Origin of the sequence: Microbacterium immunditiarum, assembly GCF_013409785.1 — a bacterium.
In the GTDB taxonomy this organism is placed as follows: Bacteria; Actinomycetota; Actinomycetes; order Actinomycetales; family Microbacteriaceae; genus Microbacterium; species Microbacterium immunditiarum.
Genome location: NZ_JACCBV010000001.1, coordinates 2,276,346 through 2,390,007, shown reverse-complemented (window position 1 = coordinate 2,390,007; position 113,662 = coordinate 2,276,346). Strand labels below are relative to the sequence as shown.

102 protein-coding genes, 2 tRNA genes and 2 pseudogenes (2 of these 106 only partly in view) are annotated in these 113,662 nt (G+C 70.6%); 37 read left to right on the top strand and 69 right to left on the bottom strand.

Going from position 1 to position 113,662, the window contains the following annotated elements; all coding sequences use genetic code 11:
- Positions 1–975, top strand: partial view of an FAD-binding dehydrogenase gene (locus BJ991_RS11095; protein WP_179489962.1) — the 3' portion only. The gene continues 693 nt to the left of window position 1, outside the view; only the last 975 of its 1,668 coding nucleotides appear in the window; the start codon falls outside the window, past its left edge; it ends in the stop codon at positions 973–975.
- A 12-nt stretch (positions 976–987) separates the two neighbouring features.
- Here the strand turns inward: BJ991_RS11095 and BJ991_RS11090 are convergent, their stop codons facing one another.
- Positions 988–1,662, bottom strand: coding sequence for a DUF8185 domain-containing protein (locus BJ991_RS11090; RefSeq protein ID WP_179489960.1), 675 nt, complete (start codon positions 1,660–1,662; stop codon positions 988–990).
- A gap of 117 nt (positions 1,663–1,779) precedes the next feature.
- Here BJ991_RS11090 and BJ991_RS11085 point away from each other — a divergent pair, with 117 nt between their 5' ends.
- On the top strand, positions 1,780–2,640 hold the full coding sequence (locus BJ991_RS11085; RefSeq protein ID WP_179492732.1) for an acyl-CoA thioesterase: 861 nt from the start codon (positions 1,780–1,782) through the stop codon (positions 2,638–2,640).
- Between the two features lie 25 nt (positions 2,641–2,665).
- On the opposite strand, the gene BJ991_RS11080 is transcribed toward BJ991_RS11085, so the two are convergent.
- The 4 genes from BJ991_RS11080 to BJ991_RS11065 form a co-directional block, all read right to left on the bottom strand.
- The gene (locus BJ991_RS11080) at positions 2,666–3,199 is read right to left on the bottom strand and encodes a thioesterase family protein (protein WP_179489958.1); all 534 of its coding nucleotides are present in this window, start codon (positions 3,197–3,199) and stop codon (positions 2,666–2,668) included.
- Positions 3,192–4,871 (bottom strand): energy-dependent translational throttle protein EttA, encoded by a 1,680-nt coding sequence (gene ettA, locus BJ991_RS11075; protein WP_179489956.1) that lies wholly within the window; start codon positions 4,869–4,871, stop codon positions 3,192–3,194. Before ettA ends, BJ991_RS11080 begins: the two co-directional genes overlap by 8 nt.
- Positions 4,872–5,151: 280 nt before the next feature.
- Positions 5,152–5,694 (bottom strand): DUF6993 domain-containing protein, encoded by a 543-nt coding sequence (locus tag BJ991_RS11070; RefSeq protein ID WP_425487527.1) that lies wholly within the window; start codon positions 5,692–5,694, stop codon positions 5,152–5,154.
- Positions 5,695–5,735: 41 nt separating this feature from the next.
- Positions 5,736–6,311, bottom strand: coding sequence for a single-stranded DNA-binding protein (locus BJ991_RS11065; protein ID WP_179489954.1), 576 nt, complete (start codon positions 6,309–6,311; stop codon positions 5,736–5,738).
- A gap of 230 nt (positions 6,312–6,541) precedes the next feature.
- Here BJ991_RS11065 and BJ991_RS11060 point away from each other — a divergent pair, with 230 nt between their 5' ends.
- Positions 6,542–6,829: a hypothetical protein gene (locus BJ991_RS11060; RefSeq protein WP_179489953.1), complete on the top strand. Its 288-nt coding sequence runs from the start codon at positions 6,542–6,544 to the stop codon at positions 6,827–6,829.
- A 12-nt stretch (positions 6,830–6,841) separates the two neighbouring features.
- Here the strand turns inward: BJ991_RS11060 and yczR are convergent, their stop codons facing one another.
- Positions 6,842–8,278, bottom strand: coding sequence for a MocR-like transcription factor YczR (gene yczR / locus BJ991_RS11055; protein ID WP_179489951.1), 1,437 nt, complete (start codon positions 8,276–8,278; stop codon positions 6,842–6,844).
- Between the two features lie 61 nt (positions 8,279–8,339).
- On the opposite strand from yczR, the gene yczE reads away from it, so the two are divergent.
- Entirely contained in the window at positions 8,340–8,975 is a 636-nt protein-coding gene (gene yczE / locus BJ991_RS11050) for a membrane protein YczE (protein WP_179489949.1), read from the top strand.
- 10 nt (positions 8,976–8,985) lie between these two features.
- Here yczE and BJ991_RS11045 read toward each other — a convergent pair whose 3' ends face one another.
- Positions 8,986–9,198, bottom strand: coding sequence for a methyltransferase (locus tag BJ991_RS11045; RefSeq protein ID WP_179489947.1), 213 nt, complete (start codon positions 9,196–9,198; stop codon positions 8,986–8,988).
- A gap of 105 nt (positions 9,199–9,303) precedes the next feature.
- On the opposite strand from BJ991_RS11045, the gene BJ991_RS11040 reads away from it, so the two are divergent.
- The 6 genes from BJ991_RS11040 (at position 9,304) to BJ991_RS11015 (ending at position 11,409) form a co-directional block, all read left to right on the top strand.
- Positions 9,304–9,376: transfer RNA gene (locus BJ991_RS11040), tRNA-Arg, on the top strand.
- Between the two features lie 82 nt (positions 9,377–9,458).
- Entirely contained in the window at positions 9,459–10,085 is a 627-nt protein-coding gene (orn, locus tag BJ991_RS11035) for an oligoribonuclease (RefSeq protein ID WP_179489945.1), read from the top strand.
- A gap of 37 nt (positions 10,086–10,122) precedes the next feature.
- Positions 10,123–10,198 (top strand) — tRNA-His (locus tag BJ991_RS11030).
- 34 nt (positions 10,199–10,232) lie between these two features.
- The gene (locus BJ991_RS11025; RefSeq protein WP_179489943.1) at positions 10,233–10,583 is read left to right on the top strand and encodes a metallopeptidase family protein; all 351 of its coding nucleotides are present in this window, start codon (positions 10,233–10,235) and stop codon (positions 10,581–10,583) included.
- A complete protein-coding gene (gene clpS / locus BJ991_RS11020) occupies positions 10,583–10,888 on the top strand; it encodes an ATP-dependent Clp protease adapter ClpS (protein WP_179489941.1) in 306 nt (101 codons plus the stop codon). Before BJ991_RS11025 ends, clpS begins: the two co-directional genes overlap by 1 nt.
- Positions 10,885–11,409, top strand: a complete 525-nt coding sequence (locus tag BJ991_RS11015; RefSeq protein ID WP_179489939.1) for a DUF2017 family protein — start codon at positions 10,885–10,887, stop codon at positions 11,407–11,409. The genes clpS and BJ991_RS11015 overlap by 4 nt, the downstream gene beginning before the upstream one ends.
- 29 nt (positions 11,410–11,438) lie before the next feature.
- Here the strand turns inward: BJ991_RS11015 and BJ991_RS11010 are convergent, their stop codons facing one another.
- The 6 genes from BJ991_RS11010 to gatC form a co-directional block, all read right to left on the bottom strand.
- A complete protein-coding gene (locus BJ991_RS11010; protein ID WP_179489937.1) occupies positions 11,439–11,963 on the bottom strand; it encodes a nucleoside/nucleotide kinase family protein in 525 nt (174 codons plus the stop codon).
- Positions 11,964–12,006: 43 nt separating this feature from the next.
- Entirely contained in the window at positions 12,007–12,327 is a 321-nt protein-coding gene (locus BJ991_RS11005; protein WP_179489935.1) for a hypothetical protein, read from the bottom strand.
- A 68-nt stretch (positions 12,328–12,395) separates the two neighbouring features.
- Positions 12,396–13,661 (bottom strand): DNA polymerase IV, encoded by a 1,266-nt coding sequence (dinB, locus tag BJ991_RS11000; protein WP_179489933.1) that lies wholly within the window; start codon positions 13,659–13,661, stop codon positions 12,396–12,398.
- Positions 13,662–13,695: 34 nt separating this feature from the next.
- Positions 13,696–15,210, bottom strand: coding sequence for an Asp-tRNA(Asn)/Glu-tRNA(Gln) amidotransferase subunit GatB (gatB, locus tag BJ991_RS10995; RefSeq protein ID WP_179489931.1), 1,515 nt, complete (start codon positions 15,208–15,210; stop codon positions 13,696–13,698).
- Complete coding sequence (gene gatA / locus BJ991_RS10990; RefSeq protein WP_179489929.1) at positions 15,210–16,721, bottom strand: Asp-tRNA(Asn)/Glu-tRNA(Gln) amidotransferase subunit GatA; 1,512 nt, start codon at positions 16,719–16,721, stop codon at positions 15,210–15,212. Before gatA ends, gatB begins: the two co-directional genes overlap by 1 nt.
- 8 nt (positions 16,722–16,729) lie before the next feature.
- Positions 16,730–17,029 carry an Asp-tRNA(Asn)/Glu-tRNA(Gln) amidotransferase subunit GatC gene (gene gatC / locus BJ991_RS10985; RefSeq protein ID WP_179489927.1) on the bottom strand — a complete coding sequence of 100 codons (300 nt, stop codon included), beginning with the start codon at positions 17,027–17,029 and terminating at the stop codon, positions 16,730–16,732.
- Between the two features lie 57 nt (positions 17,030–17,086).
- On the opposite strand from gatC, the gene BJ991_RS10980 reads away from it, so the two are divergent.
- The gene (locus BJ991_RS10980) at positions 17,087–18,790 is read left to right on the top strand and encodes a long-chain-fatty-acid--CoA ligase (protein WP_179489925.1); all 1,704 of its coding nucleotides are present in this window, start codon (positions 17,087–17,089) and stop codon (positions 18,788–18,790) included.
- Positions 18,791–18,793: 3 nt separating this feature from the next.
- On the opposite strand, the gene BJ991_RS10975 is transcribed toward BJ991_RS10980, so the two are convergent.
- From BJ991_RS10975 to BJ991_RS10960, 4 genes are read right to left on the bottom strand one after another with little or no spacing between them, the layout of a single operon-like run.
- Positions 18,794–19,099, bottom strand: coding sequence for a YciI family protein (locus tag BJ991_RS10975; protein WP_179489923.1), 306 nt, complete (start codon positions 19,097–19,099; stop codon positions 18,794–18,796).
- Between the two features lie 7 nt (positions 19,100–19,106).
- Positions 19,107–21,440, bottom strand: a complete 2,334-nt coding sequence (gene ligA / locus BJ991_RS10970) for an NAD-dependent DNA ligase LigA (RefSeq protein WP_179489921.1) — start codon at positions 21,438–21,440, stop codon at positions 19,107–19,109.
- Positions 21,441–21,489: 49 nt separating this feature from the next.
- Complete coding sequence (gene mnmA, locus BJ991_RS10965; protein WP_179489919.1) at positions 21,490–22,587, bottom strand: tRNA 2-thiouridine(34) synthase MnmA; 1,098 nt, start codon at positions 22,585–22,587, stop codon at positions 21,490–21,492.
- Between the two features lie 46 nt (positions 22,588–22,633).
- A complete protein-coding gene (locus BJ991_RS10960) occupies positions 22,634–23,797 on the bottom strand; it encodes a cysteine desulfurase family protein (protein WP_343048723.1) in 1,164 nt (387 codons plus the stop codon).
- A gap of 77 nt (positions 23,798–23,874) precedes the next feature.
- On the opposite strand from BJ991_RS10960, the gene glgX (BJ991_RS10955) reads away from it, so the two are divergent.
- The 3 genes from glgX (BJ991_RS10955) (at position 23,875) to glgB (ending at position 30,296) form a co-directional block, all read left to right on the top strand.
- Positions 23,875–25,959 carry a glycogen debranching protein GlgX gene (gene glgX, locus BJ991_RS10955; RefSeq protein WP_179489915.1) on the top strand — a complete coding sequence of 695 codons (2,085 nt, stop codon included), beginning with the start codon at positions 23,875–23,877 and terminating at the stop codon, positions 25,957–25,959.
- 66 nt (positions 25,960–26,025) lie between these two features.
- Positions 26,026–28,116 (top strand): alpha-1,4-glucan--maltose-1-phosphate maltosyltransferase, encoded by a 2,091-nt coding sequence (locus BJ991_RS10950; RefSeq protein WP_179489913.1) that lies wholly within the window; start codon positions 26,026–26,028, stop codon positions 28,114–28,116.
- Positions 28,116–30,296, top strand: a complete 2,181-nt coding sequence (gene glgB, locus BJ991_RS10945; RefSeq protein WP_179489911.1) for a 1,4-alpha-glucan branching protein GlgB — start codon at positions 28,116–28,118, stop codon at positions 30,294–30,296. The genes BJ991_RS10950 and glgB overlap by 1 nt, the downstream gene beginning before the upstream one ends.
- Before the next feature lie 50 nt (positions 30,297–30,346).
- Here the strand turns inward: glgB and BJ991_RS10940 are convergent, their stop codons facing one another.
- The gene (locus BJ991_RS10940; protein ID WP_179489909.1) at positions 30,347–31,282 is read right to left on the bottom strand and encodes a tetratricopeptide repeat protein; all 936 of its coding nucleotides are present in this window, start codon (positions 31,280–31,282) and stop codon (positions 30,347–30,349) included.
- Positions 31,279–33,126 (bottom strand): DUF8094 domain-containing protein, encoded by a 1,848-nt coding sequence (locus BJ991_RS10935; RefSeq protein WP_179489907.1) that lies wholly within the window; start codon positions 33,124–33,126, stop codon positions 31,279–31,281. Before BJ991_RS10935 ends, BJ991_RS10940 begins: the two co-directional genes overlap by 4 nt.
- A 173-nt stretch (positions 33,127–33,299) precedes the next feature.
- Here BJ991_RS10935 and BJ991_RS10930 point away from each other — a divergent pair, with 173 nt between their 5' ends.
- Positions 33,300–34,373 (top strand): AI-2E family transporter, encoded by a 1,074-nt coding sequence (locus tag BJ991_RS10930; protein WP_179489906.1) that lies wholly within the window; start codon positions 33,300–33,302, stop codon positions 34,371–34,373.
- Between the two features lie 27 nt (positions 34,374–34,400).
- Here the strand turns inward: BJ991_RS10930 and BJ991_RS10925 are convergent, their stop codons facing one another.
- From BJ991_RS10925 to rpsB, 9 genes are all read right to left on the bottom strand, one after another.
- Positions 34,401–35,129: an alpha/beta hydrolase gene (locus BJ991_RS10925; RefSeq protein ID WP_343048722.1), complete on the bottom strand. Its 729-nt coding sequence runs from the start codon at positions 35,127–35,129 to the stop codon at positions 34,401–34,403.
- A gap of 51 nt (positions 35,130–35,180) precedes the next feature.
- Positions 35,181–35,465, bottom strand: a complete 285-nt coding sequence (locus tag BJ991_RS10920; protein ID WP_179489902.1) for a hypothetical protein — start codon at positions 35,463–35,465, stop codon at positions 35,181–35,183.
- Between the two features lie 3 nt (positions 35,466–35,468).
- Positions 35,469–36,209: an aggregation-promoting factor C-terminal-like domain-containing protein gene (locus tag BJ991_RS10915; protein WP_179489900.1), complete on the bottom strand. Its 741-nt coding sequence runs from the start codon at positions 36,207–36,209 to the stop codon at positions 35,469–35,471.
- 93 nt (positions 36,210–36,302) lie between these two features.
- A complete protein-coding gene (locus BJ991_RS10910; RefSeq protein ID WP_179489898.1) occupies positions 36,303–36,872 on the bottom strand; it encodes a DivIVA domain-containing protein in 570 nt (189 codons plus the stop codon).
- Positions 36,869–37,939: a phosphatidate cytidylyltransferase gene (locus tag BJ991_RS10905; RefSeq protein WP_179492728.1), complete on the bottom strand. Its 1,071-nt coding sequence runs from the start codon at positions 37,937–37,939 to the stop codon at positions 36,869–36,871. The genes BJ991_RS10910 and BJ991_RS10905 overlap by 4 nt, the downstream gene beginning before the upstream one ends.
- A gap of 53 nt (positions 37,940–37,992) precedes the next feature.
- Positions 37,993–38,547: a ribosome recycling factor gene (frr, locus tag BJ991_RS10900; protein WP_179489896.1), complete on the bottom strand. Its 555-nt coding sequence runs from the start codon at positions 38,545–38,547 to the stop codon at positions 37,993–37,995.
- Between the two features lie 78 nt (positions 38,548–38,625).
- Positions 38,626–39,345, bottom strand: coding sequence for a UMP kinase (gene pyrH / locus BJ991_RS10895; RefSeq protein WP_179489894.1), 720 nt, complete (start codon positions 39,343–39,345; stop codon positions 38,626–38,628).
- A gap of 99 nt (positions 39,346–39,444) precedes the next feature.
- Entirely contained in the window at positions 39,445–40,272 is an 828-nt protein-coding gene (gene tsf, locus BJ991_RS10890; protein ID WP_179489892.1) for a translation elongation factor Ts, read from the bottom strand.
- Between the two features lie 98 nt (positions 40,273–40,370).
- Positions 40,371–41,303, bottom strand: coding sequence for a 30S ribosomal protein S2 (rpsB, locus tag BJ991_RS10885; protein ID WP_179489890.1), 933 nt, complete (start codon positions 41,301–41,303; stop codon positions 40,371–40,373).
- A 396-nt stretch (positions 41,304–41,699) separates the two neighbouring features.
- Between rpsB and BJ991_RS10880 the strand changes: the two genes are divergently transcribed.
- Positions 41,700–45,416 carry an ExeM/NucH family extracellular endonuclease gene (locus tag BJ991_RS10880; RefSeq protein WP_179489888.1) on the top strand — a complete coding sequence of 1,239 codons (3,717 nt, stop codon included), beginning with the start codon at positions 41,700–41,702 and terminating at the stop codon, positions 45,414–45,416.
- A 141-nt stretch (positions 45,417–45,557) separates the two neighbouring features.
- Positions 45,558–46,106, top strand: a complete 549-nt coding sequence (locus tag BJ991_RS10875) for a murein hydrolase activator EnvC family protein (RefSeq protein WP_246301079.1) — start codon at positions 45,558–45,560, stop codon at positions 46,104–46,106.
- A 17-nt stretch (positions 46,107–46,123) separates the two neighbouring features.
- Here BJ991_RS10875 and BJ991_RS10870 read toward each other — a convergent pair whose 3' ends face one another.
- Positions 46,124–47,077: a tyrosine-type recombinase/integrase gene (locus BJ991_RS10870; protein ID WP_179489886.1), complete on the bottom strand. Its 954-nt coding sequence runs from the start codon at positions 47,075–47,077 to the stop codon at positions 46,124–46,126.
- Positions 47,078–47,362: 285 nt separating this feature from the next.
- Here BJ991_RS10870 and BJ991_RS10865 point away from each other — a divergent pair, with 285 nt between their 5' ends.
- On the top strand, positions 47,363–49,474 hold the full coding sequence (locus tag BJ991_RS10865) for an NHL repeat-containing protein (protein ID WP_179489885.1): 2,112 nt from the start codon (positions 47,363–47,365) through the stop codon (positions 49,472–49,474).
- An 80-nt stretch (positions 49,475–49,554) separates the two neighbouring features.
- Here the strand turns inward: BJ991_RS10865 and dprA are convergent, their stop codons facing one another.
- The 9 genes from dprA to BJ991_RS10820 all read right to left on the bottom strand — a co-directional run bounded on the left by dprA (position 49,555) and on the right by BJ991_RS10820 (position 57,009).
- Positions 49,555–50,766 carry a DNA-processing protein DprA gene (dprA, locus tag BJ991_RS10860; RefSeq protein ID WP_179489883.1) on the bottom strand — a complete coding sequence of 404 codons (1,212 nt, stop codon included), beginning with the start codon at positions 50,764–50,766 and terminating at the stop codon, positions 49,555–49,557.
- Complete coding sequence (locus BJ991_RS10855; RefSeq protein WP_179489881.1) at positions 50,763–52,289, bottom strand: YifB family Mg chelatase-like AAA ATPase; 1,527 nt, start codon at positions 52,287–52,289, stop codon at positions 50,763–50,765. The genes dprA and BJ991_RS10855 overlap by 4 nt, the downstream gene beginning before the upstream one ends.
- A complete protein-coding gene (locus BJ991_RS10850) occupies positions 52,286–52,648 on the bottom strand; it encodes a YraN family protein (protein WP_179489879.1) in 363 nt (120 codons plus the stop codon). Before BJ991_RS10850 ends, BJ991_RS10855 begins: the two co-directional genes overlap by 4 nt.
- Before the next feature lie 137 nt (positions 52,649–52,785).
- Positions 52,786–53,826 carry a hypothetical protein gene (locus tag BJ991_RS10845; RefSeq protein ID WP_179489877.1) on the bottom strand — a complete coding sequence of 347 codons (1,041 nt, stop codon included), beginning with the start codon at positions 53,824–53,826 and terminating at the stop codon, positions 52,786–52,788.
- Positions 53,827–53,978: 152 nt separating this feature from the next.
- Entirely contained in the window at positions 53,979–54,302 is a 324-nt protein-coding gene (locus BJ991_RS10840) for a DUF2469 family protein (protein ID WP_133543441.1), read from the bottom strand.
- A gap of 78 nt (positions 54,303–54,380) precedes the next feature.
- Positions 54,381–55,040 carry a ribonuclease HII gene (locus tag BJ991_RS10835; protein ID WP_179489875.1) on the bottom strand — a complete coding sequence of 220 codons (660 nt, stop codon included), beginning with the start codon at positions 55,038–55,040 and terminating at the stop codon, positions 54,381–54,383.
- Positions 55,040–55,831 (bottom strand): signal peptidase I, encoded by a 792-nt coding sequence (gene lepB, locus BJ991_RS10830; RefSeq protein ID WP_179489873.1) that lies wholly within the window; start codon positions 55,829–55,831, stop codon positions 55,040–55,042. The genes BJ991_RS10835 and lepB overlap by 1 nt, the downstream gene beginning before the upstream one ends.
- Positions 55,832–55,980: 149 nt before the next feature.
- On the bottom strand, positions 55,981–56,328 hold the full coding sequence (gene rplS, locus BJ991_RS10825) for a 50S ribosomal protein L19 (RefSeq protein ID WP_179489871.1): 348 nt from the start codon (positions 56,326–56,328) through the stop codon (positions 55,981–55,983).
- Between the two features lie 189 nt (positions 56,329–56,517).
- Positions 56,518–57,009, bottom strand: coding sequence for an MFS transporter permease (locus BJ991_RS10820; protein WP_179489869.1), 492 nt, complete (start codon positions 57,007–57,009; stop codon positions 56,518–56,520).
- A 138-nt stretch (positions 57,010–57,147) separates the two neighbouring features.
- Here BJ991_RS10820 and map point away from each other — a divergent pair, with 138 nt between their 5' ends.
- Complete coding sequence (gene map, locus BJ991_RS10815; protein WP_179489867.1) at positions 57,148–57,930, top strand: type I methionyl aminopeptidase; 783 nt, start codon at positions 57,148–57,150, stop codon at positions 57,928–57,930.
- 49 nt (positions 57,931–57,979) lie between these two features.
- On the opposite strand, the pseudogene treZ reads toward map, so the two are convergent.
- The 4 genes and pseudogenes from treZ to trmD all read right to left on the bottom strand — a co-directional run bounded on the left by treZ (position 57,980) and on the right by trmD (position 64,259).
- Positions 57,980–59,733, bottom strand: a pseudogene (treZ, locus tag BJ991_RS10810) (malto-oligosyltrehalose trehalohydrolase).
- Positions 59,730–60,956, bottom strand: a pseudogene (locus tag BJ991_RS10805) (malto-oligosyltrehalose synthase); the annotation flags it as partial. The pseudogenes BJ991_RS10805 and treZ, both read right to left, overlap by 4 nt.
- Before the next feature lie 255 nt (positions 60,957–61,211).
- Positions 61,212–63,434: a glycogen debranching protein GlgX gene (gene glgX, locus BJ991_RS10800; RefSeq protein ID WP_179489863.1), complete on the bottom strand. Its 2,223-nt coding sequence runs from the start codon at positions 63,432–63,434 to the stop codon at positions 61,212–61,214.
- 111 nt (positions 63,435–63,545) lie between these two features.
- Positions 63,546–64,259: a tRNA (guanosine(37)-N1)-methyltransferase TrmD gene (trmD, locus tag BJ991_RS10795; RefSeq protein ID WP_179489861.1), complete on the bottom strand. Its 714-nt coding sequence runs from the start codon at positions 64,257–64,259 to the stop codon at positions 63,546–63,548.
- 259 nt (positions 64,260–64,518) lie between these two features.
- Here trmD and nirB point away from each other — a divergent pair, with 259 nt between their 5' ends.
- From nirB to BJ991_RS10765, 6 genes are all read left to right on the top strand, one after another.
- Complete coding sequence (gene nirB, locus BJ991_RS10790) at positions 64,519–67,095, top strand: nitrite reductase large subunit NirB (protein WP_179489859.1); 2,577 nt, start codon at positions 64,519–64,521, stop codon at positions 67,093–67,095.
- A complete protein-coding gene (nirD, locus tag BJ991_RS10785) occupies positions 67,092–67,487 on the top strand; it encodes a nitrite reductase small subunit NirD (RefSeq protein WP_179489858.1) in 396 nt (131 codons plus the stop codon). The genes nirB and nirD overlap by 4 nt, the downstream gene beginning before the upstream one ends.
- Positions 67,484–68,719, top strand: coding sequence for a uroporphyrinogen-III C-methyltransferase (gene cobA, locus BJ991_RS10780; protein WP_179489857.1), 1,236 nt, complete (start codon positions 67,484–67,486; stop codon positions 68,717–68,719). Before nirD ends, cobA begins: the two co-directional genes overlap by 4 nt.
- Positions 68,716–69,852, top strand: coding sequence for a uroporphyrinogen-III synthase (locus tag BJ991_RS10775; protein WP_179489856.1), 1,137 nt, complete (start codon positions 68,716–68,718; stop codon positions 69,850–69,852). The genes cobA and BJ991_RS10775 overlap by 4 nt, the downstream gene beginning before the upstream one ends.
- The gene (locus BJ991_RS10770) at positions 69,849–70,547 is read left to right on the top strand and encodes a sirohydrochlorin chelatase (protein ID WP_218852928.1); all 699 of its coding nucleotides are present in this window, start codon (positions 69,849–69,851) and stop codon (positions 70,545–70,547) included. Before BJ991_RS10775 ends, BJ991_RS10770 begins: the two co-directional genes overlap by 4 nt.
- 180 nt (positions 70,548–70,727) lie before the next feature.
- Positions 70,728–72,167: an MFS transporter gene (locus BJ991_RS10765; protein ID WP_179489855.1), complete on the top strand. Its 1,440-nt coding sequence runs from the start codon at positions 70,728–70,730 to the stop codon at positions 72,165–72,167.
- A 76-nt stretch (positions 72,168–72,243) separates the two neighbouring features.
- On the opposite strand, the gene BJ991_RS10760 is transcribed toward BJ991_RS10765, so the two are convergent.
- The 4 genes from BJ991_RS10760 to rpsP form a co-directional block, all read right to left on the bottom strand.
- Positions 72,244–76,374: a bifunctional nitrate reductase/sulfite reductase flavoprotein subunit alpha gene (locus BJ991_RS10760; protein ID WP_179489854.1), complete on the bottom strand. Its 4,131-nt coding sequence runs from the start codon at positions 76,372–76,374 to the stop codon at positions 72,244–72,246.
- Between the two features lie 104 nt (positions 76,375–76,478).
- Complete coding sequence (gene rimM, locus BJ991_RS10755; protein WP_179489853.1) at positions 76,479–77,189, bottom strand: ribosome maturation factor RimM; 711 nt, start codon at positions 77,187–77,189, stop codon at positions 76,479–76,481.
- 1 nt (position 77,190) lies between these two features.
- Positions 77,191–77,421 (bottom strand): RNA-binding protein, encoded by a 231-nt coding sequence (locus tag BJ991_RS10750; RefSeq protein WP_179489851.1) that lies wholly within the window; start codon positions 77,419–77,421, stop codon positions 77,191–77,193.
- A gap of 4 nt (positions 77,422–77,425) precedes the next feature.
- Positions 77,426–77,854 carry a 30S ribosomal protein S16 gene (gene rpsP, locus BJ991_RS10745; protein WP_179489849.1) on the bottom strand — a complete coding sequence of 143 codons (429 nt, stop codon included), beginning with the start codon at positions 77,852–77,854 and terminating at the stop codon, positions 77,426–77,428.
- A gap of 262 nt (positions 77,855–78,116) precedes the next feature.
- Here rpsP and BJ991_RS10740 point away from each other — a divergent pair, with 262 nt between their 5' ends.
- Positions 78,117–79,280, top strand: coding sequence for a glutamate--cysteine ligase (locus BJ991_RS10740; RefSeq protein WP_179489847.1), 1,164 nt, complete (start codon positions 78,117–78,119; stop codon positions 79,278–79,280).
- A gap of 121 nt (positions 79,281–79,401) precedes the next feature.
- On the opposite strand, the gene BJ991_RS18835 is transcribed toward BJ991_RS10740, so the two are convergent.
- The 5 genes from BJ991_RS18835 to BJ991_RS10715 all read right to left on the bottom strand — a co-directional run bounded on the left by BJ991_RS18835 (position 79,402) and on the right by BJ991_RS10715 (position 84,065).
- Positions 79,402–80,250, bottom strand: a complete 849-nt coding sequence (locus tag BJ991_RS18835; RefSeq protein ID WP_179489845.1) for a DUF559 domain-containing protein — start codon at positions 80,248–80,250, stop codon at positions 79,402–79,404.
- Between the two features lie 262 nt (positions 80,251–80,512).
- Positions 80,513–82,096 carry a signal recognition particle protein gene (ffh, locus tag BJ991_RS10730; protein WP_179489843.1) on the bottom strand — a complete coding sequence of 528 codons (1,584 nt, stop codon included), beginning with the start codon at positions 82,094–82,096 and terminating at the stop codon, positions 80,513–80,515.
- A 12-nt stretch (positions 82,097–82,108) separates the two neighbouring features.
- Positions 82,109–83,122 (bottom strand): TetR family transcriptional regulator, encoded by a 1,014-nt coding sequence (locus tag BJ991_RS10725; protein ID WP_179489841.1) that lies wholly within the window; start codon positions 83,120–83,122, stop codon positions 82,109–82,111.
- 44 nt (positions 83,123–83,166) lie between these two features.
- Entirely contained in the window at positions 83,167–83,586 is a 420-nt protein-coding gene (locus BJ991_RS10720; protein ID WP_179489839.1) for a hypothetical protein, read from the bottom strand.
- Complete coding sequence (locus BJ991_RS10715; protein WP_179489837.1) at positions 83,583–84,065, bottom strand: OsmC family protein; 483 nt, start codon at positions 84,063–84,065, stop codon at positions 83,583–83,585. Before BJ991_RS10715 ends, BJ991_RS10720 begins: the two co-directional genes overlap by 4 nt.
- A 64-nt stretch (positions 84,066–84,129) precedes the next feature.
- Here BJ991_RS10715 and BJ991_RS10710 point away from each other — a divergent pair, with 64 nt between their 5' ends.
- Genes BJ991_RS10710 through lipA form a run of 3 tightly spaced genes read left to right on the top strand, consistent with a single transcriptional unit; the run spans position 84,130 to position 86,546 of the window.
- Positions 84,130–84,822, top strand: a complete 693-nt coding sequence (locus tag BJ991_RS10710; RefSeq protein WP_179489835.1) for an ArsR/SmtB family transcription factor — start codon at positions 84,130–84,132, stop codon at positions 84,820–84,822.
- Complete coding sequence (lipB, locus tag BJ991_RS10705) at positions 84,823–85,548, top strand: lipoyl(octanoyl) transferase LipB (RefSeq protein WP_281363927.1); 726 nt, start codon at positions 84,823–84,825, stop codon at positions 85,546–85,548.
- A 26-nt stretch (positions 85,549–85,574) separates the two neighbouring features.
- On the top strand, positions 85,575–86,546 hold the full coding sequence (gene lipA / locus BJ991_RS10700) for a lipoyl synthase (protein ID WP_179492722.1): 972 nt from the start codon (positions 85,575–85,577) through the stop codon (positions 86,544–86,546).
- Positions 86,547–86,567: 21 nt separating this feature from the next.
- Here the strand turns inward: lipA and BJ991_RS10695 are convergent, their stop codons facing one another.
- From BJ991_RS10695 to smc, 3 genes are all read right to left on the bottom strand, one after another.
- Positions 86,568–87,068, bottom strand: coding sequence for a DUF2004 domain-containing protein (locus BJ991_RS10695; RefSeq protein WP_179489833.1), 501 nt, complete (start codon positions 87,066–87,068; stop codon positions 86,568–86,570).
- Between the two features lie 88 nt (positions 87,069–87,156).
- Positions 87,157–88,029: a signal recognition particle-docking protein FtsY gene (gene ftsY / locus BJ991_RS10690; protein WP_179489832.1), complete on the bottom strand. Its 873-nt coding sequence runs from the start codon at positions 88,027–88,029 to the stop codon at positions 87,157–87,159.
- Between the two features lie 236 nt (positions 88,030–88,265).
- Positions 88,266–91,829, bottom strand: coding sequence for a chromosome segregation protein SMC (gene smc, locus BJ991_RS10685; protein WP_179489831.1), 3,564 nt, complete (start codon positions 91,827–91,829; stop codon positions 88,266–88,268).
- A 526-nt stretch (positions 91,830–92,355) separates the two neighbouring features.
- Between smc and BJ991_RS10680 the strand changes: the two genes are divergently transcribed.
- The 4 genes from BJ991_RS10680 (at position 92,356) to BJ991_RS10665 (ending at position 95,935) form a co-directional block, all read left to right on the top strand.
- Positions 92,356–92,616: a hypothetical protein gene (locus tag BJ991_RS10680; protein WP_179489830.1), complete on the top strand. Its 261-nt coding sequence runs from the start codon at positions 92,356–92,358 to the stop codon at positions 92,614–92,616.
- A gap of 70 nt (positions 92,617–92,686) precedes the next feature.
- Positions 92,687–93,772 (top strand): GNAT family N-acetyltransferase, encoded by a 1,086-nt coding sequence (locus BJ991_RS10675; RefSeq protein WP_179489829.1) that lies wholly within the window; start codon positions 92,687–92,689, stop codon positions 93,770–93,772.
- Positions 93,765–94,859, top strand: coding sequence for a GNAT family N-acetyltransferase (locus tag BJ991_RS10670; RefSeq protein ID WP_179489828.1), 1,095 nt, complete (start codon positions 93,765–93,767; stop codon positions 94,857–94,859). The genes BJ991_RS10675 and BJ991_RS10670 overlap by 8 nt, the downstream gene beginning before the upstream one ends.
- Positions 94,856–95,935: a GNAT family N-acetyltransferase gene (locus BJ991_RS10665; RefSeq protein ID WP_179489826.1), complete on the top strand. Its 1,080-nt coding sequence runs from the start codon at positions 94,856–94,858 to the stop codon at positions 95,933–95,935. The genes BJ991_RS10670 and BJ991_RS10665 overlap by 4 nt, the downstream gene beginning before the upstream one ends.
- Before the next feature lie 13 nt (positions 95,936–95,948).
- On the opposite strand, the gene mutM is transcribed toward BJ991_RS10665, so the two are convergent.
- From mutM to BJ991_RS10635, 6 genes are all read right to left on the bottom strand, one after another.
- Positions 95,949–96,887 carry a bifunctional DNA-formamidopyrimidine glycosylase/DNA-(apurinic or apyrimidinic site) lyase gene (gene mutM, locus BJ991_RS10660; RefSeq protein ID WP_179489824.1) on the bottom strand — a complete coding sequence of 313 codons (939 nt, stop codon included), beginning with the start codon at positions 96,885–96,887 and terminating at the stop codon, positions 95,949–95,951.
- Positions 96,880–97,572 (bottom strand): ribonuclease III, encoded by a 693-nt coding sequence (rnc, locus tag BJ991_RS10655; protein WP_179489822.1) that lies wholly within the window; start codon positions 97,570–97,572, stop codon positions 96,880–96,882. Before rnc ends, mutM begins: the two co-directional genes overlap by 8 nt.
- Positions 97,573–97,591: 19 nt before the next feature.
- Positions 97,592–97,801 carry a 50S ribosomal protein L32 gene (gene rpmF / locus BJ991_RS10650; RefSeq protein WP_179489820.1) on the bottom strand — a complete coding sequence of 70 codons (210 nt, stop codon included), beginning with the start codon at positions 97,799–97,801 and terminating at the stop codon, positions 97,592–97,594.
- A 2-nt stretch (positions 97,802–97,803) separates the two neighbouring features.
- Entirely contained in the window at positions 97,804–98,310 is a 507-nt protein-coding gene (locus tag BJ991_RS10645) for a YceD family protein (protein WP_179492720.1), read from the bottom strand.
- A gap of 150 nt (positions 98,311–98,460) precedes the next feature.
- Positions 98,461–98,964 carry a pantetheine-phosphate adenylyltransferase gene (gene coaD, locus BJ991_RS10640; RefSeq protein ID WP_179489818.1) on the bottom strand — a complete coding sequence of 168 codons (504 nt, stop codon included), beginning with the start codon at positions 98,962–98,964 and terminating at the stop codon, positions 98,461–98,463.
- A gap of 76 nt (positions 98,965–99,040) precedes the next feature.
- Positions 99,041–101,203 carry an ATP-dependent DNA helicase RecG gene (locus BJ991_RS10635; protein WP_179489816.1) on the bottom strand — a complete coding sequence of 721 codons (2,163 nt, stop codon included), beginning with the start codon at positions 101,201–101,203 and terminating at the stop codon, positions 99,041–99,043.
- Positions 101,204–101,263: 60 nt separating this feature from the next.
- Here BJ991_RS10635 and rsmD point away from each other — a divergent pair, with 60 nt between their 5' ends.
- The gene (gene rsmD, locus BJ991_RS10630) at positions 101,264–101,824 is read left to right on the top strand and encodes a 16S rRNA (guanine(966)-N(2))-methyltransferase RsmD (RefSeq protein WP_179489815.1); all 561 of its coding nucleotides are present in this window, start codon (positions 101,264–101,266) and stop codon (positions 101,822–101,824) included.
- Between the two features lie 18 nt (positions 101,825–101,842).
- Here rsmD and thiL read toward each other — a convergent pair whose 3' ends face one another.
- Positions 101,843–102,832: a thiamine-phosphate kinase gene (gene thiL / locus BJ991_RS10625; protein ID WP_179489814.1), complete on the bottom strand. Its 990-nt coding sequence runs from the start codon at positions 102,830–102,832 to the stop codon at positions 101,843–101,845.
- A 101-nt stretch (positions 102,833–102,933) separates the two neighbouring features.
- Here thiL and BJ991_RS10620 point away from each other — a divergent pair, with 101 nt between their 5' ends.
- Positions 102,934–103,410 (top strand): DUF3515 family protein, encoded by a 477-nt coding sequence (locus BJ991_RS10620; RefSeq protein WP_179489813.1) that lies wholly within the window; start codon positions 102,934–102,936, stop codon positions 103,408–103,410.
- Positions 103,411–103,417: 7 nt separating this feature from the next.
- Here BJ991_RS10620 and BJ991_RS10615 read toward each other — a convergent pair whose 3' ends face one another.
- The 7 genes from BJ991_RS10615 to BJ991_RS10585 all read right to left on the bottom strand — a co-directional run bounded on the left by BJ991_RS10615 (position 103,418) and on the right by BJ991_RS10585 (position 111,025).
- Positions 103,418–104,506: a D-alanine--D-alanine ligase family protein gene (locus BJ991_RS10615; RefSeq protein ID WP_179489812.1), complete on the bottom strand. Its 1,089-nt coding sequence runs from the start codon at positions 104,504–104,506 to the stop codon at positions 103,418–103,420.
- Positions 104,406–105,539: an NAD(P)H-dependent glycerol-3-phosphate dehydrogenase gene (locus tag BJ991_RS10610; protein ID WP_179489811.1), complete on the bottom strand. Its 1,134-nt coding sequence runs from the start codon at positions 105,537–105,539 to the stop codon at positions 104,406–104,408. The genes BJ991_RS10615 and BJ991_RS10610 overlap by 101 nt, the downstream gene beginning before the upstream one ends.
- The gene (locus BJ991_RS10605; RefSeq protein WP_179492718.1) at positions 105,529–106,293 is read right to left on the bottom strand and encodes a lysophospholipid acyltransferase family protein; all 765 of its coding nucleotides are present in this window, start codon (positions 106,291–106,293) and stop codon (positions 105,529–105,531) included. Before BJ991_RS10605 ends, BJ991_RS10610 begins: the two co-directional genes overlap by 11 nt.
- A gap of 8 nt (positions 106,294–106,301) precedes the next feature.
- Positions 106,302–107,672: a UDP-N-acetylglucosamine 1-carboxyvinyltransferase gene (gene murA / locus BJ991_RS10600; RefSeq protein ID WP_179489810.1), complete on the bottom strand. Its 1,371-nt coding sequence runs from the start codon at positions 107,670–107,672 to the stop codon at positions 106,302–106,304.
- Between the two features lie 72 nt (positions 107,673–107,744).
- The gene (leuD, locus tag BJ991_RS10595) at positions 107,745–108,341 is read right to left on the bottom strand and encodes a 3-isopropylmalate dehydratase small subunit (protein WP_179489808.1); all 597 of its coding nucleotides are present in this window, start codon (positions 108,339–108,341) and stop codon (positions 107,745–107,747) included.
- 2 nt (positions 108,342–108,343) lie between these two features.
- Positions 108,344–109,798, bottom strand: a complete 1,455-nt coding sequence (gene leuC, locus BJ991_RS10590) for a 3-isopropylmalate dehydratase large subunit (RefSeq protein ID WP_179489806.1) — start codon at positions 109,796–109,798, stop codon at positions 108,344–108,346.
- A 168-nt stretch (positions 109,799–109,966) separates the two neighbouring features.
- Complete coding sequence (locus BJ991_RS10585) at positions 109,967–111,025, bottom strand: TerC family protein (RefSeq protein WP_246301077.1); 1,059 nt, start codon at positions 111,023–111,025, stop codon at positions 109,967–109,969.
- Positions 111,026–111,326: 301 nt separating this feature from the next.
- Between BJ991_RS10585 and BJ991_RS10580 the strand changes: the two genes are divergently transcribed.
- Positions 111,327–111,884, top strand: a complete 558-nt coding sequence (locus tag BJ991_RS10580; protein ID WP_179489804.1) for an RNA polymerase sigma factor — start codon at positions 111,327–111,329, stop codon at positions 111,882–111,884.
- Positions 111,881–113,059 carry a DUF4349 domain-containing protein gene (locus BJ991_RS10575; protein WP_179489802.1) on the top strand — a complete coding sequence of 393 codons (1,179 nt, stop codon included), beginning with the start codon at positions 111,881–111,883 and terminating at the stop codon, positions 113,057–113,059. The genes BJ991_RS10580 and BJ991_RS10575 overlap by 4 nt, the downstream gene beginning before the upstream one ends.
- A gap of 18 nt (positions 113,060–113,077) precedes the next feature.
- Here BJ991_RS10575 and BJ991_RS10570 read toward each other — a convergent pair whose 3' ends face one another.
- Positions 113,078–113,662: the 3' portion of a DUF72 domain-containing protein gene (locus BJ991_RS10570; protein WP_179489800.1), read on the bottom strand. The gene runs 171 nt beyond the window's last position; the window shows 585 of its 756 coding nt (coding positions 172–756); the start codon falls outside the window, past its right edge — the gene reads right to left on this strand; it ends in the stop codon at positions 113,078–113,080.

The window sequence follows — 113,662 nt, the reverse complement described above, 5'->3', positions numbered from 1 at the left end:
GGAAACCACGACCTGGTGCGTCAGTGGTGGCCCGAGCGACTCGGTCCCGCACCGTCGACGATGGTCACGGGCGTGCCCGCCTACGTGGACGGCTCGATGCAGATCGTCGCCGACTCCGCCGGCGCACGCCTCATCAACCGAGACCGCATGTGGCACTACGTCGAGGGGATCCAGAACTGGGATCCGGTCTGGCCGGACCACGGCATCCGCATCCTGCCCGGCCCGTCTTCGGTCTGGCTCGACGCGACCGGCCACCGGCTGCCCGTGCCGCTCTTCCCCGGCTTCGACACGCTCGGCACCCTCGCGCACCTGCGCGCCACCGGGTACGACCACTCGTGGTTCGTGCTGTCGCAGAAGATCATCGAGAAGGAGTTCACGCTCTCGGGCAGCGAGCAGAACCCCGACCTGACCGGCAAGGATCTCCCGCTGCTGGTCAAGTCGCGCCTCGGCAAGGGTGCGGCGGGCCCCGTGCAGGCGTTCATGGACAAGGGCGCCGACTTCGTCGTGCGCGACGACCTCGACGAGCTCATCGCGGGCATGCAGGCGCTCCCCGGCGGGGACGTGCTCGACGGCGACCGCGTGCGGTTCGAGCTCGAGGCGCGCGACCGTGAGATCGACAACGAGTTCACCAAGGACGCGCAGATCGCGATGCTGCGCTCCGCGCGCTCGTATCGCGGTGACCGGCTCGTCCGCACCGCGGTCCCGCACCGGATCCTCGACCCGTCGAACGGGCCGCTCATCGCGGTGAAGCTCCACGTGCTGACGCGCAAGTCCCTCGGCGGCATCGAGACCGACCTGCAGAGCCGCGCGCTCGGCGCGGACGGGCAGCCGATCGCCGGCCTGTACGCGGCGGGCGAGGCATCCGGCTTCGGCGGCGGCGGCGTCCATGGCTACCGCGCCCTCGAGGGGACATTCGTGGGCGGATGCCTCTTCTCAGGGCGCGTCGCCGGGCGTGCGGCGGCCGCAGCGGTCTAGCCCGGCGTTCGGTCAGCCGGATGACCCGGTGCGCCTCACGTCGGTGAGTCCGACGCGCGCCGGTCCGCGCGCGAGCACGTGCCCGCGCGCGAAGGTGAGTCTGGTCCACGTGCCCGACCTCCGGACGGGGACGTCCTCCTCCCCCGCGATGAACCCGAGTGCGAAGGCCGCGAAGGCGACTCCCCGCGGGAGTCCGCCGAGGGCGTCATCCGGCGCACCCCAGATCGAGGCGCGCACCGCGCGCACGGCATCCTCGCCGGCATCCGTCGGAACCGCGTGGGCCACGGCCGCGATCCCCCACTGCGCTCGCTCGGCGAGCACGGATGCCGCGACCCGCCCCACCTCGCTCCACCCCGACCTCGGCGGCGTGACGCCCGCCCACGCGGGCGAGAGGGCCGTGTCGGGCAGCAGGATGGCACGTACGTCGGCGGGGTCGCGCGAGAGCGCGTCCGCTTCCACGACGAAGTCGCACTCGAGCTCGGGATCCACCGGGACCGCCCGCATGCCGAGGATCGTGGGCGTGCTGTCGAGCAGACCGCGCGGGGCGAGCGGGGCCGAGGTCATCGCGAGGACGCCGTTCCTCCCGGCGAGGCGTACGGCTCCATCGCCCAAGCGCGTCGTCCGCCCGGCGAAGGTCAGGGCGTCGGCCGCGGCGTGCGCGTCGGCGAACGGCAGTCGGGCGGGCATCCGCCTAAACTACCAAGGGCGGCCGGCGAATCGGCCGGGCAGACGGGAGGCTTCGTGACCGACGCGAGCCAGCCGGTGCCCGAGGGCGTCACTCCCGACCCCGACCCCGTCGCGTCGATGCTCGACGTGCTCGCTCTGAACGATTCCGAGGCGCGCACGACCGAAGACATCTTCACGGGTGTGTCGCATCGGATGCCCCTCGGTCGCGTCTACGGCGGCCAGGTGCTCGCCCAGGCGATCGTCGCTGCTGCGCGCACCGTTCCCACCGACCGCATCGCGCACTCGATGCACGGCTACTTCCTGCGCCCGGGCGACGCGAGCCAGGGCATCACGTTCGCCGTGGACCGCATCCACGACGGACGGTCGTTCTCGACGCGGCGCACGCAGGCGTTCCAGGAGGGGCTGCCGATCTTCTCGATGATCGCGTCGTTCGAGATCGAGACGCCGGGGCTCGAGCACCAGGCTCCGATGCCGACGGGCATCCCCACCCCCGAGGAGCTGCCCGACTTCGAGGATCACCTCACGGGCCTGCATCCGATGTCCAAGCGGTTCTTCATGGACCGTCCGGCCGATCTGCGCCACGTCCCGTCGCCCGTGTACCTCGCGGTCGAGGGCGAGCGCGTGCCGCGCCAGGCGGTGTGGATGAAGATCCGCCGCCCGATCCCCGACGACCCGACGATCCATCGTGCGGCGCTCGCGTACCTCAGCGACCTGACGATCCAGGAGTCCGTGCTGCGCGCGCACGGCTTGGCGTGGGCGACGCCGGGCCTGAAGGTCGCGAGCCTCGATCACGGCATGTGGTGGCATCGCGACGGGCGCGTCGACGAGTGGATGCTCTACGTGCAGGAGTCCCCGAGCGCCCGCGGCGGCCGCGGCTTGTCGACCGGCCGGATCTACACGCGCGACGGGCGCCTCCTCGCGAGCGTCGCTCAGGAGATCATGATCCGCGTGCCGATGGAGGGCGGATCGCCCGCTTGATGCGGATGCCCCGCGGGCGCGTCCGTCAGCGCCGGTGCGAGAACTCGATCGGGTCTCCAAGGAACGGCTCCCAGGCCTCTCGCTCTTCGCGGCTGAGGCGCAACGGCCTGCCGGTCGTGGCGTCGACCTTCACGACGACGGTCACCGCGCGCGCGTAGACCGTCTGCCCGCCCGCGAGTCCGGCGGTCTCGAGCGGGCTGCACACTTCGTAGCAGACCTCGATGCTCGAGCCGCCGAGCTTTCCGAACCACATCTGGATGTCGAGCGGATGCCGCTGGTACGGCACGGGCGCGAGGTACTCGATCTCCTGCCGCGCGATGAGCGTGAGGACACCGCTGTGCAGGCCCGAGTCGAGGACCGCGGTCGTCGGCGCGGTCTCGCCCTCGTCGGGCTGCCAGAACGCCCGCACACGTGCCTCCTCGAGCAGCTTCAGCATCGCCGTGTTGTTCACGTGATTGAACGCGTCGAGGTCGCCCCAGCGGAGCGGGATCGGGATGTGCAGGCGCGTGCCCGTGCCGCCGGACGAGTCGGCGGCACGGGTCGACGACGAGTCAGTCACGGGTGAGCTTGCGGTAGGTGTAGCGGTGCGGCTTCGCGGCCTCGGGCCCGAGGCGCGCGATCTTGTTCTCCTCGTAGGCCTCGAAGTTGCCCTCGAACCAGTACCAGTTGTCGGGGTCCTCGTCGGTGCCCTCCCACGCGAGGATGTGCGTCGCGACGCGGTCGAGGAACCAGCGGTCGTGCGTGATGACGACGGCGCAGCCGGGGAACTCCAGCAGCGCGTTCTCGAGCGACTGCAGGGTCTCGACGTCGAGGTCGTTGGTCGGCTCGTCGAGCAGCAGCAGGTTGCCGCCCTCCTTGAGCGTCAGCGCGAGGTTCAGGCGGTTCCGCTCACCACCGGAGAGCACACCGGCCTTCTTCTGCTGGTCGGGTCCCTTGAAGCCGAACTTCGACACATACGCACGCGACGGGATCTCGGTCTTGCCGACCGTGATGATGTCGAGCCCGTCGGACACGACCTCCCACAGAGTCTTCTGCGGGTCGATGTTCGAGCGGGTCTGGTCGACGTAGCTGATCTTCACAGTCTCGCCGATCTTCAGGTCGCCGCCGTCGAGCGACTCGAGCCCGACGATCGTCTTGAACAGCGTCGTCTTGCCGACGCCGTTCGGGCCGATCACGCCGACGATGCCGTTCGGCGGAAGGCTGAAGCTCAGGCCGTCGATGAGGGATCGGCCGTTGAAGCCCTTCTTGAGCTTCTTCGCCTCGATCACGACACTGCCAAGGCGCGGCCCCGGCGGGATCTGGATCTCTTCGAAGTCGAGCTTGCGCGTGCGCTCGGCTTCGGCCGCCATCTCCTCGTACCGCGCCAGGCGGGCCTTCGACTTCGCCTGACGTCCCTTCTGGTTCGACCGGACCCAGTCGAGCTCGTCGGCGAGCCGCTTCGCGAGCTTCGCGTCCTTCTTGCCCTGGATCTCGAGGCGCTCGCGCTTCTTCTCGAGGTAGGTCGAGTAGTTGCCCTCGTAGCCGATGAGCCGGCCGCGGTCGACCTCGGCGATCCACTCGGCCACGTTGTCGAGGAAGTACCGGTCGTGCGTGATCGCGATCACGGCGCCGGGGTACTTCTGCAGGTGCTGCTCGAGCCACAGCACGCTCTCGGCGTCGAGGTGGTTCGTGGGCTCGTCGAGCAGCAGCAGATCCGGCTTCTGCAGGAGCAGCTTCGTCAGCGCGACGCGGCGCTTCTCACCACCGGAGAGCGGCCCGATCGGCGAGTCCCCGGGCGGGGTGCGCAGCGCGTCCATCGCCTGCTCGAGCTGCGAGTCGAGGTCCCACGCGTCCGCCGCGTCGATCTCCTCCTGAAGGGTGCCCATCTCGGCGAGGAGCGAGTCGAAGTCCGCGTCGGGATCGGCCATGAGGCCGGAGATCTCGTTGAACCGGTCGAGCTTCGCCTTGATCGCGATGCCGTCCTGGATGTTCTCGAGCACCGTCTTGGACTCGTCGAGCTCGGGCTCCTGCATGAGGATGCCCACCGAGTAGCCCGGCGTGAGCTTGGCCTCGCCGTTCGACGGGTGGTCGAGGCCGGCCATGATCTTCAGGATCGTCGACTTGCCGGCGCCGTTGGGACCGACCATGCCGATCTTCGCCCCGGGCAGGAACGCCATCGTGACGTCGTCGAGGATCAGCTTGTCGCCGACGGCCTTTCGGGCGCGGACCATCTGGTAGATGTACTCAGCCACAGGTGTTTACACGCTCCTCTTGAGGGGGTCTGAATGGGCGCCCAGGCGGGGCGCGACAGCATCGTGGTCGATGCCGAGTGCGGAGATCGTCGAACCGAGCTGGCGCAGCTCGCGATCGACTCGACTTCCTAGCCTACCGATCGGATGCTGGACCTGAGCCCGACGCCGCACGCGCGTGAACAGCGCGGACGGGCGCGCTGGCGCACTCTATGAAGATCAACGTGATCGACGCGGGGCCGTATTCCGCTCGAGCGGGTCGCGCGGCCCGGGCCGCCGGGTATCACCAGTCGATCGGGCGGGTGTTGCCGATGAGGCATCCGCCCTCCGCGAGAGCGGGCACGATGACCGCGACCGGCTCTCCCGTGGCCGGGCCGACCTGCCCGATGAGACACTCATCGTCCCACAGCACCGAGAATTGGATGCTCTCGGCCGGATCGCCGATCGTCGTCTGGTCGTTCGTCACCTGCATCGCGGCCTTGTCGAAGCCCGCCGCCACGAGGGCGTCGATGTAGGCGCGACCGGACACCCGGCCGGGCGACGCCCACACGGTCTCGACGACCTGCGCGAACAGCGGCAGGTTCTCTTCCGCGGTCCCATCGGGCACGAGGACCGGTTGGGTCGGCGTCGGCGTTGGCGTCGGCGACGCGGCCGGTGTGCTCGGCCCAGCGGTGGAGGTGGTCGTCGGCTCCGAAGACGGCTGCGTGCACGCGCTGAGGAGAGCGCTGAGCGCGAGTGCGAGCACGATCGCCAGCGGCCGACGAGCGCCCACCCCCGACGGGGCGGCGCCGGCGCGGCGAGTGCGGGTGACGAGCCGGCTGGACACCCGATGAGTCTATGGCCGACGCCACCCCATGCCCGCGAGGCTCAGAAGGGCACGTCAACCGCCATCGCGCTCTCCGACGCCGGTGCCGCTTCGCCGTCGGCGAGCACCGGGTCATCCGGCGTCCCCCACGCCTCTCCCCCGGCCGGCGCGTTCGTTTCGAGCGCGTCGGGTGCGGCATCCGCGGTCTCACCCTCGGCACCGGCCCCGCCGCTTTCGTCGGGCGCCCACGCGTCCTCCGGATTCGAGTTCGGCGCCGCAGGCGCTTCGGGGCGGGCGAACCGCGAGACGCCCCACCGGAGGTCGTGCCCGATGGCGTCGGCATCGACGTCGACGTCCGTGCCGCGCTTGACCCCGTTGTCCCAGTCGCGCACGCGCAGCTTGCCGGTCACGACCACTCGATCGTTCTTCCTGAGCGACGCGATGCTGTTCTCGGCGAGCGCGCGGAACGCGGACACGCTGTACCAGTTCGTGCCGTTGTCGACCCACGTGTTCGTCGCGCGATCGTAGCGCCGCTGCCCGGCGGCGAGGCGGAAGCTCGCGATCGGGACCCCGGCCGAGCTGCGGCGGAGCTCGGGCGGAGTCGCGACGATCCCGGTGACGGTGATGGTCTCAGACATGGTTTCTCCTCTCGATGACCGAGGCGAGCCCTCGGCTGCGTCGGTGCCCGCGTGCCCGACGGGCACCGACGTCCGAACAGCATGACGATCGCGTGTCCGCACGAGGCGACCCCCCGCCCCACCCGTGGAAGCCGCGAACTCCGATCTCACCTGGGGAGGAGCCGTGGCACCCGCCGGGCGCCGAAATGTCCGAGGTCGCATATATGTTCGATAGTGAGAGGAGACGAACCATGACAGCCACGATCCCCACCGCCCCCGCCCGTCGGCATCCGGAGCGACTCCCCCGCGTCGCACCGACGATCGCTGTGACCGGCATCCGACTCGTTCCGGCCGGTCCGGCCCTCTGGCGCGTTCTCGACCATTCCGGCAGGGCGATCGGTCATCTCCAGGCCGTGCTCAAGACCGAGGGGATCGCGTGGCGCGCGCGGCGCTTCCACCGCGTGAGCCGCGACCTGCGCGACCTCGGCGACTTCTGGTCCCCCGGCGACGCGGTGGACTGCCTGCGGTTCGCACGGTGACGCCGAGAGCGGTCACACGACGGCGTCGAGCCCCTGGGTGTACGCGACCGGCGCGCTCTCGCGCACGTGCGCCCAGCCGACGGCGAGGATCCCGATCGCGCGGTCGATCTCGTCGGGGGGTGCCGTGAACGGCACTCGCAGGTGCCGGTCGTGACCGCCGTCCACCGAGAACCGAGGGCCGGCCGACAGCAGCAGTCCGCGCGAGCGCACGTCCATGACGAGCGCGGCGCTGAGGGGCGCGCCCATCTCGACCCACAGCGACACTCCGCCGTTGACATCGGGCACCCGCCACTCCGGGAGCTCGCGCGCGAGCGCCGCGACCGCCGCGTCTCGTCCCGCGCGGAGCAGGTCCGAGCGCTGCGCCACGACCTCGGGGAACCGCCTGAGCAGCTCGGTCGCGACGGCCTGCTCGAACTCGGGCGTGCCGAGGTCGTGAGCTGGCCGTGCGGCGACCAGCCGCCGCACGAGGTCGACGTCGGCGCGGACCCAGCCGACGCGGAGTCCGCCCCACACCGTCTTCCCGAACGAGCCGATCCGCACGACGGACTCCTCATCCGCAGCCGCGAACACGCGCATGAACGCGTCATCACTCTCGCCGGGATCGATCACCAGATCGGCGGTCGTCTCATCGAGGATCAGAACGCTGCCGGAGCGCTCTGCCGCGGCCCTGATGCGCTCCACCTCGTGCTCCGACATCGATCGACCCGTGGGATTCTGGAACGCCGGCATGAGGTACGCGGCGATGGGCAGCGTGCGTGCGAACGCCTGCTCGGCGCGCTCGAGATCCCACCCGTCGTCGGTCGTCACGGGAACGCCGACCAAGCGGCCTCCCGCCCGGCGGAGCGCGTCGGCCGCGTGCGGGTACGTCGGCGTCTCGATCACCACACGATCGCCGCGCGCGAGCAGCACCGCCCCGACGAGGTGGATCGCGCTCTGCGCGCCGGTGGTCACGAGGATCTGGCTCGACGTCGTGGGAAGACCCCGCGCGCTGTAGTGGTCGGCGATGGCCTGCCGAAGCTCTCGACGGCCGTACACGTCGTACCCGATCCTCGAGACGAGTGCCGCCGACGTCGCCGCGACCTCCGCCATCACGCCGGCCAGCCCGGGCCACGCTTGCGGACTCGCCTGCTGCAGGTCGAGCATCCCTTCGCCTGCGCCGGCGCGCCCGGGGTCGTGCCGGCGCAACGGGAGCGTCACGCTCCCCGAACCCCGCACGCTCGCGATGTGCCCCGTGTCGCGCAGGCTCCGGTAGGCGGCCGTGACCGTGCTGCGGCTCACGCGCAGCGCCGCGGCGAGCTCTCGCTCTGCCGGGAGGGCCGTGCGCGGTGCGAGACGATTGTCGAGACAGAGAAGACGGATGCCGTCGGCCAGCGCTTCATACGCGGGCTCGCGCGTGCGCCACCCGCCCAGGGCGGCAGTGAGTGCGCGAGCGGATACTCGGGAGTCCACGGGGCCACGTTATCTGAATTGGCCTGTACGCGACAGGCCAATCTTGGGATTGGATAGCCCAGTGACTAGGCGCGTGATCCAGCTCTTCGTCGGCCTGTTCCTCTACGGCGCAGGCGGCGCCCTCGCGATTCAGGCGGGGCTCGGCGTCGATCCGTGGACGGTCTTCGCGCAGGGCGTGTCGATCCACACGAGTGTCGGCATCGGCTGGGTGACGAACATCCTCGGCCTGCTCATCCTCCTGCTGTGGATCCCGCTTCGGCAGAGGCCGGGCATCGGCACGATCCTCAACATCCTGCTGGTCGGAACGAGCATGCAGGCGACCCTGGCGGTCATCCCGCCGATCTCGGGACTCTTCGCTCAGCTCGCCGCACTCCTCGGCGGTGTCGTCATCGTCGCGATCGCGTCCGGCCTCTACATCGGCGCCGGCTTCGGTCCGGGTCCGCGGGACGGGCTCATGACGGGAATGCACTCGAGGCTCGGCTGGCCGATCTGGGTGTGCCGCGCGGCCGTGGAGCTCACCGTGCTGGGCGCAGGGTGGCTTCTCGGTGGCACCGTCGGCGTCGGCACCGTGCTCTACGCCCTGCTGATCGGGCCGCTCGTGCACCTCGCGCTGCCGCTGCTCGACGCACGTCCCGGGCGCGGGGGCTCTTCGCACCGCACGCGACGTGCGGCCGCCCTCGCGGACGACCGCACGTGAGTGCTGTGCGTCAGTGCTCGCGGAACTCCGGCCACGCGCTGCCCGGTGTCATCCGGGCGTGCAGGGCGTTCTTGGCGACCTCCATCGACGGGTACGTTCCCGAAGCCGAGTCGGCTCCGGCCATCGTGACGGTGTAGCCGCTCTCGTCCTTCTTGATGCTGCCGACGACCCCGGATTCGCCGTAGGCGACCCAGAGCGCGCGCGGTGTTTCGGTCGTGCTCATGCGAACTCCTTCCGACACCTCCGACGCTACGCTGGCCCATCGCAAGGGGGAAGGGGCGCGCCGCGCTTCGGTTCTCCCCCGCCGGGACCGGTAGCCTGGAAGGGACCCCCTGTAGCTCAGTGGATAGAGCAGCGGCCTTCTAATCCGCCGGTCGGGCGTTCGAATCGCCCCGGGGGGACAACACGCGCAGCATCCGTCTCGGCGCGTCGCGAGTACCCGCCCAACGGGCCGCGTCCGCTGTCCTCACTAGGATGGTCCGCATGGTGGGGGCTTCCGACAACGATCGGCTCGTGTGGATCGACTGCGAGATGACGGGCCTCGATCTCGAAGTCGACGAGCTCGTCGAGATCGCGATCGTGGTCACCGACTTCGACCTGCGCCCCCTCGATCCCGGCTTCCAGATCGTCATCAAGCCCGACGACACCGCGCTCGCCAACATGAACGAGTTTGTCACCCAGATGCACACCGCATCCGGGTTGATGGCCGAGATCCCCCACGGCGTCAGCGTCGCCGAGGCCGAGTTCGAGTCGCTCGAGTACATTCAGCGGTTCGCCCCTCAGCCCGGCAAGGCGCCGCTCGCCGGCAACACCATCGGCACCGACCGCATGTTCCTCGCGAAGTACATGCCGCGCGTCGACCGCTGGCTGCATTACCGCAACGTCGACGTCTCGAGCATCAAAGAGCTGTCGCGGCGCTGGTACCCGCGCGCGTACATCCACGCACCGGCGAAAGACGGCGGCCACCGGGCGCTCGCCGACATCCGCGAGTCCATCCGCGAACTGGCCTACTACCGACAGGCCGTGTTCGTGCCCGAGCCGGGGCCGACGAGCGACGGGGCGCGGGCGGCCGCGGCATCCGTCGTGTCATCGTATGCCTCGGGAATATGACAGAATTGTCTGGTTGCCCGCTCGCGCGGGAGACATGGTGGGTATAGCTCAGTTGGTAGAGCACCTGGTTGTGGTCCAGGGGGTCGCGGGTTCAAGTCCCGTTACTCACCCCAAGAAGGGGCCGTTCCACCTCACGGGCGGTTCTGCATGATCGAGATGGACGCCGCAGCGTTCGAGCGACTCGTCGTCGACGAACTCGACCGACTCCCCGACGACATGGTCGAGGGGCTCGACAACGTCGTCTTCGTGGTCGAGGACCGTCCCGAGGACGGCAGCCTCGACCTCTTCGGCCTCTACGACGGGCTCGCGCTGACCGAGCGCGGGCGGTACGGGCTCGGCGAGCTTCCCGACCGCATCATCGTGTACCGCGAGCCGCACCTCCACGCGTGCGAAGACGAAGACGAGCTGCGCGACGAGATCCACACGACCCTCGTCCACGAGATCGCGCACTTCTACGGCATCGACGACGAGCGACTGCATGAACTGGGGTGGGCGTGATGTCGTCGTCGACCCTCTCGCTGCCCGACCTCGATCGCGACGTCGACCTCGACATCGCCTCGACGCCCGACCGGCCGTGGCAGACGGTGGTGTGGAACGACCCCGTGAACCTCATGAGCTACGTCGTGCACGTGTTCCGCGAATACTTCGGCTTCTCGCGCGCGAAGGCCGAGCGGCTGATGCTCGCGGTTCACCACGAGGGCCACGCGGTCGTCGCGGAAGGGCCGCGCGAGCAGATGGAGCTGCACGCGCAGGCGATGCACGACTACGGCCTGTGGGCCACGATCAGGAAGGCCCCGGAATGACCCCCGACCGAATCGTGGTCCTCGAGCTCACGCGCCTCGAGGCGCTCCACCTCGCGGGGCTCGTCACGCAATTCGACGAGCTGCTCGATTCGACTGAGCAGGCCGCCGACGACCCGGCGGTCGCGCGTCTGGTCCCCGACGCGTACGCGGAGGATCCGGATGCCTCGCGCGAGTTCCGCTCGGTGACAGAAGCCGACCTGCTCTCGCGGCGACGCAGCGATGCCGCCGCCGTGCTCGAGTCGCTGCGTCCGGCGACCGACGAGCCGCACCCGAGGGAGGACGGCGAGGACGGCGACCTCGTCGACGACGCCGGCGACCTCACCGACACCGTCACGATCGCGCTCGATCCCGAGGCGGTGAACGCGTGGCTGCGTGCGCTCGCGGCGATCCGGCTCGTGCTCGCGTCGCGGCTCGGCATCCAGACCGAAGACGACCACGACGACGACGATCCTCGGTTCGGCGTGTACGACTGGCTCGGCTACCGTCTGGACGGACTCGTCCGGGCGGTCTCGGGCGACTGAACGTCTCTGCTCCCCTGCCGTGGGACCGGCTATGGGATCGCGAAGACGTGTGTCGCGTGGCGATGGGGCTCGTCGCGCGTGACGTGAACGTCCTCCTGGCGCGCCCATCTGTCCCAATGCGGCCGGTACGCGTCGCCGTCGCGGCCGAGCGCTCGCCCACGACGTGATGCGGCGGGCGATTCGAGCCACACGCGGATGTCGGCGAGCCGGGCGGTCTCGCCGTTCAGCAGCCCGACGCCCTCGACGATGAGCGGCAGCGACGGGTCGACGGCGTGCGCTTCGGCCCACGACTCGTCGTTCCAGTCCCACCGCTGCCACACGCCGACCAGCCCACGCGCGTGCGGGACGAGCACGAGGTCGGTCGCGGCGCGCACGCCCGCATCGAGTCCGTCCCAGCCGGGGTACACGGAGTCGAGAGCCATCGACTGGACGCGTCCGCGCAGCGGCCAGCGGCGCACGAGCGTTCCCGCGAGGCTCGTCTTGCCGGCGCCGCTTCGCCCGTCGATGAGGACGACGGGGTTCGCGGCGGCGAGCGAGACGATCGCGCCGAGCACGGCTGTCGCGGCCGCGTCAAGCGCGGCGGCGACAGGATCCGGCTTACTTCTTGAGGGTGCGGATGACACGGCTGAGGGCGCGTCCGGCGACCCACACGAACGGGATCGCCACCGCGACGAGCGAGACGAGGTTCGGCTCGAAGCGCAGGTCGTCGCCCTTGCGGATGTAGGCGCCTACGGGGATCGCCCAGCCACCGCCGCCCCCTCCACCGTTGCCGGCTTCGTCGGAGCCTCCACCGAAGCCCGACCACGTGAGTGCGACGGGGATGATCCGGACGCCGTCGACCTCCAGCTCCTCGCCGTAGGCGCTCTTCACGCCGAACGACGCGGACTGCTTGCCGAGCTCGAGTGCGATGTTGGGCATGTCCCCACGGTACCGGTCGGGGGCGGTGCGTGACGAGGGGTTCGATGCCACCGGCCGAGCGCGTCGTGTCACTCGACCTCGAGCGTGCCGGGGTTGTGGTGGGACGGCAGCCCCGCGCCCCCGCGGGCGCGATCGAGCAGGTTCGCGCGCGTGATGGCCCCGCGGCCGAACTTCGCCGTCGCGCCGTCGAGAGCCCCTTCGACGCGGCGCCAGTCCTCGTCGTCGTCCCACAGTCCCAGAGCGGTCGAGCTCGCGTGTCGCAGCTTCTCGGCCCGCACCCCGACCAGCCGGATCGCCATGATGCGATCGACGGCGTCGAAGAGCTCGAGGGCGGCGTCGCCGATGCGCTGACCGACCGACGTCGACTCGGGCAGCGTGTGCGACCGGGTGATCGTCGTGAAGTCGGCGAACCGCACCTTGATCGAGATCGTCGAGGCTTCCCAGCCGTTCCTGCGCAAGCGGCGGCCGACCCGATCCGAGAGGCGGCGCAGCTCGCTTCTGAGCACAGCGGTGTCGCTGATATCGGTGTGGAACGTCTCTTCGTGTCCGACGCTCTTCTCGACGCGCTCCGTCTCCACACCCCTCGGGTCGACACCCCGCGCGAGGTGCCAGACCCGATCCGCCATCGCGTGCCCCAACGCCCGCTCGAGGACCGGGCGGGGACTGTCGAGCACGTCGGCCACCGTACGGATGCCGCGACTCGCGAGCGCTTCGCCCGCCTTCGGTCCGATGCCCCACAGCGCGCGGACCGGCTGCCTGTGCAGGAAGTCCTGCGAGTCGGCCTCGGCCACGATGAGCATTCCATCCGGCTTCGCGAGAGTCGACGCCATCTTCGCGACGTGCTTCGTCGCCGCGACCCCGACCGAGCATGCGAGCCCCGTCTCGTCACGCACCCGCGAGCGCACCATGCGTGCGATCTGTCCTGGACTCCCCCACAGCCTTCGCGCGCCGCGCACATCGAGGAACGCCTCGTCGATCGAGAGCGGCTCGACGATCGGCGTGAAGTCGTGGAAGATCTTCATGACCTTCTCCGACTCCTCGAGGAACCGCTCGAAGGCCGGATGCACCACGACCGCGGTCGGGCAGAGATTCAGCGCCTGACGGACCGGCATCGCCGATCGCACGCCGTAGCGCCTCGCCTCGTACGACGCACTCGACACGACGCCGCGCCCTTCGAGGGCGCCGACGATGATCGGCTTGCCCGCGAGCGAGGGGTCGTCGAGCACGGCGACGGCCGCGTAGAAGGCGTCCATGTCGACGTGGAGGATGCCCGTGCCCGTGTCGTCCGCATCTTCCGGCGAGACGACACGACCGGTTCCATCGCCGCGTCCCATGACTCAATTGTCGACGTCGCAGCCGACATCGACGCTACTGCGCCGCGCGTTCCAGGATCAGCTCACGGACGCGCGCGGCATCCGCCTGGCCCTTCATCGCCTTCATGACCGCGCCGATGATCGCGCCGGCGGCCTGCACCTTGCCGTCGCGGATCTTCTCGAGCACGTCGGGCTGCGAGGCCAGCGCGTCGTCGATCGCGGCGAGGAGCGCGGTGTCGTCGGAGACGACCGCGAGTCCGCGAGCGTCGACCACCTGCTGCGGCGAGCCTTCGCCCGCGATGACGCCTTCGAGCACCTGGCGTGCGAGCTTGTCGGTGAGCGTTCCCGCGTCGACGAGCCCCTGAAGCTCCGCCACCTGTGCGGGCGTCACCAGCTCGGCCGCCTCGCGCCCCTGGGCGTTCGCGATACGGCTGATCTCACCCGTCCACCACTTGCGCGCCGACGCGGGCGCGGCGCCCGCGGCGATCGTGGCCTCGACCTCGGCGAGCAGGCCGCCGTTGACGACGTCCTGGAACTCGAGGTCGGTGAAGCCCCAGTCGGCCTTGAGCCGGCGGCGGTGCGCCGCGGGCGGCTCGGGCAGCGTTGCGCGCAGCTCCTCGATCAGCTCCTCCGACGGCTCGACCGGCAGCAGGTCGGGCTCCGGGAAGTAGCGGTAGTCGTCGGCATCCGACTTCGGACGACCCGGCGAGGTCGTGCCGGTGTCTTCGTGCCAGTGGCGCGTCTCCTGCGTGATCGTGCCTCCGGCGGCGAGGATCGCCGCCTGGCGCTGGATCTCGTACCGCACCGCGCGCTCGACCGAGCGCATCGAGTTGACGTTCTTCGTCTCGGTGCGGATGCCGAGCTTCTCCTGGCCGCGCGGGCGCAGCGACACGTTCGCGTCGCAGCGCAGGTTGCCTCGCTCCATGCGCGCCTCGGAGATGCCCAGCGCGATCACGATGTCGCGGATCGTCTGCACGTACGCCTTCGCGATCTCGGGTGCACGGTGCTCGGCGCCGAAGATCGGCTTCGTGACGATCTCGACGAGCGGCACACCGGCGCGGTTGTAGTCGACGAGCGAGTACTCCGCGCCGTGGATGCGGCCGGTCGCCCCGCCCATGTGGGTGAGCTTGCCGGCGTCTTCCTCCATATGCGCCCGCTCGATCGGCACCGTCACCACCGTTCCGTCGAAGAGCTCGATGTCGACCTGGCCATCGAACGCGATCGGCTCGTCGTACTGCGAGATCTGGTAGTTCTTGCCGAGGTCGGGGTAGAAGTAGTTCTTGCGCGCGAAGCGGCTGGAAGGCGCGATCGAGCATCCGAGCGCCAGGCCCAGGCTGATCGAGTGACGCACGGCCGTCTCGTTCACGACCGGAAGCGACCCCGGGAGGCCCATGTCGACGGGCGCGACGAGCGTGTTCGGCTCCGCTCCGTGGTTCGCCGAGTTCGCGGGGTTCGCGGCCCGCGAGAACATCTTCGTGTGGGTGTTCAGCTCGACGTGCACCTCGAATCCGAGCACCGGCTCGAACAGCTCGAGCGCCTCGTCGAAGTCCATCAGCTTGTCCTTGGCCATCAGCGGGCACCTCCCAGCACCGGCGCGCGATCGAGCAGCGGTCCGCTCCACGAATCGAGGAGCAGCGCCTCGAGCGCGGCGCCCACGCGGTAGAGGCGTGCGTCCTCGCGGGCGGGAGCGAGGAACTGGATGCCCACGGGCAGTCCGTCCTCCGGCGCGAGGCCGGCGGGGATGGAGATGCCGGGGACGCCCGCGAGGTTCGCGGGGATCGTCGTGACGTCGTTGAGGTACATCTGCATCGGGTCGTCGATCTTCTCGCCGAGCTTGAACGCGGTCGTCGGCGCGGACGGCGTCGCGATCACGTCGACCTGCGCGAACGCCTCGTCGAAGTCGCGCTGGATGAGGGTGCGGACCTTCTGCGCCGAGCCGTAGTACGCGTCGTAGTAGCCGGCCGACAGCGCGTAGGTGCCGAGGATGACCCGGCGCTTGACCTCGTCGCCGAAGCCCGCCTCGCGGGTCGCGGCCATCACGTCCTCGACCGTTCCGCCCGGCACGTCGACCCGCAGGCCGAACCGCACGGAGTCGAACTTGGCGAGGTTGCTCGACGCCTCGGCGGGAAGGATCAGGTAGTACGCGGCGACGCCGTACTCGAAGTGCGGCGCGCTCACCTCGACGATCTCGGCGCCCTGCGCCTCCATCGCGGCCAGAGCAGCGCGGAACGACTCCGAGACGCCGGGCTGGAAGCCGCTGTCGGGCAACTCGCGGATGACGCCGACCTTCAGTCCCTTGAGCACGCCGCCCGTCGCGCCCTCGCGCGCGACGGCCGCGAACGACGGCCACTCGTCGGTGAGCGAGGTGGCGTCGTGCGGGTCGTGTCCGCCGATGACGTCGTGCAGCAGGCCCGCGTCGAGCACGGTGCGCGTCACGGGGCCGACCTGGTCGAGCGACGATGCGAGGGCGATGGCCCCGAAGCGGCTCACGCCGCCGTACGTCGGCTTCATGCCGACGGTCCCGGTCACGTGTGCGGGCTGGCGGATCGAGCCGCCTGTGTCCGAGCCGAGCGCGAGGGGCGCCTCGAACGCGGCGACGGCCGCGGCCGAACCGCCGCCCGAGCCGCCGGGGATGCGCTCGAGGTCCCACGGGTTGCGGGTCGGGCCGTATGCCGAGTGCTCGGTCGACGAGCCCATCGCGAACTCGTCCATGTTCGTCTTGCCGAGCGGCACGAGACCGGCCGCGCGCGAGCGGGCGACGACCGTCGCGTCGTACGGCGACATGAAGCCCTCGAGGATCTTCGAGCCGCTCGTTGACGGCATGTCGGTCGTCACGAGCACGTCCTTGATGGCGAGCGGCACGCCCGCGACGGGGCCGAGCTGCTCCCCCGCCGCGCGACGGCGGTCGATGTCGGCCGCGACGTCGAGGGCGTGGTCGCTCACGTGCAGGAAGGCATGGACGTCGCCGTCGACGGCGGCGATGCGGTCGAGGTGCGCCTGCGTGGCTTCGACGCTGGACACCTCGCCCGAGGCGAGCATGTCGGCGAGCGCGGCGGCGCTCAGCTTCGTGAGATCGGTCACGACTCCCCCTACTGCTCTTCGCCGAGGATCGCGGTCACGCGGAAGCGGCCGTCTGCGGCATCCGGCGCGTTCTGCAGCACCTGCTCGGAGGTGAGCATGTCGCCCACGACGTCGGGGCGGAACACGTTGCTCATGGCGATCGGGTGGCTTGTGGCCGGCACCTCGGGTGTCGCGACCCGAGAGACCTTCGCGATGTTGTCGACGATGACGTCGAGCTGGCCGGTGAGACGCTCGACCTCCGCGTCGCTCAGCTGGATCCGGGCGAGCACACCGAGATGGCGCACGAGATCGGGGGTGATTTCAGACACCAGCCCATTCTAGGTCGCGCTCCGACAGCGCTTTTCCCGCGGGCGTAGTCTGGTCGCGTGACGACGTACGACCCTCCCCGCCCCTGGATCGCGAGCTACGCCGAGGGGGTGCCCGAGGATCTCGAACCGGTCACCGGCTCGCTCATCGACATCGTCGAGGCGTCGGCCCGCGATTATCCGGATGCCCCGGCCCTCCAGTTCTTCGGACGCACGACGTCCTACCGCGAGATGCAACAGCAGATCGAGCGCGTCGCGTCGGCGTTGCGCGACCGCGGCGTGGGCCCCGGCGACCCGGTGGCGATCGTGCTGCCGAACTGCCCGCAGCACATCGTCGCCTTCTACGCGGTGCTTCGCGTAGGAGGCATCGTGGTCGAGCACAACCCGCTCTACACGCCGCGCGAGCTGCGCAAGCAGTTCGAGGACCACGGCGCAAAGCACGTCATCGCGTGGAGCAAGGTCGTCCCCACGATCCAGGATTTCCCCGACGACCTTCGCGTGCGTGAGCTCGTCTCGGTCAACATCACGAAGGCGATGCCGCTCGGCACTCGCCTCGCCCTCAAGCTGCCCATCGCGAAGGCTCGCGAGGCCCGCGAGGCGCTGCACGAGCCCGTGCGCGGCGTGACCCCGTGGGAGGAGCTGCTGAGGGCCGAGCCTCTCCCGGCGACGGCACCGCGGCCCGCGACGGACGACGTCGCGATCATCCAGTACACGAGTGGCACGACCGGCACTCCGAAGGGCGCCGTCCTGACGCACCGCAACCTGCTGTCGAACGCAGCGCAGGCGCGCGCGTGGGTGCCGTCGATCAAACGCGGACACGGATGCGTCGTCTACGCCGTGCTCCCGATGTTCCACGCCTACGGGCTGACGCTGTGCCTCACGTTCGCGATGTCGATGGGCGCGCGGCTCGTGCTCTTCCCGCGCTTCGACCCCGACATGGTGCTCGAGGTGACGAAGAGGCATCCGGCGACGTTCCTCCCCCTCGTGCCTCCGATCGCCGCGCGGCTGCTGCAGGCCGCGAAGGAGAAGGGCGTGTCGCTCGCCGGAACCGAGATCGCGATCTCGGGCGCGATGGCGCTTCCGCACGAGCTCGTCGTGCCGTTCGAGGAGGCGTCGGGCGGATACCTCGTCGAGGGCTACGGGCTGTCGGAGTGCTCGCCCGTGCTCATGGCGAACCCGGTCGCCCCGAACCGCGTTCCGGGCACCGTGGGTCTTCCCCTGCCGGGAACCGAGTGCCGCGTCGTTGATCCCGACGACCCGACGCGCGACGTCGCTCCGGGCGAGCGCGGCGAGCTCGTCGTGCGCGGTCCGCAGGTGTTCCAGGCCTACTACGGCAAGCCGGAGGAGACCGAGAGCGTCTTCGCCGACGGCTGGTTCCGCACCGGAGACATCGTGACGATCGACGACGCCGGCTTCGTGCGCATCGTCGACCGCATCAAGGAGCTCATCATCACGGGCGGCTTCAACGTCGCGCCGACCGAGGTCGAGGCCGTCCTGCGACAGCACCCCGACGTCGAGGACGCCGCGGTCGTCGGCCTGCCGAGCGAGAAGTCCGGCGAAGAGGTCGTGGCGGCTGTCGTGTGCTCCGCCGATGTGGACGACGTCGACGTCGAGGCGGTGCGCGAGTTCGCCCGCCGCATCCTCACACCCTACAAGGTGCCCCGGCGCATCTTCGTGGTGGACGAGCTGCCCAAGTCCCTCATCGGCAAGGTGCTGCGCCGCCAGGTGCGCGAGTCGCTGCTGCAGCTGAACAGCGGCGGTTGACCGTCAGTCGCCGAGCTCGTCGCGCGCGACCGCGACGGCGTAAGGGTGCAGGGTCATCGTGAAGACGCCGCCCGCGACTGCGGGGTCGGCTTCGGCGATGGCACGCGCGGATGCCCGATCCGGCGCCTCGAAGATCACGATGCCGAACGTGCCGACGTCCTCCTGTGTGCGGCCCGCGAGGACGAGGGCGCCGCGCTCCTTCAGCTCGAGCAGGTAGTCGAAGTGCTCGCTCGCGAGAGCGGCCTCTTCGCGCGTCGGGGCGCCGGGCATCTCGGGACGCGAGGGCACGATGCGGTACAGCCACTGCATCCGACCCTCATCCTGCGTCAGGTGACAGCGCGTCGAGGGCGGCGGGTCCCTGCTCGACGAGGATCTTGAACTGCGCGGCGTCGAGGATCCGCACGCCCAGCTCTTCGGCCTTCGCGAGCTTGGACCCGGCACCCGGGCCGGCCGCGACGAAGTCGGTCTTCTTCGAGACGCTCGACGCGGCCTTGCCGCCGGCGGCGATGATCGCCTCTTGCGCCCCCTCGCGCGTGTAGCCCTCGAGGCTTCCCGTCGCGACGACGGTGAGGCCCTCGAGCACGCCGCCCGCGGCGATCGCACCGCCGGGGCCGGGATGCCCTGGCGTGGCGAGCTGCGCGCCCGCGGCGACCCAGCGGTCGACGATCTCGCGATGCCAGTCGACCTCGAACCACTCGCTGACCGAGTCGGCGATGATCCCTCCGACGCCCTCGACCGCGGCGAGCTCGTCGCGCGTCGCTGATCGGATCGCGTCGACCGACCCGAACCACTGCGCGAGGGCACGCGCGGCGACGGGCCCGACGTGGCGGATGTTGAGCGCGACGAGGAAGCGCCACAGCTCCTTGGTCTTCGCCTTCTCGAGCTGGTCGAGCAGGGTGAGAGCCTGAGCCGACGGCTGCGGGCCGACCAGCCCCGCCTTCTTCTCGGCCGGCGACGGGTTGCGGCGGAACGGTGCCCGCCGCACGGGCTCGCCCGTCTTCTCGTCGACCTTGATCTCCCCGGTCTCGGAGTCGCGGACGACGACCTCGATCGGCACGAGCTCGTCGACGGTCAGCTCGAACAGCCCTGCCTCGGTCTCGAGCGGCGGCGCCTCGGGGAACGCCGGCTGCGTGATTGCGGCGGCCGTCACCTCGCCGAGCGCCTCGATGTCGAGCGCCGACCGCGACCCGATGTGCTCGACGCGCCCGCGCACCTGCGCGGGGCACGAGCGCGTGTTGGGGCAGCGGAGGTCGACGTCGCCCTCCTTCGCCGGAGCGAGCGTGAAGCCGCACTCGGGGCAGTTCTCGGGCATGACGAACTCGCGCTCGGTGCCGTCGCGCAGCTCGACGACGGGCCCGAGGATCTCGGGGATGACGTCGCCCGCTTTGCGCAGCACGACGGTGTCGCCGATGAGCACGCCCTTCACCCGCACGATGTCCTGGTTGTGGAGTGTCGCCTGGCGCACGACGCTTCCCGACACGCGTGCCGGCGCCATCACGGCGAACGGCGTCGCACGGCCTGTGCGCCCCACCGACACGACGATGTCGAGGAGCTTCGTGTTCACCTGCTCGGGCGGGTACTTGTAGGCGATCGCCCAGCGCGGCGCGCGGCTGGTCGCCCCGAGCTCGTCGTGGAGCGCGAGCTCGTCGACTTTGACGACGATGCCGTCGATCTCGTGCTCGACATCGTGACGGTGCTGTCCGTGGTGCTCGACGAACTCGATGACGCCGTCGATCGTGTCGGTCGTGCCGAAGTACGGGCTCGTCGCGAGGCCCCACTCTGCCAGGAGCCCGTAGATCTCGCTCTGCGAGGTCACCGGCGGGCTCTGCCACGCGCCGATCCCGTGCACGAACAGCCTCAGCGACGCGAGCCGCGCCTCGCCCGCCTCGAGCTCGAGGCCGTCCTTCTTGTCGAGCTGCTGGCGCAGGCCGCCGCTCGCCGCGTTGCGCGGGTTGGCGAACGCCGGAAAGCGCCGGTCGGCGGACCGCCGGGCCTTCTCCTCGTCGGTGCCACGCGCGACCGCATCGGCGATGACGCGCTCACGCAGCTTCGCCTGCAGCGCGTTGAGCTCCTGGAAGGCCGCGACCGGAATAAACACCTCGCCGCGGACTTCGACAAGCGGCGGATGCCCCGTGCCCGCGAGTCGCTTCGGGATGCCGTTCACGCGCGCCGCGTTGACCGTGACGTCTTCGCCGACTCGCCCGTCGCCGCGCGTGGCGGCCGACGTGAGCACGCCGTTCTCGTAGCGGAGGCTGATCGCGAGCCCGTCGATCTTGAGCTCCGTGAGCCAGCGCACGGCCCGCCCGGCGCCGCTCTGCGCCTTGCGGCACCAGTCGCGCAGCTCGTCCTCGCTGAACACGTTGTCGAGGCTCAGCATCCGCTCGGCGTGCTCGACCGGCGCGAACATCGAGCTCTCGGCTGCCCCGACGGTCTGCGTCGGCGAGTCCTGCCCTTGCAGCTCGGGATACAGGCGTTCGAGCTCTTCGAGACGATGCATCCAGCCGTCGTATGTCGCGTCGTCGACGATGACGGTGTCGTCGCCGTAGTACGCGTCGCGCGCCGCGATGATGCGGTCGATCAGCGACTGCGCCTCTGCACGAGCCTCTTCGAGCGTCAGTTCAGGGAGTTCGGTGGGCGCGGCATCCGTCACGTGCTCAGTCTAGGAGTGCCCTCGGACAGCGCCACGGGGCTTGCGCGGCTCAGGCGCCGACAGGCACGGCCGACACGCTGCGGTCGATCGTGAACTGCCCGATCACGCGCGTGCCGTCGTACATCACCGCCGTCTGGCCGGGCGCGACGCCCTCGAACGGCGCCTCGGGGCGGACTGTCACGATGCCGTCGGCGATGACCGCGTGCGCCGGCACAGGGTCGGCGTGGGCGCGGATCTGCACGTCGCACGCGAACTCGTCCGTCGACGGAGCGCGACCGGCCCACGTGAATCGCTCCCCCGCGATCTCGGCCGTGGCGAGGGCCTCCTTCGGGCCGACGACGACCGTGTTCGAGACGGGCCGCACCTCGAGCACGAAGCGCGGCTTGCCGTCGGGCGCGGGCACGCCGAGGGAGAGTCCGCGACGCTGTCCCACCGTGAACGCGTGCGCGCCCTCGTGCTTCCCGACCACGGCGCCCGTGCGGTCGACGATCTCACCGGGCGCGGTGCCCACCTTCTCGGCGAGCCAGCCGCGCGTGTCGCCGTCGGGGATGAAGCAGATGTCGTGGCTGTCGGGCTTATGGGCGACCGTCAGCCCACGCGCCTCCGCCTCGGCCCGCACGAGCGCCTTCGACGGGGTCGCCCCGAGCGGGAAGAACGTGTGCGCGAGCTGCTCGGCGGTGAGCACTCCGAGCACGTAGGACTGGTCCTTCGCGGCATCCGATGCGCGATGCAGCTCGAGTCCCTCGGGGCCGTCGACGAGCTTCGCGTAATGACCCGTGCACACGGCGTCGAACCCGAGCTCGAGAGCCCGCTCGAGGAGCGCCGCGAACTTGATCTTCTCGTTGCACCGCATGCACGGATTCGGCGTGCGGCCGGCGCGGTACTCCGCGATGAAGTCGTCGATCACGTCGTCGCGGAACCGCTCCGAGAAATCCCATACGTAGAAGGGGATCCCGAGGCGATCGGCCGCGCGGCGCGCGTCCATCGCATCCTCGATCGTGCAGCATCCGCGGCTTCCGGTACGCAGCGTGCCGCCTGCTCGCGACAGGGCGAGGTGCACGCCGACGACGTCATGACCGGCTTCGACCGCGCGCGCGGCGGCGACGGCGGAGTCGACTCCGCCGCTCATTGCCGCCAGGATGCGCATCCGTCAAGTCTACGAGCGCCACCTGGACCCCAGCCGGAAAGCGAGCTCAGCGGGCGGATGCCGCGCGCGCCCGCTCCACGGCGGAAGGCAGCGCTGCGAGCAGCGCGTCGACGTCCGCATCGGTGGACGTGCGCCCCAGCGTGAGCCGCAGCACCTCGCGCGCCTCGTCCGCGCTGCGCCCCAGTGCGAGCACGACGTGGGACGGCTCGGGCACGCCGGCCTGGCACGCCGACCCCGTCGAGACGGCGACCCCCGCCTGGTCGAGCAGGAACAGCAGCGTCTCGCCGCGCGCGCCCGGGAACAGCACGTGCGCGTTTCCCGGGACGCGGTCCGCCGGGTCGCCGAGCAGCTCCGCGCCGAGAACGGAAGATCGGATGCCGGCCACCAGCCTCTCCCGCAGCGCGGTGAGCCTCCCGGCCTCCGCGTCGCGCTCCGCCTCGGCGAGCTCCGCCGCGACCGCGAACGCGACCGCGCCCGCGACGTCCTGCGTGCCCGCCCGGAGCGCCCGCTGCTGGCCGCCGCCGTGCACGAGCGGCGCGATCGTCGCGGTGCGCGAGACGATCAGGGCGCCCACGCCGACGGGGCCGCCGATCTTGTGCGCGGACAGGCTCATCGCGACGAGGCCCGTGGCGGGCGCGGCATCCGCACGCCACCCCGTGAAGTCGACGGGAACGTGACCGAACGCGGCGACCGCGTCCAGGTGCAGCGGCACACCCGCCGCGTCCGCGGCAGCGGCGAGCCCGGCCGCGTCGTTGACCGTGCCGATCTCGTTGTTCGCGACGAGCGCTGTCGCGAGGACCGCCCCGTGGAGGGCCTCGGCGAAAGCGCCCACCGGGATTCGCCCCACCGCGTCCAGGGGCACCGAGCGCACGGCCGCCCCCTCGTGCGACGCGAGCCACTCCACCGCGTCGAGCGTCGCGTGGTGCTCTCCGTCCGGCAGGACGACCGCGTCACGATCGTCGGCGCGCGCCCACCACAGCCCTTTGATCGCGAGGTTCGACGCCTCGGTGCCGCCCGACGTGAACACGACCTCGATCGGGTCGCAGCCGGCGACGGCGGCGAGGCGCTCGCGCGCGTCTTCGAGCAGCCGGCGCGCGGACTGGCCCGGGCCGTGGATCGACGACGCGTTGCCGAGCTCCTCCGCGGCCCGCACCCACGCGTCTCGCGCTTCGGGCCGAAGCGGCGTCGTCGCGGCGTGATCGAGATACACCACGAGTCCTGCCCCCGTCCGCTGTCGCCGTCCTTCGCCGCGCGCCTGAGGTGCGCGGCGTTACTACTGTAGAGCGCATGATTCGCCCGGAGCCCGCCGCGGCCGTCTCGCCCCCCGGACTTCTCGACCGCCGGCTCGACGGGCTCGGAGTCACCCTGCACGGCGACGCCGGCACCCTGCGAGTGTGGTCGGGCGCGGCGTCCGAGATCGAGCTCGTGATCTTCGACGGCGACGACCTCGACTGGGCGACGGACGTCATCCCGCTCGAGCGGGGCGACGGCCATGTGTGGAGCGTCACGAGTCCGCGCCTGCGGGCGGGAACGATCTACGCGATCCGCGTCGACGGAGTCCACGGGCCGGGGAACATGTTCAACCCGAGAACCCTGCTCGTCGAGCCTTACTCGCGCGGCCTCGCCAGCGGCGGCTACGGAGACTGGCGCTCGGTCGTCGTCGAGGGATCCTTCGACTGGGGCGGGGTCGGCAAGCCGCGCGTGCCGTGGGACCGCACGGTGATCTACGAAGGTCACATCAAGGGGCTCACGAAGACGCATCCGGATGTCCCACCCGCCCTCCACGGCACGTATGCCGGCCTCGCCCACCCCGCGATGATCGACCACCTGACCTCGCTCGGGGTCACGAGCGTCGAGCTGCTGCCCGTGCACGCGTTCGTCTCCGAGCCCCGCCTGCTGAACCTGGGCCTCACGAACTACTGGGGCTACAACTCGCTGAACTTCTTCACCCCGCACGCGCCGTACGCGACCGAGGAGAGCCGCCGCGGCGGCCCGGAGGCCGTCCTCCGCGAGTTCAAGCAGATGGTGCGACAGCTGCACGAGGCGGGGCTCGAGGTCATCCTCGACGTCGTCTACAACCACACCGTGGAGGAGGGAATCGGCGGGCCGCGCTCGAGCCTGCGGGGCATCGACAACCGTTCGTACTACCGCCAGGACGAGGATGCGTCGTACATCGACGTGACGGGATGCGGCAATTCCCTGAACACGGCGACGGATGCCGCGGCCCGCCTCGTCCTCGACTCGATGCGCTACTGGGCGAACGAGGTGCAGGTCGACGGCTTCCGGCTCGACCTGGCGGCGACCCTCGGGCGCGATGCGAACCACGAGTTCACGCCGGAGCATCCGCTTCTTCGCGCCATCGTCGACGACCCCGCCCTGCAGGACGCGAAGCTCATCGCGGAGCCGTGGGACGTGGGCTTGGGCGGGTGGCAGACCGGCAACTTCGGCTCGGGCTGGCACGAGTGGAACGACCGCTATCGCGACCGTGTGCGCAACTTCTGGCTGAGCGACGTCGACTACGCGCGCCGCGCAGGCACGCCTCCGGTCGGCGTCGGAGGGTTCGCGACGCGCCTCGCGGGATCGTCCAACACGTTCAGCGAGCAGCGCGGACCGCTCGCGGGGATCAACTTCATCACGGCGCACGATGGCTTCACGCTGCACGACCTCGTGTCCTACGACGTCAAGCACAACATCGCCAACGGCGAGCACAATCGTGACGGCGCCGACACGAACCGGTCGTTCAACCACGGAACCGAGGGCCGGACGAGCGACGAGCGGATCCTCGCCGTGCGGCGCAAGGCGATGCGCAACCTGCTCGGCACGCTGCTGCTGTCGGCCGGCGTGCCGATGATCACCGCGGGTGACGAGTTCGGTCGCACGCAGCGCGGCAACAACAACGCGTACTGCCAGGACTCGCCGCTCACGTGGCTCGACTGGCAGCACGCGCCGTGGCAGCGCGACCTCCTCGCGCACGCGCGCCGGCTCATCGCGCTGCGTCACGCGAACCCCGCCCTGCGGCCGATCCGCTTCGCGCGGCTCGGCGAGCACACGCCGTCCGCCTCGGTCATGGAGTGGTACGACGAGCGTGGCGAGACGATGTCGATCGAGCGCTGGACCGACGCGAGCCACCGCACTCTGCAGTACGCCGCGACCTCGACGCCCGAGGTCGAGGAGCTCAACCGCATCCTGCTCGTCGTGCACGGCACCGAGACGCCGATGGACGTGACGCTCCCCCGCATCGACGACGTCTCACGGTTCGTGTCGCTGTGGTCGAGCGCCGACGAGGCACCCGACAGCGAGGGCGAGGAGATCGCCCCGGGTGCGGTCATCGGGATGCCGGGCACGTCGATGAGGCTCTTCCGCGCCGAGTGACTCCGGCTCGCGGCCGGGCGGGTGCCGCGGCTGTCGGACTCCGAGGCGTCGCGATAGGTTCGAGACGTGGCCACGACGAACCGACGAGCGACCGCGCGACCATGGCGAAGCGCGACATCGGTCCCGGTCCGGACCGGCGTCGAGACATCCGCTCTCGCCCCCGGCACCGGCACCATCACGGGCCGCATCCCGACGCATGCGCCCTCGCCGTCGGTGCCCGGCGGGCTGTTCCGACCGAAGGCCTTCGCCGGCGAGGTCGTCCCGTTCCGCGTCACGGCGTTCCGCGAGGGGCACGACCGCATCGGCGTGCACCTGCGGCTTTGGTCGCCGTCAGGCGATGAGTCGCTGCATCGGCTCCGCCCGCTCGAGAACGGGCTCGACCACTGGCAGACGCTCGTCGGGCTCCTCGAGGTGGGCGTGTGGCGCTTCCGGTTCGAGGCGTTCGCCGACGAGGTCGAGACGTGGCGGCACGCCGCGCGCGTGAAGATCGGCGCGGGGGTCGACACGGCGCTCATGCGCGAGATCGGGGCGCGCCTCTTCGACCGCGCCGTCACCGAGCGGTCGCGACCGGCGGCGGAGCGCCGCGTGCTCGAGACCGCGGCCACCGAGCTGCGGCATCCCGACACCTCGGACGCCCGCGCGCTCGAGATCGTCGACGACCCGCGCATCGCGTCCTTCTTCGCAACGAGTCCGCTCCTGTCGCTGCTGTCGCCCGGCCTCGAACGCGAGCTCCTCGTCGAGCGCGAGCGGGCGGGCGTCGGCGCCTGGTACGAGTTCTTCCCACGCTCCGAGGGCGCCCGCCGCCTCAAGAACGGCACCATCAAGTCCGGCACGTTCCGCACCGCGGCCCGGCGCCTGCCCGCCGTCGCCGCGATGGGTTTCGATGTCCTCTACCTGCCCCCCATCCACCCGATCGGCGTCACCCACCGCAAGGGCCGCAACAACACGCTCGAGGCCCGGCCCGGCGATCCCGGGTCGCCGTGGGCGATCGGCGCCTCCACCGGCGGTCACGACGCGGTGCATCCGGATCTCGGCACCCTCGCCGACTTCCGCGCCTTCGTGCGCGCTGCGCGCGCCGAGGGAATCGAGGTGGCTCTCGACCTCGCGCTTCAGGCCTCTCCCGACCACCCTTGGGTCACGGAGCATCCGGAATGGTTCACGACACTGCCCGACGGGACCATCGCGTACGCCGAGAACCCGCCGAAGAAGTACCAGGACATCTACCCGATCAACTTCGACAACGACCCGGAGGGCATCCGTGCCGAGGTGCTGCGGGTCGTGCGCCACTGGATCGCGCAAGGCGTCAAGATCTTCCGCGTCGACAACCCGCACACCAAGCCCCTGCAGTTCTGGGAGTGGCTGATCGCGACGGTCGAGGCGGAGCACCCCGACGTCGTGTTCCTCGCTGAGGCGTTCACGCGCCCGGCACCCCTGCAGGGGCTCGCCGCCGCCGGCTTCCAGCAGAGTTACACCTACTTCACGTGGCGCAACACGAAGACCGAGCTCGAGGAGTTCCTCGGCGGGCTCGCGAACGACACGGCGGACTTCCTGCGGCCGAACCTCTTCGTGAACACGCCCGACATCCTCACCGAGTACCTGCAGTTCGGCGGCCGGCCGGCCTACAAGGTCCGCGCGGCGATCGCGGCGACGGCCGCGCCGACATACGGCGTGTACGCGGGGTACGAGCTGTTCGAGAACGTCGCGCGACCGGGCTCGGAAGAGAACATCGACAACGAGAAGTACGAGTACAAGCTCCGCGACTGGGATGATGCCATCGAGCGCGGGGCGTCGCTCGCTCCGTACCTCACGCGACTCAACGAGATCAGGCGGGAGCATCCGGCCCTGCGCCAGCTGCGCAACCTCACCATCCATTGGAGCGACGACGACGCGATCCTCGTCTACGCGAAGCACCTCGACGCCGCCCTCTCCCCGACCGGAAGCTCCGACACGATCATCGTCGTCGCCAACGTCGACCCGCACTCGGTGCGCGAGACGATGGTGCACGTCGACACGCGCGTGTGGGGCGTCGCGCCGGGATCGCCCTTCGAGGTGGACGAGCTGCTCACCGGAGCCCGGTGGACCTGGTCCGACCACAGCTACGTCCGGCTCGACTCGTTCGTCGAGCCCGTCCACATCCTGCACGTGAAGGAGCCGTGATGCCCGAGCCCGATGATCGCCTGCTCGACGCCGTCGCCGCCGGAAGCCACCACGACCCGCACGCCGTGCTGGGACTCCACCCGGGAACGGATGCCGCGGGCGGCGTCGAGTGGGCCGTGCGCGTGCGCCGTCCCCTCGCCCGCAGCGTGACGGCGGTGTTCGACGACGGGATCCGCGTACCGCTCGAGCACGTGCGGGCGGGCATCTGGGAGGGCACGCGCGGAGGCGAGCCGGGCCGCTACGAGGTCGTCGCGAAGTATGAGGAAGGTCCCGACCACACGGCCGAGGACCCGTACGGTCACACGCCGACGCTCGGCGAGCTGGACCTGCATCTCATCCGCGAGGGGCGCCACGAGGAGCTGTGGCGCGTCCTCGGCGCGCACGTGCGCGAGCACCAGGGCTCTCGGGGCACGGCGTTCGCCGTGTGGGCGCCCAACGCCCGCGCGGTACGGGTCGTCGGCGACTTCAACAGCTGGGACGGACAGGGCCATGCGATGCGCTCGATGGGCGCGAGCGGCGTGTGGGAGCTGTTCATCCCGGGCCTCGGCGCGGGGGCCAACTACAAGTTCGAGCTGCTCTCACGCGGTGGCTCGTGGGTGCTCAAAGCCGACCCGATGGCCCGCCAGGCCGAGGTGCCGCCGGGCACCGCATCCGTCATCACCGAATCGTCGTACTCGTGGGGGGACGGCGAGTGGATGAGCCGTCGCGCCAAGAGCCAGCTCCTGTCTCAGCCGGTCTCGGTCTACGAGCTGCACCTCGGCTCATGGCGTCAGGGCCTGTCGTACCGCGAGGCGGCCGACCAGCTCATCGAGTACGTGACCGCCTGCGGTTTCACTCACATCGAGTTCCTGCCCCTCGCAGAGCACCCGTTCGGCGGATCATGGGGGTATCAGGTCACGGGCTACTACGCGCCGACGAGCCGCTACGGGAGCCCGGACGACCTGCGGTACCTCATCGACCGCCTGCACCAGGCCGGTATCGGCGTGATCATGGACTGGGTCCCGGGGCACTTCCCGAAGGACGCGTTCGCGCTCGCGCGGTTCGATGGAGAGCCGCTGTACGAGCATCCGGATCCGCGGCGCGGCGAGCACAAGGACTGGGGAACGTACATCTTCGACTACGGGCGTCCCGAGGTCCGCAACTTCCTCGTCGCGAACGCCCTGTACTGGCTCGAGGAGTTCCACGTCGACGGCCTGCGCGTGGACGCGGTGGCCTCGATGCTCTACCTCGACTACTCGCGCGAATCCGGCGAGTGGCTGCCCAACATCCACGGCGGGCGCGAGAACCTGGAGGCGATCGCGTTCCTGCAGGAGGTCAACGCGACCGCGTACAGGCGGTATCCCGGCATCGCGATGATCGCTGAGGAGTCCACGAGCTTCCCGGGCGTCACGGCGCCGACCGACCACGCGGGCCTCGGGTTCGGCTTGAAGTGGAACATGGGCTGGATGAACGACTCGCTGCAGTACATCAAGCGCGACCCGCTGTACCGCAGCCACCACGAGGGCGAGCTGTCGTTCTCGTTCGTCTACGCCTTCAGCGAGAACTACATCCTGCCGATCAGCCACGACGAAGTGGTGCACGGCAAGGGCAGCCTCTTCGGGCGCATGCCGGGCGACCACTGGCAGAGGCTCGCGAACATGCGGGTGTTCCTCGCCTACATGTGGGGGCACCCGGGCAAGCAGCTGCTGTTCATGGGCCAGGAGTTCGGCCAGATGTCGGAGTGGTCCGAGTCGCGGTCGCTCGACTGGTGGCTGCTCGACCAGCCCACGCACGCGCAGCTCGCGGGCTTCGTCGCGGCGCTCAACCGCACGTACCGGGAGCACTCCGCCCTGTGGGCGCGCGACTCCGACGGGGGCGCCTTCACACGGCTGGGCGCACCCTCGTGGAACCCGAACGTCGTCGCGTTCGCGAGGCGCGACTGGCACGGCAACTCGGTCGCCGTCGTGTGCAACTTCTCGGGCAACCCGATCACGGGCTATCGGCTCACCCTGCCCGCGGAGGGTGTCTGGCACGAGGTCCTCAACACGGATGCCGCGGAGTTCGGCGGATCCGGGGTCGGCAACCTGGGCGTGGTCAACGCGGACAGCAACGGGCTCGCGTCGATGGTGCTGCCGCCGCTTGGCGCGCTGTGGCTGCGTCACGAACCGGGGGCGCACATCCCGTCGCCCACGCGGGGCTGAACCGGCCCTCGGGGATCACCGGGGTCGCGGGCGCCGACGTCGCGCGAGCCTCAGAACAGGAGGCTCGCGAGGCTTCCGCGCGCGCGGATCACACGCGGATCGGCGTCGCCGACGAGCGCGAACAGCTCGAGCAGACGCTCGCGCACGGGCGCGCGACGGTCGCCCGGAAGCGCGGCGAACAGGTCGAGCAGCCGGTCGAACGCGTCGTCGACGTGGCCGCCCGCGATGTCGAGGTCGGCCACGCGGAACTGCGCGTCGACGTCAGTCGGGTTCGCCGCGGCGGCGACGCGCGCCGCCTGCAGGTCGAGCCCCTCCACGCGCGCGAGCAGTCGCACCTGGCCCAGCCCTGCGCGCGCGTCGACGTCGCGCGGGTTCTCGGCGAGGGCCTTCTCGTACGCGCCGATGGCACGCGCGTAGTCGCCTGCCTCGATCGCCTCGAACGCCTCGGCGTGCAGCGGAGGCAGCGGCGGCTCGTCGGACTCGGCGGGCGCCTGGCCGTTCACCTCGAGCGTGCCCGTGACGCCGTTCTGCGCGGCGAGCTGGAGGAGCTGTGCGAACACCTCACGCACCTGCTGCTCGGGCACGGCACCCGTGAACAGCGGGACGGGCTGACCGCCCACGAGGGCGACGACCATCGGGATCGACTGCGCGCGGAAGGCCTGCGCGAGCTGCGGGTTCGCGTCGACGTCGACCTTCGCGAGCACCAGACGCCCGCCGAGCTCGGTGACGACCTTCTCGAGGATCGGGCTGAGCTGCTTGCACGGCCCGCACCACTCGGCCCATAGGTCCACGACCACCGGGACCGTGCGCGAGAGCTCCAGCGCAGAGCCGAACGTCTCGTCGGTGACATCCATCACCAGGGCGGGAACGCTGCCGGCCGGACCGCCTGCCGCGGGCGCGGCAGCCTGGGACGGAGCCGAACGGTTGCGCAGTGCGGACAGATCCACGGCGCCGCGCAGCGCGGCACCCGGAGCGGCATCGGTCACTTGATCACCTTCGCGTCGAGGATGTTCGAAGAATACCCGAGGAGCTGGATCTTCTCGTCGGAGTCGAGGACCGGAACGTAGAAGAAGACCTGGTCGCTGAACGTCGTCGTGACGCCGCTGGCGGACTGCTCCACGCCCGTGAGCGCCTTGACCTCGGTGTTGTCGCCGAGCTTGATGACCGCATCGGCGTTGGTCGGCTTCGCCTCTTCCATCTCGTGCACGTGGACCGCGACGATGGCGCCGCTGTCCAGCGTCGCGAGGGCGACGGGCGCGACCGTGCCAGGGGCCGCCTTGAATGTCAGGTTTCCCGTGTTCGTGGCGGTCTGGTTGAAGTCGTCGAGACGCCGCTGACGGTCCTCGAGGACACCCGGGCGGAAGTGATCGTTCTCGACGTCGAAGAGGCTCCAGTACTCGCTCTTCTCGCCGTTGTCGATGACGTCGGCGTACGCCGCGGAGAGCTCCTGCGGCGCCAGCATGAGGAACTCCGAGTCCGGCGGCACCTGGGTGGCACCCACGTAGTGCGGTGCCATCTCGGGCATGACGGTCGAGGCCTCGAGGTTCGCGAGGTAGTTCAGCTTGTAGGGCGACCACTGATCGGCCTGCGAGAGCATCATGATGTTCGCCGTCTTGTCATCGGCGTCGCTCACGACCGCCATGAACGTGCGCGGCCAGCCGTCGAACGCCTGCGGCAGGATGATCTCGAGCGACTTCGTCGGGATCGCCGGTAGCGGCGCACGGTCGGTGATCGCCCCGCGCAGCTTGTAGTTGGTGGTCCGCTCCGCCAGCACCGCGCCGTCCAGGCGGGAGGCCGCGAGCGTCGCGTCGAGCGTCTCGTCCGCCTCCGCGACCGTAGACGACACGCGGCTGAGGATGCGGTCGGCCTGCGCCTTCGTGACGGCGGGCGCCTGCTGGCTGTCGGGCATGACGACGGTCTGCGTCGGGGTGGGAGTCGGCGTCGGGCCGAGCTGCGGCCACGCGTCGGGCGTGCACCCCGTGAACATCAGCGCCGACACGGCCACGACCGGAAGGATCGCGAAGGCGCGGCGGCCCGACACGGCGCGTCGGGTGGGCGCGCCAGCTGAGATGACGCCCTTGTCCTCACCCTCGATCGCCAGATTGATCGGCTCGGTGGGAGGAAGCGGCAGACCCTTGCGTCGCGGCCCTCGCGAGCGGCGGACATGACGGATGCCGAGGATGTACAGCAGCACGCCGATCGCCATCACGATGCCGCCGCCGACGATGAGCGGTCCGGCCCACGGCGTCGTGCTCTCGATCGGCCACGAGACGCTCACCTTGGACGGAGCGGGCTCGGTGCCGTCCTTCGCGACGAGCACGCTCATGCCCTCGGGCAGCTGCAGCGGGGCGATGAGCAGGTCTGACTGCTGGAACTCGTCGAGCCAGAGATCCGAGCCGGCGGGGTTGCGACCGGGCTCCGCGGCTTCGGCGTCCGCGGCGGTGTCACCCGCGGCTTCGCCCTCGGCGGCCGGGTCGGCAACGGCATCCGTCGGCTCGTCGATGGGCGCGGGCTCGACGATCCGCGTGCGGATCTCGCCCCCGTCGTCGAGGGTCGCAGACGCGTATTCGGCGTCGGAGAGCCAGGCCTTCATGTCGGCGGTACGGCCGTACGCGGCCAGGATGTCGCCCTCGGCCTGTGCTCGAAGCGTCTGAGCGCCGGGGAGCTTGTTCAGCACCGCGCCGTCGATCAGCAGATAGGGCACGTCCTGCTCGAACGAGATCGGCGCGGTCTCGGTCTTCGGTCCCTGGAAGACGGTGCGCTGGGCGATGCCCGCACCGATCATCACGGCGGCGATGATGAACGCCACCACGGCCCACACGAAACGCACGGAAGAAACCTCTCACTGGCCCGGGGTCGGGACACGGGCCTGGAAAACTCGACATTCCAGAGTAGCGAAGAGCGGCTGAAAGGAGCGTGGGAGGGAGCAATCCACGGCCTCGGCGCGGCGTGTGCGTATCCTGACCTATACCCCGCTGGGCCCTACGACGAACCGGAGAGCTCGTGAAGATCCACCACCCCTTCCGCACGGCTTTCGTCGCGACGCTCGGAGTGGGGCTCGGCCTCGTGCTGATCGGCAGCATCCAGACGCTCTCGACGATCCTGCTGTACATCGGCACGGCGCTCTTCCTGTCTCTCGGCCTCGACCCGCTCGTGGCGTGGCTCGAGCGTCGCAAGCTCCCCCGCTGGGCGGCAGTGCTCATCACGATCCTCGCCGTTCTCGCCGTGTTCGCGGGAATCGTGCTCATGGTGGTGCCGATCATCGTGAACCAGATCGCGCAGCTCGTCGGCGAGATCCAGGACTTCGTGGGGAATCGCACGCTCAATCAGTTCTTCGACGACGTGAGCGCCTGGATCGCCGGGATCTTCCCGGGCCTGTCGCCCGAGTTCCTCGACGACGCGCTCGCGAACCTGCAGGACTGGTTCGTCGACAACTGGGGCTCGATCACGGGCGGCGTCATCAACGTCGGATTCGCGGTCGTCTCGGGCCTCGCGGGCGCGTTCATCGTGCTCATACTGACGATCTACTTCACCGCGTCGACCCCGTCGCTCAAGCGAGCGGTGTACCAGCTCGTGCCCGCGTCCAAGCGCGAGCGGTTCATCGACCTGTCCGAGCAGATCACCGACTCGGTCGGCTACTACGTCATCGGCCAGCTCACGATGGGTGTCATCAACGGCGTGCTGAGCGCGATCTTCCTGACGATCATCCAGGCGCCGTTCCCCGCTGTGCTCGCCGTAGTCGCGTTCTTCTTCTCGTTGATCCCCCTCGTCGGAACGCTCACCGGCTCGGCGATCATCGTGCTGATCCTGCTGCTGGTGCCGGGCGGCCTCGGCATCCCGACGACCGCGATCATCGCGGCGATCTACTACCTCATCTACATGCAGATCGAGGCGTACGTCATCTCGCCGCGCGTCATGAACCGCGCCGTGTCCGTCCCTGGAGCCGTCGTCGTCATCGCCGCCCTCGCGGGCGGCTCGCTGCTCGGCCTGCTCGGCGCGCTCATCGCGATCCCCGTCGCGGCGAGCATCCTCATCATCTACCGGCAGGTCGTCATCCCACGCCAGAACGAGCGCTGACGCTCGCGCCGCATCTGCGGCGCCGATTCAGGCCTGCTCGGCGGCTCCGTGCCACTCGACTGCGAGTGGCAGCGCGTCGGGGTTGACTGCTGCGACGATCTCGGTCAGCACGCGGCGCGTCTGACTCTCGCCGACCCACAGGTGCTTGCCGCCTTCGACGGGCACGAGCACCGCGTGCGGGATCGACGCGAACCGCTCGGCCGCCTCGGCGGGACGCAGGTAATCGTCGAACTCCGGCACCACGATGACCAACGGGCGCGGGTCGTTGCCCCACACCGCGACCTCCTCCGGCGTCGTGCGGTGCAGCGGCGGCGACAGCAGGATCACTCCCGCGACCTCGTCGTGGTCGCGCGCGTACTTGAGGGCGAGCTCGGTCCCGAAGGACCAGCCGAGGATCCACGGATGCGGCAGCCCGCGGTCCCGTACGAACTCCATCGCCGCGGCGACGTCGAACGCCTCGCTCCGGCCGCCGTCGAACGTGCCCTCACTCGTGCCCCTCGGCGACGACGTGCCACGCGTGTTGAAGCGCAGCACGGCGAGGTCCGCGAGAGCGGGAAGCCTCGCGGCGGCCTTGCGGAGGACGTGGGAGTCCATGAACCCGCCGGCGGTGGGCAGCGGATGCAGCGTCACGAGGGTCGCGACCGGATCCTTCTCGAGCGGCCGGGCGAGCTCGCCCACGAGCGTCAGCCCGTCGAGCGTGTGCAGTTCGATGTCCTCCCGCTGGGCGGGCAGGACGAGCGGACCACGGATCTCCACGTCAGGGACACCTCCAAGGACAGGCGGATGCCGGGCCATCTCCCGGCGAGGTCACGCGACCTTCCAGCAGTGTTGGTGCCAGTGCCGGCGACCGGCGAGGTCGGCGTGGTCTCCGAGCACCCCGTCCGCGCGCCACGCGACGACGTGCGCCGTGCCCGGCTCGATCGTGCGCCCGCACCCGGGGCAGGTGTACGGCTTCTGCGCCTGCGCGGCCGACACCGGCTGCACGGTCCATTCGACGCCGCGACGCGTCTCCGTGCGCTTCCAGCCCGCGATCATGCGTGCGAGGGAGTCGTCGGCCGACGATTCCCTGCGTCTGCGGTTCGCCCGCGGCATCCGTCAGTACCAACCGACACGCTGCGAGTGGTCCCACGCGCCGCACGGCGTGCCGTAGCGTCCGCCGATGTAGCCCAGGCCCCACGTGATCTGGGTTGCCGGGTTCGTCTCCCAATCGGCGCCCGCGGTGGCCATCTTGCTGCCGGGCAGCGCCTGCGGAATGCCGTACGCACCGCTCGAGCGGTTGTAGGCGTTCACGCGCCAGCCGGACTCCTTGTTCCACAGGGCCACGAGGCACGCGAACTGGTCGTCGCCCCAGCCGCGGGCGAGCACCATGTCGTAGGCGATCGCCTGCGCGGTGCCCGGGTCGGGTGAGACGAACGGCGGCCGCCAGCCCGTGCCCGACGACGTCGACGTGCGCTGGGCGACGGGCGTCGGAGTCGGCTTGGGCTTGACGTACACCTCGTACGTCGGGCGATCGAACTTCGCGACGGCGGAGTCGGCCGGCTCGATCTCAAGAGACTGCGCGTCCCCGAGAGAGCTCGCGTACAGCGAGATCGGCGCGATCTCCTCGGCGCTCGCCTGCTGCACGAGGGGAAGGCCGCTGGGGCCCGCCCACGCCGCGACGAACGCGATGGCTGCGACCGCCGCGAAGACTCCCATGACGCCACGACGGCGCGACCACCGCGTCTCGACGGGCTTCGCGGGCGGCACACGTCGCACCGGCGCGGGCGAATCGGCTGTGGTGGCCGGGACGCGACGACGCAGGGGCGGCGCGGGAATCATCTCGTTGCCGGAAGTCACAGTGTGCCGAGTCTAGCCGCCGTGCGCAGGACGTGCCACGCGACGACCCCCGACCGCCGCCCCGCGGGAATCAGCGGAGGAGAGCGGCCGGACTCACGTGACCGCGAGCATGACCTCGATCACGGCGTCGAGCAGGGCGTCGACCTGCAGCTCGCGGTACCCGTTGCGCTGCATCCGGAACGCCACACTGCGCACCTGCTCGACCGTGAGCGGCTCGCCTTTCTCGAGGAACCGGGAGATGCGATCCGCGACGATGTCGACCTCGTCGATGCGATACCCGTAACGCAGGGGCCCCACCCGGTCGAAGCGCACGCCGCGGTCGCGCGACAGGCGATCGAGCACGACCTGGGCCGTCTCGCGCGCTTGGCCGACCCACTCGCGCACGCCGGCCGTCGCCACCGCGCGCTGCCTCTCGCGGGCCGCGAACGCGTCCTCGATGCGACCGAGCGCGGAGTCGACGGCCTCGATCGAATACCCCTGCCGAACGAGCGGGAAAGCGGCCTGCCGGATGTCGGCGGACGTGATCGGGTCGTCGGAGGCGTCGCCCGCCTCGAACGCGGTTCGCGCGCGGAGCAGGAAGGCGTCGACCGCCTCCCGTTCGTAGCCCTTGCGCCGGCCGGGCGCGAGCGGGAACGCGGGGCGAGCGGTGGGTGCCGTCGTCATGAAGCCGCCAACGGGACGAGGAGGTACGAGAGCGCGAGCGCCACGGGCGCGCTCGGCAGGATGGAGTCGAGCCGGTCGAGCACGCCGCCGTGGCCGGGCAGCCATGAGCTCATGTCCTTGATGCCGAGGTCGCGCTTGATCATCGACTCGCCCAGATCGCCGACCGTTGCGGATGCGAGGATGAGCGGCCCGATGATGAGACCGGTCCACCACGGCAGATTGAGCATGAACATGGCGAGGAGCACCGCGGCGACGATCGCCGCGACCGCAGCGCCGGCGAAGCCCTCCCACGTCTTCTTCGGGCTGATCCGCGGAGCCATCGGGTGACGGCCGAGAGTGAGTCCCGTCGCGTACGCGCCGGTGTCGGCCGCGACCGCGACGATGATGAACGCGAGCACCCACCACTCGCCGCCGTCGCGCTGCAGCAGCACGAGGCACAGCGCGGTGAGGAACGGCACATAGACCTGGATGAACCCCGCGACGAGCACGTCGCCGAGCACGTCGCCGTACAGCCGGCCGTCGCGGCGGGCCATCTGGCCGATGAGGCGCCAGACGATCACGAACGCGACCGCGACGAAGGCAGTGACCCACAGCATCCACGGCGTCAGGAAGAAGCCCGCGAGCACGAGCGCCGCCCCCGCGATGAGCTGGGGGACGATGTCGACCCGTCGCCCTGCCGCGATGAGCGCACGGCCGAACTCGAAGATGCCCAGCAGCGCCGCGGCCAGCGCGAACACCACGAAGGGCCATTTGAAGAACACGAGGGAGGCGATCAGCACCGCGCCGATCGCGAGGCCGATGAGGATCGCGAGGATCAGGTCGCGGCCGGTGCGCTGCTTGATGCGCTCGTTCGCCTCTTCGAACTCGGCGCGCGCGTGCGCGACCTGGCTCTCGAACTCGCTCCGCGCCGCGCGGATGTGCGACTGGAACACGGCACTCGGGTCGGTCGGAGGCGTCGCGTCGGCCTGAGGCGTCGCCGCGCGACGCGCAGCCGCGTCCTTGCGCGTGAGCGGCGCGTCATCCGCCGCCCGTGCGTGACCCGCCCCCGCGGCATCCGCCCCTGTCATCGGGGTGTTCGCGGGATCGGGAACCGGCCCGGATGTGTCGCTCACAAGTGTCCTCAGACCTCGAGGAGCTCTGCCTCTTTGCGCTTGAGCGCGTCGTCGATCCCGTCGACGTGCGTGCGCGTCAGGGCGTCGAGCTCCTTCTCGGCGCGGACGAGCTCGTCTTCGCCCACTTCGCTCTTGAGAGCGTCCAGATCGTCCTTGGCCTTGCGACGGATGCCGCGGACGTGCACGCGCGCATCTTCGGCTTTCGAGCGGACGAGCTTCACGTACTCCTTGCGACGCTCCTCGGTGAGCTCGGGCAGCGTCACACGGACGATGTTGCCGTCGTTGGACGGGTTCACACCGAGGTTCGGCATGTCGCGGATGGCCTGCTCGATCGCCTTCAGCGCCGACTTGTCGTACGGCGTCACGATGATGGTGCGCGCCTCGGGGTTGTTGAGCGAGGCGAGCTGCGCGAGCGGCGTCGGCGTGCCGTAGTACTCGACGAGGAGCTTCTGGAAGAGCTGCGGGTTCGCGCGTCCGGTGCGCACCGTCGCGAAGTCCTCTTTCGCGGCCTCGACGGCACGATCCATGCGCACCTCGGCATCTGCCAAGACGTCGGCGATCACAGTGGGACTCCCCTCGTAGCTGCGGACAACTCAGTCTATCGGCGCGGCCGCTCCCCGACGGGCGCGAACCGCTTGCGCTCACGTGGTGACGAGAGTGCCGATCGACTCGCCGAGGAGCGCCTTGGTGACGTTGCCCGCCGGCTCCATTCCGAACACGCGCATGTCCATCTTGTTGTCCATGCACAGGCTGAACGCGGTCGAGTCGACGACCTTCAGGCCGCGCTGGAGCGCGTCGAGATACGTGATCCTGTCGATGCGCGTCGCATCGGGATCGTGGCGCGGGTCGGCCGTGTACACACCGTCGACGCCGTTCTTGGCGACGAGCACTTCGTCGGCGCCGATCTCGAGGGCGCGCTGGGCCGCGACGGTGTCGGTCGAGAAGTACGGGAGCCCCGCCCCGGCGCCGAAGATCACGACGCGGCCCTTCTCCATGTGACGCTCGGCGCGCCGCGGGATGTACGGCTCGGCGACCTGCGTCATCGAGATGGCGGACTGGACGCGCGTGGCGGCGCCCGCCTGCTCGAGGAAGTCCTGCAGCGCGAGCGCGTTCATGACGGTGCCCAGCATGCCCATGTAGTCGGCACGTCCGCGGTCCATGCCCCGCTGGCTCAGCTCCGCGCCGCGGAAGAAGTTGCCGCCGCCGACGACCACCGCGATCTCGACGCTGTCGACCGCCGCCGCGATCTCGCGCGCGATCTGGCTCACGACGTCGGGATTGACCCCGAGCTGGCCGCCGCCGAACGCCTCGCCGGACAGCTTGAGCAGGACGCGACGGCGCCCGGTCGCCTCGTTGATCACGGTGTCTTCCTCTCGTCGCTTACGACAACCTATCGAAGGCGCCCCGCGGCGCACGGCAGGGGCCCGCATCGGCGAGCGATGCGGGCCCCTGTGCGCGTGTCAGGCGCCGACCTTGAAGCGGGCGAAGTCGGTCAGAGTGAGACCGGCGTCCTTCGCGACCTGCGCGACCGACAGCTTGTTGTCGCGCGCGTAGTCCTGGTCGAGCAGCGCGACCTGCTTGAAGTACGCGTTCACCCGGCCCTCGACGATCTTCGGCAGGGCGGCCTCGGGCTTGCCCTCGTTGCGCGAGATCTCGGTGACGATCTCGCGCTCCTTCTCGACCTCGGCGGCCGGCACGTCGTCGCGCGACAGGTACGTCGGGTTCGCGAACGAGATGTGCTGCGCGAGGGCGCGAGCCGTCTCGGCGTCGTCACCGGTGTAGGCGAGCACGACGCCGACCTGCGGGGGCAGGTCCTTGTTCGTTTTGTGGAGGTAGATCTCGAACTTGGCGCCCGTCAGGGTGCGGACGCGGCGAAGCTCGACCTTCTCGCCGATGATGGCGGCCTCGTCGGAGATGAGCTGCTCGACGGTCTTGTCGCCGGCCGGGGCGGCAAGGGCGGCCTCGACCGAGTCGGAGCCGGCGGTGGCCGCCGCGTCGAGCACCTGGTCGGCGAGCGAGATGAAGCGCTCGGTCTTCGCGACGAAGTCGGTCTCGCACGCGAGCTCGATGATGGTGACCTTGCCGTCGAGCTCCTTGGCGGCGACGAGGCCCTCGCTCGTCGAGCGGTCGGCGCGCTTGGCGTTGCCCTTCGCGCCCTTCAGGCGCAGGATCTCGACGGCCTTCTCGACGTCGCCGTCAGCCTCTTCGAGCGCCTTCTTGGTGTCGACCATGCCCGTGCCGAGCTGCTCGCGCAGCGCCTTGATGTCGGCGATCGTGAAGTTTGCCATGGGTCGTGGCTCCTTGGTGTTCGTGAGTTCTCATGGATGCCTCGGCGGGACCGCTCCGGAAAGCGATCCCGCCGAGGCGGAGTTCGAAGTTCGAGTGGTTACTCGGCGGACTCGGCGGCGGGCTCGGCCGCAGCGGTCTCGGCCTCGGCGGGCTCGGCCGCAGCGGTCTCGGCCTCAGCGGTCTCCGCGGCGGCCTCGGCACCGGCCGTGTCGGCCTCCGACTCGGTCGCGATCGTCTCGACCTCGGCGGCGTCGGTGACCACGGGCGCGCCCTGCTCGAGGAGCTCGCGCTCCCACTCGGCCAGCGGCTCGGCCGCCTCGTCGGCGTCGGCGGCGGGCTGGTGGCGCTGGATGAGGCCCTCGGCCGCGGCATCCGCGATGATGCGGGTGAGCAGGCTCACCGAGCGGATCGCGTCGTCGTTGCCGGGGATCGGGTACTGGAAGTCATCCGGGTCGGCGTTCGTGTCGAGGATGCCGATGACCGGGATGCCGAGCTTCTTGGCCTCGTCGACCGCGAGGTGCTCGCGCTTGGCGTCGACGACCCAAATCGCCGAGGGCGTCTTCTGGAGGTTGCGGATGCCGCCCAGCGACTTGTGCAGCTTGTCGAGCTCGCGCTTCTTGAGCAGGAGCTCCTTCTTGGTGAAGCCGCTCGCGGCCGGGTCCTCGAAGTCGAGCTCCTCGAGCTCCTTCATGCGCGCGAGGCGCTTCGAGACCGTCGCGAAGTTCGTGAGCAGACCACCCAGCCAGCGCTGGTTGACGTACGGCTGGCCGACGCGGGTCGCCTGCTCGGCGAGCACCTCCTGCGCCTGCTTCTTCGTGCCGACGAAGAGGATCGTGCCGCCGTGGGCCACGGTCTCCTTGACGAACTCGAACGCCTTGTCGATGTAGGCGAGCGACTGCTGGAGGTCGATGATGTGGATGCCCGAGCGCTCCGTGAGGATGAAGCGCTTGACCTTCGGGTTCCAACGGCGGGTCTGGTGCCCGAAGTGGACGCCGCTGTCGAGCAGCTGGCGGATCGTGACGACGGCCATGGCCGGTCTCCTTCTCTGGCGCTCGCGCGCCTCTTGCGGTTGATTCGTGCCGGTGGATCCGGCATGCCTGGTGCCCGGCACACGCCCGCCCCTGAACTTGCCAGGAGACCGTTGGGAGTTGATGCCGCGCCGGCGAACACGCGGTTCGCAGCGCTCTGGGCACGCGGAGTCACCCCGACGAGCGGGGTGCGGCAACAAGTGTATCAGTCCGGGGCATCCGCCCGCCCGTCGGTGACGCTCAGTCGACGCGGAGGTGACCGCTGAAGGAAATCCGTCGGAATCGGCCAGTTCCTCTTGGCATCTACCCAGTTGGTTCATAGTCTGCGAGATGTCCTGTGCATCGTCCTAGACGCCGCCGGACCGACGGCATCCGATGCATGGGTCGAGGAGGGGTCCATGCAACGACGCAGTACCACCTCGCGGCTGTCCGTCGTCACCGCCACCGCGGTCGGCGCCGTACTCGCGAGCCTGATCGCGGCGCCACCAGCGTCTGCGGCCACGCCCACCCACACGATCGCCCAGGTCCAGGGCACGAGTGACACCTCGCCCATCTCCGGCACAACCGTGACAGTCCGCGGCGTGGTCACCGCCGACCATCGCACGGGCGGCTACCGAGGGATCTACATCCAGACGCAGGGAGTGGGCGCGGGCACCGATCCCGACCCCCGCGTATCGGACGGGATCTTCGTCTTCCTCAACACCTCCCCCGCGACCGGCGTCGAAATCGGCGACCTCGTCGACGTCACCGGCCCGGTGTCCGAGTTCCGGCGGGACAACTCCGGACTCGTGCGCGATCCCCGCACGACCACGCAGATCAACGGATCCGCGGCGGGGGCCGTCGAGATCATCGAGAAGGCGGTCGGAACCCCGGCCCCGATCCCACTCCCCGCGTCCGTCGTGGGCGACACGGCTCGCGAAGGATTCGAGGGCATGCTGGTCGCTCCCGTGAGCACCACCTCGTCGCCCTACCGTGTGATCTCGAGCCACAATCTGACGAACTTCGGCGAGCTCTGGCTCAACGCCGGGTCGGCGATGCCGGTCGAGGCGTACGAGACGCAGCCGGTCGGCTCGTCGGCGGCGAACGCGATCACCACTGCGAACCGCAACAGCCGCATCGCGCTGGACGACGGGTACAGCGTCTCCACGACGAACGCCAGTCACCCCGGGGAGCAGCCGTACTTCACCGCAGCGCAGATCGTGCGCAACGGCGACCGCGTGACGTTCCCGGCCACGGGCTACGTGCTGGACTACGGGTTCGACCTGTGGCGCCTGCAGCCTCCCCTGCCGATCAACGACGCGAGCCCGGCATCCGTCAAGCCGACCTTCACATCGCTCAACCCGCGCCCGGCCGCACCGCCGGCCGTGGGCGGCGACGTCACGGTCGCGGCGTTCAACGTCCTGAATTACTTCACGACGCTGACGACGGAGAACCCGAACGCGCGCGGCGCCGACACGCCCGAGGAGTTCGCGATCCAGAAGTCGAAGATCGTCTCGGCGATCAACGCACTCGACGCCGACATCGTCGCCCTGCAGGAGATCGAGAACTCCGTGAAGCTCGGCGAGAAGCCCGACGAGGCGCTCGCCGATCTCGTCGCAGGCCTCAACGCGGCGGCAGGCGGCAACGTGTGGGACTACGTGCGCACGCCGAAGGCGCTGCGCAACCCCGACATCGTCGACGTCATCACGAACGCGATCATCTACAAGCCCGCCGTCGTCAAGACCAGCGGCGCGGCGCAGACGATCGTCGACGAGACCGTGTGGGGCAACGCGCGCGAGCCGATCGCCCAGACGTTCACGTTCGGCAAGCAGTTCGTGACGGTCATCGCGAACCACTTCAAGTCGAAGAGCGCCGCCGAGGGCGACCCCGAATTCGGCCAGGACAGCCCGTACAACGCCGACCGCGTGAAGCAGGCCCAATCGCTGCTGACCCTCGCGAAATCGCTCGAACGCGGGCAGAAGACCGACGTGTACCTCGTCGGCGACTTCAACGCGTACGCGAAGGAAGACCCGATCAAGGTGTTCACGGATGCCGGGTACACCGACCTCCTCTTCTCGCGCGCTCGCGGGCAGTACACCTACACGTTCGACGGCGAGCTCGGCTCGCTCGACCACGTGCTCGCCTCGCCGACGGCGACCGACAAGGTCACCGGGGTCGGCGTCTGGTCGATCAACTCGCCCGAGTGGTCGGGACGCGAGTACTGGGGGCCCGCGGCCGAAGCCGGAACGCCGTACCGCTCGAGCGACCACGACCCGGTCCTGGTCGGCGTCGGCACGGAAGGGACGCCCGGCACGGTCGACATCGACCTCGTGACGGTGAACGACTTCCACGGCCGCATCGAGCAGTCGGCGCCGGCAGGCGGTATCGCGGCTCTGTCGACCGCGGTGAAGCAGATCCGCGCGCAGAACCCGAACACCATCTTCGCCGCGGCGGGTGACCTGATCGGGGCCTCGACGTTCACGTCGTTCATCCAGGACGACGTGCCGACGATCGAGGGCCTCAACGCGGCTGGGCTGGACGTCAGCGCGGTCGGCAACCACGAGTTCGATCAGGGCTTCGCCGATCTCACGGATCGCGTGATGCCCCTCGCTCTGTGGGAGTACCTCGGCGCCAACGTCTACGACAAGGCGACGGGCGAGCCCGCGCTGCCGGAGTACTGGACGCAGACGTTCAAGGGCGTCACGATCGGCTTCATCGGAGCCGTGACCGACGAGCTGCCGTCGCTGGTCAGCCCGGACGGCATCGCCGACATCACCGTCGGCGACCCGACGGAAGCGGTCAACCGCGTGGCGGACCAGCTGAGCGACGGCAAGAAGAACAACGGCGAGGCCGACATCATCATCATGCTCGTGCACGAGGGTGCGGCTACGACCGACATCTCGTCGGCGGTCGATCCGAACAGCCGGTTCGGAAAGATCGTGCTCGGCGCGAACGAGAATGTCGACGCGATCGTCTCGGGTCACACGCACCTGGCGTACAACCACGTGATCGACGGGCGTCCGGTGATCTCGAGCGGACAGTACGGCGAGCGGTTCTCGCGGATGGACATCCGCTACGACCGCAAGACGAAGTCGTTCACGATGAAGAACGAGATCTTCTCGCTCATGGATGGGACGACTCCGCTGTTCGCGGATGACCCGGCCGTCGTGCCGATCGTGCAGGAAGCCGTCGCGATCGCCGACGAGCTCGGCAACGTGGTGATCGGCGAGGCGACGGCCGACTTCGGTCGTGCCGTGTTCGCCGACCCGGCGAGCCAGACGTCGTTCCCGGAGAACCGCGGCGGCGAGTCGACGCTCGGCAACCTCGTGGCGGACGTGCAGAAGTGGGCGCTCAACGTCGACGGCACGCGCGCCGTGGACGTCGTGTTCATGAACCCGGGCGGCCTGCGGGCCGATCTGGGATCCGGTGAGGTGACGTACCGCGAGGCGGCGAACGTCCAGCCGTTCGCGAACACGCTCGTCTCGTTCACGCTCACGGGCGCCCAGATCAAGCAGGTGCTCGAGGAGCAGTGGCAGCCGGCCGGCTCGTCACGACCGTTCCTCAAGCTCGGCGTCAGCAAGGAGATGACGTACACCTACAACCCGAACGGGGCACCGAGCAACCGGATCACCGAGATCTTGCTGAACGGCGACCCGATCGATCCGGCTGCGACGTACTCCGTCGGCGCGAACTCGTTCCTGGCCGCGGGTGGAGACAACTTCTTCACCCTGGCCGAGGGCGGGAACAAGTCCGACAGCGGCAAGATCGACCTCGAGTCGATGGTCGACTATCTCGAGGAGTTCGGAACGGTCACTCCCGACCTGGCGCAGCGCGCGGTCGGCGTGATCGTGTCGCCTCCCGACGCGGACGGCTACGACCCGGGTGACCAGGTCACGCTCACGCTCTCGTCGCTCGAGTTCACGCGCACCGAGCCTCCGGCAGGCACCGTCTCGGTGGAGTTCGGCAGCGCGGTGCTGGCGACCGCGCCCGTGACGCGCGCCTACACGGTGGCGACCGACGAGACCGGTACCGCGACGGTGACGTTCACGATCCCGGCCGGTGCCACCGGCGACGCCCGGTTCGCGATCACGACACCGCTCGGCACCCAGAGCTCGGTGGTGCTGCCGATCGGCTGACCTTCCGGTCGATGCGACGAGGGGGCGGGCCTTCGGGTCCGTCCCCTCGTCGTGTCCTCCCCGGCTGCCGTCGTCGGGGTGGTTCGCACAGTCGCTCCGTCCGGCCGCCTCCAGGCGACGCCCGGGCGCGACGCTTGCGGAATGCCTGTCCCTCGCTCTCCTCGGCGACTCATGGGGGTCGCCGTGGTGGCCGCGGTGGCCGTTCTCGTGCCCGCTGTCGCGAGGGCGACGGATGCTGCGCAGCCTCCGCCCCCGGCCGCCTCGGCTCCTGCCGACGCCGGTGTCGAGCCGTGGGTGTGGCCGGTCGCTCCGTTCCGGCTGACTCGACCGTACGTCGCGCCGGCGCACGCCTACGGGCCAGGACACCGCGGGATCGATCTCGCACCCGCGGGGTCGCCGGACGTGCAGGCGCCCGCGGCCGGAGTGGTCGCGTTCTCCGGATCGGTGGCGGGGCGCGGCATCGTGACGATCGATCACGGCGGCGGGCTCGTCACGACGCTCGAGCCGGTCGTGTCGGAGCTCGAACCGGGGACGACCGTCGAGCGCGGCGAGACGGTCGGAGTGACCGACCTCGGCGGCCACGCCGATGCAGGAACCGTGCACTTCGGAGTCCGCCTCGACGGCGAGTACATCAATCCGATGCTGCTCCTCGGAGGCGTGCCCCGCGCGGTGCTGCTCCCCTGCTGCTGACCGGAGTCGCCGGCAGCTCAGGCGCGTGGGTGGGCGAGCCGATACGTGGCGGCCAGTCGCTCGGTCGACACGTGCGTGTAGATCTGCGTCGTGCCGAGGCTCGCGTGGCCGAGGAGCTCCTGGACTGTCCGGAGGTCTGCGCCGCCATCGAGCAGGTGCGTCGCAGCGGAGTGCCGCAGCGCGTGCGGACCGACCCCGGACCCGACGATCGGCCCGAGAGCGCGTGCGACGAGGTCGTACACGGCACGGGGGCCCATACGCCCGCCCCGAACGCCCAGGAAGACGGCGTCGCCGGGGGTCGCGGCATCCGCCACCGCTTCGGGGCTCGCCACGCGCGTGGCCGCGAGCGCGTCGAGGCGACGGTCGCGCAGGATCGGCCGGCCGCGGACGAGATAGGCGTCGAGAGCACGGGAGGCGGCGCCGCCGAACGGGACGACACGTTCCTTGGAGCCCTTGCCGAGGACCCGCACCGTTCGGCGTTCGCGGTCGATGTCGCCGACGTCGAGACCGCACAGCTCAGAGACGCGAACGCCGGTGGCATAGAGCAGTTCGAGGGCCGCGTGGTCGCGCAGGGCGATCGGATCGCCTTCGGCCGCGGCCCGTCCGAGTCGGTCGAGGAGGTCGCTCACCGCGTCGGCGCTCGCGACCTTCGGAAGCGTCTTGGCCCGTTTGGGTGCGACGAGCCGCAGGCTCGGATCCACCGAGAGGTGCCCGGCTTCGAGCGCCCACGCGAAGAACCCGCGGGCGGCCGCCGCGCGTCGGGCGAGGGTCGAGCGCGCGTCGCCGCGCTGCGTCGCGACCCACAGCCATTCGCGCAGATGCTCGAGCTCGACCTCGGCGATGTCGACGTCGCCGACGACCGCGATGAGGTCGGCGAGGTCGCCCCGATAGGCCTTCGTGGTCGCGGGCGACAGTCGGCGCACGTCGCGCACGTGCACTGCGAAGGCGTCGGCGGCCTCGGTCATCCGCATGGCCCCAGCATGCCCGAGCGCAGTGCGGCGAAGCGGGCGCCTCACCGGGGAAGCCCCGTCGCGCCCTTCCCGAGGGCCTGCCTGGACGACTGCGTATGGGGTAGCGACGTCGCGACGGATGCAATACCGTCTGCTCCGAGGGCGGAGAGTACGGCGACAGCGCGGTCGTCTCGGCGACCATCACCCTCGAATCGTTCACCGGACTGGGGCCTGTGGCCGCTTCTGTCGCTGAACGATGCGTCCTCCCATGACGGTCTTGTCGACCGGGATCAAGGAGGACCGCTCGTGTCGAAACCTCGCCACCGTCTGCCGTTGCGCCTCTTGCGCAGGACGTTGCTCGCGACCGTCGCCGTGTGCGGGCTGGTGCTCGCAGGGACGGCCGCGACGGCCGTTGCAGCACCGCCGCGTACCTCGGTACTCCAGGGCACCGTGGAAAGCGGCGGCTCCGGGCTGTCGAAGTTCTCCGTCTCGCTCTATGCGGCCTTCGTGGATCGCGAGCCGCGGTGGGTGCCTCTGGGCTCGGCCAAGAGCGACAAGAACGGGAAGTTCCGGGTCGAGTACGCGGTGCCGCGTGGTCTTGCGGACAGCGATCCCCTGCTCTTCATCCAGGCGACACGCGGGCCGGCCATGCTTGCGAGCTCGATCGGCGTGGGGCTCGACACGGTTCCCCAGCGGGTCGTCGTGAACGAACGCACGACGGTCGCGACGGGCAACGCCTTCGCCCAGTTCATCGATGGCCACCGGATCGTCGGCAACCGATACGGGATGACGAACGCGGTGGGCATGGCGGCGAACCTCGCCGACCCGGCAACGGGAGCGGTCGGTTCGGTGCTCGCCACCACGCCGAACGGGACCGAGACGTCGACGCTGAGCACCTTCAACTCGCTCGCGAACGCTGTCGCCGGCTGTGTGGCCGATTCCGTGCAGTGCAGGACGCTGCTGCGGACGAGCGCACCGCCCGGCGAGGCCCCGTCGAAGAACGTCCTCGAGGCGGTCGCGAACATCGCGAAGTATCCGTCCTTCCCCTCGAGCCGGGCGCCGAAGGGCGATCCGGTGTTCGCGTTGTCGCAGCGGACTCCCATCTATCAGCCTGCCCTGCGCGAGGCGCCAACGAGTTGGCTTCTGTTCCTCACCTTCACCGGGGGTGCCTACAGCGTCCAGGACAGCGACAACCTGATGAACGGACCCGGCAACTTCGCGATCGACGAGCAGGGGTTCGTCTGGGTCAACGACAACGCCGTGCCCCAGCCGCCTGACGAGTACGCGTGCGCGGGCCTCAGGCTTCTCAAGTTCACCCCGTCGGGCCAGCCGGTCGCCGGCACTCCCTATTTCGGCGGAGGTCTCAGCGGAGCCGGGTACGGCATCACGCTCGATCCGAGCGGCAGGATCTGGGTGGGCAATTTCGGCTTCCAAGATCCGCCCTGCATCGACCCCGAGTTCGCGGCCGAGCACGGCAGCTCGCCCGCTCAGCACAACAGCGTCTCCGCCTTCGGAGCGGACGGCCTCCCCCTCTCCGGCCCGGGCGGATACAAGAACGGGAACATCTCGTGGCCGCAGGGAACGGTCTCGGATCGCGCGGGGAACATCTGGATCGCCAACTGCGGCAACGACTCGGTGACGATGCTGCCCAGTGGCGATCCGGACCGGGCCGTCAACATCGCGCTCGGGCCGACGCCCGTGGAGGGTCGCCCCGAGCTGAAGCCGTTCGGCGCGACCGTGGACGCGCGCGGAAACGTGTGGATCGCGAACAACCGCGGAGACACGATCTCGGTGATCTCGCCTGACGGTCAACTGATCGACACCCTCCCGGGAACGTTCGAGGGCCGAACCGTCCTGAGCCATCCCGTCGGCAACGCGACCGACACGAAGGGCAACGTCTGGGTGGCCAACTCCGACTGGCTCGACTCGCCGTGCCCGACACGCCTCCAGCTCGGGGAGGCCGAGAACCCCTCGATCACAGCCTTCCGACAGGACACGAGGAAGCCGTTCCCGGGGTCGCCGTTCACGGGAGGCGGTCTCACTCTGCCGTGGGGCATCGCCGTCGATGGGAACGACACCGTGTGGGTGTTCAACTTCGGCGTCGTGCCCGTCGGGCAGACGAGCGACATTCCGACCGGTGTCAGCCGGTTCTGCGGCGTCGACACGCGCGGATGCCCCGAGGGCGTGAGGACTGGGGACCCGATCTCTCCGGAGACCGGGTACCGCAGCGACGCGCTCGAGCGGATCACGGGCGGCCAGATCGATCCGTCGGGGAACATCTGGCTCACCAACAACTGGAAGCGCGATGCCAACCCCGTCCTCAATCCGTTCGGGAACGCGATCGTCATCGCCGTCGGTGCAGCCGCACCGGTGAAGACGCCGCTCATCGGACCACCCGTGCCCACGAACCGCAGGTGAGGAGGCTCGGTCTTCGGCCGCTCCGTGCACGTCGTACCCGCGGACCGCGGTCGACTGGGGAGGGTGCGATCGCGTCGACCTCACGACGTCGCGAATCGCAGGCGCCACCCGCGCTCCCCGTGCTCGATCCGCTCCTCGAGGAGCATGATCCCGAGCAGCGCTTCGACCTGTTGAGGAGTCATGCCGCTGCGGCGCGCGACGTCCTCGGTCGCGCGCCACACGCGGGCGCTGAGCGCATCGATCACGCGGGATGCGTCATCCGTGCGTGCACCGCCTGCCCCGGGGCCGCTCCGCCTCGCGCCCGTCGCGGAGTCGAGCCCGATGAGCTCGCGCACGTCGTCCGCGCTCGTGATGCAGCGCGCGTCGAACTCGCGGAGCATCCGGTGACACCCGGCGGATGCCGCGCTCGTGACCGGTCCCGGCACCGCACCCGTCGGCCGTCCGAGGGCTCGCGCGTGGCTCGCGGTGTTGAGTGACCCGCTGCGCCAGCCCGCTTCGACGACGACCGTGGCGTCGGCCAGCGCAGCGATCACCCGATTCCGCTGAAGGAACCTCCACTTGGTCGGCGCTCCGCCGCACGGCACCTCGCTCACCACTGCTCCGGTCTCGGCGATCCGGTCGATGAGGCGTCCGTTGCCCGCGGGGTACGGGCGGTCCGCCCCGCCCGCCAGCAGTGCGACCGTCGTGCCTCCCACGGCGAGCGCTGCCCGATGGGCGGCCGCGTCGATTCCGTACGCGGCGCCCGAGACGACGGGGATCCCGCTTCCGGCCGACTCCGCGGCGAGCTCCGCCGCGACGTGCTCGCCGTAGGAGGTTGCGGCCCGGGCACCGACGACCGCGACGGACGGCGTGAGCGACGCGAGAGCGGACGTCGTGCCCCTCACCCAGAGCACGAGTGGCGCGTGCGGGCCGAGATCATCGACCTGTTGCGGCCACTCGGGATCCTCGGGGAACACGAGTCGCACGCCGCGGGCACGGGCGAGTGCGAGCGCGTCGTCGACTTCGACCGAGCGCAGCCGCGGCGTCCAGCGCTTCCGCCCCTCCGCGAACTCACGCGCACTCATCCCCTCGACGGGTGCGACGGCACTCCCTCCCGCGACCACGGCGAGCGCGGGAGCCGCACCGAGCGCATCGACGAGCATCCCTGCGACGCCGTCGCCGGGCTCGGTCACGACGTTCCAAACGACCCGCGCGTAGCGCTCCGCGATCGCATCGTCGTCGAGCTCGTCCACGACGACCACGCCATCGAGCGCGCGGCGCGCCATGGACAAGTCGAGCTCAGCGGGTTTCATACTGCGAGTCCTTTCTTGAGGTAGAGCGCCCGGCCGACGTGGTCGAGCTCGATTCGTGCGGCGCCGTCCAAGTCCGCCAGGGTTGACGCGACCCGAAGCACACGGTCGTAGCCGCGCAGCGTGAGCGACCCGCGGTGGAGTGCCGCGTCGAGCGGACGACGAGCCTGAGGCGTCGGTGCGAACGGTCCTTGCCGCAACCAGGCGCCCGACACGTGCGAGTTGAGCCGCCATCCCGTGCCGCGCAGCCTGCGAGCCGCGCGATCTCGTGCTTCGGCCACCCGGTCGCGCGCGACCTCCGTCGTGATCTCCGTGGGTGCCGCATCGTGGGGTGCGACGGAAACCCGCGTGAGCGCAAGCTCGATGTCGATTCGGTCGAGCAGCGGACCCGAGAGTCGCCCCAGGTACCGCCGGATCGCCATCGGCGGACACGAGCACGACGCTCCCCTCACGCCGTAGTTGCCGCACGGGCACGGGTTCGTCGCCAGCACGAGCTGGAATCGTGCGGGGAACGTCGCGGTCAAGCCCGTCCGGTGGATCACGATCGACCCGCTCTCGAGCGGCTGCCGCAGCGCGTCGAGCACGCTTGCCGGGAACTCTCCCGCCTCATCGAGGAACAGCACCCCTTCGCTCGCACGAGCGATCGCGCCGGGCCGGATGCCGCGCGACCCGCCGCCGATGAGAGACGCGACGCTCGCGCTGTGGTGCGGAGCCTCGAGCGGCGCGACGCGCGACAGGCGGGCGACATGTTCGCCGGAGAGCGACCGCATCGACGCCACCGTGAGCGCGGCGCGATCCTCGAGCGGCGGAAGGATTCCGGGGAGCCGCCGCGCGAGCATGGTCTTGCCCGCGCCGGGCGGACCGCACATGAGCATGTGGTGACCGCCCGCCGCCGCGACGACGGGTGCCTCGACGGCTTCACGTTGCCCGACGACATCGCGAAGGTCGAGCGACTCACCCTCCGGCGAATCGTCGGCACGACCGGGCACGGGCTCCTGCTCAGGCACCTCGACATCCGCTCCGTGCCACCGCGCGACTTCCGCCAGGTTCACCGCGCCGAGCACGTCAACGCCATCGACTAGCCGAGCCTCGTCGACGTTCGAGTGGGGCACGACGACCCGCGTGATTCCCGCGCGAGCGGCGGCGAGCACCGCCGGAAGCACGCCGGAGACGGGCCGCAGGCGTCCGTCGAGTCCCAGCTCCCCTACGTGCGCGGTCGCGGCGACGGATGCCGCGTCCATGGGCATTTCGGTCGCCACCGCCGCGATCGCGATCGCGACGTCGAACGCCGAGCCCTGCTTCGGGAGCGCCGCCGGCGACAGGTTCACGGTGAGCCTCCGCCGCGGCAGCGGGAGGCCGCTGTTGTCGCACGCGTTGTGCACCCGCTGCACCGCTTCGCCGAGCGCCTTGTCGGGAAGGCCGATGATATGGAAGTCCGGCGTCTGCTTCGACAGGTCCGCCTCGACTTCGACGACCGCGCCGTCGGCGCCGACGAGCGCGACCGCCATCGTGCGTGCGACGGTCACCGGATGTCCTCGAGGTGGTCGAGGCGGGCGGTCGCCGCATCCGGCCCTGTCAGCCCGATCGCGTCGAGCCGCACCTGACGCCGCTGCACCTCGTCGGGATGCGCCGCGATCCACGCCATCGCGAGTCGCCACAGGCGGCGGCGCTTGCGCGCGTCGACCGCTTCGAGCGGATCGCCGAACCCGTCTGAGCGACGGGTCTTGACCTCGACGACCACGAGCGTCCGATCGTCGGCCACGACGATGTCGAGCTCGCCCTCCTTGCAACGCCAGTTGCGGTCGAGCACCGCGTACCCGCGGGACTCGAGATACAGCGCCGCGCGGTGTTCACCGGCTCGCCCGAGCACATCCTTGTCTGCCATGCCCCCAGCGTCGCGGGCGGGGCCCCAGGGAACGATTCAGACCGACGTGCCCCGTGGACAGCGTCCGCGATTACCACCCAGTGGAGGAATCGACGCGCACCACAGCACGCGGGCGCGCGTCGCCGCCGGTCAACGCGTCACAAGAGCACCGGCCCGAGCGGCGGGAGGGGCGGGGTCCGATGGATCTGGTACGCCGCGACGTAATCCTTCTCGTCGTCGGACATTATGAAGTGGTAACGCAGGTTCGTGTACGCACCGCTCTGGGTCAGGAAGGGCGTCGGCTCGGTCCGGCTCATCTCATCGAGTTCTCCGAAGGTGAAGACGACGACTGTCGGCTCGTTGATGATCGTGTCGGCCAGGCCGACGAGCTCGAGCAGTGCGAAGACGAGGTCGACGACGATCTCCCTCACCTCTTCCAGCTCAGCGACCACGCCGATCGTCGGATACTTGGTGGCCACCACATATTGAGCGATCCGGACGCACTTCGCGATCGTCGCCTTCACCTCTTCCTCGTCGCCGAAGGTGTGCTCGACGAACGTCGTCATGAACGAGACCCCGACCCGTACGCTGTGGGTCGTCCCGAGCCACACGGCTGCGCGTGGTCCGACCCGCGTGCTGCCCGAGTCGACGTTGCCGTAGTAGCCCTGACCGTTTCCCGCGAACGGGTGGCGAACCGTCTCCTCCTTGTTCCTCCCCGCAGCGTCGATGTAGATCGCCGATGTCACCACGTAGGGCTCGTCGCTTGCCAGCCAGTCGGGTCCTGTCTCGTCGATGCAATGAATCCCCTCGTACGTCACGAGGTACTCGATGAGCGGTACTTCCTCGGCCCCTTCCCCCTGAACGTCCCTCGACGCGCCACCCGCGCCGCGGTCGAACTCACCCGCGGACACGCGACCGCGCGGCGTGACGATGGGGTTGGTCGCCTCCACGCGAACCTGGCGGGATCGCCGCCTTGACTGCGCCGCGACGTCGAACGGCTCGACCCCGCCGAGGTGCTCCTTCGCCGCGAGGGGTCCGTAGCGCCGTGCGCGGACCTCCGCCGGCACGGCATCCCATCGCTCGACGATCGGCCCGACTTCGTCGAAGCCGATCCCGGCGTCTTTCAGCGCCTCCGCGAGCCTTCGCTCGAACTCAGTCGTCGGATCGCTGCGGCCGACGTACGACCTCAGGGCGATCATGATCTCGGCTACGGCTTGCGCGTTGCTCCGCCGGCGGCTCCTGCGTGCGGACATCGTCGTCCCACCCCCAGATGTGGAACCTCCCCCTCGCCGCGGACGCTACTCCCGTGTCAGGCGGTCGTCAATGGAGGCCTCGTGCGGCCGAAACCCGATCAGGAGTCGAGCGAGAGCTCCTCCGGAAGGTGGAAGTCGCGGCGCGACAACTCTTCGACGTTGACGTCCTTGAACGTCAGGACGCGCACGGACTTGACGAAGCGGTCGGCGCGGTAGATGTCCCACACCCACACGTCGTTCATCGAGATCTCGAAGTAGAAGTCGTGCTCGGTGTCGCGACGCACGACGTTCACCTCGTTCGCGAGGTAGAACCGGCGCTCGGTCTCGATCACGTACTGGAACTGCGAGACGACGTCGCGGTACTCCCGGTACAGAGCGAGCTCGAGCTCGCGGTCGTAGTCCTCGAAGACTTCGTCATCCATGATGAGTCCATCCTAGAGTCGCGCGGCCGCGCCGCGTCCCGCACGCGTTGGCCGCCGCATCCGCAGCCCGGACTCGCGTCAGAAGAGCGTCGGAGCGTCGCCGATCGACCACGACGCGCGGTGGTGCGGGCTGAGCCCGTGCGCGCGGATCGCCTCGCGGTGATCGGGGCTCGCATAGCCCTTGTTGCTCGCCCAGTTGTATTGCGGCAGCTCGTCGTGCAGGCCGACCATGAGGGTGTCGCGCGCGACCTTCGCGATGACGGATGCCGCGGCCGCACTCGCGCAATCGCGGTCGGCCTTGATCACCGGTCTCACGGTGAGTCCGCGTTCGCCTGCGGGCGTGATGTAGTCGTAGTTGCCGTCGAGGATGACGATCGCCTCTTCCGGGACGACGCCGTGCGCCCGCAGGTCGGCAAGAGCGCGCGCCGTCGCGAGTCCCAGCGCCCGCATGATCCCGATGTCGTCGATCTCGGCCGAGCTCGCCCAGCCGACGGCGCTGTGCAGCACCCACTCGGCGGCGCGACCGGCGACTTCGGCCCGGCGCGGCTCGGGCACGAGCTTGGAATCGCGCAGGCCCGTCGGCACGCGCTTGCGCGCACGAGCGGCGTCGACGACGGCGACTCCGACGGCGACGGGTCCGGCGAGGGCACCTCGGCCCACCTCGTCGCACGCGATCACGATCGGACGCTCGCGCAGCAGGCGCCGCTCGAGCGTCAGACGGGGCTCGGCGACCACCATCACGGCGACGCGCCGCCTTCCGCCGCAGGCTGCGGCTGGGGCACCCCTGCGAACACCCCGTGATGGAAGTCGAGCGCGCCGAAACGGTCGAACGGCCACGTGATGAGGAACGCTCTGCCCACCACGTTCTCGAGCGGGACGAACCCCTTGCCGGGCTGGTCGGTGTTGTACCGCGAGTCACGCGAGCGGTTGCGGTTGTCGCCGAGCACCCACAGGCTGTCGGCCGGCACGGTGACGTCGAACGCATCGGCGGACGCCGGCGACTCGGCCGACGGGAGCTCGAGGTAGGCGGACTCGTCGATGGGCACGCCGTTGACCGTGATCTGACCGATCGCGTTGCAGCAGACGACGTGGTCGCCCGGGAGGCCGATGAGGCGCTTGACGAGATGGTCGTCGCTGTCGGGTGCGGCGAGGCCGACGAGCGACAGCACCCATTCGATCGCCTCTACGACCGGCGCCCTCGGCGGCGACGTGTCCGGCATGAGCCACCCGCCCGGGTCGCGGAACACCACGATGTCGCCGCGCGAGTAGCCGCCGAATCGCGGCGTGATCTCGTCGACGAGGATGCGGTCGTTCACGTGCAGCGTCTCTTCCATCGAGCCCGACGGTATGTAGAACGATCGCACGAGGAACGTCTTGACGAGGAATGACACGAGCACCGCGACGATCACGATGATCAGCACGTCGCGGGCGAAGACGAGCCAGCTGCGGCGACGCGCGCCCTTGGACGAGCCGGTCGTGCTGTGCGTGGTCTCGATCGGTTCGGCCGGTGCCGTCTTCTCGGTCGTCATGAAGCCCTTCGCCCGGCTCGCCGAACCTCGGAGAACCGCTGGAACAAGGTTCCCATATTCGCGCGGATTCCTCCTTGCCCGAACTCCACAACGCGAAACGCAGAACGCCCCGGAATCCGAGGGATCCGGGGCGTTCGAGGCGAAGCGACTCAGTTCTCGCGCTTCTCCTTGATCTTGGCCTTCTTGCCGCGCAGGTTGCGCAGGTAGTAGAGCTTGGCGCGACGGACGTCACCGCGCGTGACGACCTCGATGTGGTCGATCACCGGCGAGTGCACCGGGAAGGTGCGCTCCACGCCGACCTGGAAGCTGATCTTGCGGACCGTGAACGTCTCGCGCACGCCGTCGCCGGAGCGGCCGAGGACGACGCCCTGGAAGACCTGGATGCGCGAGCGGTTGCCCTCGGTGATGTTGACGTGCACCTTGATGGTGTCACCGGGGCCGAAGTCGGGGATGTCGTTGCGGAGCGAGGCCGCATCGACGGCGTCGAGGATCTGCATGATCGTGCTCTCTCTGCGGCCGCCACAGGTCGACCGCGTGATGGATGGATGTAAGGATGGGTGTGCACCCGGAGCCGCCGGCCGTGAGGCGCGACGACGGGCTCCCCTGAGGCAGAGCCTGGGCGGGGCACAAACAACCATTCTGCCACGGATGCGACGGCCCGCCAAAACACGGGCGGAGCGCCCGCGTCAGCGCTCGGTGCGCTTCTCGGTGATCACGATGACCTCGTCGACCGACTCGGTCGTCACGCGTGGAGCGGGCGGCGGGATGTACGCCATGCCGTCGGTCGCATGCAGCACCATGCCGGACGGGCGCGCTTCGCGCCAGAGCTGCCACAGTTCCAGCCAGAACAGCCCGATCGCGACGACGATCGTGAGGATGAAGACCGGCAGCCACCACGCGGGGTTGAAGAAGCCGAGCGCGATCGTGAGCACATGCCACAGCGCGAATCCGCCGACGTCCCACCACGAGACGGCGCGCTGCGCGCGGACCGTTCCGCGGGCTCGCACGAGGAGCGTGAGGATGAGCTGGCCGAGGAACACGGAGGGGATCGCGATGAACAGCACCCATACGAAGGCCCATCCGCCGGCGTCGAACACGGCCCACCCGACGAGCAGCCACAGCGGCAGGAGGAACGCGGCGGGGATGAGCCACCCATAGAACGCGCGCCGCAGCCACATACCACCGATGCTACGCCGCCACGTCAGACCGCGGGAGCGCGCGGGACCTCTGCGCGGCATCCTCCCAGGTGCACCGGTGAGCCACGGGACGGGCGGACCTCATTCATCGGCGAGAATGGACGGGACGAGAGGACGAGCATGATCGAACTGCGCACCCCTGCCGAGATCGAGGCGATGCGACCCGCGGGGCGCTTCGTGGCGGAAGTGCTCGCGACCCTCCGCGACGAGACCAAGGTCGGCACGAACCTCCTCGCGATCGATCGCCGCGCGCACGACATGATCCGCCGCGCGGGCGCGGAGTCCTGCTACATCGACTACCACCCCTCGTTCGGCGCGCGTCCCTTCGGCAAGGTCATCTGCACGTCGGTCAACGATGCGGTGCTGCACGGCCTCCCCCATGACTACGTCCTGCGCGACGGCGACCTCGTATCGCTCGACTTCGCCGCCTCGATCGACGGCTGGGTGGCCGACTCGGCCGTCTCGTTCGTCGTGGGCACGCCGCGCGACGAGGACCTCGCCCTCATCGAGACCACCGAGCGCGCGCTCGACGCCGCGATCGCCGCCGCGACCGTCGGCAACCGCATCGGCGACATCTCGTTCGCGATCGCCGAGATCGCGTACGGCGACGGCTACTCCATCAACACCGACTTCGGCGGGCACGGCGTCGGCCGCGTGATGCACGGCGATCCCCACGTGCCGAACGACGGCAAGCCCGGCCGCGGCTTCCCGCTGCGCGCGGGCCTCGTGCTCGCGCTCGAGCCGTGGTTCCTCGCGACGACCGACCAGCTCGTGACCGACCCCGACGGCTGGACGCTGCGCAGCGCCGACGGCTCGCGCGGCGCCCACTCCGAGCACACGATCGCGATCACCGATGACGGCCCGGTCGTGCTCACCGACCGCTCGTTCGCCGGCGTGCGCTGACCCGCCTCGCCCTCGCGGCCCCGTCGCCGAGTGCCGGTGACCTCACGCGTCAGCGCTGCGCGGGGCCCAGCACCACCGCGCTGTCGGACGGGAGCGCGATCGCACCGCCCTCGTCGTGCACCGCGAGACCCGTCGCGAGCAACACTCGAGACCCCGGCGGTGCCGCGAACGAGATGTCCTCCTCGGTGAGGTTCACGAGGATCTCGACGGCACCTCGCCGCAGCCGGAACGCGCGGTGCGCGGCATCCGTCCCCTCTCCCCCGACGAGTTCGGCGCCGAGCGACGTGAAGGACGGGTCGGTGAGCTCGGGGCGTTCGCCGCGCAGCCGCGCGAGGGCGCGGTAGAGGTCGAGGAGGCGCGCATGATCGCCGGCGGATGCCTCGGACCAGTCGAGCTTCGACCTCCGGAAGGTCTCGGGGTCCTGCGGGTCGGGCACGACGGACTCGTCCCAGCCCATGCGCGCGAACTCCGCGATCCGACCCTTCGCGGTCGCCTCGCCCAGCGCGGGCTCGGGGTGGGACGTGAAGAACTGCCACGGGGTCGAGGCTCCCCACTCCTCGCCCTGGAAGAGCATCGGCGTGCCGGGCGCCGTCATCGTGAGCACGGCGGCGACCGCGAGCCGGTCGAGCGAGAGCGATTGCGACAGCCGGTCCCCCGTCGCACGGTTGCCGATCTGGTCGTGGTCCTGCGCGAAGGTCACGAGGCGCCACGCGGGGACTGTCTCGGGGATCGGGCTGCCGTGCTCGCGACCGCGGAACGACGAGTACGTGCCGTCGTGGAAGAAACCGCGCGTCCACACCTTCTCAAGCGCGTCGGGGGCGGCGAAGTCCGCGTAGTACCCCACGGTCTCGCCGGTCAGGGCGACGTGCACCGCGTGGTGCCAGTCGTCGCTCCATTGCGCGGTCAGCCCGTAGCCGCCGACCTCGCGAGGGAGGATGAGCGTGGGATCGTTGAGGTCCGACTCCGCGATGAGCGTGAGCGGACGCCCGACGTGGGCCGACAGGGCGTCGACGCGGTCAGCGAGCTCGTGCAGCAGGTGCTTCTCGGACGAGTCCTTGAGCGCGTGCACGGCATCGAGCCGCAGGGCGTCGACGTGGTAGTCGTCGAGCCACATGAGCGCGTTCTCGATGATGTGGGCGCGCACCTCCGGCTGGTCGAGGTCGATCGACGACCCCCACGTGTTGCGCTCCGCGTCGCGCAGGTACGGCCCGAACTCCGGCAGGTGGTTGCCGCTCGGACCGAGGTGGTTGTAGACGACGTCCTGCACGACCGCGAGCCCCGCCGCGTGCGCGGCGTCGACGAACCGCTGATACGCCGCCGGACCGCCGTACGACTCGTGCACGGCGTACCACAGCACGCCGTCGTACCCCCAGTTCCACTGACCGTTGAACGCGTTGACCGGCAGCAGCTCGACGTGCGTGACGCCGAGGGCCACGAGGTGGTCGAACCGCTCGGCGGCGGCATCGAGGGTGCCTCGAGGGTGAAGGTGCCGATGTGCAGCTCGTACACGACCCCGCCCGCGAGCTGACGGCCGGTCCAGCGGCCATCGGACCATACGAACGCGGACGGATCGAAATGAGCGGATGCCTCGTGCACGCCCCGCGGCTGGCGACGAGACCGCGGGTCGGGGCGCAGCGCGTCGCCGTCGCCGAGCACGAACCCGTACTCGTCCCCGCCCCGCAGCCCGACATCCGCGATCCACCATCCGTCCCGCGCAACGTCGGCCCGCTCGAGCTCGACGTCGTCCCGCCCGGGTCGCCGCAGCCGTACGCGCTCCGCGCGCGGGGCCCACACCTCGATCATGCGTCCTCCTCCAGCACGAGCAGCGCGACCGGGTACGTCGAGAAGAGGTCGCGCAGCGCGACCTCGCTCCCCTCGAACCGCCGGCCCGTGAACGCGTCGACCGTCGGGCCGGCGTGCCGCAGGAGCACCGTGTCGCCCCACCCACCACGGCGACCGAGCCCGACAGGCAGGCGCGTGGCGACGGCGAGCGCGCCTCCTCGGTCGAACGCCACCGCATGGGCGGACGCCTCCCCCACGACGGTCATGGGCGTGTACCGCGTGAACAGCTCGCGCCGGTCCCTCCGCAGCCGAAGGGCGCGCGAGGTCACCAGCAGCTTCGCGGCGCCCGTGTCGTCCACCGGCGGCTGCCAGCCGTCGTCGATCCGCGCGAGCAGGTCGCGCCGCACGGCGAAGTCGACCGGCCGGCGATTGTCGGGGTCGACGAGGCTCGTCTCCCACAGCTCCGAACCCTGGTACACGTCCGGCACGCCCGGCCCCGCGAGCTGCAGGGTCTTCGCGGCGAGCGAGTTCGACCAGCCGAACGGCGCGATCTGCGCGACGAACTCGTCGACGATCGCCCGCGCGTCGCCGAAGGCCGCGTCGACGAGGCGGTGCATCCGATTCTCGAACTCCGGCTCCGGATCGAGCCAGCCGGTCGCTTCGCCGGCCTCTCGTGCCGCCTTCTCGGCGTACGCGTGCAGGCGCTCGGCCGACGCGGGCCATGCGCCGATGATCGCCTGCCACAGGAGGCTGTCGAACGGACCGTGACCCGTCGTCGCGACCGCGCGAAGCCGCCCGAGCACGTCTGCCCAGCGCTCAGGGACCTCGGCCAGCACGGAGAGCCGCGCGCGCACGTCCTCTCCCCGCTTGGTGTCGTGCGTCGAGAGCGCCGTCATCGACCCGGGCCACGCTGACTGGCGCCGCTCGAACGCACGGTGGAATCCGTCGACGGACAGCGAGAAGACGCTCGGATCGCCGCCCACCTCGGTGAGCGTCCCGAGGCGCGTCGCACGGTAGAAGGCCGTGTCCTCGACGCCCTTCGCCATGACGGGACCGGTGGTCTGCTGGAACCGCCGTGCCACCTCGAGCGACGGGTCGGACAGCACCGGGACGAGAACGGCGATGGTCTCGGCGATGTCCGGGCGACGGGCGAATGCCTCGGCCGCCGCCTGCGCGAGCCACTCCTTCCCCGCCGGGAGGTACGAGCGGTACGTCGGGAAGCACGCGAGCAGCTCGGCGAGCGCGAACCGCTCGAGTGCCGCGGGTCCGCCCCGCTGCGGATCGACCTCGGTCGGATCGACGACGTCATAGCCGTGGTCCGAGCCGGACGTCGCGCGCAGGAGCGGCGAGAGGTACGCCCAGTCGACGCCGAGGTCGCGCAGGTAGTCGGTCACACCGGCCGCGGCGTCGAGGTCGAACGACCGCCGCACCTGCATCCGGTACGTCGACGCGGGCGGGATCCGCATCCGTGCCTCCTTCCCGATCCTCGTCGGCACGCGTCAGCGCGTGTCGTGCCGTGCCTCGATGCGCGGGGCCTTCGCCGGGAGGTCCTCGGGGCCGCTGTCTCCGAGCGCCGCGAGCGACGCGGCGACCGAGTGGTCGGGCTCGGTCTGCTCCTCGAGGTGCTCGCGCAGCACGAGCACCGACCGGGACTCGAGCGGCACGACCGACCCGGGGTCGATGGTGGTGACGCCCGCCTGCCGGCCGGCGGTGTCGACGATGACGTCCCACTGCGGGCTGGCCTCGACGGCGGGGATGCGGAAGTCGATCGGCTCGTCGCCGGCGTTGAAGAGCACCATGAAGTGCACGTCCTCGATGGGCTGCCCGCGTCTGTCGCGCTCGCGGATGCCGCCGCCGTTGAGGAACACCCCGACCGCGCGACCGAATCCGGAGTCCCAGTCCTCCGGCTGCATCTGCGTGCCGTCGGGTCGCAGCCACGCGAGGTCGGGCACCGGCGCGCCCTCCTCGCGCTTGACGGGGCGGCCGTCGAAGAAGCGGCTGCGCCGGAACGTCGGATGCTCCCGCCGAAGCCTCGACACCGCCGAGACGAACTCGACGAGCGGCTGATCGACGGCGTCCCAGTGCACCCACGTCAGTTCGTTGTCCTGCGCGTAGCCGTTGTTGCTGCCCTGCTGCGTACGGCCCAGCTCGTCGCCGTGCAGCAGCATGGGGACGCCCTGGCTGAGCAGCAGCGTCGCGAGGAAGTTGCGCTGCTGGCGCGCCCGCAGCTCGAGCACGGCGGGGTCGTCGGTGGGTCCTTCGACGCCGCAGTTCCACGAGCGGTTGTCGTCGGCGCCGTCCTTGTTGTCCTCGCCGTTGGCCTCGTTGTGCTTGTCGTTGTACGACACGAGGTCGCGCAGCGTGAACCCGTCGTGGGCAGTGACGAAGTTGACGGATGCCACGGGCCGCCGTCCCGAGTGCTCGTACAGGTCCGCCGACCCGGTGAGCCGCGACGCGAACTCGCCGAGGGTCGCGGGCTCGCCGCGCCAGAAGTCGCGCACGGTGTCGCGGTACTTGCCGTTCCACTCGGTCCACTGCGGCGGGAAGTTGCCCACCTGGTACCCGCCCGGACCCACGTCCCACGGCTCGGCGATGAGCTTCACCTGTGACACGACCGGATCCTGCTGGACGAGCTCGAAGAAGGTGGCCAGCTTGTCGACGTCGTAGAACTCCCGCGCGAGCGTCGCCGCGAGGTCGAACCGGAACCCGTCCACGTGCATCTCGAGCACCCAGTAGCGCAGCGAGTCCATGATGAGCTGGAGCGAGTGGGGGCTCGACACGTTGAGGCTGTTCCCCGTGCCCGTGTAGTCGGTGTAGTACCGCTTGTCGTCCTCTTCGAGCCGGTAGTACGCGGCGTTGTCGATGCCGCGCATGCTCAGCGTCGGCCCCAGGTGGCTGCCCTCGGCCGTGTGGTTGTAGACGACGTCGAGGATCACCTCGATGTCGGCCGCGTGAAGCGCCCGCACCATCGCCTTGAACTCCTGCACCTGCTGACCCGGCTCACCCGGCGAGGCGTACGTGTTCTGCGGAGCGAAGAACGAGATCGTGTTGTAGCCCCAGTAGTTCGACAGCCCCTTCTGCTGGAGCGTGTCGTCGTCGACGAACTGGTGCACGGGCATGAGCTCGACGGCGGTGACCCCGAGCTTGCGGAGGTGGTCGATCACGGCCGGATGCGCGAGCCCGGCGTAGGTTCCGCGCAGCTCTTCGGGAACGGCCGGATGCAGCATCGTGAGACCCTTCACGTGCGCCTCATAGATGAGCGACTCGGCGTACGGAGTCTTCGGCTGCCGGTCACCCGCCCAGTCGAAGAACGGGTTCACGACGACGCCCTTCATCATGCTCGCCGCGGAGTCGTCGTCGTTGCGCGAGTCGGGATCGCCGAAGTCGTAGCCGAACACGGACTGGTTCCACTGGACCTGCCCCTCGACGGCCTTCGCGTATGGGTCGAGGAGGAGCTTGTTCGGGTTGAAGCGCCTGCCTCCGGCGGGGTTGTGCTCGCCGTGCACGCGATACCCGTACCGCTGGCCAGGCCGCACGTTCGGGAGGTAGGCGTGCCACACGAACGCGTCGACGTCGACGAGCGGCACGCGGGTCTCGGCATCCGTCTCGTCGAACAGGCACAGCTCGACCTTCTCGGCGGCCTCGCTGAACAGCGCGAAGTTCGTGCCGCTCCCGTCGAAGGTCGCCCCCAGCGGGTAGGCCGATCCGGGCCACGTCTCCATGCGACTCCTCCCCTGGCGGTCGCTCACACCCTAGTCGAGCGCATTCCGCCTGCCGAGAGGCGTTGACACAGGGCGTGCGGCTCGACATGGGGCGGATGCCGCGCCCACGGCTCACTCGCCGAGGAGGTCTGGCCGGCGCTCGCGCGTGCGCGCGATCTGCTGCTCGCGCCGCCACGCCGCGATCGCGCCGTGATTGCCGCTCAAGAGGATCTCGGGGACGTCGTAGCCGCGCCACGACGCGGGCTTCGTGTAAGAGGGGTACTCGAGCAGGCCCCCTTCGTGCGACTCCTCGAGGAGGCTCTCGGGATTGCCGACGACACCGGGGATGAGCCGGCCGACCGCCTCGATCATCGCCATCGCGGCCACCTCGCCGCCGTTGAGCACGTAGTCGCCGAGGCTCACGAGCCGCACGCGCCCGAGCCTCGCGGCGTACTCGAACACCCGCTCGTCGATGCCCTCGTATCGTCCGCATCCGATGACGAGGTGCGGCTCGTGTGCGAACTCGCGCGCCGTGGCCTGCGTGAACATCTCACCGGCGGGCGACGGGAAGACGAAGACCGGCGGGGCGGCGGCATCGGCGACGATCGCGTCTAGCGCCTCGCCCCAGGGCTCCGGCTTCATGACCATGCCCGCTCCGCCGCCGTACGGGGTGTCGTCGACGGTGCGGTGACGGTCGTGCGTCCATTCGCGCAGGTCATGCACGCGCACGTCGAGGAGCCCTCGGTCGCGGGCCTTGCCCAGCAGCGACACCTCCAGCACGTCGAAGAAGGACGGGAAGATCGTGACGACATCGATGCGGTGTGCTGAGCGAGACGGAGTGCGCACGGATCGAGCCTAGTCAGCGCGCGGTCGCGCGTCCGATCTCACAACGGCCACTGCGGCGGCGTGAGGGAAACGTTGCGTCCGGGTAACGGCCCCGGCACCCGCGGCGAAACGCGCTCTTCCTAACGTCGAGCCACGGCAGTCAGCGGACCACGCGGCCCCACCGGCCGCGAGAGGAGGCACGATGTCCGGCTCTTCCGACGTCACGAACTCGAAACATGGGCCACACGGCCCCGAAAACCGGCCTGCCTATCGTGAGGCCATGGACAGGACCGGATCGACCCGACGCGTCGTCGTCGTGGGCGCCGGCATGGTCGCGCACCGCTTCGTCGAGAGCCTCACGTCGCGAGACGACGGCGACACGGTCATCACCGTCCTCGGCGAGGAACCGCGCGCGCCGTACGACCGCGTCGCGCTCACGTCCTTCTTCGACGGCGCGTCAGTCGACGACCTGACGCTCGACCGGGGCGTGCTCGAACACGTCCGTGTCCGGGTGCACACGGGCGTGCGCGCCGCTCGGATCGATCGCCGTGAGCGTGTCGTCGCGACGGACGACGGGGCGCGGCATCCGTTCGACTCCCTCGTGTTGGCGACCGGCTCGTACGCGGCACGACTCGCGGTGGACGGGTTCGAGCTGCCCGGATGCTTCGTGTATCGCACGCTCGACGACGTCGCCGCGCTCCGCGCGTTCGTCGAGGCCCGTTCGCGGCAGCTGGGCCGTCCGCTGACCGGCATGGTCATCGGCGGCGGGCTCCTCGGACTCGAGGCGGCGGGCGCGCTGCAGGGACTCGACGTGACCCCGACCGTCGTTCAGGCCGCCGACCGGCTCATGTCGGCGCAGCTCGACCTCGCGGCGGGCGACGCGCTGCGGCGGCTGATCGAGTCGCGCGGCATCCGGGTGCTCACGTCCTCGATCACGACGCGGCTCGACCCCGGACCTTCGGGGGAGGTCGCGGGGCTCGAGTTCAGCGACGGAAGCTACGAGCACGCCGATGTCGTCGTCTTCACGGTGGGTGTGCGCCCGCGCGACGAGCTCGCGCGTGAGGCGGGTCTCGACGTGGACCCTCGCGGCGGCGTCGTCATCGACGCCGGGTGCCGCACGTCGGACCCCGCGATCTTCGCGATCGGCGAGGTCGCGTCGTTCCAGGGACAGTGCGTCGGCCTCGTCGCGCCCGGCTACGCGATGGCCGAAGTCGCCGCGACGCGCCTGCTCGGCGGGAACGCGACGTTCCCGGGGTACGACCTGTCGACCAAGCTCAAACTCTCGGGCGTCGACGTCGCGAGCTTCGGCGACGCGTTCGCGACGACGCCGGGTGCTCTCGATGTGGTCTACGCCGACCCCGTCGCGGGCGTCTACAAGAAGCTCGTGCTCTCCGACGACGCCAAGACGCTGCTGGGCGGCGTGCTCGTCGGGGACGCGTCCGCGTACGCGGCCCTGCGCCCGCTCGTGGGCGGTGCGCTCGGCGGCGACCCGGCGACGTACCTCCTGCCCGAAGGCGGGGTTCCTGCGCCCGCGGGCGAACTGCCCGACGAGGCGATGGTGTGCTCGTGCAACAGCGTGTCGGCGGGTGCCATCCGTCACGCGGTGCACGAGGAGGGCTGCACCGACGTCGCGGGCGTGAAAGCGTGCACGCGCGCGGGCGCCGCGTGCGGGTCGTGCGTTCCGCTCGTCAAGCGCATTGTGGTCGGCGAGCTGCAGAAGACCGGCGCTTCGGTGAGCAACGCGATGTGCGAGCACTTCGCGCTGTCGCGCGCGCAGCTGTTCGACGCGATCCGGGTATCGGGGCTCACGACGTTCAGCGCGATCGTGGATCGGTTCGGAACGGGCCGCGGATGCGACATCTGCAAGCCCGCGATCGCGAGCATCCTGTCGACGCTCGTGCACACGCACGTGCTCGACGGCGAGAACGCGACGCTGCAGGACACCAACGACCACGTCATGGCGAACCTGCAGAAGGACGGCTCGTACTCGGTCGTGCCCCGCATTCCGGGCGGCGAGATCACACCCGAGGGACTCCTCGCGATCGGTGCGGTCGCGAAGGACTTCGGCCTGTACACGAAGATCACGGGCGGCCAGCGCATCGACATGTTCGGTGCGCGGCTCGAGCAGCTCCCCGAGATCTGGAAGCGGCTCGTCGACGCGGGCTTCGAGTCCGGTCACGCGTACGGCAAGTCGCTGCGCACGGTGAAGTCGTGTGTCGGATCGACGTGGTGCCGCTACGGCGTGCAGGACTCCGTCGGAATGGCGGTGCAGCTCGAGCTGCGGTACCGGGGGCTGCGGTCGCCGCACAAGCTCAAGCTCGGCGTCTCGGGATGCGCGCGCGAGTGCGCCGAGGCTCGGGGCAAGGACGTCGGCGTCATCGCGACCGAGGCGGGCTGGAACCTCTACGTCGGCGGCAACGGCGGCTTCACGCCGCGCCACGCGCAGCTGCTCGCCGAGGGGCTCGACGACGACGCGCTGCTCACGGCGATCGACCGGTTCCTCATGTACTACATCCGCACGGCTGACCGCCTCCAGCGCACCGCGCCGTGGCTCGAGGACCTGGAAGGCGGCCTCGACGCGCTGCGCGCCGTGATCTTCGACGACAGCCTCGGCATCTGCGCGGACCTCGACGCCGCGATGGCCGCCCACATCGACTCGTACGAGGACGAGTGGAGGGCGACGCTCGAAGACCCCGAGAAGCTCCGGCGCTTCGCGTCCTTCGTCAACGCGCCGCGCACGCCGGACCCGTCGCTCGCCTACACCGCCGAACGCGGCCAGCCGCGACCGGCGACACCCGAGGAGCGCGCCGACGGTCGCGTGCTCATCGCCGGAACGACCCTGGAGGTGCGCGCATGACGATCGTCTCGACCGCCGAGAAGCGTCCGACCCGGACGTGGGAGTGGGTGCGCGTGTGCGCCGTCGCCGACCTCGAGCCCGAGCGCGGCCGCGCGGCGCTCATCGACGGCGTGCAGCTCGCCCTCTTCCTGCTCCACGGGCCGGACGACGGCGGTCCCATCTTCGCGGTGTCGAACCTCGATCCCTACAGCGGGGCGAACGTGATCTCGCGCGGCATCGTCGGGACGAGGGCGGATGCCCCGACCGTCGCCTCCCCCATGTACAAGCAGGTGTTCGACCTGCGCACCGGCGCGTGCCTCGACACGCTGGGCAAGGATGAGCGCTCGCTCGAGACGTGGCCCGTCGCCGTGCGCGCCGGCGACGTGTTCGTCCGATGGGCGGCGCGCTCATGACCACCGTCATCGGGGTCTCGCTCACCGGACGCGACGTGCTCATGGTGGGCGGAGGCTCCGTGACCGCGCGTCGCCTGCCGCGGTTCATCGAGGAGGGGGCGCGCGTGCGCGTCGTAGCCCCCGCGCTCGACCCCGCAGTCGCGGCACTCGTGCGCGAGCACGACGTGCGGTGGATCGCACGCGCGGTCGCGGCATCCGACCTCGACGACGTGTGGTTCGTGCACACCGCCACCGGAGACCCGCACACCGACGAGTGGGTCGCCCGCGCGTGCGAGGAGCGCCGCACGCTGTGCGTCAACGCATCCGACGGCGCGCACGGCACCGCGCGGCTCGCGGCGGAGGCGCGCTCGGGAGACGTGCTCGTGGGCGTCGTGTCGGACTCCGGCGTGGATCCATCGCGGGCCGCGCGCCTGCGCGATGCGGTCGCGACGCTGCTGCGCGAAGGGCGACTCCCGGTGCGGCGCCGCCGCGCGACGGCGTCCGGCCACGTCGCGCTCGTGGGCGGCGGTCCGGGTCCCGAGGACCTCATGACGGTGCGCGGCCGCCGGCTGCTCGCCGAGGCGGACGTCGTCGTCGCGGACCGGCTCGGGCCGGCATCCGTCCTCTCCGACCTCGACTCCGACGTACAGGTCATCGACGTGGGCAAGCGGCCAGGCCACCACCCCGTGCCGCAGGAGCGCATCAACGAGCTGCTCGTCGAGCACGCGCGCGCGGGGCGGCGCGTCGTGCGACTCAAGGGCGGCGACCCGTTCGTGCTCGGACGCGGCGGCGAGGAGGTCGCCGCGTGCCTCGCGGCCGGCGTCGCCGTCGAGGTCGTCCCGGGCATCTCGAGCGCCCTCGCCGTGCCGCAGGCGGCGGGCATCCCCGTGACGCATCGCGGCACGGCGGGCGCGGTCCACGTCGTCAACGGGCAGGCGACCGTCTCGCCCGCGACGCTGGCGGCGCTCGCGGACCCGGATGCCACGACCGTCGTGCTCATGGGAGTCGCGGCGCTCCCGCGTCTCATGCGCTCCGCGCTCGACGCGGGCGTGCCGGAGGACCGGCCGGTCGCCATCGTCGAGAGCGGGCACACCGCGCGCCAGCGCACGACCCGCACGACACTCGGCCGGGCCGTGGACGACGCGCACGCGGTCGGCGTCTCGAACCCGGCGGTCATCGTCGTCGGCGACGTCGCCCGCGCCGACCTGCTGCTGCCCGCGCCAGCCGCCACGCGCGAAGGCGCAGGTCCGTGAGCGAACCCCCGCGTCCCCTGCTGTCGGCGGCGCTCGCCGGGTGCGTCATCGTCATCGCCGTCGATCGCCGGTCGAGCGAGCTCTCCGCCGCGCTCGAGCGCCACGGCGCGCAGGTCCAGCATGCGCCCGCTCTCACGATCGTGCCGCACATCGACGACGACGCGCTCGTCGCGCGAACGCGCGAGCTCATCGAGAATCCGCCCGACATCGTCGTCGCGACGACCGGGGTCGGGTTCCGCGGCTGGATCGAGGCCGCCGACGAAGCGGGGCTCAGCGATCCGCTGCACGATGCCCTCGCGGTCGCGCGGTTCGTCGCGCGCGGCCCCAAGGCGCGCGGTGCGATCCAGCAGGCGGGCTTCACCGCCGACTGGGTCGCCGAGACCGAGACGGCGGCCGAGCTCGGCGAGTTCCTCGTCGCCGAGGGCGTCGTCGGCCGGCGGATCGCGGTGCAGCACCACGGCTCCGGCGCCGACGGCCTCGACGAGCTCTTCACGAGCCACGGCGCGGACGTCGTGAGCCTCACCGTGTACCGATGGGGCGCACCGCCGGATGCCGCCGCCGTGACCCGCTCGGTGATCGCCGCCGCCTCGGGCGAGGTCGACGCCGTCCTCTTCACCTCCGCGCCGGGCGCGGCGGAGTGGCTCGCCGCCGCGGCACGCGAAGGCGTCGTCGCCGACATCGCTCGTCGCGCACGCGCGCGGCGGCTGCTCGTCGCCGCCGTGGGACCCGTGACGGCCGGACCACTGCGTGCCGCCGACATCGAGGTGCTCGTCGCCGATCGAGGCCGCCTCGGCGCGCTCGTGCGGGGCGTCGTGACCTACTACGCGTCCGGACGCGCCGCCGCGGTCGAGACCGCGGCCGGTCGCCTCGAGCTGCGCAGCAGCGGAGCAGTGCTCGACGGCGAATTCCGGCCGCTGTCGCGCACGAGCGTCGAGCTCCTCGGCGCTCTCTTCGACGCGCGCGGCCGCGTCGTCTCACGCGGATCGCTCCTGGACGTCCTGCCGCGATCGGCCGACAGCGCGCACGCGGTCGAGATGGCGATCGCACGCCTGCGCGAAGCGGTCGGCGCACCCGAGCTCATCCGCACGGTGGTCAAGCGCGGCTACCGGCTCGACGTCCAGGAGGACGAATGATCCGCCCCGTCCTCATCGCGTGCTCCCACGGCACGAGCTCGCCCGACGGCCGGACCGCCATCGGCTCGCTCGTCGACGAGGTGCGCGTGCTGCTGCCCGGCGTCGACGTGCGCGAGGCGTTCGTCGACGTGCAGGAGCCCTCCATCGACGAGGTCGTCGCGGCGCTCCCGCCCGGCCGGTCGGCGGTCATCGTCCCGCTGCTGCTGTCGACCGGGTTCCACACGGGCGTCGACATCGCGCGTGCGGCGAGGCTGCGCGACGGCGTCGTGGCGGCTCCGCCGCTCGGACCGCACGACCTCCTGGCGCTCGTGCTGGAGTCGCGGCTGGGTGAGCTCGGCCTCCGCTCCGACGACGCGATCGTGCTCGCGGCGGCGGGCTCGAGCGACCCGCGCGCCGCCGACGACGTGGGCGCCGTCGCGCAGCTCCTCTCGCGCTGCCTGTCGCGTCCCGTGGGCGTCGGCTTCGCGGCGGGGTGCGACCCGCGCATCGACGCCGCCGTCTCCGCGGCGCGCGCGGCGGGAGCGTCGCGGGTCGTCGCCGCGAGCTACGTCCTCGCGCCGGGGTACTTCGCCGACGTCATCCGCACGTCGGGGGCGGATGCCGCGACGAGCCCCCTCGGCCCGGATCCGCGCATCGCCGCGATCGTCGCCGAGCGCTATCGGGCGGCCGCGGCCCCCGTCGCCGGCGCCGCCTGAATCCGCCGCGCGACCCGCGTGGGGCATCCGTGCCCGCACTCGTGTAACGCGCAGATCACACGCCTCTCACGACGTGACTCCTTCGACCGTGACGGAGAAGTGACCAGGGGGTAACGCCCCGCGCGGGGCGATGAAACACCGGGTCCCTAGCGTCGGAGCACACGACCGGAGGAGGCCCCCATGACCATCACCCCCGCAACGTCCTCACCCCCGCAGTCCGGCCCCGAGCTCGCCGATCCCGGTGCGCCCGCGCCCGAAGCATCCGCCGTACGGCTCACGCGACGGCCGGGTCGCTGGATCGACGGCTGGGACGCCGAGAACCCGACCTTCTGGGCCGCCGAGGGCCGCTCGATCGCGAGGCGCAACCTCGGCTGGTCGATCTTCGCCGAGTTTCTCGGCTTCATCGTGTGGCAGCTGTGGAGCATCGTCGTCGTGATGCTGCCCGATGCCGGGTTCACCTTCTCGAGCTCCGAGGCGTTCTGGCTCATCTCGCTGCCGAGCCTTGTCGGCGCGACACTTCGGTTCCCGTACACGTTCATGGTCGCGCGCTTCGGCGGTCGGAACTGGACGATCGTCTCGGCCGCGCTCCTGCTCGTGCCGACCACGCTCCTCGGCATCGTCGTGACGAACTCCTCGACCCCGTTCGGCGTCATGCTCCTCATCGCGGCGCTCGCCGGCGTCGGCGGCGGCAACTTCGCGAGCTCGATGGCGAACATCACGTACTTCTTCCCGCAGCGCGAGAAGGGATGGGCGCTCGGGCTCAACGCCGCCGGCGGCAACATCGGCACCTCGGTCGCGCAGCTGCTCGTGCCGATCGCGGTCACGTTCGGCGCCGCGGCGACCCTCAACCTCGCACTCGCCGGCTGGATGTGGATCCCGCTCATCCTGCTCGCGACGTGGGGCGCGTGGCGATACATGGACAACCTGTCGTCGGCGAAGGCGGACTTCGCGGCATCCGCCGCGGCACTTCGCGAGCCGCACCTGTGGCTGCTCTCCTTGCTCTACATCGGCACGTTCGGGTCGTTCATCGGCTTCGCGAGCGTGTTCCCGAAGCTCATCGCCGACCAGTTCCCCGAGTTCTCGACGTTCCAGGTGGGCCAGGCGTCGCTGCAGCTCGCCTTCATCGGCGCTCTCGTCGGATCGCTCGCGCGCCCGTATGGCGGCAGGCTCTCCGACCGCTTCGGCGGCGCCCGCGTCACCGTGGCTGCGTTCGCGGTCATGGCGATCGGCGCCCTCGCGCTCATCGGGCTGCTGCCGCTGGGCAGCTTCTGGCTGTTCCTCGCGTGCTTCGTCGTGATCTTCGCGGCGACGGGCGTCGGCAACGGATCGACGTACCGCATGATCCCGATGGTGTTCGCGGCCCGCGGGCGGGTGAGGGGCGCGGATGCCACGCCCGCCGTCGCCTCGCAGCGCCAGGCCGCCGCCGCGCTGGGCCTCATCTCGGCGATCGGCGCGTACGGCGGATTCCTCGTGCCGCAGCTGCTCAACGCGTCGCAGTCCGCGACCGGAGGCTACACCGCGGCGTTCTGGGCGTTCGCGGCAGTGTACGCGGTGCTGCTCGCGATCACGCTCTTCGTCTACGCCATCCCGCGGAAGTCGCTCGCGCACGAGCGGATCTGAGTCCGTACGAGCGAAGGGGCGGGGCCGGTACGCCGGTTCCGCCCCTTCGCGTGCGCGTGCCAGCGACCGGTCGGGGTCAGTACACGTCCCGCAGATAGCGCTTCTCGGCGACGAGCCGCCTCTTGAACTCGTCGGCGTCGTCCTCGCCCAGCCCGCCGTGCACGCGCGCGAGGCGCACGAGCGTCGCGTCGACATCGCGCGCCATGCGGGACGCGTCGCCGCACACGTAGAGATACGCGCCCTCCTGGAGCCAGTGCCACAGCCGCGCGCCGTGCTCCAGCATCCGGTCCTGCACATAGACCTTCTGCCGCTGGTCGCGCGAGAACGCGAGGTCGAGGCGCGTCAGGAAGCCGTCGGCGTGCATCGCCTCGAGCTCGTCGCGGTAGAGGAAGTCGGTCGCGGCGTGCTGGTCGCCGAAGAACAGCCAGTTCGCGCCGGTATGCCCGTTCGCACGACGATCGTGCAGGAAGGCGCGGAACGGCGCGACGCCCGTGCCCGGGCCCACCATGACCACGCGCGCCGTCGGGTCCAGCGGTGGCCGGAAGTGCAGCGAGCGCTGGAGGTAGATCGGCACGGGCGTGTGCGCCGCCCGATCGGCCAGCAGTGTGGAGCACACTCCCCCGCGCGCCTCGCCCGCCTCCGTGCGGAAGCGCACGACCGACACCGTGGCCTCGACGCGGTCGGGTGAGACGAGCGGGCTCGACGAGATGGAGTACTGACGCGGCTGCAGGCGCGACAGCACATCGATCCACTCCTCCGGCTCCGCGTGCACGGGGAACTCGCGCAGCAGGTCGACCGCCTGCTTCGACCACAGGAAGCGCTCGAGGTCGGCGCTGTTGTTCCGTACGAGCCGCGCGAGCCGCGCGTCGGCCGTGCGCTCGACGACGAACCGCAGGAGGGCGGGGGTGATGCGCGTGACGTCGAGGCGCGTCCGCAGCACGTCCCCGAACCGCCGCCTCTCACCGTCGACCGACACGGTCGTCGCCGCCCCGAGCCTCGTGGTCGTGAGCCATGCCTCCACCGTGCGAGGGTCGTTGTCGCACACCACCCCGATCGAGTCGCCCGCGGAGTACGTGAGGTCCGCCGACGACAGGTCGAATGCGATGCGGCGGACCTCCTTCGCAGATCCCGCGCCGCTCAACAGCTCATTGCGCACGAGAGGAGTCACCAGGGGACGGGCGCGCGTGAACGGCTCGGGCACCGACGTGGTGGCGTTCGCTGTCGCGGGTGAGTCGGATGCCCCGGCCGCAGCGCCGCTCACCGTCCCGGCCCTCGCGCGGGGGTCCTCCGAGAGCGCCGCCAGCACATCGTCGAGCCAGCGCCGCGCCGGCCCCGGATCATGCGCCTCGCAGTCCACGCGCGGCACGATCGCCGTCGCTCCGAGCTCGCCGAGCCGCGCGTCCAGGCTGCGCCCGTGGGCGCAGAAGTCGGCGTACCCGGTGTCGCCGAAGGCGAGCACTGAGTAGCGCAACCCGTCGAGCGCCGGCGCTCCGTCGGCGCGCAGCTCGTCCCAGAGTCCGGCGGCGTTGTCGGGTGGGCCGCCGTCTCCGAAAGTCGACGTCACGACGAGCAGCCGCTCGATACGGGTGAGATCACCCACGGCGATCGCGTCCATTCCCACGGGCCGCACGGTCACGCCGCGCTCCGCGAGCGCAGTCGCGGTCGCCCGCGCGAACTCCTCGGTCGTGCCGGTCTGCGACCCCCACACGAGCAGCACGTCGTCCCGCCGGGGACCACTGCCCAGCGCAGAGGTCAGCCCCGCCGGCTCGACTCCGCCGGAGGCGGCACGCGCGAGCAGCCCGTTGAACCAGGCACGCACGGGTTCCGACACCGGTGCCGACGCGGGCAGGGCCGGGACGACCGCGCGCCGGGCGGTGGTGCCCGCGACGCCGGCGAGGAACCCCGCGAGATAGGCCTCCTCGTGAGTCGCGATCACGGGGCGGTCGCCCTCGGCCGCGGCGAGGGCGACCGCATCCGGACTCTCGTTCTTCGCAGCCCCGGCCACCCGGCGCAGCGTGACCGCCGCGTACTTGAACTCGGGCTGGCGAGACGCCTCGTCGACCGCGTCGTTCGTGAGCGCGTTCACCGTGAGGTACTCGCCGTGCTCGTCGTTCCAGTGGAACGGCGCGAAGCAGAACCCCGGCTGCACGCGATCCGTCACGACTGCGGGCAGCACGACGCGCCCGCGGCGGGAGGCGACCTCGATCTGATCTCCCTCCGCGATGCCGAGCCCCTCCGCGTCGTGCGGGTTCACTTCCACGAACGGGCCGGGATCGAGCCGCATGAGCGCCGGCACGCGGCCCGTCTTGGTCATCGTGTGCCACTGGTGCGGCAGACGGCCGGTGTTGAGCACGAGCGGGTAATCGTCGTCGGGCAGCTCGGCCGGATCGAGGTGCGGGCGCGCGAGGAACTGCGCACGCCGCGACGGCGTGGGAAACGCGAGCCGCGGCATCCGACCGTCCTGGCCGGTGTGCAGACTCTGGCTCACGCCGTCGTTGAGGTATCGGATCGGATGCCGCGCCTCCCCGTCGCCCGGCGACGCCGGCCACTGCACCGGCCCTTCGCGCAGCCGCTGGTACGTGACCCCCCGCAGGTCCCATCCGGTCGCGGGGTTCCAGAACCGGCGCAGCTCGTCGAAGACCTCCTCGGATGAGGCGTACGAGAACGCCTCACCGAACCCGAGCGCCTCGGCCATGAGGCAGATGAGGCGCCAGTCGGGCGTCGCGTCTCCCGGTGCGTCGATCGAGCGCTGCACAAGCGTGAGAGTGCGATCGGAGTTCACCGTCACGCCGTCCGACTCCACCCACAGCGCCGCGGGCAGCAGGATGTCGGCGTACGCCGTCGTCGCCGTCTCGGTGAACACGTCCTGCGCGATGATGAGATCGGCCGCCTCGAGCCCCTCGATCACGGTGCGCCGGTTCGCGACCGACACCACGGGGTTCGTGCAGATGATCCACGCGGCCTTGATCTCGCCCTCGGCCATCGCGCGGTACATGTCGACCGTGCCGGTGCCCGCCTCGGCACGGATCGAGCCGGGCGCGACGCCCCACACGCGCTCGGCGAACGCGCGGTCGTCGGCGTCGAACACCGAGCGCTGTCCCGGCAGCCCCGGGCCCATGTAGCCCATCTCGCGGCCGCCCATCGCGTTGGGCTGACCCGTGAGCGACAGCGGCCCGCTGCCGGGACGGCAGATCGCGCCTGTCGCGAGGTGAAGGTTGCAGATGGCGTTCGTGTTCCACGTGCCGTGCGTGGACTGGTTGAGGCCCATCGTCCACAGCGTCATCCACTCGCCCGCTTCGCCGATCCAGCGCGCGACCGTGCGCAGATCCTCCTCGCGCAGGCCCGTGATGCGCGCGACGGTGACCGGGTCGTAGTCCGCGAGGAAGGCGGGCATCGCGTCCCAGCCGTCGGTGTGCTCGCGGATGAACTCCTCGTCGATGCGGCCCTCGGCGACGAGCACGTGCAGCAGGCCGTTGAGGAGCGCCAGGTCGGTGCCGGGCCTGATCTGCAGGAAGAGGTCGGCGCGGTCAGCGGTCGCCGTGCGGCGCGGGTCGACCACGATGAGCCGCGCCCCTGCGCGCAGCCGGTCGGCCATCCGCAGGAAGAGGATCGGGTGGCAGTCCGCGGTGTTCGACCCGATCACGAAGAAGAGGTCGGCGCGGTCGATGTCCTCGTACGCCCCCGGGGGCCCATCCGCGCCGAGGGACTGCTTGTAGCCGGTCCCCGCCGACGCCATGCACAGGCGCGAGTTCGACTCGAGGTGGATCCCCCGCAGGAACCCCTTCACGAGCTTGTTCGACAGGTACTGCGCCTCGGTCGACATCTGACCCGACACGTACACTGCGACGGCATCCGGCCCGTGCTCGTCGACGATCGCGCGCAGACGCCGCGCGGCCTCGCGGATCGCCGCGTCGAGCGAGGCCGGAATCGCCGGCCCACCGCGCTCGGGGCGCACGTACGCGGTCGTCATGCGGCCCGGTGCGCGCATGAGCTCGGCGTGCGTCGCGCCCTTCGTGCACAAGCGGCCGTGGTTCGTGGGGTGCGCCCGGTCACCTGCCACACGGGAGATCGCCGGATGCCCCTCCCCACCCGGCTCCGTCGTCACGACGATGCCGCAGCCCACGCCGCAGTACGAGCACACGGTGCGGGTCGCGGTCCCGGTGGCGCCGTCGTGCTCGCGGGCGATGGTGTCGGCGGGCGTGGTCATACGGATCGATGATCCGATGCCCACGTTCCGCGGTGTTTCCCGGCGTGTTTCGGGGGGATCACATCTCGCGCATCACACGAACGCGCGGCTTGTGAGATGAGCGCTCAGCCGGCGGAGTCGTCCTCGGGGGCGGATTCGCCTTCGGGGGCGGAGTCGCCTTCGGGGGTGGTGTCGCCCGCGGCATCCGCCTCGCCCGCGTCACCCTCACCGTTCTCGGTGGGGAGCTCCTCGAACAGGCCTGCTGGCGGCGTCACGATGACGCGACCGCCCGCGATGTCGACCTCTGGCACGATCGCCTTCACAAAAGGCACGAGCACCTCGGACCCGCCGGATGCGCGCTTGACGATCAGCAGATCCTGCGCGGGCAGGTGGTCGACGCGGATGACGCGTCCGACCGTCTCGCCGTCGCGCATGACGTCGAGCCCGACGAGCTGGTGGTCGTACCAGGCGTCGTCCTCGGCGGGGGCGGCGCTCTCGTCCTGGTCGATCCACAGGATCGCGCGCACGACGCTCTCGGCCGCCGTGCGGTCGTCGATCCCCTCGAAGAAGGCGACGGGGTGGTTGTTCATCCAGCGGAACTCGCGCACGGTGAGCGTCCTGCCGTGCCACGGCGACGACTCGGGAACCTGCAGCGTGAATGTCGCGCCGGGGGCGAAACGACCCTCGGGGTCGTCAGTGTAGAGCTCGAGCTTGAGGGCGCCTTTGAGTCCATGCGCCTTGACGAGCCGCCCGACGCGCAACTGCGTACGCCCCTGCTTCTTGCCGGCCCGGGCCGGGCGTGAGCCCTTCGAGCCCTTCGAGTCTGCGCCCGCCACGTCAGTCGTCGGCGACGTCGACGCGCACGCGCCGGCCGTCTGCGAGAGCCGAGATGAGGGTGCGCAGCGCTTTGGCCGTGCGGCCGCCGCGCCCGATCACGCGACCACGATCGTCGGGGTGCACGTGCACTTCGAGCACGTCGCCACGGGGCGACGTCGACGAGGTGATGCGCACGTCATCGGGGTGATCGACGATCCCCTTGACGACGTGTTCGAGCGCGGCGGCGAGCAACGGATTACTCGGCGTCGGTCGCGTCGGCGGCGGGCGCCTCAGCCTCGGCCTCGGTCGCCTCGGCGGGCGCCTCCGCCTTCTTCTCGGCCTTGGGCTGGATGACCGACTTCTTCGAGGCGTCGACCTGGAACTCGGCCTTGCCCTCGCGGGTCTTCACCGTCGAGACGGCGTCCTTGTCACCCTTGAACTTGCCCCAGTCGCCCGTGAGCTTGAGAAGCGCGCGGACCTGGTCGGTCGGCTGCGCGCCGACGGAGAGCCAGTACTGGGCGCGGTCGGAGTCGACCTCGATGAGCGAGGGCTCCTCGGTGGGGTGGTACTTGCCGATCTCCTCGATCACACGACCGTCGCGCTTGGTGCGCGAGTCGGCGACGACGATGCGGTAGTAGGGCGCGCGGATCTTGCCCAGGCGCTTGAGACGAATCTTGACAGCCACGATTCTCCTGAAAGGTAACGGAAGCGAAGCGAACCGGTCGCCTGGAGCGTGGGGTGCACACCCGGCGGGAGCTCAGAGGGAGACGGACGCTGGATAGAGGGTCGAGCGTCACGTTCAGCCCTCTATTCTGCCAGACCGCAGGAGCACCCGCGAACACCCCGCCCACCAGACCGCAGGAGCACCCGCGAACACCCCGCCCACCAGGATGTCAAGGCCGCCGTGGAGCGCCCGAATCGCGACATCCGCGTGCCAAGATGTGGAAATGACGGTGCCCTTCGCGACATCCGCCAGATCGTCGGTCGGCCTGGAGTGGGAGCTCATGCTCGCCGACGGCACGACCGGCGACCTCGTTCCGCGCGCACCCGACGTGCTCGACGCGCTTGCGGACCACACGCAGCACGAGCGCTACACCGTGACCGGCGAGCTGCTCACCAACACGGTGGAGGTCACCAGCGGCATCGGCGCCACCGTGGCGGCCGCCGTCGACGACATCGCGGATGCGATCGCGGCCGTGCGCACGGTGACCAACCCCCTCGAGGTCGAGCTCCTGTGCGCGGGCAGCCACCCCTTCGCGCAGTGGTACAAGCAGGGCATCACCGACAAGACGCGGTACCACAAGCTCATCGAGCGCACGCAGTGGTGGGGTCGCAACATGATGATCTGGGGCATCCACGTGCACGTCGGCGTCGACGACGTCAAGAAGGTCTTCCCGATCATCAACGCCCTGTCGATCTACCTCCCCCACCTGCAGGCGCTGTCGGCGTCGTCGCCGTTCTGGGCCGGCGAGCGCACCGGGTACGCGTCGAACCGGTCGCTCGTGTTCCAGCAGCTTCCGACCGCGGGGCTCCCGTGGCCGCTCGACGACTGGGCGCAGTTCGAGGGTTACCTCGACGACATGGTCCGCACGGGGGTCATGGAGGATGCGACCGAGGTGCGCTGGGACATCCGCCCCGCCCCTCGCTGGGGCACGATCGAGGTGCGCGCGTGCGACGGCATGTCGACGCTCCCCGAGCTCGCCGCCGTGGCCTCGCTCGTCCAGACACTCGTCGAGCACTTCTCTCGTCAGCTCGACGAGGGCCGCGACCTGCCGCGGCTTCAGCCGTGGTTCATCCGCGAGAACAAGTGGCGCGCCGCCCGCTACGGGCTCGAGGCGCGCGTCATCGTCGACCGCGACGGCACCGAGCGACCCGTGCGCGATCACCTCCGCGAGACGATGGAAGTGCTCGCCGACATCGCGGTCGAGCTCAAGTGCGCGCGCGAGTTCGCGGGGCTCGAGCTCATCCTGTCGCAGGGTGCGAGCTACGCGCGGCAGGTGATGGTGGCGGATGCCGCCGACGGCGACCTCCGCGAGGTCGTGATGCACCTCATCCGCGAGTTCCGCGCCGGCCCGACGCTGCGCGAGCACCTCGCGAACTTCAGCATCTGACCGGCGCGGGTGCCCCGCCGCCCAGTCGTGCTGAGCGTAGGAGATGGCGCCGGCGTAGGACGCGAGCCGCGGCATCCGTCCTACCCCTGGACCATCTCCTACCCTCGACGTGGGATCAGGATCAGGCCGCACGATGCAGCCCCTGGGCGACGGCGGTGAGCACCGTCTGCTCCACACGCGGCCACTCGTGGACGACCTGCTTCCAGTCGAAGCGCAGCACGGTGAACCCTAGGAGGGCGAGCCGTGCGTCCGCTTCGATGTCCCGTCGGCGATCCTTCGGGGAACTGTGGTGGGCGAACCCGTCCAACTGCACGACGAGCCGGTCTCCGATGAGGAAGTCGACGCGCCGGCCGTCGAGCAGGACCTGCTGCCGCAGCGCGAGGCCGAACGCGGAGAACCGAGCGAGGAAGAGCGTGTCGAGACCGGAGTCACTCAGCGAGGACGCCAACTCCGCGAGCGCGGCCGCGTGCGTGCTTCCCCACTCGATCCGGGTCAGCATGCGGCGGTCGATGAGTTCCTTGTTCAGCGAGGACTCCCACACTGTGAGGGCGTCCTCGCGGGGCAGGCATCGCGCGACGTGGAACAGCACATTGACGATCGGATCCTCGGTCGCGTATTTCGCGACGGGAACGGGGCCGACCGCCCAGTGCACAGCGAGCCGCTCCGCATCGCCAACCCGTGATGCCGTCGGCTTGACCGCGATGTGCACCTCGTCCTCGTGGTCGGGCACCCGGAGACCGGAACGTCGTGCGGCGGTCACGCAGCTGCCCCGGCCGCCGCCGGCTATGGCCGCGACGACCTGCGGGGCAGCACCTGGACTGACGAGCCAACTGCGCCGCACGCGCCTCACGCCGGCGTCCACCGCGTCCGCGATCGCGCGACCTGAGAATCCGCGTGCGCGCGCTTCAGCCGTATGCGCCACGCCGCCGCGGTGCGCGAGCCAGTCGATGACGCGTTCTCCGGATGCCACGCCGACAGAGTGCCCCTGCAGGGGTGCCCGTCCGCTTCATGGACTCGCACCTGTGCACAATCGACCCGCCGCGCATCGGCGGGGAGGAACCTGCGTCCGTCGCGGCGCGGCGCGGGCGTAGGACATGACTCGGGCGTAGGAGCCTTCACGAGGAGTCGCTCCTACCCCCGGATCATCTCCTACCTCGAGCACGCGTCGAGGCGAGGCCCGGCGCGATCGCCTCGCCTCGCGCGATCGCCTTGCCGCGGGCGCGCCCGCGGCGTCAGCGCCGCCCGAGGAGCTTCTGCAGCTCGGCGAGGTCCTCGGCTGACGGGGTGCCGCCCGGCGCGCCGGCGCCGGAGCCGCCCAGCCCGAAGCCCGAGCCGGCGGGCTGTGCGGACGACTGCGCCGCGATCCCCGCGTTCTCGGCCGCGCGCTTGGCGGGGTTGCCCGAGCGGGAGCCCTGGCCACGACCCTTCGAGGACTTCCCGCCGCGCTTCGCCGACGCGCCGGGGCGCCCCGCTCCGGGGATCGGACCCATGCCGGGGATGTTGGGCACTCCCCCGCGCGCGACGGTCTTCATCATCTTGGCGGCCTGCTCGAAACGCTGCACGAGCTGGTTCACGTCGGTGACCGTCATGCCCGACCCGCGCGCGATGCGGAGGCGCCGCGAGCCGTTGAGCAGCTTCGTGTTGCGGCGCTCGGTGGGGGTCATCGAGCGGATGATCGCCTCGGTGCGATCGATCTCGCGCTCGTCGAAGTCGTCGAGCTGCTGCTTCATCTGGCCCATGCCCGGCAGCATGCCGAGCATCTTCTTCATCGAGCCCATCTTGCGCATCTGCTGCATCTGCTCGAGGAAGTCCTCGAGCGTGAACTGCTCGGTCGCGAGCTTCTCGGCGACCTTGCGCGCCTCCTCCTCGTCGAACGCCTGCTGGGTCTGCTCGATGAGGGTGAGGATGTCGCCGAGATCGAGGATGCGCGACGCCATACGGTCGGGGTGGAACGGCTCGAGGTCGTCGAGACCCTCACCGGTCGACGCGTAGATGATCGGACGGCCGGTGACGGATGCCACGGACAGCGCCGCGCCGCCGCGCGCGTCGCCGTCGAGCTTCGACAGGACGACGCCGGTGAAGTCGACGCCCTCCTGGAAGGCCTTCGCGGTGTTGACGGCGTCCTGACCGATCATCGCATCGATGACGAAGAGCACCTCGTCGGGGTCTGTCGCCCTGCGGATGTCGGCTGCCTGCTTCATGAGCTCGGCGTCGACGCCCAATCGGCCGGCGGTGTCGATGATGACGACGTCGTGCTGCTGGCGACGCGCGACCTCGACGCCGTCGCGCGCGACCTTGACCGGGTCGCCGACGCCGTTGCCGGGCTCGGGTGCGTAGATCGCTGCGCCCGCGCGCTCGGCGACGACCTGCAGCTGGTTGACGGCGTTCGGGCGCTGCAGGTCCGCCGCGATGAGCAGCGGCGTGTGCCCGTCCTTCTCGAGCTGGCGCGCGAGCTTGCCCGCGAAAGTCGTCTTACCGGAGCCCTGAAGGCCCGCGAGCATGATGACCGTCGGCGGGTTCTTCGCGAACTGCAGGCGACGCTGCTCGCCGCCGAGGATCGCGACGAGCTCCTCGTTGACGATCTGCACGACCTGCTGGGCCGGGTTCAGCGCGCGGTTGACCTCGTCGCCGAGCGCGCGCTCGCGCACCTTCGCGGTGAAGTCCTTGACGACCGGGAGCGCGACGTCGGCGTCTAGCAGCGCACGCCGGATCTCGCGGACCGTGCCGTCGACGTCCGCGGGCGAGAGCTTGCCCTTGGTGCGGAGATTGCGGAAGGTCTCGGTGAGCCGATCGGAGAGCGTGCCGAAGGTAGCCATGATCCGGCAAGTTTACGCGAGCGAACCCTCGTCCCCGCTCTGCGGCTCGGGCCCGAGCTCCTGGAAGAGCGTGAGCTGCAGACCGGCCTTGCCCCGCACACGCGCGTTGAGCGATCGCCAAGGAGTGACGCGAGCGGATGCCTCGACCTCGGCACCGGCATCCGCGAGTCGTTCCTGCACCGCCGCCGTGTCGTCGACCTCGAGGGCGATGCGGATGCGGTCGCTGTGCCGGCCGTCGGTCTCGACCCTGTCGATGAGCTCGACCTGGGCGGGGTTGGAGAGCTCGAGGGTCGCGCGTCCGGCGTCGAGGATCGCCACGCGCGCGCCACCCTCGCCCTCGTACGCCTCGGCCTGCGGCATGCCGACGACGTCGCGGTAGAACGCGAGCGCGTCCTCGAAGTCCTCGGCGCGCGCCACGACGCGCAGCTGCCGCACCTCGCCGCGCGACGCGACGGGCGCGCCGCGCGACGCCACGTTGAGCGCTTGCATGAGGAAGGCGGCGAGCTGGGTGCGGCCGGGTCCGGCATCCGCCCATTCCCACACCGCCGCGAGCACCGCTCCCGCCAATGCGGCCGCCTGCACCTCGGCGGTCAGGCGATCCGCGCCCGAGCGCGTGAGCCATTCGGCGATCGCCCGCGCGAGGCGCGCCTGCCGGATGGCCCGTTCGCGCACGAGCTCGTCCGCGATGCCCATCGCGTCGGCGTTCGCGACCGCGAGCGCGAGACTGTCGGGCGCGAACCCGCCGGCGATGGCCTCGATCACGGCCCGCACGGGCTCATCGCCTACTGTGAGCGCGCTCGCGGCCGCGTCGATCCGCTCGTCGAAAGCCGCCCACAGGATGTCACCCTTGGACGCGAAGTAGTTGAAGAAGCTCGAACGGCTGACGCCGGCGCGGTTGGTGATGTCGGAGACGGATGTCTCCGCGTAGCCGCGCTCGAGGAACAGCTCGCATGCGGCTTCGGCGAGGGTCTCGCGGGAGGACGCGCGGGGACGTCCGGTGCGGGATGCGGAGTCGGAGGGCGCCATCCATCCAGAGTAGACAGCGCAGCGGGTGCGGGCACATAGGCGGGTCAGTGTGGGCGTGCCGTTCGCTCCGTGTCCCATTGCCGCGCGATCGCGGCGCAGTCGTCGTGGCGCTCCGACGGCACGACGAGGATGAGGCGGCCGTCGTGGTCGCTGTACTGGACGAGGACGTCGATGCCGGCATCCGCCACCCGACGCGTGAATCGGCCGAGCTGGCCCGGCGTCTCCTGGTCGAGCCGCAGCATCACGACCGGTGACACGGTCGCGCGCCCGAGTCCGGCGCGCGAGAGCGCGGATGCCGCGCGGTCGCCGTCGGCCACGAGGAAGTGCGCCACGCCGACGCCGCCGTGCGTGAAGACCCCGCCGCCCTCGAGGCTCACTCCCGCTTCGCCGAGCACGTCTCCGAAGTCGGCGAGCGCGCCCGGGCGCGCCGGAAGCTCGATGCCGAGGTCCACGAATGCGCTCATGACGACACCGCCCGCGACGGCACCGCGTCGACGACGGTGACGTCGAGCGATACTTCGGTGCGGAGGGAGTTCGCGATGTAGCACGTCTCGTGTGCGCGCTGCGCCGCCTCGATCACCTTCGCATGATCAGTGCCCGGCGCGACGTGAACGGTCGGCGCGAGGACGATCGAGCCGATGCGCGCGGGCTGTTCGGCGAGGTCCATGGCACCGTGCGCCGCGTCGACGTAGCGGACGACCTCGATCCCGGCGCGGTTCGCCACCGCGAGGAACGAGAGCAGCTGGCACGAGCTGGCCGCCGCGACGAGCATCTGCTCGGGGTTCATGAGCCTGTCGTCCCCGCGGAACGCGGGATCGGCGCTCAGCCGCAGTGGCGTGTCGGCGGGAGGCGCCGACACCTCATGAGTGCGGTCGTACGCGGCGTACGGGCCTGTGGTCGATCCGGCCCAGCTCGTAAGGGTGCGATAGGTGTGCTTCGTCATGCCGCGACGATAGGACGGGATCGTTTCGGCCCGCGCCGAAGTGTGCACGAGTACCGTCGGACGCATGGCGAAGGACTTCACCGTGATCGGCCGCGCACTCGCGACGCCTGCGAGGTCCGACATGATCAACGCCCTCATGGACGGCTCGGCGCGTCCGGCGAGCGAGCTCGCCTCCGCCGCCGGAGTGTCGCCCGCGACGGCTTCCGAGCATCTCGCGGTCCTCACCGACGCCGGACTGGTCACCTGCACGCCGCGAGGCCGACGGAGGTACTACCGCCTCGCCGACGGCGCCGTCGCGTCGGGCCTGGAGCATCTCGGCAACCTGTGCCCCGACGCGCCGGCGGTCACGTACCGGCAGTCGCGCGACGCCCGCACCCTCGCGCAGGCGCGGTTCTGCTATGACCACCTCGCCGGGCGACTCGGCGTCGCCCTCACCGACTCGATGATCGGGGCCGGCTGGCTCGACGAGACGGACCTCACGCCGACGCGCGCCGCGCCGGCCGCCTTCGCCGAGCGCGGAATCGATCTCGATGCCCTGCCGTCGCGCCGCCGCATCGCCCGCCGGTGCGCCGACTGGACGGAGCGCAGGGCGCACCTGGCGGGCGCGCTCGGCGCCGCGGTCGCCGTGCGATTCCTCGACGCCGGGTGGCTCGCGCGCATCCCGGAGGGACGCGGCCTGCGCATCACGCGGGACGGGTGGACGGCCCTCGAAGCGCAGTGGGGCGTTCGGCGGGAGAAGCTCGCGGCCGACGTGTAGATGCGCCGACGCGGCATCCGTCTTGCCTTCGCCGTGAGTCGCGTATTGTTAGACGCGATCCAACAACGCCACAAGCGAAGGAGCACGATGCTCGACATCCTGCCCGCGGGGCTCGCGCCGGACTTCGTCCCCTACCTGGAGGGATGGGAGCTGCAGCGCCGCATCCACGCAGAGGTCGTCGTCGGCGATCGGCCCGACACCCTCATCCTGCTCGAGCACGAGCCGGTGTACACCGCGGGCAAGCGCACCGAGCCGCACGAGCGGCCGGTCGACGGCACACCGGTGATCGACGTCGACCGCGGCGGCAAGATCACGTGGCACGGGCCGGGTCAGCTCGTGGGCTATCCGATCGTCCGGCTGGCCGAGCCCGTCGACGTCGTCGCGCACGTGCGACGACTCGAGCGCCTGCTCATCGACGTGCTGCGCGAGCACGGCGTCGAGGGCTACCAGGTCGCGGGCCGCAGCGGCGTGTGGGTGCGCCGCCCCCTCTCGGAGGACAAGGTCGCCGCGATCGGCGTCCGCGTCGAGCGCGGCGTGACGATGCACGGCTTCGCGGTCAACTGCGACAACACGCTCGCAGGCTTCCGCGGCATCATCCCGTGCGGTATCACCGACGCGGGCGTGACGACCGTGAGCGAGGTCGCCGGCGCACATGTCTCGCCCGCCGACATCGTCGACACCGTCTCGAGGGTCTTCGCCGCCGAGTACGCCGAGGTGATCGCGTGAGCGCGGCATCGCCCGAGGGGCGCCGGATGCTCCGCCTCGAGGTCCGCAACGCGCAGACGCCCATCGAGCGAAAGCCCGAGTGGATCAAGACGAAGGCGAAGCTCGGCCCGGAATACCAGGCGCTGCACTCGCTCGTGAAGAGCGAGGAGCTGCACACGGTGTGCCAGGAGGCGGGCTGCCCGAACATCTACGAGTGCTGGGAGGACCGCGAGGCGACGTTCCTCATCGGCGGATCGCAGTGCACCCGCCGGTGCGACTTCTGCCAGATCGACACCGGCAAGCCCGCCGACTACGACACCGACGAGCCGCGGCGCGTGGCCGAGAGCGTGAGCCGGATGCAGCTGCGGTACGCGACCGTCACGGGCGTCGCACGCGACGATCTCCCCGACGGCGGGGCGTGGCTGCACGCCGAGACGGTGCGGCAGATCCACGCGCAGAACCCCGGCACGGGCGTCGAGATCCTCGCGACCGACTTCAACGGGGAGCCGGCGCTCCTCGACGAGGTCTTCGACAGCCGTCCCGAGGTGTTCGCGCACAACGTCGAGACGGTTCCGCGCATCTTCAAGCGCATCCGGCCGGCGTTCCGCTATGACCGATCGCTCGGCGTGCTCACGCGCGCCCGCGACGCGGGGCTCATCACGAAGTCGAACCTCATCCTCGGCATGGGCGAGGAGCCCGAAGAGGTCATGCAGGCGCTGCAGGACCTGCACGACGCCGGCACCGACATCATCACCATCACGCAGTACCTGCGGCCGACGCCCCGCCACCTGCCGGTGGCCCGGTGGGTGAAGCCGCAGGAGTTCGTGGAGTTCAAGGACGAGGCCGAGCGGATCGGGTTCCTCGGCGTCCTCGCCGGTCCGCTCGTGCGCTCGTCGTACCGCGCGGGACGCCTGTGGGCGAGCTCGATGATCGCGAAGGGCCGAGACATCCCGCCGCACCTCGCACACCTCGCGAAGGACATCGCCGCCGAAGGGGTTTCGTTCGCGCAGGCGGTGTGAGCCGGGCGGGCGCCGAGGTGTCTAGTCGGCGCTCGTCACCGTGAGGACGTCGCCGCCGGAGTCGAGGTTGACCAGGAGCACGTCATCTGTGGCATCGGGGTCGAGTGCGTACTCGAGCACCGCGAACGGCTCGGCGCCGCCGTGCTCGTCGGCGAGGATCGTCATGCTCATGAGCTGCAGCGACCGGATGACGTCGATGTGCGTGTCTCCGGAGATGTCGACCAGCATGTCGTGCAGGTCGTCGCCGAGCGTCTCCTGCTGCTGGAGGATGTACTCGGTCACCTCGCTCGTGCGGTCGTCGAGCTCATTGACCATCGCGTTGCGCGCGCTGCGATCGATCGTCTCGAGCGACGAGATGAGCGCCGCGGCCACGTCCAGCGCCGTCTCGGATACGTCGTCCTGGTCGGGCGCGGTCAGGTCGACCGTGACGGTCTGGTCGCCGAGTTCGACGTTCTCGGACCAGAAGATCGACCCGTCCGGCCCGGACTCGAGGAGGCCGAAGAAGTCGTGCTCGATCGCCATATCCCCATGAAACCAGCCTCTCGCCCGGTGCGATAGTCCGAGCATGGCGTGTGCGCAGACCCGGTCGGGATCGGGCTGCCCGAGGCCGTCATTCGACGAGCGATGCGGCGAAGACGTGGGGCGTGAAGCCGGTCAGATCGCCGATGCCCTCGCCCTGTCCGAGCAGCTTCACGGGGATTCCCGTGCGCTCCTGCACCGCCAGCACGAAGCCGCCCTTGGCCGAGCCGTCGAGCTTCGTGATCACAAGGCCCGTGACCCCCGCGTGCTCGAGGAACGCCTGCGCCTGCATGACGCCGTTCTGGCCGGTCGTCGCGTCGAGCACGAGGAGCACCTCGCTGATCGGCGCCTGCTTCTCGATCACTCGACGGATCTTGCTGAGCTCGTCCATGAGCCCGCCCTTGGTGTGCAGGCGGCCGGCGGTGTCGACGAGCACGATCTCGGTTCCGGTGCGGTTGGCATACTCGATCGTCTGGTACGCGACGGATGCCGGGTCCTGACCCTCTTGCTGAGGGCGGACGATCGCGGCACCGCCTCGCTCCGCCCACGTGGCGAGCTGATCGACGGCGGCGGCCCGGAACGTGTCGGCCGCGCCCACGACGACCGACCGCCCGTAGCGCTGCAGGAACTTCGCGAACTTGCCGATCGTCGTCGTCTTGCCGACGCCGTTGACCCCCACGACGAGCACGACCGCGGGGCGCTCGGTGAGCTTGAGCGTCCTGTCGAACTTCGCGAAGTGCTCCTCGAGTGTCTCGACGAGCATCCGCTTGAGGTCGCGCGGATCGGTCGTGCGGAAACGGTCGACCTTCTCGCGGAGCTCCTCGACGATGCGCTCGGTGATGTCGGGGCCGAAGTCCGCCGTGATCAGCGCGGCTTCGAGGTCGTCCCAGGTCGTCTCGTCGATCGTCGGTTTCACGAACATGCCGCGCAGGGCGCGGCCGAGCGACCAGGGGTTCTCCGCCATGCCTCCAGCCTAGGCGGGAGTCAAGGCGGACCCGCGCACGAGTATCTGCCGGCGGCGAACACCGCTCCTTCCCACTGACGCGACGGACCGATCGAAACACCGACACGAGAATCGGAGTCCGACATGAACGACGACATACGGGGCAGTCACTTCTCCGCCCGGCATCCGGCGCCTGCCGCCGTTCGCCCAGGGATCGATCGTGCTCGGCAACGCGCCCGCGTGACCCGGATGCGCCGTCAGGAGGCCGCGCGCTCGCGCACGCGCTGGCCGACGACGGCCGAGACGCCGTCCTGCCGCATCGAGACGCCGTAGAGCGCGTCGGCGATCTCCATCGTCCGCTTCTGGTGCGTGATGACGATGAGCTGGCTCGTCTCGCGCAACTGCTCGAACACGCCGAGCAGCCGGCCGAGGTTCGCGTCGTCGAGCGCCGCCTCGACCTCATCGAGGATGTAGAAGGGGCTCGGCCGCGCCTTGAAGATCGCCACGAGCAGCGCGACCGCCGCGAGCGAGCGCTCACCGCCCGACAGGAGCGAGAGCCGCTCGATCTTCTTGCCGACGGGGCGCACCGATACTTCGATGCCGGTCGTGAGCGGCGAGTCGGGGTCGGTGAGCGCGATCGAGCCGCTGCCGCCCGGGAACAGCACCGGGAACACCTCGCCGAACGCGGTCTTCGTGTCTTCGAACGCGGCGAGGAAGATCGACTGCATGCGCTCGTCGAGCTCCTCGATGATCGTGAGCAGGTCCTTGCGCGTCTGCGTGAGGTCGCCGAGCTGCTCGGTGAGGAACTTGTGCCGCTGCTCGAGCGCCGCGAACTCCTCGAGGGCGAGCGGGTTCACACGGCCGAGCTGCGCCAGCTTGCGCTCAGCCTGCTGCAGCCGGCGTGTCTGACGCGCGCGATCGTAGGGCTCGGTCGCCGGCGGGGCGTCGGATGCCGCATCCGGATCGTCCGCCGCCGCGTCCGCGCTCTGCACGTCGTCGACGGGAACAGGCTGATCGGGACCGTATTCCGAAACGAGAATACTCTCGTCGAGACCGAGCTCGGACTCCGCGCGCTCGAGCAGCCCCGTCGCATGCAGGCGCTTCTCGTGGATCTGCAGCTCGAGACCGTGGACACTCTCGGTGAGCCGCGCGAGGCGCTCCCGCACCCCCGCCTCCTGACGGCGCAGCTCCGCGAGCTCGGTCGTGACGGCGGTGCGAGCCGACTCCGCGGTGGCAAGCTCGACGCGCGCGTCGGAGACAGACCGGTCGACTGAGTCGAGCACGGCGGGAAGCTGCGACACCACCTGCTCCGCGAGCTCGCGCTGCGCGCGGCGGATCACCGCGCGACGGGCCGCGGCCGCCGCCGCCTCGCGTTCCCGCTCGCGCTGCCGCTCGAGCTGCACGACGCGGGCCTCGCCCGCGCGGATGCGCTCGCGCAGAGTCTCGACGTCGAGGCGTGCGCGCATCTCGGCGTCGCGCGCCGCCTCGAGCGCTGCGAGCACACCCTCTCGCGCCGACGCGTCGAGGATCGGGCGCGGCGCTTCGAGCGCCGATGCAAGCTGCTCGTCGGCGACTCGGGCGGAGGCCTCGGCATCCGCAACCGCCGCCTGCGCCTGTGCGAGCCCCGCCGACAGGCGCTCGCACTCGGCGACCGCGGCCTCGTGCCGCACGGTCGCGCGATTGACCTGCTCGGTGTGCGCGGCGAGCGCCGCGTCGTGCGCACGAAGCGTCTCGAGCGCGGTCTTCGTGCGCGTGCGCGCGCTCTCGAGCTCCCGCTTCGCGTCCGCGAGCGCCTCGCGCAACGAGTCCGCCACGACCGTGATCTCGTCGCGGCGCTCGGCGGCGGCGTCCCGCTCGGCCGAGAGCTCGAGTCGCGACCGCGACGCGCCCGCTCCCGCGCGGAGCGAGTGCTCGGTGTACACCTCGCCGGCGCGGGTGACGACCGTGATCGGGCCGCCGAGCTCGGCGTCCGCGAGCGCCGGGCCGGCTTTGCGCGCGGCGTCGAGGTCGTCCGCGATGACGACGTACGACAGCAGCCCGAGCACGCCCCCGGGGGCGGTCACGACCTCTCCGGCCGGCACGACGCCCTGCATCCGCGGGAAGGACGGCGTCATGGAGCCCGCATCCGCGATCACCATGTCGACCACACCGGCGTCGGAGCCTCGCACGTGCTCGGCGAGCGCGAACGCGTCGTCGCGCCCCTCCACGAGCACGCCCTCGGCGAGCGGCCCGAGCACGGCGGCGATCGCCGCCTCGAACCCGGACTTGACCTGCACCGCGTCGCCCACGAGGCCACGTACGCCGGCGTGCCCCTCGGCGATGAGGGCGGACGCCCCGTTCTGCACGTCGAGCGCGCGACTCAGCGCGGCCGTCTGCGCCGTGAGCGCCTCGACCTCGCGCTCCGCGGCGTGCAGCCGGTCGCGAAGGGCCGAGACCTGCGACTCGGCCTCGGTCGCGTCGCGTTGCGCGCGCTCGTACGCCGACGCGTACTCGGCCGACGAGCCCTCGGGCTCGAGGTCGGGGTCGAGTCCGGCGAGCGCCTCCTCGGCTTCGACGCGGCGGGCGAGCGCGGCATCGAGCGCCTTCTGCTGCCGCTCGACGGCCGTCCGCACGGCGGCGAGGGCGGATGCCGCGGCCTCCGCCGTCCCGCGGAGCGCGGTGATGCGCATGTCGTGCTCCGATACGAGGGCGCTCTGCGCGGCGATGTCGGCGTCGAGCGCATCGAGCTCGGCCCGCGCTCGGATGACCTCGCGCGCCGCATCCGCCGCCCCGTCCTGCGCGGCTCCCATCCCCGCGGCGATGTCGTCGACCTCGGCGCGGGCTTCGCCTATCGTCGCCTGCGTCACGGTGGCGTGCTCGCCGACGTCGTCCTGCTCGCTGTCGCCCAGGAGCGCGAGGCGCTGGCCCGCGAGCGTGTACAGCCCGCGCAGGCGCTCCTGCACGCGCTCGAGCCCGTGCAGCACGCGGCGCGCCTCGTCGACCGCCTCGGACTGCTGCTCGCGCTCGAGCCGCTCGATTCGCGCCCGCACGTTCTCGGCCTCGTCCTGCAGCACGAGTCGCTCGGCGGTGCGCTCCTGCTCGGATCGGGCGTGGGCCGAGAGCTGGTCGCGCAACGCGACGATCTCGTCGGCGAGGAGGCGCGCCTTCGCGTCGCGCACGATCGCGGCGATCGTCGCCGCCTCGCGCGCGATCTCAGCCTGCCGACCGAGGGGCTTGAGCTGTCGGCGCAGCTCGCCGGCGAGGTCGTTGAGGCGCGTGAGGTTCGCCTCCATCGCCTCGAGCTTGCGGACGGTCTTCTCCTTGCGACGCCGGTGCTTGAGGATTCCCGCGGCTTCCTCGATGAAGCCGCGCCGATCCTCGGGCGTCGCCTGCAGCACGCTGTCGAGCCGGCCCTGCCCGACGATCACGTGCATCTCGCGGCCGAGGCCGGAGTCGCTCAGCAGCTCCTGCACGTCGAGCAGGCGGCACGTCTCGCCGTTGATCGCGTACTCGCTCGCGCCGTTGCGGAACAGCGTGCGGCTGATCGTCACCTCGGAGTACTCGATCGGCAGCGCACCGTCGCTGTTGTCGATCGTGAGCTGCACCTCGGCGCGGCCGAGGGGCCCACGCGTCGCGGTGCCGGCGAAGATGACGTCCTCCATCTTGCCGCCGCGCAGCGTCTTGGCGCCCTGCTCGCCCATGACCCACGCGAGCGCGTCGACGACGTTCGACTTGCCCGAGCCGTTGGGTCCGACGATGCACGTCACGCCGGGTTCGAAGGCGAAGGTGGTCGGCTGGGCGAACGACTTGAACCCTTTGAGCGTCACGCTCTTCAGGTGCATGAATGCCCCTCCACCCCGTCGAACTACCGCTCAAAGGTACCTGAGCGCGCGCGCCCACCCGTGCAGGCGAGCCGAGGGGTGACGGATGCCACGCCTGCCGCCGCCGCGGCGCCACGCGCCCGGGGCCGCAGCATCCGATTCACACGAATCTCGGAGAAGTCCTTGACGTGCGTATCAGGTCAGCGCTAACGTGACTCCTCGCGTCGAAGTCGAAAGGAGGTCACCGATGATGCACATGATCGCAGCCGGCATTGCCCCGGCCACGTACACCCCGTTCGGAGGGGTTGCTCCGGTGACCGGCTCCTTCGGCGCAGCACTCTGCGCTGCCGGCTGACACCAGCCGCGCAGGAGGACTCTGCCCATCGGGCACCTCGCCCCGTGCTCTCCGCATGCTCGCGGACCGCCACGCGGCCCTCCTCCTGCCGAGCCCCTCTCCCACTCGCGCGCATCGGCGCGCCTCCGCGCCCTTCTCGGGCAATCCATCCCGTCCTGCCTCGACCGAGGCCCTCTGGAAAGAGAACCGATCATGAACGACACGCTCGCCCGCGTTCGTCCTCCCGATACCGATGCGCTCCTGTCGACGTCGCTCCCCGACGTCGCGCGGCTCTCGCCGCTCGACAGGCTGGAGCTGCGGGTCGGTCTGTGGCTGCTGCTGCGCAGCGCACGCCGCAACCACTCCGCACGCGACACCGATGCACGTGCTCTGCTCCTCGACCAGAGCCGTGCGCGCACCGATCGCGAGCACGACGCTCTGCGCAAGCACGCTGTCCTCAGCGTGCGCTCGTGAGCCGGGGCCGCCGCGCCGGCGGCCCCGGCCCCACTCCCCTGAACTTCGACGCGAACAACCGAGGACCATCATGATCACCGCCCCGACTGGAATCGCCTTCCAGCCCTTAGTCATCCCGACGTCGATGGACGCCCCCGAGGCGACCGCCTTCGCCGAGATGGTGCGCGTGCGCAACATCGTCTACCGCCAGATATCCGGCCGCTCCGACAACGACATCACGGCCGACGAGCTGCTGCCCTTCTACCAGCCCGACGAATATGAGCTGCGCTTCCTGTGGACCGTGGTGAAGGACGACGCGGTCGTCGGCCGCATCGGCGTCGACGTCCCGCTCGAGGGCGACTCGAAGGCGCTGTACTGGCTCATCGAGTTGCAGCGCGAGGTCTGGGGCCAGGGCATCGGATCCGCCGCGTACGAGTTCGTCGAGCAGGTGGCTCGCGAACACGGCCGCACCGTGCTCGAGTCGTGGGCGAAGCACCCCGAGGCGCCCGGCCCGCGGCTGGACCCGCCGACCGGCTTCGGCAGCGTGCCGCTCGACCACGCCGCGCGCTTCTACCGCGCGCATGGGTACTCCCTCGAGCAGGTCGAGCGGTTCAGCGAGCTCGACCTGAGCACGTCAGCCGACACCGTCGACAGGCTCCTCTCCGAGGCGACCGAAGCGGCGCACGGCTACCGCGTCGTCGACTGGTTCGCACCGACTCCGCCCGAGTGGGCCGACGGCTACGCGCAGATGAAGGCGCGCATGTCGACGGATGCCCCGCTGGCGGGGCTCGAGATGCCCGAGGAGACGTGGGATGCCGCGCGCATCGCGAAGCACGACGAGCAGTACACATCGTCGCAGCGTCTGATCCACGTGACCGCCGCCCAGCACATCGAGACCGGGCAGCTGTGCGCGTTCAACGAGCTCGTGATCGGCAAGGACCGCACGGGCGTGACCCACCAGGAGGACACCCTCGTGCTCAAAGAGCACCGCGGGTATCGCCTGGGACTGCTCGTCAAGTGCGCGGGCCTGGTCGCATGGCGCGACATCGCCCCCGACTCCCCGCGCGTCATCACTTACAACGCTGAGGAGAACCGCCCCATGCTCAGCATCAACGAGGCGATCGGCTTCGTGCCCGTCTCATACGAGGGCGGATGGAAGAAGGTGCTCGATGACTGACGTCGCCACGCAGCCGCTCACCGTCTCGAAGCTCGTCGCCCCCGCGACACTCGACTCCCCTGACGCGGGACCGTTCCTCGAGACCGTGCGGCTGGCAAACGCCGTGTGCCGGCACTACACCGGCCACGACTACCTCGATCAGGAGCCGGCCGAGATGCTCGCGCCGTGGCACGACCAGACCGACTGGGGTCACGTGGGCTTCACGGCCGCGCGCGACGCTCGCATCATCGGCGCGGTCACCGCGATGCACGCACAGCGCGACGACTCCGAGACGCTCGAGTTCGACCTCATGGTCGATCCGGAGCACTGGGGCGAGGGCGTCGAAGAGGCGCTGCTCGCCGCGATCGAGCAGGAGGCGCAGCGCCTCGGTCGAACGGTGGTCCAGACGTGGACGCTCCACCGACCAGAGCCGCCGAGCGAGCCGCTCCAGCCGTCGACCGGCTGGGGCGTGATCCCCGCGAACGACCCGCAGACGCGGTTCCACCTCGAGAACGGGTACACGCTCGAGCAGGTGGAGCGCAACAGCGCCTTCGATCTGCGCGGCTCGTTCGACCCGGTGGAGCGGATGCTCGCCGAGGCGCTCGCCGCCGCCGGTGACGACTACCGCGTCGTGACGTGGACGTCGCCTACTCCCGAGGAGCACATCGACAGCTTCGCGTACGTCATCTCGCGCATGTCGACCGACGTGCCCGCGGGCGGCCTGGTCATCGAAGAGGAGAGGTGGGACGCCGACCGTGTGCGTCGGCGCGACGCCCGCCTCAAGAACCAGGGCCTCACGGTGTCGGTCGCGTGCGTCGAGCACGTGCCGACGGGACGGATCGTCGCGTACAACGAGCTCGTCATCGGCGAGGACCGCACGGCGGCGACGCAGCAGTACGGCACGCTCGTCGTGAAGGAGCACCGCGGTCACCGGCTCGGCGTGATCATCAAGTGCGCCAACCTGCTGCGGTGGCGCGAGATCGCGCCCGAGTCCCCGCGCGTGTCGACGTTCAACGCCGAGGAGAACCGCCACATGCTCGACATCAACGAGGCGATCGGCTTCGTGCCGGTCTCGTACGCCGGCGCGTGGAAGAAGGTCCTCGCGTGAGGGAGACGGGGGTGACGGTCGCGATCACGCCGATGATCGTGCCGGAGGCGCCGGATGCCGCGAACGCGGCGGGCTTCCGCGCGATGGTGGGCGTGCGCAACCGCGTGTCGTCCGCCCTGTTCGGTGCGGACGCGCTCGATGCGACTGCGGAGCAGGTCCTGCCGACCTGGACCGAGCAGACCGATATGGCGCTGCACGGGTGGCTCGTCCGCGCCGAGGACGAGGTCGTCGGCCGCGCCGTGGTGGACTTTCCTCGCGAAGTGGGCTCACGGCGCGCCACGATCCGCGTCGAGGTGGTACGCGAGGCCTGGGGCCGAGGGTTCGGCTCCGAGGCCATGGCGTTCGCGGAAGACCGCGTTCGCCAACTCGGCCGGAGCGTCCTCCAGGCGATGACCGTGCACCCGGCCGGGGCCGAGCCGTCGCTCGTGCCCCGGTCTGGTGCCGGTACGGTGCCCGAGGACCGCTTCTCGCGCTTCATGCTCTCGTTCGGCTACACGCTCGAGCAGGTGTACCGGATCAGCGCGCTCGATCTGACACGACCGATCGACGGCTTCGATGCGCTGCTCGCCGGTGCCCGCGAGGCATCGGGCGACTATCGCTACGTCAGCTGGACATCTCCGACACCCGACGAGTGGCTCGACGACTACGCGTGGCTCAAGTCGCGCATGTCGACCGACGCTCCCACCGCCGACATGGAGATGGACGAGGAGGCCTGGGACGGCGGACGCGTGCGACGCCTGGAGGAGGTGTTCGCCAGATCCGGTCGCAGTCGGCTCGTCGGCGCCGCGCAGCACGTGCCCTCGGGCCGCCTCGTCGCGTTCACCGAGCTGTCGAGCTTCCGCGTGCCGGGCAAGCCGATCGACCAGGACGACACGCTCGTGCTGAAGGAGCACCGCGGGCATCGACTCGGCGCGCTCGTGAAGTGCGAGACGCTGATCCGCGCGCGCGAGCTGTTCCCTGAGGGCGAGCGCATCCTGACGGGGAACGCCGAGGAGAACCGCCCGATGCTCGCGATCAATGAGGCGATGGGCTTCGCGCCGACGCGCTACATCGCCGACTGGCAGAAGACGGTGTGACGGATGTCTCGGCTCACGCCGCGCGCAGGGGCCGGGGCATCCGCATCCGCTGACACCTCGGGCAGTAGTGGCTCGAACGGTTCATGAACGATACGCGCACGATCGGACGGCCGCACCGCGGGCACGGCTGGCCGGTGCGGCCGTACGCGTTGAGCGAGTGCGCGAAGTAGCCCGCCTGCCCGTTGACGTTGACGTACTGCGCGTCGAAGCTCGTCCCTCCTTCGGCGAGCGCCTTCTCGAGCACGGCACGGATCTCGGCGAGCAGCCGGTTCACGGCGCGGGTCGACAGCGCCTTCGCCGGTGTCTCGGGGTGGATGCGGGCCGCCCACAGCGCCTCGTCCGCGTAGATGTTGCCGACGCCGCTCACGACGGTCTGGTCGAGCAGCACGCGCTTGATGGCGGAGTCCTTGCGCGCGAGCAGAGAGCGCAGACGCGTGTCCGAGAAGGCGGGATCGAGCGGGTCGCGCGCGATGTGCGAAACCTGGCGCGGGACGGATGCCTCGCCCCACCCGTGACCGCCGGGGGCGGCATCCGGCGTGGGGATCAGCTCGTCGATCGCGAGCGAGCCGAACGTGCGCTGATCGGCGAACACGATCGCGAGCTCCCCGTGCACCGGGTGGTGGATGTCGAGCCGGATGCGCTCGTGACGCTCGGGCGCCGCGCCGGCGGGGCGGAGCAGAAGCTGGCCGCTCATGCCGAGATGCCCCACGACCGCCTCGGTCGCCGGCGCGGACGTGTCGCCCTCGGGCTCGAGCGCGAGCCACAGGAACTTGCCGCGGCGGCCGGCGGCCTGCACGGTGCGGCCGGTGAGGCGCGCCTCGAACCCGGCAGCGGGACCCGGATGCCGCGTCAGCGCCCGCTCGTCGAGCACCGTGACGCCGGCGATCATGGCACCTGTGACCGCGGGCGCGAGGCCGGATCGCACGACCTCGACCTCGGGGAGCTCAGGCACGCCCGCTGAGCTCTCTCCACGCGAGGAGGGCCGCGGCCATCTCGGCCTGCTTCTTGCTGGAGCCGGTGCCTTCGGTCCTGAGCTCCCCCACCTTCACCGTGGCGGTGAAGAGCCGATCGTGGTCGGGTCCCTCGGCGGTGACCGAGTAGGACGGCGGTGTGCGTCCGGTGCTCGCGGCGAGCTCCTGCAGGCTCGTCTTCGGGTCGATCGCCGCGCCGTAGCGCTCGGGGTCTTCGAGCAGCGGACCGACCAGGCGGACGACGAGGGCGGTCGCCGCATCCGCACCCACCGAGAGGTACGTGGCGCCGATGAGCGCCTCCATCGTGTCGGCGAGGATCGAGTCCTTGTCGCGGCCGCCGGTCATGTTCTCGCCGCGGCCGAGCAGGATGTGCTCGCCCAGCTCGATGCCGCGCGCGACCTCGGCGAGCGCGACCGTCGACACGACGGCGGCGCGCCGCTTCGCGAGCGAGCCCTCATCGAGCTCCGGATGCTCCGTGAAGAGGCGCTCGGTGACGGCGAGGCCCAGCACCGAGTCGCCGAGGAACTCGAGGCGCTCGTTGTGCGGGATCTGGCCGTGCTCGTACGAGTACGAGCGGTGTGTGAGCGCGAGCGAAAGAAGCTCGGGGTCGATCTCGACCCCGAGCTTCTCGATGAGCGCTCGGCTCTGGGGAATGACGTCGGTCACGTCGTGCCGCAGCAGCGGATCAGACGTCGGCGACCTTGCGGCCCTTGTACTCGAGGAACAGCTCGGTGCCCTGCGAGTCGGTCACGACCTTCGCGTGGTGGGGGCGGCTGTAGACGACCTTGCCGTTCTCGACGGTCTTGACCAGCTTGGGGGCCTCGGCCTTCCACTGCGCGCGGCGCGAGCGAGTGTTCGAACGGGAGACCTTCCGCTTCGGGGGGTTACCTGCCATGGCTAGCTCTCTTCTGTGTTCTCGACGTCGCGGCCCGCTGCGCGCGCTGCTTCATCGTGGTCTGAGGTGTAGTCCTGGAGCGCCGCCCAGCGTGGATCGATGGGAGCGCGGGGCTCTGACCCGGCGTTGTCGGCCAGTCGCTCGCCCGTGGCCGGGTCGAGGCCGGGGCAATCCGGCTGACACACCGGCTGAAACGGAAGCGACAGGACGATCGCATCCCTGACCGGAGTTTCAAGATCCACGTGGTCGTCTTGAACCTCGAAGTCAGTTGCTTCGCCTCCAGGATACGCGAAAAGCTCCTGAAACTCGACTTGGACCGCCTCGGCGATGTCGGTGAGGCACCGTCCGCACACACCGGTGTACTCGGTGTCGACGTGTCCCGTGGCGAGGATCCCCTCGTGCACGGACTCGAGGCGCACGTCGACGACGACCGGCTCACCCTCGGCGATGGACACGAGCCCCTCGCCCCACTTCTCGGGTGCGGGGAACTCGATCGAGTGCTCGCGCATCTCGCCGGGCTTGCGGGCGATGTCGCGAATTGGGATCACGAGAGGCCCCGAGAGATGCTTTTTCACGATCCACCATCGTACCGGCCGGCTGCGGGGCGGGGGTCGCACGCGCTGGCGCCGCCTTCCCCGCCGCGGCGCGGCCGGTGCGGCTCAGACGACGTCGCGCGCGCCCGTGTCGAGGAACCGCGCGACCGCCGCCGGCACGTACGGCGACACGTCGCCGCCGAGCGCCGCGACCTGGCGCACGAGCGAGCTCGACACGAGGGCGTGGGCGGGGTCGGGGAGCAGGAACACCGTCTCGACGTGCGCGAGATGACGGTTCACGATCGCCATGGGCGTCTCGTAGGCGACGTCGATCTGAGACCGGATGCCCTTCACGAGCACGCCTGCGCCGACGTCGGTCGCGTAGTCCACGAGCAGCCCCATGCTCCACGAGGCGATGACGACGTCGCCGTCGATCTCCTCGTCTTCCGCGATCGACTGCTCGAGGAGGGCGAGCCGCTGCGCGATCGGCAGCATCGCCTCCTTGTCGGGGTTGTGGACGACGAGGACGTGAAGCTCGTCGTAGAGCCGAGCGGCGCGACGGATCACGTCGATGTGACCGAGCGTGGGGGGGTCGAAGGAGCCCGGGACGACGGCGATCCGGCTGTTCATGGCGACAGCCTATCGGCCGCGCGGCGCGTGCCCGGTCGAGGATTCCGATGTTTGGAAGTGACGTGATGTCGGGACGTCACGCCTTGCTGAGAGCCGCGCGCTCCTCCATGCCGACGCGACGCTCGAGCGCCTGAGCGAGACCCGGATGCCGCGTGAGCGCCGGATCGTCTTCGAGCAGGGCCTCGGCGGCCTGCCTCGCGTGGGCGATGATGTCGGCGTCCTTGACGACGCGCAGGAGGCGCAGCGACGACCGCGCGCCGGACTGCGCGTCGCCGAGCACATCGCCCTCGCCGCGCAGCTCGAGGTCGACCTCGGCGAGTTCGAAGCCGTCGAGCGTCGCGGCGACCGCGTCGACGCGCTCGCGAGCGGGCGTTCCCGCCGGCGCCTCGGTGACCAGCAGGCACAGGCCGGGGACCCCGCCGCGACCGACGCGACCCCGCAGTTGATGCAGCTGCGACACGCCGAACCGGTCGGCCTCGAGGATCGCCATCGTCGACGCGTTCGGCACGTCGACGCCGACTTCGACGACCGTCGTCGCGACGAGGACGTCGACGTCGCCGCGCGCGAACGCCTGCATGACCGCGTCCTTCTGGTCGGAGGGCATCTTGCCGTGCAGGATCTCGACGCGGATGGACGAGAACGACGGATGCTCCGCCAGCAGCCCCGCGACCTGCACGACACCCCACCGCGTGCGCGGCGCCTCGCCTTCGACCTCGGCGACCGGCTCGTCGGCCGTGTCGTCCTTCGTCGCCGCCTCGGCGTCGATCGCCGCGCACACGACGAACGCCTGCCGGCCCTGCCCGACCTCTTCGGCGATGCGCTCCCACACGCGCGCGAACCACGCGGGCCGCTCGGCGAGCGGCGCGACGAAGGTCTGGATGCCGGCGCGCCCCGTCGGCATCGTGCGGATCGTCGACACGTCGAGGTCGCCGAACACGGTCATCGCCACCGTGCGCGGGATGGGCGTCGCTGTCAGCACGAGCGCGTGCGGGGCCGATCCCTTCGCGCGGAGTGCCTCGCGCTGCTCGACGCCGAAGCGGTGCTGCTCGTCGACGACCACGAGCGCGAGATCGGCGAACGTCGTCGTCTCGCTCAGAAGGGCGTGCGTGCCCACGACGATCTTCGCCTGACCCGACGCGGCGCGCAGCGCCGCCTTGCGCCGCTCGGCGGCGGGCAGCTGCCCGGTGAGCAGGGTCGGCATGAGCTCGGGAGCGAGCTCGGGCCCCAGCATCCGTGCGATCGACCGCACATGCTGAGCCGCGAGCACCTCAGTCGGCGCGATGAGCGCCGACTGTCCGCCGCTCTCGGCGACCTGGAGCATCGCGCGGAGCGCGACGAGCGTCTTGCCCGAGCCGACCTCGCCCTGCACGAGACGGTTCATGGGCCAGTCGCCCTGCAGGTCGCGCGCGATGCGGTCGCCCACGGCGATCTGGTCGGCCGTGCGCTCGAAGGGCAGCGCGGCGTCGAAGCGCTCGAGCAGCACGCCGGGAGGACGCGCGGTGGCAGACATCGCGCGCACGAACGCCCGCTGCTGGAGGAGCGCGACCTGCAGCACGAACGCCTCGTGCATGCGCAGCGTCGCGCGCGCCTGCTCGACCTGCTCGATGAAGTCAGGCCGGTGGATGCGCTCGATCGCGGTCCGCGCGTCGAGAAGGCCGTGGCGTGCGCGCAGGTCGTCGGGAAGCGGGTCGGCCACGTCGCCCAGCCCGTCGAGCACGAGGTCTACGATGCGCTTGATCTGCCAGCTCGCGAGCGACCCGGTTGCGGGATAGATCGGGATGGGCAGGTTCGCGTACGCCTCGGCGTTGAGGCGGGCGGCGTCTTCGTCGTCGAACAGCTCGTAGTCGGGATGGGCGAGCTGCTTGGCGCCCCTGTACTCGCCCACCTTGCCCGCGAAGATGCCGCGGCGCCCGGGACGGAGGTCCTTCATGCGCCACGACTGGTTGAAGAAGGTGAGCGACAGGTCGCCGTGCCCGTCGCTGATGACGACCTCGAGGATGGAGCCCTTGCGATTCTGCATGCGCCGCTCGTTCGCGCGGCGCACTTCGGCGACGATCGTCACCGGCTCGCCGACGGGCAGTGACGAGATGGGGGTCAGCTCGCCGCGGCGCGCGTACCGCCGCGGGTAGTGGGCCAGCAGATCGCCGACCGTCTTCATCCCGAACGCCCGCGAGAGCGCCGCCGACGTCTTTCCGCCCACGGCGCCGTCGAGGCGCGACTCGAGGGTGAGGGCGGGCATGCCCACGAGTCTATTCACCGGCTCCGACCCCGCGGCCGGGGCGTTTGTAGGGTGGTCCGTGTGACGAGGATCATCGCGGGCAAGGCCGGCTCGATCGTGCTCGACGTGCCCGACGCCGGCACGCGGCCCACGAGCGATCGCGTGCGGGAGTCGCTGTTCGGCGCGCTCGACTCGGCGGGCGTGCTGCACGGGGCATCCGTCGTCGACCTGTACGCCGGCTCGGGCGCGCTCGCCCTCGAGGCGATGAGCCGCGGCGCCGCATCGGCCGACCTCGTCGAGAAGGCGCCGCGCGCGGCATCCGTCGCCTCCCGCAACGCCCGCAAGGTCGAGAAGGCGCTCGGACGCGACGGCGCGATCCGCGTGCACCGGTCCTCCGCCGACGCGTTCCTGCGCGCGGGACGCGGGCCGTACGACATCGCGTTCCTCGATCCTCCGTACGACGTGGGCGAGGCCCAGCTGACGGCGACGCTCGCGCTGCTGGTGCCGCTGCTCTCCCCCGAGGCGATCGTCGTGATCGAGCGGGCGTCGCGCTCCCCCGAGCCGTCGCTTCCCGCGGGGCTCGAACACACGCGTGACAAGCGCTACGGCGACACGACCCTGTGGTGGGCGGCCGTCGCCTGACGGTCCTCGCGTCGGGCCTCAGCCGCGGCCGGCATCCCAGTCGTGGTACGGGTCCCACCCGCCGCGCCCGGCGTGCGCGTGGCCGTCGACGAGCACGGCGTGGGCTCCGGCCGCGGTCACCCGCCCGATCGAGACGAAGCCCTCGGGGAGGTCCGTGTCGGCGGGGAACGTCGCGAGCAGCGCGTGATCCTCTCCCCCGGCGAGAGCGGTCGACGGGTCGGCGCCGAGGCGATCGGTCGACAGCTCGAGCGTGACGCCGGAGGCCGCGGCCATGCGACTCGCGTCGAGCACGAGCCCGTCCGACACGTCCATGAGCGCCGTCGCGCCCGCGTCCGCGGCGACGCGCCCGAGCGCGATCGGAGGCGACGGCCGCAGCTGCGCGTCGAGGTCGGCGGACTCGTCCGGCGTCAGGTCGGCACGGCCGACGGCGACCGGCGTGCCGGAGTCATCGCGGAAGCGGTCGACCAGGAGCGCGAGTCCGCGGCCGGCGTGCCCGAGCCGTCCCGCGACCGCAACGACGTCGCCCTCTCGGGCGCCGCTGCGCAGCACGGGCTCGCGCCCGTCGAGCGAGCCGAAGGCGGTCACGGCGATCGTGAGGGTGTCCGACACCGTGAGGTCTCCGCCCTCGACGCGGCAGACGGGAGCGAGCGCGTCGCACGCGGCGCGCAGACCGTCGGCGAGCCCCTCCACGACCGACACGCGCGTGTCGTCCGGCATCGCGAGGGCGACGAGCAGCGCCGTCGGGCGGGCGCCCATCGCCGCGACGTCCGCGAGGTTGACCGCCGCCGCCTTCCACCCGAGGTCGAACGGCGTCGACCACGCGAGCCGGAAGTCCGGTCCATGCACGAGCGTGTCCGTCGTCGCGACGACCCGCCCGTCGGGAGCGGCAAGCACGGCGGCGTCGTCGCCCGGCCCGACGAGCGCGTCGCTCGGCCCGAGACGGCCGAGGATCCGGGCGAGGACGGCCGCTTCGCCCAGGTCCCCCACGGCGGGATCGTGCTCAGTCATCTGACCACGGTAGCGAAACGGATGCCGCGCCTCCCGCCACGCGGCATCCGCCCCCTCTCCCCCGGCCCGGACCACGCCACCGCCGCGACTAGCCTGGAGGGGTGACCCGTTCGCTCCGTGCTTCCGCCGTGGTGCTCGTGGCGCTCGCCGCGGCCGCGCTCACGGGGTGCTCGCCGACCGTCGCGATGCAGCCCGCGGCGGGCGCGAACGACCCCCTCTGCGCGGACGTCATCGTGCGGCTGCCGCCGACCGTCGACGGCCAAGCACGACGGTGGACCGACGCGCAGGCGACGGGCGCGTGGGGAAACCCGACGGCCGTCCTGCTCAAATGCGGGCTCGAGCCGCCGGGGCCGTCGACCCTGCGGTGCATCACGATCGGGGGCGTCGACTGGCTCGTGGACGAGTCCGAGTCGCCGCGCTTCCGCCTCATGACGTACGGGCGCACGCCGGCCGTCGAGGTCTACCTCGACAACGAGCTCGTCTCGCCGAACGACGCGCTCGACGAGCTCAGCCGCGCCGTGTCGATGATCCCTGCGACGGGCGCGTGCACTGCTCCCGAGGCGCCGCCCGAGGACTGACCCGGCGTCAGGCGGCGCGCTCGAGCGCCGTGTCGATGAGCTCCGAGATGAGTTCGGGATAGGTCATGCCCGACGCGATCCAGCACTTCGGGAACATCGAGATCGGCGTGAACCCCGGCATCGTGTTGAGCTCGTTCACGAAGAACTCGGTGCCGGTGAAGAAGAAGTCGACGCGAGCGAGTCCCTGCCCGCCGATCGCCTCGAACGCGCGCACCGCGATGCGCTGCATCTCGGCGAGCTCGCCATCGCGCAGGTCGGCCGGGCACACGAGGTCGACGCCGGGAACGTCGAGGTACTTCGCCTCGAAGTCGTAGAACTCGCGCCCGGTGACGACGATCTCGCCCGCGACGCTCACACGCGGGAGCGCGCCGTTGCGTCCGGGGAGCACTCCGCACTCGACTTCGCGGCCCACGACGGCCTGCTCCACGAGCACGGTCGAGTCCTCGGCGAACGCCGTCTCGAGCGCCGCGTCGAGTTCGGACCACTCCGACACCTTCGAGACACCGACGCTCGAGCCGGCGCGGTTGGGCTTGACGAAGACAGGGAGCCCGAGCGACCGCATCCGCGATTCCCACAGCTCGCGCTCGCGCGCGAGGTCGGCCCGCGTGACGGCCACCCACGGCACGACCGGAACGTCCGCGGCCTTGAGGATGCTCTTGGTCACGTGCTTGTCCATGCCGATCGCCGACATGAGCAGCCCCGCTCCGACGTACGGGATGTCGAGCAACTCGAGGAAGCCCTGGATCGTGCCATCCTCGCCGAACCGGCCGTGCAGGATCGGGAACACGACGTCGACCTCGCCGAGCGAGCGTTCGCCCGACGCGTCCCTGACCCTGAGCTCGCGGCTGAGGGTGGAGTCCGGCCACACGATTCGCGTGCCGTTGTCGACGACCTGCGGCAGGCGCTCGGGGTCCAGCGCGAACTTGTCGGGGTCGTCGTCCTCGAGGACGAACGCGCCGTCGCGCGTGATCCCGATCGGGATCACGCGGAAGCGGTTACGATCGATCGCCCGCAGCACCCCTCCCGCCGTGGCGGAACTGATCGAGTGCTCGCTGGAGCGACCGCCAAAGAGCACCGCCACCGCCGGCTTGTCCATTCTGCGTCCTCTCCCCCTTCGGGGTGTCGTCGTCGGTCGTGAGGTGCGGAGCGATGTCCTTCGGGTTCATGGTGCCGTCGAGCACCATCTTCACCTGCTCCACGATCGGCATCTGGACGCCCACCTCGCGTGCGAGCTGCAGGATGGGGGCGACGGAGGCGAGTCCCTCGGCGGTCTGGTTCATCTGCTTGACGACATCGTCGAAGCGGTAGCCCTGGCCGAGGAGACGGCCCGCGGTGTTGTTGCGGCTGAGGGGCGACTGGCACGTCGCGATGAGGTCTCCGAGGCCCGCGAGTCCCTGCAGGGTCTCGGGGTGCGCGCCGAACGCGACCGCGAAGTCGGTCATCTCGACGAGGCCGCGCGTGATGATGGAAGCCTTCGTGTTCTCGCCATAGCCCACGCCGTCGACGATGCCGATCGCGACGGCGATGAGGTTCTTGAGCACGCCGCCGAACTCCGTGCCGATCACGTCGGTGTTGACGAACGTGCGGAAGTAGCGGTTGCGCGCCCGCCGCGCGACGGCTTCCGCCGTCTCCTGGCTCGTCGACGAGATGACGGCCGCCGTCGGCTGCTCCCGTGCGATCTCGAGGGCGAGGTTGGGACCGGAGGCCACGGCGATCCGCGCCGGGTCGCAGTGCAGCTCCTGCTCGATGACCTGGCTCATGCGCAGGCCCGTCCGGCGCTCGACGCCCTTCATGAGCGAGACGATCGGCGCCTCGGTGCGCGTCACGAGGGGGCGCACCGCCTTGAGGTTCTGCCGCACCGCCTGGCTCGGGATCGACAAGTACACCTGCTCGGCGCCCTCGAGCGCCTCCGACAGGTGGTGCGTCGCCGTCATCGTGCGCGGGAGGTTGATGCCGGGAAGGTACTCGCTGTTGCGCTTCGCCTCGGCGATCTCGTGCGCGAGCTCGGGCCGGCGGGCCCACATCGTCACGTGCGCGCCGCCGTCCGCGAGGATCTTGCCGAAAGTCGTGCCCCAGCTGCCCGCGCCGATCACCGCGACGCGGGGCAGCGAGGCGTCCCTACGACTCAAGGCGCCCCGTCTCTGCCTGGCCGTGCGCTGAGGGGTCCCAGCGCTCGGGCGGTGCGGGCTCGCCGCGCAACCGGGCGAGCAGGTCGGAGATGCGCGCCATCACGACGTCGGTCGCCGCGACGAGGGCGCTCTGCGACGACTGCTTGCCTGCGAACGCCGACAGGTCGACGGGGTCGCCGACGATGAGCTTCACGGGCTTGCGCAACGGCCACAGACTCAGCTTGCCGTAGCGCGGCATGATCTGCTGCACTCCCCAGTGCGCGACGGGGATCACTGGGAGGCCCTGCGCGATCGCAAGGCGCACCGCTCCGGTCTTGCCGCGCATGGGCCACATGTCGGGGTCGCGTGTGAGACTGCCCTCGGGATAGACGATGACGCCCCGACCGTGCTCGACGATCTCGGCCGACGCCTCGAGCGTCTGCCGGGCGGCCGACACGGTCGATGCGCGAGCGACGGGCACCATGCCGGTGCGGCGGAGCGCCCACCCGAGCACGGGGATGCGGAACAGGCTCTCCTTCGCCAGGAACCGCGGCGCGCGGCCGAGCCGCCAGGTCGCGACGGCGACGATGAGCGGGTCGAACTCGCTGTAGTGGTTCGGCGCGAGGATGTACGCGCCCTCGCGGGGCAGCTTGTGGCCGTCGACGATCTCTACCTTCGCGATGAGCCCCATGATGGGCACGACGATGGCCGCGAGCGGCCAGAAGATGCTGGGCCTGGACTTCTCCGGAGTGGCGCGAGGCCGGTCCTTCTTCATCACCGCCGTCAGCCGATGATGTCGAAATCGGCGCCGAGGGTCTCGAGCTTGGTGAACAGCTTCTCGTAGCCGCGACGGATGATGCCGACGTTGCGGACGATCGACTCGCCCTCGGCCGCGAGGGCCGCGATGACGTGGCTGTAGCCGCCGCGGAGGTCGGGCACGACGATGTCGGCGCCGTGAAGGGGCGTCGGGCCGGTGATGACCGCCGCCTGCTCGAGCGCGCGCCGGGGCACGCGGCGGTGGCCATCCTCGAGACCGTGCGGGTGCACCACGATGTCGGCGCCCATCTTGACGAGGGCCTGAGTGAAGCCGAAGCGGTTCTCGTACACCGTCTCGTGGACGATCGACTCGCCCTCGGCCTGCGTCAGCGCGACGATGAGCGGCTGCTGCCAGTCGGTCATGAACCCGGGGTGCACGTCGGTCTCGACGATGACGGGCTTGAGCGCGCCCGCGCGACGGAACTGGATGCCGTCCTCGTGGATGTCGAACCAGCCGCCCGCCTTGCGGAAGACGTTGAGGAACGTCAGCATCTCCTGCTGCTTGGCCCCGCCGACGAAGATGTCGCCGTCGGTCGCGAGTGCGGCGCAGGCCCACGACGCGGCCTCGTTGCGGTCGAAGATGCAGCGGTGGTCGTAGCCCCGCAATTCCTTGACGCCCTCGATGAGGATGACGCGGTTGGGCTCGTACGAGATGATCGCGCCCATCTTCTGCAGCACCGCGATGAGGTCCATGATCTCGGGCTCGATCGCCGCGTTGCGCAGCTCCGTGATCCCCTCGGCGCGCACGGCGGTGAGCAGAACCTGCTCGGTCGCCCCGACGCTCGGGTACGGCAGGTGGATGTTCGCGCCGTGGAGGCCGTTGGGCGCCGAGAGGCGGATGCCGCTCGGGAGCTTGTCGACGACGGCGCCGAAGGCGCGGAGCGCGTCGAGGTGGAAGTCGATCGGACGGTCGCCGATGCGGCATCCGCCGAGGTCGGGGATGAACGCCTGGCCGAGCAGGTGCAGCAGCGGACCGCAGAACAGGATCGGGATGCGCGACGCCCCCGCGTGGGCGTCGATCTCCTCCATGTGAGCCGACACCGCCCCGCTCGGGTCGAGGTGCAGCACGCCCTCTTCCTCGCCGTCGACGACGCTCACGCCGTGCACTTCGAGCAGCGACCGCACGACCTTCACGTCGCTGATGCTCGGCACGTCCCGCAGGATGCTCGTCGACTCGCCGAGCAGCGCCGCGACCATCGCCTTGGTCGCCAGGTTCTTCGCGCCCTTGACCTCGACTCGCCCAGTGAGTGGCTGCCCGCCGCGGATCCTCAGGGTTTCTCCGGAGGCCTCCTTCTCTGCAGTCGCGGGGTTGCTCGACGTGGTGAGAAGGGACTTCATGCGGTGAACCTCACTTGATTGTTCGAGGGGCGCTGGTCGGGCGGAGCCGCCTTCGTGGGGCGGGACCCTGGCTTACGGAACCGGGAGGGTCCGCGGCCGCCATGCCTCGCGGCGCGCCTCGAACTGCGCGATCTTGTCTTCGTTGCGCAGGGTGAGCCCGATGTCGTCGAGACCCTCGAGGAGCCGCCACCTAGTGTAATCGTCGATCTCGAACGGAACCGTGAGCGCGCCGAGAGAGGCCGTTCTGGCCTCGAGGTCGACGGTCATGCGGATGCCGGGCTCGGCGTCGATCGCCGCCCACAGCGCCTCGAGATCCGCGTCCGAGACGACCCCCGTGAGAAGGCCCTGCTTGCCCGCGTTGCCTCGGAAGATGTCGGCGAACCGCGGGCTCAGGACGACCTTGAAGCCGTAGTCGCGCAGCGCCCACACGGCGTGCTCGCGGCTGGATCCGGTGCCGAAGTCGGGGCCCGCGACGAGGATGCTCGCGCCCGAGAACACGGGCTGGTTCAGCACGAAGGCGGGGTCCTGCCGCCAGCTCGCGAACAGAGCGTCCTCGAACCCGGTCTTGGTGACGCGCTTGAGGTAGACGGCCGGGATGATCTGGTCGGTGTCGACGGCGGAGCGCTTCAGCGGTGCGGCGACGCCGGTGTGGGTCGTGAACTTCTCCATGCTCAGGCCTCCGTTCCGACCAGGGCCGGCAGATCGTTCGGACTCGACAGCGTACCTCGCACGGCGGTGGCGGCGGCCACGAGCGGCGAGACGAGGTGCGTGCGACCGCCCTTGCCCTGCCGGCCCTCGAAGTTGCGGTTGCTGGTCGAGGCGCAGCGCTCCCCCGGAGCCAGCTGGTCGGGGTTCATGCCGAGGCACATCGAGCACCCCGCGAACCGCCACTCGGCGCCGAACTCCTCGAAGATCTTGTCGAGCCCCTCCGCCTCGGCCTCGAGGCGCACGCGGGCCGAACCCGGCACGACCATGACGCGCACGCCGTCGGCCTTCCTGCGGCCCTGGACGATCGACGCGAACGCGCGCAGGTCCTCGATGCGGCTGTTGGTGCACGACCCCATGAAGACCGCGTCGACCGGGATCTCCTTCATCGGAGTGCCGGGCGTCAGATCCATGTACTCGAGGGCGCGCTCGGCAGCCGCACGCTCATTGGGATCGTCGAACTCGTCGGGCGACGGCACCGCGCTCGAAAGCGACACACCCTGTCCGGGGTTGGTGCCCCACGTGACGAACGGCTCGAGCTCGTTCGCGTCGACGAACACCTCGGCGTCGAACACCGCCCCCTCGTCGGTGGGGAGCGTGCGCCAGTAGGCGACGGCGTCGTCCCAGTCCTCACCCTTCGGCGCGTGCGGACGACCCTTCAAGTACTCGAACGTCGTCTCGTCGGGGGCTACCATGCCCGCGCGCGCGCCGGCTTCGATCGACATGTTGCAGATCGTCATGCGGCCCTCCATCGAGAGGGATCGGATGGCGCTGCCGCGGTACTCGAGCACGTAGCCCTGCCCGCCGTTCGTGCCGATCTTCGCGATGACGGCGAGGATGATGTCCTTCGCGGTCACACCGGGCTTGAGCTCGCCCTCCACGGTGATCGCCATCGTCTTGAACGGCTTGAGCGGCAGCGTCTGCGTCGCGAGCACGTGCTCGACCTCGCTCGTGCCGATGCCGAACGCCATCGCGCCGAAGGCGCCGTGCGTCGAGGTGTGGCTGTCGCCGCACACGACCGTGATGCCCGGCATCGTGAGGCCGAGCTGCGGGCCGACGACGTGCACGATGCCCTGCTCGCGGTCGCCCAGCGAGTGCAGGCGCACGCCGAACTCCGCGGCGTTGCGCCGGAGCGTCTCGATCTGCGTGCGGCTCGTGAGGTCGGCGATCGGCTTGTCGATGTCGATCGTCGGGGTGTTGTGGTCCTCGGTCGCGATCGTGAGATCCAGGCGCCGCACGGGGCGGCCCTCGGCACGCAGGCCGTCGAACGCCTGCGGACTCGTCACCTCGTGGACGAGGTGCAGGTCGATGTAGATGAGGTCGGGCTCGCCGTTCTCGCCCTTGACGACGAGGTGGTCTTCCCACACCTTCTCGGCGAGCGTGCGCGGGTGGTCGGGGATGCCGGGGACAGGGGTGCTCATGGGTTGGTCGTTCTCCTCGGATGGGGGCAGCGCCCCGCTGGAATCGGCCCGCGACGAACTCCGCGACGAGGAAGGCCTGAGAACTAGGACTCGTCGCGGCCGCTAAGGAGAAGGCGAGCGATCCGCACCCGGCAAGGTTACCACCGGCTCCGGATGCCTCGGCGCACGCTACTTCGCGCCGGAGTCGGTGCCCGTCCCCGTCTCGCGGGTCGCGGCCCGCGCGGCATCCGCAGCCTCGAGCGCCACCCGTCGATCCCGGGCCGAGGCCCACAGGCTCGCGATGGTCGCGACCGCCATCGACAGCACGATGACGGCGAGCGACATCCACGTCGAGATCTCGGGCGCCCACTCGATGGGCTCGCCGTTGTTGAGGAACGGCAGCTCGTTGACGTGCATCGCGTGGAGGATGAGTTTGACGCCGATGAAGGCGAGGATGAACGCGATGCCGTAGTGCAGATAGCGCAGACGATCGAGCAGGTCGCCGAGCAGGAAGTACAGCTGCCGCAGACCCATGAGGGCGAAGATGTTCGCCGTGAACACGATGAACGGGCTTTGCGTGATGCCGAAGATCGCGGGAATCGAGTCGATCGCGAAGAGCAGGTCGGTGACCCCGATGGCCGCGAACACGATGACCATCGGGGTCCACATCTTCTTGCCGTCGACGATGGTGCGCAGCTTCGCGCCGTCGTAGTGGTCGGAGATGTCGATCGCGCGGCGGAGCAGGCGCACCACGAAGTTCTCCTGCTTGACGTCGTCGTCGTGGTCGCCGCCCGGGAAGGCCTGGCGGATCGCGGTCCAGATGAGGAACGCGCCGAACAGGTAGAAGATCGGGCTGAAGTGCTCGATGACCGTCGCCCCGACGAGGATGAACAGACCGCGCAGGACGAGCGCGATGATGATGCCCACCATCAGCACCTCCTGCTGGTAGCGGCGCGGCACCGCGAACTGGGTCATGATCAGGACGAACACGAACAGGTTGTCGATCGAGAGGCTGTACTCGGTCAGCCAGCCGGCGACGAACTGACCGGCGTATTCGCCGCCCGCGAAGATCCACATGAGCGCGGCGAAGATGAGCGCCAGCGTGACGTAGAACACGACCCACAGCGACGACTCCCTCGTGGAGGGGATGTGCGGGCGCTTTAGGATGAGCAGCAGGTCGGCGAGGAGGATGAGCGACAGCGCGACGAGCGATCCGATCTCGAACCAGAGCGGAAGGGCGAGGTCCATGCGGGCCTTTCAGGCGAAGGGTCTACGACGTCGGAAAGTCTCTCCCCGCGGCCTACCTCAGCCGCGTCGCGCGCCCGGGCCCCCTCCGACGGGGTCCGTGATGACGGACGGCGATGGCGGGATACTCCCTTTCGCGGGTTACAGGATACAGTCCGGCAGGCGGTTCGGAGCCCGTTGCGGATGCAGCGCCCCCGGTGCGCCGGTGAGACGATCCGCTCTTCGCCGACACTGACAGCGTGAGAGACAATGGTTCTCCGCGACGACGCCGCCGGCGGCGCGCGGTGCGAGCCGAGGGATGGGGATGGACGCACACGACGCGCACGACGACGCCGAGCTCGTGGCTCTGGCCGCCCGCGGGAGCGAACACGCCTTCCGCACGCTGTACCGCGCGTACGTCCGTCCGATCTACTGGCTCGCCCACGGGCTGCTGCACGACGCCTCCGATGCGGAGGACGTCACGCAGGAGACGTTCCTCGTGGCGTGGCGCAAGCTGCCGGGGCTCGAGCTCGTCGGCGACTCGCTCCTCCCGTGGCTCGCGACGGTGTGCCGATTCCAAGCGGCGAACCGGATGCGGGCGCAGCAGCGCGACCGTCGCCACACCGCCGCCGCGGCCGACGAGACCCTCCCGTCGACCGTCGACGTGGAGCAGCAGGTCGTCGACGCGCAGCTCGCTGACCGGATCCTGCGCGAAGTGGCGGGCCTGAACCCGCTCGATCGCGAGATCTTCCGGCTTTGCGCGACCGAGGGGTACGCGTATCAGACGGCGGCCGACGAGCTGGGCGTCACCCACGGCGTCGTGCGCAATCGTCTCTCCCGCATCCGCACGAGACTGCGGACCGTCGTCAAGGAGAGCACATGAACACCGAACAGCCCACCGAGGCCCGTTCGGGCACCACGCTTCCCGAACTCACCGACGAGCGCATCGACGAGATCGAGCTCGCGCTCTTCGCAGACATCGCGCGAGAGCGCACCGCTCGGCGCGCGCGCCGGGGCCGCTGGCTGATCGCCGGTGGCGCGGCGGCCGCGATCGTCGTGGTCGCCGCGGCGGTCCTCCCACCCGTCGTATCGTCGTTCGTGTCGCCGCAGGGTGCGTCCGACAGCGCGTTCGTCGGCACCGAGAACGCTCCGGAGACGGGGGCGGGCGGCGCGGTAGCGCCCGACATGGGCGAGACCGACGGCGGGATCGTCGATCTGGCGCCCGGCGGGGATGAGGCGTCGTCCTCCGGAGGCGGTGCGACGGAGGAAGGCGCCAACGCGGGGACGCGCGAGATCATCACGACGGCGACCGCGACCGTCGTCGTCGACGACCCCGAAGAGGCGGCGCAGGCGATCGGCGCTGCGGCCGAGGCGCGGGGCGGCTATGTCGAGTCCATGCGCGTCGGCAAGGCGGGCGTCGAGAGCCCGGCTGACGGCTCGGGCGCCGAGTACGACATGATCGTCCCTTACCCCACCCCGATCGACGGGGCGTGGATCACGGTGCGCGTTCCGGCCGACCAGCTCGCGTCATTGACGGGCGACCTCTCCGAGTTCGGCGACGTGACGACATCCGCCATCCAGCGCGATGACGTGACAGAGCAGGCCGTCGATCTGCGTGCGCGTATCGACGCGACGCAGGCGTCGGTCGACCGGCTGACCGAGCTGATGTCGCAAGCGGCGAGCCTCAGCGACCTCATCGCCGCGGAGTCCGCCCTCACGGAGCGGCAGGCGATGCTGGAGTCCTACCAGCAGCAGCTCGAGTCGCTCGAGGGGCAGGTGCAGCTCTCCACGCTCACCGTGACGCTCACGACCGGGCCCGAGCCGGTCGAGGCGAACCCCACCGGCTTCGGCGACGGCCTCGCCGCCGGGTGGAACGGGCTCGTCGCGACGCTCAACGGCATCGTCGTCGGGCTCGGCTTCCTCATCCCGTGGGTCGCGGTTGCGGTCGTCATCGGGCTCATCGTCTGGGGCGTCGTCGCGCTCGTGCGGCGCAGTCGTCGTCGGCGCGACGCGGAAGCGCTCGCCGAGCGGCCGAAGAACGACGTCCCGACCCGCTGACCGCGGGCGAGGCATCCATCACTCCAGCCGCCCGCGCAGGCTGAGCGCGTCTCGCACGGCGTTGCCCTCGCCGTCGTTGTTGAAGTAGCACAGCACGCTGTGGCCCGCCGCACGCCACTCATGGATGCGCTCGGCCCACCAGTCGAGGTCGGCGTCCGAGTAGCTGCCGACGTAGAGGCGCTCGCGGTCGGGTCCGTGGAACCGCACGTACACGAGCTCGGACGTCGCGCTCAGCTCGCAGCGCAGGTGCGCGCCGCTCATGACGCAGTAGCTCGCATCGTGACGCTCGAGCAGCGCGAAGACGTCGTCGTGGACCCAGGACGGGTGCCGCAGCTCGACCGCGGCCGGCACACCCGCGGGCAGCGCGTCCAGCGCGGCGGAGAGTCGCTCGTCGTCGCGTTCGAGGTCGGGAGGGAGCTGGAGCAGCAGAGGCCCCGCGTGCCCGCCGAGCGCCGCCATGCCCTCGGCGAGGCGCTCAGTCCACAGCTGCGGCGAGCGCAGCTTTCGGGCGTGCGTGAGGCCGCGGGGGGCCTTCACGGTCATGAGGAACCCCTCCGGAAGGCGGGCTTCCCACGCGCGGAAGCCCTCGGCGCGTGGCCAGTG

Excerpts from the sequence above, each read along its gene's own strand:
- rplS (WP_179489871.1), bottom strand. The coding sequence starts at position 56,328 with ATGCAGATCCTCGACGCCGTCGATGCGGCCTCGCTCCGCAACGACATC.
- ffh (WP_179489843.1), bottom strand. The coding sequence starts at position 82,096 with ATGGCTACCTTCGGCACGCTCTCCGATCGGCTCACCGAGACCTTCCGC.
- BJ991_RS10645 (WP_179492720.1), bottom strand. The coding sequence starts at position 98,310 with ATGCGCGAGCACTCGATCGAGTTCCCCGCACCCGAGAAGTGGGGCGAG.
- BJ991_RS10850 (WP_179489879.1), bottom strand. The coding sequence starts at position 52,648 with ATGGCAGACAAGGATGTGCTCGGGCGAGCCGGTGAACACCGCGCGGCG.
- BJ991_RS10920 (WP_179489902.1), bottom strand. The coding sequence starts at position 35,465 with ATGCCGCGGGCGAACCGCAGACGCAGGGAATCGTCGGCCGACGACTCC.
- BJ991_RS10835 (WP_179489875.1), bottom strand. The coding sequence starts at position 55,040 with ATGGTGGTCGCCGAGCCCCGTCTGACGCTCGAGCGGCGCCTGCTGCGC.
- BJ991_RS10585 (WP_246301077.1), bottom strand. The coding sequence starts at position 111,025 with ATGGACCTCGCCCTTCCGCTCTGGTTCGAGATCGGATCGCTCGTCGCG.
- mnmA (WP_179489919.1), bottom strand. The coding sequence starts at position 22,587 with ATGCGCATCCTGGCGGCAATGAGCGGCGGAGTCGACTCCGCCGTCGCC.
- smc (WP_179489831.1), bottom strand. The coding sequence starts at position 91,829 with ATGCACCTGAAGAGCGTGACGCTCAAAGGGTTCAAGTCGTTCGCCCAG.
- leuD (WP_179489808.1), bottom strand. The coding sequence starts at position 108,341 with ATGGAGAAGTTCACGACCCACACCGGCGTCGCCGCACCGCTGAAGCGC.
- lipA (WP_179492722.1), top strand. The coding sequence starts at position 85,575 with ATGCTCCGCCTCGAGGTCCGCAACGCGCAGACGCCCATCGAGCGAAAG.
- lipB (WP_281363927.1), top strand. The coding sequence starts at position 84,823 with ATGCGCCGACGCGGCATCCGTCTTGCCTTCGCCGTGAGTCGCGTATTG.
- coaD (WP_179489818.1), bottom strand. The coding sequence starts at position 98,964 with ATGAACAGCCGGATCGCCGTCGTCCCGGGCTCCTTCGACCCCCCCACG.
- BJ991_RS10875 (WP_246301079.1), top strand. The coding sequence starts at position 45,558 with ATGCCTGTCCCTCGCTCTCCTCGGCGACTCATGGGGGTCGCCGTGGTG.
- BJ991_RS10975 (WP_179489923.1), bottom strand. The coding sequence starts at position 19,099 with ATGCAGTGGCTGTACCGCATCGTGCCCTCGCGTCCCGAGATGCCCGGC.
- BJ991_RS10715 (WP_179489837.1), bottom strand. The coding sequence starts at position 84,065 with ATGACGAAGCACACCTATCGCACCCTTACGAGCTGGGCCGGATCGACC.
- glgB (WP_179489911.1), top strand. The coding sequence starts at position 28,116 with ATGCCCGAGCCCGATGATCGCCTGCTCGACGCCGTCGCCGCCGGAAGC.
- BJ991_RS10615 (WP_179489812.1), bottom strand. The coding sequence starts at position 104,506 with ATGGACAAGCCGGCGGTGGCGGTGCTCTTTGGCGGTCGCTCCAGCGAG.
- BJ991_RS10870 (WP_179489886.1), bottom strand. The coding sequence starts at position 47,077 with ATGCGGATGACCGAGGCCGCCGACGCCTTCGCAGTGCACGTGCGCGAC.
- BJ991_RS10905 (WP_179492728.1), bottom strand. The coding sequence starts at position 37,939 with ATGACAGGGGCGGATGCCGCGGGGGCGGGTCACGCACGGGCGGCGGAT.
- BJ991_RS10680 (WP_179489830.1), top strand. The coding sequence starts at position 92,356 with ATGAACGACACGCTCGCCCGCGTTCGTCCTCCCGATACCGATGCGCTC.
- rpsB (WP_179489890.1), bottom strand. The coding sequence starts at position 41,303 with ATGGCCGTCGTCACGATCCGCCAGCTGCTCGACAGCGGCGTCCACTTC.
- glgX (WP_179489863.1), bottom strand. The coding sequence starts at position 63,434 with ATGGAGACGTGGCCCGGATCGGCCTACCCGCTGGGGGCGACCTTCGAC.
- rpmF (WP_179489820.1), bottom strand. The coding sequence starts at position 97,801 with ATGGCAGGTAACCCCCCGAAGCGGAAGGTCTCCCGTTCGAACACTCGC.
- BJ991_RS10635 (WP_179489816.1), bottom strand. The coding sequence starts at position 101,203 with ATGCCCGCCCTCACCCTCGAGTCGCGCCTCGACGGCGCCGTGGGCGGA.
- orn (WP_179489945.1), top strand. The coding sequence starts at position 9,459 with ATGGTGGGGGCTTCCGACAACGATCGGCTCGTGTGGATCGACTGCGAG.
- gatB (WP_179489931.1), bottom strand. The coding sequence starts at position 15,210 with ATGGCCAAGGACAAGCTGATGGACTTCGACGAGGCGCTCGAGCTGTTC.
- BJ991_RS10760 (WP_179489854.1), bottom strand. The coding sequence starts at position 76,374 with ATGACCACGCCCGCCGACACCATCGCCCGCGAGCACGACGGCGCCACC.
- BJ991_RS10710 (WP_179489835.1), top strand. The coding sequence starts at position 84,130 with ATGGCGAAGGACTTCACCGTGATCGGCCGCGCACTCGCGACGCCTGCG.
- BJ991_RS10605 (WP_179492718.1), bottom strand. The coding sequence starts at position 106,293 with ATGAAGAAGGACCGGCCTCGCGCCACTCCGGAGAAGTCCAGGCCCAGC.
- ftsY (WP_179489832.1), bottom strand. The coding sequence starts at position 88,029 with ATGGCGGAGAACCCCTGGTCGCTCGGCCGCGCCCTGCGCGGCATGTTC.
- BJ991_RS10575 (WP_179489802.1), top strand. The coding sequence starts at position 111,881 with ATGAACACCGAACAGCCCACCGAGGCCCGTTCGGGCACCACGCTTCCC.
- map (WP_179489867.1), top strand. The coding sequence starts at position 57,148 with ATGATCGAACTGCGCACCCCTGCCGAGATCGAGGCGATGCGACCCGCG.
- BJ991_RS11060 (WP_179489953.1), top strand. The coding sequence starts at position 6,542 with ATGACAGCCACGATCCCCACCGCCCCCGCCCGTCGGCATCCGGAGCGA.
- BJ991_RS11090 (WP_179489960.1), bottom strand. The coding sequence starts at position 1,662 with ATGCCCGCCCGACTGCCGTTCGCCGACGCGCACGCCGCGGCCGACGCC.
- BJ991_RS11005 (WP_179489935.1), bottom strand. The coding sequence starts at position 12,327 with ATGCCCAACATCGCACTCGAGCTCGGCAAGCAGTCCGCGTCGTTCGGC.
- nirB (WP_179489859.1), top strand. The coding sequence starts at position 64,519 with ATGGACAGGACCGGATCGACCCGACGCGTCGTCGTCGTGGGCGCCGGC.
- BJ991_RS11085 (WP_179492732.1), top strand. The coding sequence starts at position 1,780 with ATGCTCGACGTGCTCGCTCTGAACGATTCCGAGGCGCGCACGACCGAA.
- lepB (WP_179489873.1), bottom strand. The coding sequence starts at position 55,831 with ATGACGACCGAGAAGACGGCACCGGCCGAACCGATCGAGACCACGCAC.
- glgX (WP_179489915.1), top strand. The coding sequence starts at position 23,875 with ATGATTCGCCCGGAGCCCGCCGCGGCCGTCTCGCCCCCCGGACTTCTC.
- cobA (WP_179489857.1), top strand. The coding sequence starts at position 67,484 with ATGACCACCGTCATCGGGGTCTCGCTCACCGGACGCGACGTGCTCATG.
- dinB (WP_179489933.1), bottom strand. The coding sequence starts at position 13,661 with ATGGGACGCGGCGATGGAACCGGTCGTGTCGTCTCGCCGGAAGATGCG.
- BJ991_RS10845 (WP_179489877.1), bottom strand. The coding sequence starts at position 53,826 with ATGATCGCCCTGAGGTCGTACGTCGGCCGCAGCGATCCGACGACTGAG.
- BJ991_RS11015 (WP_179489939.1), top strand. The coding sequence starts at position 10,885 with ATGACCCCCGACCGAATCGTGGTCCTCGAGCTCACGCGCCTCGAGGCG.
- clpS (WP_179489941.1), top strand. The coding sequence starts at position 10,583 with ATGTCGTCGTCGACCCTCTCGCTGCCCGACCTCGATCGCGACGTCGAC.
- BJ991_RS10670 (WP_179489828.1), top strand. The coding sequence starts at position 93,765 with ATGACTGACGTCGCCACGCAGCCGCTCACCGTCTCGAAGCTCGTCGCC.
- dprA (WP_179489883.1), bottom strand. The coding sequence starts at position 50,766 with ATGAAACCCGCTGAGCTCGACTTGTCCATGGCGCGCCGCGCGCTCGAT.
- BJ991_RS10765 (WP_179489855.1), top strand. The coding sequence starts at position 70,728 with ATGACCATCACCCCCGCAACGTCCTCACCCCCGCAGTCCGGCCCCGAG.
- BJ991_RS10840 (WP_133543441.1), bottom strand. The coding sequence starts at position 54,302 with ATGGATGACGAAGTCTTCGAGGACTACGACCGCGAGCTCGAGCTCGCT.
- nirD (WP_179489858.1), top strand. The coding sequence starts at position 67,092 with ATGACGATCGTCTCGACCGCCGAGAAGCGTCCGACCCGGACGTGGGAG.
- tsf (WP_179489892.1), bottom strand. The coding sequence starts at position 40,272 with ATGGCAAACTTCACGATCGCCGACATCAAGGCGCTGCGCGAGCAGCTC.
- BJ991_RS10725 (WP_179489841.1), bottom strand. The coding sequence starts at position 83,122 with ATGGCGCCCTCCGACTCCGCATCCCGCACCGGACGTCCCCGCGCGTCC.
- BJ991_RS10720 (WP_179489839.1), bottom strand. The coding sequence starts at position 83,586 with ATGAGCGCATTCGTGGACCTCGGCATCGAGCTTCCGGCGCGCCCGGGC.
- BJ991_RS10910 (WP_179489898.1), bottom strand. The coding sequence starts at position 36,872 with ATGACGACGGCACCCACCGCTCGCCCCGCGTTCCCGCTCGCGCCCGGC.
- BJ991_RS10675 (WP_179489829.1), top strand. The coding sequence starts at position 92,687 with ATGATCACCGCCCCGACTGGAATCGCCTTCCAGCCCTTAGTCATCCCG.
- BJ991_RS10820 (WP_179489869.1), bottom strand. The coding sequence starts at position 57,009 with ATGTGGCTGCGGCGCGCGTTCTATGGGTGGCTCATCCCCGCCGCGTTC.
- BJ991_RS10740 (WP_179489847.1), top strand. The coding sequence starts at position 78,117 with ATGACGGTGCCCTTCGCGACATCCGCCAGATCGTCGGTCGGCCTGGAG.
- thiL (WP_179489814.1), bottom strand. The coding sequence starts at position 102,832 with ATGACTGAGCACGATCCCGCCGTGGGGGACCTGGGCGAAGCGGCCGTC.
- leuC (WP_179489806.1), bottom strand. The coding sequence starts at position 109,798 with ATGAGCACCCCTGTCCCCGGCATCCCCGACCACCCGCGCACGCTCGCC.
- BJ991_RS10580 (WP_179489804.1), top strand. The coding sequence starts at position 111,327 with ATGGACGCACACGACGCGCACGACGACGCCGAGCTCGTGGCTCTGGCC.
- BJ991_RS10770 (WP_218852928.1), top strand. The coding sequence starts at position 69,849 with ATGATCCGCCCCGTCCTCATCGCGTGCTCCCACGGCACGAGCTCGCCC.
- BJ991_RS10695 (WP_179489833.1), bottom strand. The coding sequence starts at position 87,068 with ATGGCGATCGAGCACGACTTCTTCGGCCTCCTCGAGTCCGGGCCGGAC.
- murA (WP_179489810.1), bottom strand. The coding sequence starts at position 107,672 with ATGAAGTCCCTTCTCACCACGTCGAGCAACCCCGCGACTGCAGAGAAG.
- BJ991_RS10880 (WP_179489888.1), top strand. The coding sequence starts at position 41,700 with ATGCAACGACGCAGTACCACCTCGCGGCTGTCCGTCGTCACCGCCACC.
- BJ991_RS11045 (WP_179489947.1), bottom strand. The coding sequence starts at position 9,198 with ATGAGCACGACCGAAACACCGCGCGCGCTCTGGGTCGCCTACGGCGAA.
- BJ991_RS11065 (WP_179489954.1), bottom strand. The coding sequence starts at position 6,311 with ATGTCTGAGACCATCACCGTCACCGGGATCGTCGCGACTCCGCCCGAG.
- BJ991_RS11025 (WP_179489943.1), top strand. The coding sequence starts at position 10,233 with ATGATCGAGATGGACGCCGCAGCGTTCGAGCGACTCGTCGTCGACGAA.